The 115,343-nt window shown below is 55.0% G+C and carries 95 protein-coding genes, 14 tRNA genes, 6 rRNA genes and 1 riboswitch (2 of these 116 cut by a window edge); of the genes, 23 read left to right on the top strand and 92 right to left on the bottom strand.

From position 1 onward, the window contains the following. The 8 genes from rplK to ACMYSO_RS15085 form a co-directional block, all read right to left on the bottom strand. Positions 1–175 carry the 5' end (the start) of a 50S ribosomal protein L11 gene (gene rplK / locus ACMYSO_RS15120; RefSeq protein WP_004097640.1) on the bottom strand. 254 nt of this gene lie to the left of the window's left edge, so the window shows 175 of its 429 coding nt (coding positions 1–175); its start codon is at positions 173–175; the stop codon falls past the left edge of the window. Positions 176–331: 156 nt separating this feature from the next. Beyond that, positions 332–877, bottom strand: coding sequence for a transcription termination/antitermination protein NusG (gene nusG / locus ACMYSO_RS15115; RefSeq protein WP_002438628.1), 546 nt, complete (start codon positions 875–877; stop codon positions 332–334). Position 878: 1 nt separating this feature from the next. Then, entirely contained in the window at positions 879–1,262 is a 384-nt protein-coding gene (gene secE / locus ACMYSO_RS15110; RefSeq protein ID WP_123758148.1) for a preprotein translocase subunit SecE, read from the bottom strand. A gap of 229 nt (positions 1,263–1,491) precedes the next feature. Next, a complete protein-coding gene (gene tuf, locus ACMYSO_RS15105; RefSeq protein WP_187042249.1) occupies positions 1,492–2,676 on the bottom strand; it encodes an elongation factor Tu in 1,185 nt (394 codons plus the stop codon). Between the two features lie 115 nt (positions 2,677–2,791). Beyond that, positions 2,792–2,867, bottom strand: a tRNA-Thr gene (locus ACMYSO_RS15100). Between the two features lie 5 nt (positions 2,868–2,872). Beyond that, positions 2,873–2,947 (bottom strand) — tRNA-Gly (locus tag ACMYSO_RS15095). A gap of 120 nt (positions 2,948–3,067) precedes the next feature. Further along, a tRNA-Tyr gene (locus ACMYSO_RS15090) sits at positions 3,068–3,152 on the bottom strand. 10 nt (positions 3,153–3,162) lie between these two features. Next, positions 3,163–3,238 (bottom strand) — tRNA-Thr (locus ACMYSO_RS15085). A 502-nt stretch (positions 3,239–3,740) separates the two neighbouring features. Between ACMYSO_RS15085 and coaA the strand changes: the two genes are divergently transcribed. Next, complete coding sequence (gene coaA, locus ACMYSO_RS15080; RefSeq protein ID WP_434665607.1) at positions 3,741–4,691, top strand: type I pantothenate kinase; 951 nt, start codon at positions 3,741–3,743, stop codon at positions 4,689–4,691. Positions 4,692–4,737: 46 nt separating this feature from the next. Here coaA and birA read toward each other — a convergent pair whose 3' ends face one another. The 11 genes from birA to pepQ form a co-directional block, all read right to left on the bottom strand. After that, a complete protein-coding gene (gene birA, locus ACMYSO_RS15075) occupies positions 4,738–5,700 on the bottom strand; it encodes a bifunctional biotin--[acetyl-CoA-carboxylase] ligase/biotin operon repressor BirA (RefSeq protein WP_434665604.1) in 963 nt (320 codons plus the stop codon). Then, positions 5,697–6,725, bottom strand: coding sequence for a UDP-N-acetylmuramate dehydrogenase (murB, locus tag ACMYSO_RS15070; RefSeq protein WP_434665601.1), 1,029 nt, complete (start codon positions 6,723–6,725; stop codon positions 5,697–5,699). The genes birA and murB overlap by 4 nt, the downstream gene beginning before the upstream one ends. Before the next feature lie 252 nt (positions 6,726–6,977). Then, positions 6,978–7,093 (bottom strand): 5S ribosomal RNA (gene rrf, locus ACMYSO_RS15065). A 95-nt stretch (positions 7,094–7,188) separates the two neighbouring features. Continuing rightward, positions 7,189–10,093, bottom strand: a 23S ribosomal RNA gene (locus tag ACMYSO_RS15060). A gap of 206 nt (positions 10,094–10,299) precedes the next feature. Beyond that, positions 10,300–10,375, bottom strand: a tRNA-Ala gene (locus ACMYSO_RS15055). 109 nt (positions 10,376–10,484) lie between these two features. Continuing rightward, positions 10,485–10,561, bottom strand: a tRNA-Ile gene (locus ACMYSO_RS15050). Positions 10,562–10,632: 71 nt separating this feature from the next. After that, a 16S ribosomal RNA gene (locus ACMYSO_RS15045) occupies positions 10,633–12,173 on the bottom strand. Together the 16S, 23S and 5S rRNA genes with 2 tRNA genes alongside form the textbook arrangement of a ribosomal RNA operon. 391 nt (positions 12,174–12,564) lie before the next feature. Continuing rightward, positions 12,565–13,098 carry a menaquinone-dependent protoporphyrinogen IX dehydrogenase gene (gene hemG / locus ACMYSO_RS15040; RefSeq protein WP_434665598.1) on the bottom strand — a complete coding sequence of 178 codons (534 nt, stop codon included), beginning with the start codon at positions 13,096–13,098 and terminating at the stop codon, positions 12,565–12,567. An 11-nt stretch (positions 13,099–13,109) separates the two neighbouring features. Further along, positions 13,110–14,561: a Trk system potassium transporter TrkH gene (trkH, locus tag ACMYSO_RS15035; protein ID WP_434586853.1), complete on the bottom strand. Its 1,452-nt coding sequence runs from the start codon at positions 14,559–14,561 to the stop codon at positions 13,110–13,112. 40 nt (positions 14,562–14,601) lie between these two features. Next, positions 14,602–15,216, bottom strand: a complete 615-nt coding sequence (locus ACMYSO_RS15030; protein ID WP_434665595.1) for an IMPACT family protein — start codon at positions 15,214–15,216, stop codon at positions 14,602–14,604. Beyond that, positions 15,216–16,547, bottom strand: a complete 1,332-nt coding sequence (gene pepQ / locus ACMYSO_RS15025; protein WP_434665592.1) for a Xaa-Pro dipeptidase — start codon at positions 16,545–16,547, stop codon at positions 15,216–15,218. The genes ACMYSO_RS15030 and pepQ overlap by 1 nt, the downstream gene beginning before the upstream one ends. Before the next feature lie 191 nt (positions 16,548–16,738). Here pepQ and fadB point away from each other — a divergent pair, with 191 nt between their 5' ends. Beyond that, on the top strand, positions 16,739–18,928 hold the full coding sequence (gene fadB, locus ACMYSO_RS15020) for a fatty acid oxidation complex subunit alpha FadB (protein ID WP_434665590.1): 2,190 nt from the start codon (positions 16,739–16,741) through the stop codon (positions 18,926–18,928). A 9-nt stretch (positions 18,929–18,937) separates the two neighbouring features. Next, complete coding sequence (gene fadA / locus ACMYSO_RS15015) at positions 18,938–20,101, top strand: acetyl-CoA C-acyltransferase FadA (protein WP_434665587.1); 1,164 nt, start codon at positions 18,938–18,940, stop codon at positions 20,099–20,101. Between the two features lie 226 nt (positions 20,102–20,327). Here the strand turns inward: fadA and fre are convergent, their stop codons facing one another. Together fre and ubiD are read right to left on the bottom strand one after the other, a co-directional pair. After that, positions 20,328–21,029: an NAD(P)H-flavin reductase gene (gene fre / locus ACMYSO_RS15010; RefSeq protein ID WP_434665584.1), complete on the bottom strand. Its 702-nt coding sequence runs from the start codon at positions 21,027–21,029 to the stop codon at positions 20,328–20,330. Positions 21,030–21,084: 55 nt separating this feature from the next. Continuing rightward, the gene (gene ubiD, locus ACMYSO_RS15005) at positions 21,085–22,554 is read right to left on the bottom strand and encodes a 4-hydroxy-3-polyprenylbenzoate decarboxylase (RefSeq protein ID WP_434637529.1); all 1,470 of its coding nucleotides are present in this window, start codon (positions 22,552–22,554) and stop codon (positions 21,085–21,087) included. A 177-nt stretch (positions 22,555–22,731) separates the two neighbouring features. On the opposite strand from ubiD, the gene rfaH reads away from it, so the two are divergent. Continuing rightward, positions 22,732–23,220, top strand: a complete 489-nt coding sequence (rfaH, locus tag ACMYSO_RS15000; RefSeq protein ID WP_434665581.1) for a transcription/translation regulatory transformer protein RfaH — start codon at positions 22,732–22,734, stop codon at positions 23,218–23,220. An 8-nt stretch (positions 23,221–23,228) separates the two neighbouring features. On the opposite strand, the gene tatD is transcribed toward rfaH, so the two are convergent. From tatD to udp, 9 genes are all read right to left on the bottom strand, one after another. Then, positions 23,229–24,023 carry a 3'-5' ssDNA/RNA exonuclease TatD gene (gene tatD, locus ACMYSO_RS14995; RefSeq protein ID WP_434665579.1) on the bottom strand — a complete coding sequence of 265 codons (795 nt, stop codon included), beginning with the start codon at positions 24,021–24,023 and terminating at the stop codon, positions 23,229–23,231. Between the two features lie 27 nt (positions 24,024–24,050). Further along, positions 24,051–24,824 carry a Sec-independent protein translocase subunit TatC gene (gene tatC / locus ACMYSO_RS14990; protein ID WP_123758081.1) on the bottom strand — a complete coding sequence of 258 codons (774 nt, stop codon included), beginning with the start codon at positions 24,822–24,824 and terminating at the stop codon, positions 24,051–24,053. A 2-nt stretch (positions 24,825–24,826) separates the two neighbouring features. Then, on the bottom strand, positions 24,827–25,372 hold the full coding sequence (gene tatB / locus ACMYSO_RS14985; RefSeq protein ID WP_434665575.1) for a Sec-independent protein translocase protein TatB: 546 nt from the start codon (positions 25,370–25,372) through the stop codon (positions 24,827–24,829). Positions 25,373–25,375: 3 nt separating this feature from the next. Next, complete coding sequence (gene tatA / locus ACMYSO_RS14980; protein ID WP_434586865.1) at positions 25,376–25,627, bottom strand: Sec-independent protein translocase subunit TatA; 252 nt, start codon at positions 25,625–25,627, stop codon at positions 25,376–25,378. A 131-nt stretch (positions 25,628–25,758) separates the two neighbouring features. After that, on the bottom strand, positions 25,759–27,399 hold the full coding sequence (gene ubiB / locus ACMYSO_RS14975) for a ubiquinone biosynthesis regulatory protein kinase UbiB (protein WP_434665573.1): 1,641 nt from the start codon (positions 27,397–27,399) through the stop codon (positions 25,759–25,761). Then, on the bottom strand, positions 27,396–28,001 hold the full coding sequence (ubiJ, locus tag ACMYSO_RS14970; RefSeq protein ID WP_434665570.1) for a ubiquinone biosynthesis protein UbiJ: 606 nt from the start codon (positions 27,999–28,001) through the stop codon (positions 27,396–27,398). Before ubiJ ends, ubiB begins: the two co-directional genes overlap by 4 nt. 13 nt (positions 28,002–28,014) lie before the next feature. Beyond that, on the bottom strand, positions 28,015–28,770 hold the full coding sequence (gene ubiE / locus ACMYSO_RS14965; RefSeq protein ID WP_434586868.1) for a bifunctional demethylmenaquinone methyltransferase/2-methoxy-6-polyprenyl-1,4-benzoquinol methylase UbiE: 756 nt from the start codon (positions 28,768–28,770) through the stop codon (positions 28,015–28,017). Positions 28,771–28,836: 66 nt separating this feature from the next. Continuing rightward, on the bottom strand, positions 28,837–30,285 hold the full coding sequence (gene rmuC / locus ACMYSO_RS14960) for a DNA recombination protein RmuC (protein WP_434586869.1): 1,449 nt from the start codon (positions 30,283–30,285) through the stop codon (positions 28,837–28,839). 139 nt (positions 30,286–30,424) lie between these two features. Continuing rightward, positions 30,425–31,186: a uridine phosphorylase gene (gene udp / locus ACMYSO_RS14955; protein ID WP_434586871.1), complete on the bottom strand. Its 762-nt coding sequence runs from the start codon at positions 31,184–31,186 to the stop codon at positions 30,425–30,427. Positions 31,187–31,578: 392 nt separating this feature from the next. Between udp and ACMYSO_RS14950 the strand changes: the two genes are divergently transcribed. Continuing rightward, complete coding sequence (locus ACMYSO_RS14950) at positions 31,579–32,391, top strand: dienelactone hydrolase family protein (RefSeq protein WP_434586872.1); 813 nt, start codon at positions 31,579–31,581, stop codon at positions 32,389–32,391. Positions 32,392–32,395: 4 nt separating this feature from the next. Here ACMYSO_RS14950 and ACMYSO_RS14945 read toward each other — a convergent pair whose 3' ends face one another. From ACMYSO_RS14945 to metE, 8 genes are all read right to left on the bottom strand, one after another. Next, the gene (locus ACMYSO_RS14945) at positions 32,396–33,085 is read right to left on the bottom strand and encodes a transporter substrate-binding domain-containing protein (protein WP_434665567.1); all 690 of its coding nucleotides are present in this window, start codon (positions 33,083–33,085) and stop codon (positions 32,396–32,398) included. A 102-nt stretch (positions 33,086–33,187) separates the two neighbouring features. Continuing rightward, positions 33,188–34,480 carry an anaerobic sulfatase maturase gene (locus ACMYSO_RS14940; RefSeq protein WP_434665565.1) on the bottom strand — a complete coding sequence of 431 codons (1,293 nt, stop codon included), beginning with the start codon at positions 34,478–34,480 and terminating at the stop codon, positions 33,188–33,190. Positions 34,481–34,499: 19 nt separating this feature from the next. Next, positions 34,500–34,829 carry a DUF202 domain-containing protein gene (locus ACMYSO_RS14935; protein ID WP_434665562.1) on the bottom strand — a complete coding sequence of 110 codons (330 nt, stop codon included), beginning with the start codon at positions 34,827–34,829 and terminating at the stop codon, positions 34,500–34,502. Next, positions 34,826–35,170 carry a YidH family protein gene (locus ACMYSO_RS14930; protein ID WP_434665559.1) on the bottom strand — a complete coding sequence of 115 codons (345 nt, stop codon included), beginning with the start codon at positions 35,168–35,170 and terminating at the stop codon, positions 34,826–34,828. Before ACMYSO_RS14930 ends, ACMYSO_RS14935 begins: the two co-directional genes overlap by 4 nt. Then, a complete protein-coding gene (locus ACMYSO_RS14925; RefSeq protein WP_434665556.1) occupies positions 35,167–35,892 on the bottom strand; it encodes a GntR family transcriptional regulator in 726 nt (241 codons plus the stop codon). Before ACMYSO_RS14925 ends, ACMYSO_RS14930 begins: the two co-directional genes overlap by 4 nt. A gap of 43 nt (positions 35,893–35,935) precedes the next feature. After that, positions 35,936–37,681 (bottom strand): sulfatase, encoded by a 1,746-nt coding sequence (locus ACMYSO_RS14920; protein ID WP_434665553.1) that lies wholly within the window; start codon positions 37,679–37,681, stop codon positions 35,936–35,938. Positions 37,682–37,701: 20 nt separating this feature from the next. Continuing rightward, positions 37,702–39,132: a PTS transporter subunit EIIC gene (locus ACMYSO_RS14915; protein WP_434665550.1), complete on the bottom strand. Its 1,431-nt coding sequence runs from the start codon at positions 39,130–39,132 to the stop codon at positions 37,702–37,704. Positions 39,133–39,324: 192 nt separating this feature from the next. After that, positions 39,325–41,586: a 5-methyltetrahydropteroyltriglutamate--homocysteine S-methyltransferase gene (metE, locus tag ACMYSO_RS14910; RefSeq protein ID WP_434665548.1), complete on the bottom strand. Its 2,262-nt coding sequence runs from the start codon at positions 41,584–41,586 to the stop codon at positions 39,325–39,327. 243 nt (positions 41,587–41,829) lie between these two features. On the opposite strand from metE, the gene metR reads away from it, so the two are divergent. After that, complete coding sequence (metR, locus tag ACMYSO_RS14905; protein ID WP_123758097.1) at positions 41,830–42,783, top strand: HTH-type transcriptional regulator MetR; 954 nt, start codon at positions 41,830–41,832, stop codon at positions 42,781–42,783. On the opposite strand, the gene ACMYSO_RS14900 is transcribed toward metR, so the two are convergent. From ACMYSO_RS14900 to pldB, 3 genes are all read right to left on the bottom strand, one after another. Next, positions 42,671–43,570 carry a carboxylate/amino acid/amine transporter gene (locus tag ACMYSO_RS14900; protein WP_434665545.1) on the bottom strand — a complete coding sequence of 300 codons (900 nt, stop codon included), beginning with the start codon at positions 43,568–43,570 and terminating at the stop codon, positions 42,671–42,673. The two genes, metR and ACMYSO_RS14900, sit on opposite strands and share 113 nt — an antisense overlap. An 88-nt stretch (positions 43,571–43,658) precedes the next feature. Beyond that, positions 43,659–44,459, bottom strand: coding sequence for a sugar/pyridoxal phosphate phosphatase YigL (yigL, locus tag ACMYSO_RS14895; RefSeq protein WP_434665542.1), 801 nt, complete (start codon positions 44,457–44,459; stop codon positions 43,659–43,661). A gap of 66 nt (positions 44,460–44,525) precedes the next feature. Beyond that, the gene (gene pldB, locus ACMYSO_RS14890) at positions 44,526–45,518 is read right to left on the bottom strand and encodes a lysophospholipase L2 (protein ID WP_434665540.1); all 993 of its coding nucleotides are present in this window, start codon (positions 45,516–45,518) and stop codon (positions 44,526–44,528) included. A gap of 109 nt (positions 45,519–45,627) precedes the next feature. Between pldB and rhtB the strand changes: the two genes are divergently transcribed. After that, positions 45,628–46,248: a homoserine/homoserine lactone efflux protein gene (gene rhtB, locus ACMYSO_RS14885; protein ID WP_434586884.1), complete on the top strand. Its 621-nt coding sequence runs from the start codon at positions 45,628–45,630 to the stop codon at positions 46,246–46,248. Between the two features lie 45 nt (positions 46,249–46,293). Here the strand turns inward: rhtB and rhtC are convergent, their stop codons facing one another. The 3 genes from rhtC to pldA all read right to left on the bottom strand — a co-directional run bounded on the left by rhtC (position 46,294) and on the right by pldA (position 49,765). Continuing rightward, positions 46,294–46,914: a threonine export protein RhtC gene (gene rhtC, locus ACMYSO_RS14880; protein WP_434665538.1), complete on the bottom strand. Its 621-nt coding sequence runs from the start codon at positions 46,912–46,914 to the stop codon at positions 46,294–46,296. 84 nt (positions 46,915–46,998) lie between these two features. Next, entirely contained in the window at positions 46,999–48,825 is a 1,827-nt protein-coding gene (gene recQ / locus ACMYSO_RS14875) for an ATP-dependent DNA helicase RecQ (protein ID WP_187042254.1), read from the bottom strand. A gap of 67 nt (positions 48,826–48,892) precedes the next feature. Beyond that, the gene (gene pldA / locus ACMYSO_RS14870; protein ID WP_434586886.1) at positions 48,893–49,765 is read right to left on the bottom strand and encodes a phospholipase A; all 873 of its coding nucleotides are present in this window, start codon (positions 49,763–49,765) and stop codon (positions 48,893–48,895) included. A 156-nt stretch (positions 49,766–49,921) separates the two neighbouring features. Here pldA and yigI point away from each other — a divergent pair, with 156 nt between their 5' ends. After that, complete coding sequence (yigI, locus tag ACMYSO_RS14865; RefSeq protein WP_154145220.1) at positions 49,922–50,386, top strand: acyl-CoA thioesterase YigI; 465 nt, start codon at positions 49,922–49,924, stop codon at positions 50,384–50,386. Between the two features lie 49 nt (positions 50,387–50,435). Next, complete coding sequence (gene rarD, locus ACMYSO_RS14860) at positions 50,436–51,329, top strand: EamA family transporter RarD (RefSeq protein WP_434586887.1); 894 nt, start codon at positions 50,436–50,438, stop codon at positions 51,327–51,329. A 50-nt stretch (positions 51,330–51,379) separates the two neighbouring features. On the opposite strand, the gene corA is transcribed toward rarD, so the two are convergent. The 8 genes from corA to lptM all read right to left on the bottom strand — a co-directional run bounded on the left by corA (position 51,380) and on the right by lptM (position 58,307). Beyond that, complete coding sequence (gene corA / locus ACMYSO_RS14855; RefSeq protein ID WP_123758105.1) at positions 51,380–52,330, bottom strand: magnesium/cobalt transporter CorA; 951 nt, start codon at positions 52,328–52,330, stop codon at positions 51,380–51,382. Positions 52,331–52,478: 148 nt separating this feature from the next. Beyond that, positions 52,479–52,535 (bottom strand): YsgD/CorL family protein, encoded by a 57-nt coding sequence (ysgD, locus tag ACMYSO_RS14850; RefSeq protein ID WP_350028775.1) that lies wholly within the window; start codon positions 52,533–52,535, stop codon positions 52,479–52,481. Between the two features lie 148 nt (positions 52,536–52,683). Further along, positions 52,684–54,846 (bottom strand): DNA helicase II, encoded by a 2,163-nt coding sequence (gene uvrD, locus ACMYSO_RS14845; RefSeq protein ID WP_434665535.1) that lies wholly within the window; start codon positions 54,844–54,846, stop codon positions 52,684–52,686. Between the two features lie 78 nt (positions 54,847–54,924). Further along, entirely contained in the window at positions 54,925–55,641 is a 717-nt protein-coding gene (yigB, locus tag ACMYSO_RS14840; RefSeq protein ID WP_434665532.1) for a 5-amino-6-(5-phospho-D-ribitylamino)uracil phosphatase YigB, read from the bottom strand. After that, complete coding sequence (xerC, locus tag ACMYSO_RS14835) at positions 55,641–56,543, bottom strand: tyrosine recombinase XerC (RefSeq protein WP_154145217.1); 903 nt, start codon at positions 56,541–56,543, stop codon at positions 55,641–55,643. The genes yigB and xerC overlap by 1 nt, the downstream gene beginning before the upstream one ends. Next, positions 56,540–57,247, bottom strand: a complete 708-nt coding sequence (locus ACMYSO_RS14830) for a DUF484 domain-containing protein (RefSeq protein ID WP_123758109.1) — start codon at positions 57,245–57,247, stop codon at positions 56,540–56,542. Before ACMYSO_RS14830 ends, xerC begins: the two co-directional genes overlap by 4 nt. Next, entirely contained in the window at positions 57,244–58,068 is an 825-nt protein-coding gene (dapF, locus tag ACMYSO_RS14825; protein WP_174510377.1) for a diaminopimelate epimerase, read from the bottom strand. Before dapF ends, ACMYSO_RS14830 begins: the two co-directional genes overlap by 4 nt. Before the next feature lie 35 nt (positions 58,069–58,103). Continuing rightward, complete coding sequence (lptM, locus tag ACMYSO_RS14820; RefSeq protein WP_434586893.1) at positions 58,104–58,307, bottom strand: LPS translocon maturation chaperone LptM; 204 nt, start codon at positions 58,305–58,307, stop codon at positions 58,104–58,106. A 138-nt stretch (positions 58,308–58,445) separates the two neighbouring features. On the opposite strand from lptM, the gene cyaY reads away from it, so the two are divergent. After that, positions 58,446–58,766 carry an iron donor protein CyaY gene (cyaY, locus tag ACMYSO_RS14815; RefSeq protein WP_123758112.1) on the top strand — a complete coding sequence of 107 codons (321 nt, stop codon included), beginning with the start codon at positions 58,446–58,448 and terminating at the stop codon, positions 58,764–58,766. 63 nt (positions 58,767–58,829) lie between these two features. Here the strand turns inward: cyaY and cyaA are convergent, their stop codons facing one another. Next, the gene (gene cyaA, locus ACMYSO_RS14810) at positions 58,830–61,382 is read right to left on the bottom strand and encodes a class I adenylate cyclase (RefSeq protein WP_434665527.1); all 2,553 of its coding nucleotides are present in this window, start codon (positions 61,380–61,382) and stop codon (positions 58,830–58,832) included. Between the two features lie 348 nt (positions 61,383–61,730). On the opposite strand from cyaA, the gene hemC reads away from it, so the two are divergent. The 4 genes from hemC to hemY are packed head-to-tail and all read left to right on the top strand — an operon-like array spanning position 61,731 to position 65,839. Next, positions 61,731–62,672, top strand: coding sequence for a hydroxymethylbilane synthase (gene hemC / locus ACMYSO_RS14805; RefSeq protein ID WP_434665524.1), 942 nt, complete (start codon positions 61,731–61,733; stop codon positions 62,670–62,672). Next, positions 62,669–63,409 carry a uroporphyrinogen-III synthase gene (hemD, locus tag ACMYSO_RS14800; protein ID WP_434665521.1) on the top strand — a complete coding sequence of 247 codons (741 nt, stop codon included), beginning with the start codon at positions 62,669–62,671 and terminating at the stop codon, positions 63,407–63,409. Before hemC ends, hemD begins: the two co-directional genes overlap by 4 nt. 21 nt (positions 63,410–63,430) lie before the next feature. Continuing rightward, positions 63,431–64,639 (top strand): uroporphyrinogen-III C-methyltransferase, encoded by a 1,209-nt coding sequence (gene hemX, locus ACMYSO_RS14795; RefSeq protein WP_434665519.1) that lies wholly within the window; start codon positions 63,431–63,433, stop codon positions 64,637–64,639. Between the two features lie 3 nt (positions 64,640–64,642). Further along, positions 64,643–65,839: a protoheme IX biogenesis protein HemY gene (hemY, locus tag ACMYSO_RS14790; RefSeq protein ID WP_123758117.1), complete on the top strand. Its 1,197-nt coding sequence runs from the start codon at positions 64,643–64,645 to the stop codon at positions 65,837–65,839. Between the two features lie 509 nt (positions 65,840–66,348). Here the strand turns inward: hemY and ACMYSO_RS14785 are convergent. The 17 genes from ACMYSO_RS14785 to trxA all read right to left on the bottom strand — a co-directional run bounded on the left by ACMYSO_RS14785 (position 66,349) and on the right by trxA (position 81,672). Next, positions 66,349–66,425: transfer RNA gene (locus ACMYSO_RS14785), tRNA-Pro, on the bottom strand. 42 nt (positions 66,426–66,467) lie between these two features. Next, positions 66,468–66,553, bottom strand: a tRNA-Leu gene (locus tag ACMYSO_RS14780). A gap of 22 nt (positions 66,554–66,575) precedes the next feature. Continuing rightward, a tRNA-His gene (locus ACMYSO_RS14775) sits at positions 66,576–66,651 on the bottom strand. A 64-nt stretch (positions 66,652–66,715) separates the two neighbouring features. Then, a tRNA-Arg gene (locus ACMYSO_RS14770) sits at positions 66,716–66,792 on the bottom strand. Positions 66,793–66,894: 102 nt separating this feature from the next. After that, positions 66,895–68,280: a bifunctional threonine/serine APC transporter ThrP gene (gene thrP / locus ACMYSO_RS14765; protein ID WP_434665516.1), complete on the bottom strand. Its 1,386-nt coding sequence runs from the start codon at positions 68,278–68,280 to the stop codon at positions 66,895–66,897. 319 nt (positions 68,281–68,599) lie between these two features. Further along, the gene (gene wecG / locus ACMYSO_RS14760; protein ID WP_434665515.1) at positions 68,600–69,340 is read right to left on the bottom strand and encodes a lipopolysaccharide N-acetylmannosaminouronosyltransferase; all 741 of its coding nucleotides are present in this window, start codon (positions 69,338–69,340) and stop codon (positions 68,600–68,602) included. Positions 69,341–69,348: 8 nt separating this feature from the next. Next, positions 69,349–70,698, bottom strand: coding sequence for an ECA oligosaccharide polymerase (gene wzyE, locus ACMYSO_RS14755; protein WP_434665513.1), 1,350 nt, complete (start codon positions 70,696–70,698; stop codon positions 69,349–69,351). Then, positions 70,695–71,774 (bottom strand): TDP-N-acetylfucosamine:lipid II N-acetylfucosaminyltransferase, encoded by a 1,080-nt coding sequence (locus tag ACMYSO_RS14750; RefSeq protein ID WP_434665510.1) that lies wholly within the window; start codon positions 71,772–71,774, stop codon positions 70,695–70,697. Before ACMYSO_RS14750 ends, wzyE begins: the two co-directional genes overlap by 4 nt. Continuing rightward, the gene (wzxE, locus tag ACMYSO_RS14745) at positions 71,771–73,021 is read right to left on the bottom strand and encodes a lipid III flippase WzxE (protein ID WP_434665509.1); all 1,251 of its coding nucleotides are present in this window, start codon (positions 73,019–73,021) and stop codon (positions 71,771–71,773) included. The genes ACMYSO_RS14750 and wzxE overlap by 4 nt, the downstream gene beginning before the upstream one ends. 1 nt (position 73,022) lies before the next feature. Then, complete coding sequence (rffA, locus tag ACMYSO_RS14740) at positions 73,023–74,153, bottom strand: dTDP-4-amino-4,6-dideoxygalactose transaminase (protein WP_434665506.1); 1,131 nt, start codon at positions 74,151–74,153, stop codon at positions 73,023–73,025. Between the two features lie 4 nt (positions 74,154–74,157). After that, positions 74,158–74,832: a dTDP-4-amino-4,6-dideoxy-D-galactose acyltransferase gene (gene rffC / locus ACMYSO_RS14735; RefSeq protein WP_434665504.1), complete on the bottom strand. Its 675-nt coding sequence runs from the start codon at positions 74,830–74,832 to the stop codon at positions 74,158–74,160. Positions 74,833–74,910: 78 nt separating this feature from the next. Beyond that, a complete protein-coding gene (gene wecC, locus ACMYSO_RS14730; RefSeq protein ID WP_434665502.1) occupies positions 74,911–76,173 on the bottom strand; it encodes a UDP-N-acetyl-D-mannosamine dehydrogenase in 1,263 nt (420 codons plus the stop codon). Then, positions 76,170–77,303: a non-hydrolyzing UDP-N-acetylglucosamine 2-epimerase gene (gene wecB / locus ACMYSO_RS14725; RefSeq protein WP_434665500.1), complete on the bottom strand. Its 1,134-nt coding sequence runs from the start codon at positions 77,301–77,303 to the stop codon at positions 76,170–76,172. Before wecB ends, wecC begins: the two co-directional genes overlap by 4 nt. A gap of 43 nt (positions 77,304–77,346) precedes the next feature. Then, a complete protein-coding gene (wzzE, locus tag ACMYSO_RS14720) occupies positions 77,347–78,393 on the bottom strand; it encodes an ECA polysaccharide chain length modulation protein (RefSeq protein WP_434586907.1) in 1,047 nt (348 codons plus the stop codon). A 13-nt stretch (positions 78,394–78,406) separates the two neighbouring features. Further along, positions 78,407–79,510, bottom strand: coding sequence for a UDP-N-acetylglucosamine--undecaprenyl-phosphate N-acetylglucosaminephosphotransferase (gene wecA / locus ACMYSO_RS14715; RefSeq protein WP_434586908.1), 1,104 nt, complete (start codon positions 79,508–79,510; stop codon positions 78,407–78,409). A gap of 240 nt (positions 79,511–79,750) precedes the next feature. Further along, entirely contained in the window at positions 79,751–81,010 is a 1,260-nt protein-coding gene (gene rho, locus ACMYSO_RS14710; protein ID WP_002883293.1) for a transcription termination factor Rho, read from the bottom strand. Positions 81,011–81,342: 332 nt separating this feature from the next. Next, positions 81,343–81,672, bottom strand: a complete 330-nt coding sequence (gene trxA / locus ACMYSO_RS14705) for a thioredoxin TrxA (protein ID WP_123758129.1) — start codon at positions 81,670–81,672, stop codon at positions 81,343–81,345. Positions 81,673–82,015: 343 nt separating this feature from the next. On the opposite strand from trxA, the gene rhlB reads away from it, so the two are divergent. Both rhlB and gppA read left to right on the top strand, forming a co-directional pair. Then, the gene (gene rhlB, locus ACMYSO_RS14700; RefSeq protein ID WP_123758130.1) at positions 82,016–83,281 is read left to right on the top strand and encodes an ATP-dependent RNA helicase RhlB; all 1,266 of its coding nucleotides are present in this window, start codon (positions 82,016–82,018) and stop codon (positions 83,279–83,281) included. A gap of 125 nt (positions 83,282–83,406) precedes the next feature. After that, on the top strand, positions 83,407–84,897 hold the full coding sequence (gene gppA, locus ACMYSO_RS14695; protein ID WP_434665498.1) for a guanosine-5'-triphosphate,3'-diphosphate diphosphatase: 1,491 nt from the start codon (positions 83,407–83,409) through the stop codon (positions 84,895–84,897). 72 nt (positions 84,898–84,969) lie between these two features. Here the strand turns inward: gppA and rep are convergent, their stop codons facing one another. Next, positions 84,970–86,991, bottom strand: coding sequence for a DNA helicase Rep (gene rep / locus ACMYSO_RS14690; RefSeq protein ID WP_434665495.1), 2,022 nt, complete (start codon positions 86,989–86,991; stop codon positions 84,970–84,972). Positions 86,992–87,103: 112 nt separating this feature from the next. Between rep and ppiC (ACMYSO_RS14685) the strand changes: the two genes are divergently transcribed. Together ppiC (ACMYSO_RS14685) and ppiC (ACMYSO_RS14680) are read left to right on the top strand one after the other, a co-directional pair. After that, on the top strand, positions 87,104–87,385 hold the full coding sequence (gene ppiC / locus ACMYSO_RS14685; RefSeq protein WP_434665493.1) for a peptidylprolyl isomerase PpiC: 282 nt from the start codon (positions 87,104–87,106) through the stop codon (positions 87,383–87,385). Positions 87,386–87,435: 50 nt separating this feature from the next. Continuing rightward, positions 87,436–87,717, top strand: a complete 282-nt coding sequence (gene ppiC, locus ACMYSO_RS14680; RefSeq protein WP_123758134.1) for a peptidylprolyl isomerase PpiC — start codon at positions 87,436–87,438, stop codon at positions 87,715–87,717. A 122-nt stretch (positions 87,718–87,839) separates the two neighbouring features. On the opposite strand, the gene ilvC is transcribed toward ppiC (ACMYSO_RS14680), so the two are convergent. Next, positions 87,840–89,315 carry a ketol-acid reductoisomerase gene (gene ilvC / locus ACMYSO_RS14675; protein WP_434586913.1) on the bottom strand — a complete coding sequence of 492 codons (1,476 nt, stop codon included), beginning with the start codon at positions 89,313–89,315 and terminating at the stop codon, positions 87,840–87,842. 163 nt (positions 89,316–89,478) lie between these two features. Between ilvC and ilvY the strand changes: the two genes are divergently transcribed. Next, a complete protein-coding gene (gene ilvY / locus ACMYSO_RS14670) occupies positions 89,479–90,369 on the top strand; it encodes an HTH-type transcriptional activator IlvY (RefSeq protein ID WP_123758136.1) in 891 nt (296 codons plus the stop codon). Here ilvY and ilvA read toward each other — a convergent pair. From ilvA to ilvL, 6 genes are all read right to left on the bottom strand, one after another. Beyond that, complete coding sequence (gene ilvA, locus ACMYSO_RS14665; protein WP_123758137.1) at positions 90,366–91,910, bottom strand: threonine ammonia-lyase, biosynthetic; 1,545 nt, start codon at positions 91,908–91,910, stop codon at positions 90,366–90,368. The two genes, ilvY and ilvA, sit on opposite strands and share 4 nt — an antisense overlap. A gap of 2 nt (positions 91,911–91,912) precedes the next feature. Then, on the bottom strand, positions 91,913–93,763 hold the full coding sequence (gene ilvD, locus ACMYSO_RS14660; RefSeq protein WP_434586914.1) for a dihydroxy-acid dehydratase: 1,851 nt from the start codon (positions 93,761–93,763) through the stop codon (positions 91,913–91,915). 61 nt (positions 93,764–93,824) lie between these two features. After that, the gene (gene ilvE / locus ACMYSO_RS14655; protein ID WP_434586915.1) at positions 93,825–94,754 is read right to left on the bottom strand and encodes a branched-chain-amino-acid transaminase; all 930 of its coding nucleotides are present in this window, start codon (positions 94,752–94,754) and stop codon (positions 93,825–93,827) included. A 16-nt stretch (positions 94,755–94,770) separates the two neighbouring features. Next, the gene (gene ilvM, locus ACMYSO_RS14650; protein WP_123758140.1) at positions 94,771–95,028 is read right to left on the bottom strand and encodes an acetolactate synthase 2 small subunit; all 258 of its coding nucleotides are present in this window, start codon (positions 95,026–95,028) and stop codon (positions 94,771–94,773) included. Then, a complete protein-coding gene (gene ilvG, locus ACMYSO_RS14645) occupies positions 95,025–96,671 on the bottom strand; it encodes an acetolactate synthase 2 catalytic subunit (protein WP_434665491.1) in 1,647 nt (548 codons plus the stop codon). Before ilvG ends, ilvM begins: the two co-directional genes overlap by 4 nt. Positions 96,672–96,811: 140 nt before the next feature. Then, positions 96,812–96,910: an ilv operon leader peptide gene (gene ilvL / locus ACMYSO_RS14640; protein WP_001311244.1), complete on the bottom strand. Its 99-nt coding sequence runs from the start codon at positions 96,908–96,910 to the stop codon at positions 96,812–96,814. Between the two features lie 364 nt (positions 96,911–97,274). Between ilvL and ACMYSO_RS14635 the strand changes: the two genes are divergently transcribed. After that, entirely contained in the window at positions 97,275–98,795 is a 1,521-nt protein-coding gene (locus tag ACMYSO_RS14635; RefSeq protein WP_434665488.1) for a YifB family Mg chelatase-like AAA ATPase, read from the top strand. Between the two features lie 24 nt (positions 98,796–98,819). Here the strand turns inward: ACMYSO_RS14635 and ACMYSO_RS14630 are convergent, their stop codons facing one another. Continuing rightward, positions 98,820–99,158 carry a DUF413 domain-containing protein gene (locus ACMYSO_RS14630; RefSeq protein ID WP_004869479.1) on the bottom strand — a complete coding sequence of 113 codons (339 nt, stop codon included), beginning with the start codon at positions 99,156–99,158 and terminating at the stop codon, positions 98,820–98,822. Positions 99,159–99,276: 118 nt separating this feature from the next. Here ACMYSO_RS14630 and hdfR point away from each other — a divergent pair, with 118 nt between their 5' ends. Beyond that, positions 99,277–100,098, top strand: coding sequence for an HTH-type transcriptional regulator HdfR (gene hdfR / locus ACMYSO_RS14625; protein WP_434665486.1), 822 nt, complete (start codon positions 99,277–99,279; stop codon positions 100,096–100,098). 98 nt (positions 100,099–100,196) lie between these two features. Here hdfR and ACMYSO_RS14620 read toward each other — a convergent pair. From ACMYSO_RS14620 to btuB, 9 genes are all read right to left on the bottom strand, one after another. After that, positions 100,197–100,272, bottom strand: a tRNA-Trp gene (locus ACMYSO_RS14620). Positions 100,273–100,322: 50 nt separating this feature from the next. Beyond that, positions 100,323–100,399, bottom strand: a tRNA-Asp gene (locus ACMYSO_RS14615). A gap of 55 nt (positions 100,400–100,454) precedes the next feature. After that, positions 100,455–100,570 (bottom strand): 5S ribosomal RNA (gene rrf / locus ACMYSO_RS14610). 93 nt (positions 100,571–100,663) lie between these two features. Further along, positions 100,664–103,567: ribosomal RNA gene (locus ACMYSO_RS14605) — 23S ribosomal RNA — on the bottom strand. Between the two features lie 206 nt (positions 103,568–103,773). Beyond that, positions 103,774–103,849: transfer RNA gene (locus ACMYSO_RS14600), tRNA-Ala, on the bottom strand. 109 nt (positions 103,850–103,958) lie between these two features. Next, positions 103,959–104,035, bottom strand: a tRNA-Ile gene (locus ACMYSO_RS14595). 71 nt (positions 104,036–104,106) lie between these two features. Beyond that, positions 104,107–105,647 (bottom strand): 16S ribosomal RNA (locus ACMYSO_RS14590). Positions 105,648–106,028: 381 nt separating this feature from the next. Then, positions 106,029–106,880 carry a glutamate racemase gene (gene murI, locus ACMYSO_RS14585; RefSeq protein WP_187042261.1) on the bottom strand — a complete coding sequence of 284 codons (852 nt, stop codon included), beginning with the start codon at positions 106,878–106,880 and terminating at the stop codon, positions 106,029–106,031. Beyond that, positions 106,825–108,693 (bottom strand): TonB-dependent vitamin B12 receptor BtuB, encoded by a 1,869-nt coding sequence (gene btuB, locus ACMYSO_RS14580; protein ID WP_434586920.1) that lies wholly within the window; start codon positions 108,691–108,693, stop codon positions 106,825–106,827. The genes murI and btuB overlap by 56 nt, the downstream gene beginning before the upstream one ends. A gap of 67 nt (positions 108,694–108,760) precedes the next feature. Beyond that, a riboswitch (cobalamin riboswitch) is annotated at positions 108,761–108,940 on the bottom strand. A gap of 115 nt (positions 108,941–109,055) precedes the next feature. Between btuB and trmA the strand changes: the two genes are divergently transcribed. After that, entirely contained in the window at positions 109,056–110,156 is a 1,101-nt protein-coding gene (gene trmA, locus ACMYSO_RS14575; RefSeq protein ID WP_434665483.1) for a tRNA (uridine(54)-C5)-methyltransferase TrmA, read from the top strand. A gap of 56 nt (positions 110,157–110,212) precedes the next feature. Here trmA and ACMYSO_RS14570 read toward each other — a convergent pair whose 3' ends face one another. Together ACMYSO_RS14570 and fabR are read right to left on the bottom strand one after the other, a co-directional pair. Further along, on the bottom strand, positions 110,213–110,572 hold the full coding sequence (locus ACMYSO_RS14570) for a YijD family membrane protein (RefSeq protein WP_004869462.1): 360 nt from the start codon (positions 110,570–110,572) through the stop codon (positions 110,213–110,215). A 15-nt stretch (positions 110,573–110,587) separates the two neighbouring features. Then, positions 110,588–111,223 carry an HTH-type transcriptional repressor FabR gene (gene fabR / locus ACMYSO_RS14565; RefSeq protein WP_123757989.1) on the bottom strand — a complete coding sequence of 212 codons (636 nt, stop codon included), beginning with the start codon at positions 111,221–111,223 and terminating at the stop codon, positions 110,588–110,590. Between the two features lie 196 nt (positions 111,224–111,419). On the opposite strand from fabR, the gene sthA reads away from it, so the two are divergent. After that, on the top strand, positions 111,420–112,820 hold the full coding sequence (sthA, locus tag ACMYSO_RS14560) for a Si-specific NAD(P)(+) transhydrogenase (protein ID WP_434665480.1): 1,401 nt from the start codon (positions 111,420–111,422) through the stop codon (positions 112,818–112,820). Here sthA and oxyR read toward each other — a convergent pair. Further along, on the bottom strand, positions 112,803–113,720 hold the full coding sequence (oxyR, locus tag ACMYSO_RS14555) for a DNA-binding transcriptional regulator OxyR (RefSeq protein WP_123757991.1): 918 nt from the start codon (positions 113,718–113,720) through the stop codon (positions 112,803–112,805). The two genes, sthA and oxyR, sit on opposite strands and share 18 nt — an antisense overlap. Positions 113,721–114,007: 287 nt before the next feature. Further along, positions 114,008–115,343 carry the 3' portion of an argininosuccinate lyase gene (gene argH / locus ACMYSO_RS14550; protein ID WP_434665478.1) on the bottom strand. It continues 38 nt past the right edge of the window, so the window shows 1,336 of its 1,374 coding nt (coding positions 39–1,374); its start codon lies beyond the right edge, outside the window; the stop codon is at positions 114,008–114,010.

Below are 115,343 nucleotides of genomic sequence, written 5' to 3'. Positions count from 1 at the left end.
TAACAACCGGGATCGGCAGACCTTTTTCCAGGGATTCAGTTTTGGCGTTGAACGCTTTACAGAATTCCATGATGTTCACACCCTGCTGACCCAGTGCTGGACCAACCGGCGGGCTCGGGTTTGCCATACCAGCTGCAACCTGCAGCTTGACGTAGGCTTGTACTTTCTTAGCCATTTAAATTTCCTCGTTTGGGTATAACGCCTTCATAAAAGGCTCCCCGTTATCAATATCGTTTTATGGACGCATGGCCCATAAAAACAAAAGGCGCGAAATTGTATGTCAATTTCGCGCCTCATGCAACGATTAAATCGCTGCTTTTTTGATCGCCGGTTAGGCTTTCTCTACCTGAGCAAAGTCCAGTTCAACCGGAGTTGCACGGCCAAAGATAGATACAGAAACCTTCAGACGGGACTTCTCGTAGTCAACTTCTTCAACGACACCGTTGAAGTCAGCGAACGGACCATCGCTAACACGAACCATTTCACCCGGCTCGAACAGCGTTTTAGGACGCGGCTTATCGCCAACCTGCTGCAGGCGGTTCATGATAGCGTCAACTTCTTTATCGCTGATCGGTGCCGGACGGTCAGAAGTACCGCCGATAAAGCCCATCACGCGTGGCACGCTGCGCACCAGGTGCCAGCTTGCATCGTTCATGACCATCTGGACCAGAACATAACCCGGGAAGAATTTGCGCTCGCTTTTACGGCGCTGGCCACCACGGATCTCGACCACTTCTTCGGTCGGTACCATGACTTCGCCAAACAACTCTTCCATATTGTGTAATTTGATATGTTCACGCAACGAGGTAGCTACGCGACCTTCAAAACCGGAAAACGCCTGAACGACGTACCAACGTTTTTTAGGAGCTTCAGACATCTCAGAACCTCAGGCCAGTGATAAAGGATACCAGGCGAACCAGAATACCATCCAGCCCCCACAGGATCAGTGACATTACCGCAGTAACCGCAGCAACAATCAGCGTGGTGTGCAGCGTTTCCTGGCGAGTTGGCCAGATAACCTTGCGGACTTCGGTTCTCGCTTCACGAGCAAACGCCACGGTCGCCTTACCTTTTGTGGTTAACAGCGCGACGCCACCGGCAGCAGCGATCAGAACCACTACGGCCAGCGCACGCAGTGCTAGCATAATGTCACGATAAAGGAAGTTGCCTACGATGGCCACAATCAGCAGCGCAGCAACGATCAGCCACTTCATCGTTTCCAGGCCGCGCCCGCTCCCTTGAGCTTCGGTATTCGCACTCATAAACCAACCTGTCACAAGAATTCAGACAAATAATTTTGCCCCGCGAGAGCGAGGCAACCAAACCGAAATGCTCTGTTGCGTTTCGGACTCAACGCCCTCTACAGAGCCTGTCTCAGCAATGATTATGGCAAAAAAAATCACTGATGAGCCAGGTTCTGGTTCGAAAGCGTACAAAAAGGGCATCAAATGATGCCCTTTTATTGCGCATTGCGTCAAATGTTATCAGCGATTAGCCGAGAACTTTTGCTACCACGCCAGCGCCAACGGTACGGCCGCCTTCACGGATTGCGAAACGCAGACCATCGTCCATCGCGATCGGGTGAATCAGGGTAACAACCATTTTGATGTTGTCGCCCGGCATTACCATCTCTACGCCTTCTGGCAGTTCGATGGTACCAGTCACGTCAGTTGTACGGAAGTAGAACTGCGGACGGTAGCCTTTGAAGAACGGAGTATGACGGCCGCCTTCATCTTTGGACAGGATATACACTTCAGATTCGAATTTGGTGTGCGGCTTGATAGAACCCGGCTTAGCCAGTACCTGACCACGTTCGATTTCTTCACGTTTGATACCACGCAGCAGAACACCAACGTTCTCACCAGCACGGCCTTCGTCCAGCAGTTTGCGGAACATTTCAACGCCAGTACAGGTAGACTTAGCAGTCTCTTTGATACCAACGATTTCAACTTCTTCGCCAACTTTAACGATACCGCGCTCTACACGACCGGTAACAACAGTACCACGGCCGGAGATGGAGAATACGTCTTCGATCGGCAGCAGGAACGGCTTGTCAATCGCACGCTCTGGTTCCGGGATGTAAGAATCCAGGTAGCCAGCCAGCTCAACGATCTTAGCTTCCCACTCTGCGTCGCCTTCCAGCGCTTTCAGAGCAGAACCACGGATGATCGGAGTGTCGTCGCCCGGGAAGTCGTACTGAGACAGCAGCTCACGCACTTCCATCTCAACCAGTTCCAGCAGCTCTTCGTCATCAACCATGTCGCATTTGTTCAGGAACACGATGATGTAAGGAACGCCTACCTGACGACCCAGCAGGATGTGCTCACGAGTCTGCGGCATCGGGCCGTCAGTCGCAGCAACAACCAGGATCGCGCCGTCCATCTGCGCAGCACCGGTGATCATGTTTTTAACATAGTCGGCGTGGCCCGGGCAGTCTACGTGTGCGTAGTGGCGAGTCGGGGTGTCATATTCAACGTGGGAAGTGTTGATGGTGATACCACGAGCTTTTTCTTCTGGTGCGTTATCGATCTGGTCGAATGCACGAGCAGAACCACCGTAGGTTTTAGCCAGAACGGTAGTGATTGCAGCAGTCAGCGTTGTTTTACCATGGTCAACGTGGCCGATAGTACCGACGTTAACGTGCGGTTTTGTACGTTCAAACTTTTCTTTAGACATCGATTGTCCCTCTAAGACACGGATAAATCGGTGATATCACCACATCAACCGGGCAACATGCCCGACTTGTTGAATGCAATAAACAGAGAGAAACAGGGAAGGAGAGATAAAGAAGTGGTGCTGATACCCAGAGTCGAACTGGGGACCTCACCCTTACCAAGGGTGCGCTCTACCAACTGAGCCATATCAGCACGTCTGGAGCGGGCAGCGGGAATCGAACCCGCATCATCAGCTTGGAAGGCTGAGGTAATAGCCATTATACGATGCCCGCATCCTGAAACTCGGCTACCCAGTTCTTTCTATAACAAAAAAAAGAGAGTTCTCTCTTTTTCTTGTTTGAGTTGTTTAGTTTAACCAAGCAACTCTGGCTCCGCAAAGCGTTGCCGAAAGATGGTGGTGGGGGAAGGATTCGAACCTTCGAAGTCGATGACGGCAGATTTACAGTCTGCTCCCTTTGGCCGCTCGGGAACCCCACCAGGCACTTGATGGTGCCGACTACCGGAATCGAACTGGTGACCTACTGATTACAAGTCAGTTGCTCTACCTACTGAGCTAAGTCGGCATCAAGTAGCGCGCATTTTAGGGAGACATACGCATTCATGCAACTAAAAAATTGCATAAAATGTTCCATCGCTCATATTTTGTGCTCAAACGTGGAAAAACGGTGTAATTTCAATCAATGACGTACAAAAAACCGGCATCATTCCGCATTAAAACGTCCGGTCATCCTCGCTATTGATGCCAGGAAAGGTATTCCCAGGCCGGACGATGGAGTGTCTTGCCGTCTCCCGACAGCCAAAACCTCCTTATATGCTGACCAGTGTCTCCTCGAACCATCATCCATATACGCTTTCTGCCATGATGTGGCCAGGTCGCCGCACGCAAGTGACACATAATGACCGACAAACCCTGCACTTGTGATGTCTGCATTAGAAAGCATCATTCGATAAGTTTTTTTCTTATTATTCCTCGCAATCTGGTGTTACCCTCCTGCCCATTGTCCTGATTAACTTGTGTGAAGCATCCCTCGCAACTTCTGATTTGGCGATGCTAAGAACATGCTTATGAGCAAAAAAGAGCAGACGTTAATGACACCTTATCTACAATTTAACCGCAACCAATGGGCTGCACTTCGTGATTCCGTTCCGATGACGCTGACAGAGGAAGAAATCACGCGGTTAAAAGGCATCAACGAAGATCTTTCCCTTGAAGAGGTTGCAGAGATCTATTTGCCGCTGTCGCGTTTGCTTAATTTCTATATCAGTTCCAACCTGCGCCGTCAGGCCGTGCTGGAGCAATTCCTCGGTACTAATGGCCAGCGTATCCCGTATATCATCAGTATTGCCGGAAGCGTTGCGGTAGGTAAAAGCACGACCGCACGTGTATTACAGGCGCTGCTTAGCCGCTGGCCTGAGCATCGTCATGTTGAATTGATTACGACTGATGGCTTCTTACATCCCAACGCCGTGCTGAAAGAACGCGGGTTGATGAAGAAGAAAGGCTTTCCGCAATCTTATGACATGCATCGGCTGGTGAAATTTGTTTCTGATTTGAAATCAGGCTTACCGACAGCTACCGCCCCGGTTTATTCCCATCTTATTTATGATGTGATCCCGGATGGCGATAAGACAGTGGCGCAACCAGATATATTGATTCTTGAAGGGTTGAATGTCTTACAAAGTGGCATGGATTATCCCCATGACCCGCACCATGTATTCGTTTCTGACTTCGTTGATTTTTCTATATATGTCGATGCACCAGAAGAACTGTTGAAAACATGGTATATCAATCGCTTCTTAAAATTCCGCGAAGGGGCATTCACCGATCCGGATTCTTATTTCCATAATTATGCGAAGCTTTCCAAAGATGAGGCTGTGAATATTGCCACCTCATTATGGAATGAGATTAATCTGTTGAATCTTAAAGAAAATATACTTCCAACCCGAGAACGCGCTAGTTTAATCATGACCAAAAGCGCGAACCATTCGGTCGATCAGGTCCGGCTGCGGAAATAATCAGGTGCATAATAAAAAGGGAGCTCAGGCTCCCTTTTTATTTGGTTTATTCCGCGCTACGCAGCGATATTTCACCGCCGACCCATGGCTTGATCACTCCATCCTGCTCAAGCAACAATGCCCCCTGAGTATCGATACCGCGCGAAATTCCGAAAATTTCTTTGTCGCCGATAATAAGCTTTACCGGGCGATTAAGGAAATTATCCAATTTTTCCCAGCGCGCAAGATAAGGGGCCAGACCATCCTGCTCAAACAGTTGTAGACCAGCGCGAAGCTCTTTAATCAGGCGCGCGGCCAGCGTATTGCGATCGATAGACACACCAGCTTCCTGCAGGCTAATCCATCCCTGGTTCACCACGTCTGATTCAACGCGGCGCATGGCCAGATTGATCCCCGCACCGCTAACGATCTGCGCTGCATCACCTGTTTTTCCCGTCAGTTCGACCAGGATACCCGACAGTTTACGATCCTGCAGATAGAGATCGTTAGGCCACTTCACACGAACTTTATCCGCTCCCAGACTCTGGAGAACTTCAGCAATAACAATACCGATGACCAGGCTCAGGCCAATCGCCGCGGCAGGCCCCTGCTCCAGACGCCAGTACATCGAAAGATAAAGATTTGCCCCAAAGGGTGAGAACCACTTACGCCCTCGGCGACCACGACCCGCCTGCTGATACTCTGCGACGCATGCATCCCCGGATTGCAGTTCGTTGAGGCGATCGAGTAAATACTGGTTCGTCGAATCAATGACCGGAAGTACCGTCACCCGACCATGTTCGATCTGTGCGGCAATGCTGTCTTCATCTAATAATTGGATAGGCTCCGGCAGACTGTAGCCCTTGCCAGGAACGGTAAACACATCAACGCCCCAGTCACGCAATGTCTGAATGTGTTTATTGATGGCCGCCCGGCTCATTCCCAGACGTTCGCCCAGTTGCTCCCCGGAATGAAACTCGCCATTGGCCAGAATGGATATCAATGTCAGGGGGATTGTATTATCTTTCACGAAATGGTCTCCTCGGCATTCACTTCACCAGTCGTGCCAATAAAACGGACTTCCGGCTGTAGCCAGACATTGAACCTCTCGCCGACCTGCTGGCGAACGTAATGTGCCAGCTGAACAACATCATCGCTGGTTGCATCTTTGTCATTGATTAAGACCAGCGCCTGCTGGCGATGTACCGCAGCACCACCGATAGTTTTCCCTTTAAGCTGGCATTGATCGATCAGCCATCCCGCAGCCAGTTTCATGCTGCCATCCGCCTGTGGGTAATGTGGCGCATTTGGGAACGCTGCCAGCAGCGCCTGGCTTTGCTCCGCGCTGATAACAGGGTTCTTAAAGAAGCTGCCGGCATTGCCGTTTACTTTCGGATCTGGAAGTTTTGTCATACGCATATGGCATATGGCATCGAATACCTGACGTGGCGTCACGGTTTGTGGATCCAGGCGGGTCAGGTCACCATAAGTTAATACCGGATGCCAGGTCCTGGGTAGACGAAGTCCCACCGCAACAATGGCATAGCGATCCTGATACTCATGCTTGAAGATACTGTCGCGATAGCCAAAGCGGCACTCGCTGGCGGAAAGACGTTGCTTATGGCCGCTCGCCAGCTCGATACAGTCGACATACTGGCAAACACGTTGGAGTTCAACACCATACGCGCCGATATTCTGGATTGGGGAAGACCCTGCGCAACCAGGAATCAAGGCAAGGTTTTCCAGGCCCGGCATGTCATTCTCCAGCGTAAACTGCACCAGTTGATGCCAGTTTTCCCCGGAACCAACGTGCAAGAGCCAGGCATCAGGTGTTTCCGTGACCTCAATCCCCATGATGCGGTTAATAATAACCGTACCGGCATAATCCCTCAGGAACAGCACATTGCTCCCTTCACCGAGGATCAAAACGGGCTGATCTTCTGCTGTGGCTTTCTGCCAGGCAGACAATAGCTGCTGTTCATTATCAGCACGTACAATGACTTTGGCTTTACGGTCAATACCAAAGGTGTTCCAGGGTTTGAGAGAATGATTCATAGTGGCTTCCTGATGCAAAATCCGGACTAGTTTACCGTATCTGCTGGGGGAAGGCTTGTTTGAATACGGCTGGATGGGCGTCGTGCGATGTTATGGTGTTTTGTTACGCATAAAGCGAAACATAACGCAAAAAAGCCCATCCGTCAGGATGGGCTTCTGTATTGTCTGATGGCCCGGAGACACCTTTCCCGGGTAAATCGCAGACAAAACAAAAGGCCCAGTCTTTCGACTGAGCCCTTTGCTTTATTTGATGCCTGGCAGTTCCCTACTCTCACATGGGGAGACCCCACACTACCATCGGCGCTACGGCGTTTCACTTCTGAGTTCGGCATGGGGTCAGGTGGGACCACCGCGCTATCGCCGCCAGGCAAATTCTGTTATCAACACGTCCTGAAGACGCATCAACTAATCTGTATCAGGCTGAAAATCTTCTCTCTGTCCACCAAAACAGCTTTGGCGTTGTAAGGTTAAGCCTCACGGTTCATTAGTATCGGTTAGCTCAACGTATCGCTACGCTTACACACCCGACCTATCAACGTCGTCGTCTTCAACGTTCCTTCAGGACTCTCAAGGAGTCAGGGAGAACTCATCTCGGGGCAAGTTTCGTGCTTAGATGCTTTCAGCACTTATCTTTTCCGCATTTAGCTACCGGGCAATGCCATTGGCATGACAACCCGAACACCAGTGATGCGTCCACTCCGGTCCTCTCGTACTAGGAGCAGCCCCCCTCAATTCTCCAGCGCCCACGGCAGATAGGGACCGAACTGTCTCACGACGTTCTAAACCCAGCTCGCGTACCACTTTAAACGGCGAACAGCCGTACCCTTGGGACCTACTTCAGCCCCAGGATGTGATGAGCCGACATCGAGGTGCCAAACACCGCCGTCGATATGAACTCTTGGGCGGTATCAGCCTGTTATCCCCGGAGTACCTTTTATCCGTTGAGCGATGGCCCTTCCATTCAGAACCACCGGATCACTATGACCTGCTTTCGCACCTGCTCGCGCCGTCACGCTCGCAGTCAAGCTAGCTTATGCCATTGCACTAACCTCCTGATGTCCGACCAGGATTAGCTAACCTTCGTGCTCCTCCGTTACTCTTTGGGAGGAGACCGCCCCAGTCAAACTACCCACCAGACACTGTCCGCAACCCGGATCACGGGTCTACGTTAGAACATCAAACATTAAAGGGTGGTATTTCAAGGTTGGCTCCACGCAGACTGGCGTCCACGCTTCAAAGCCTCCCACCTATCCTACACATCAAGGCTCAATGTTCAGTGTCAAGCTATAGTAAAGGTTCACGGGGTCTTTCCGTCTTGCCGCGGGTACACTGCATCTTCACAGCGAGTTCAATTTCACTGAGTCTCGGGTGGAGACAGCCTGGCCATCATTACGCCATTCGTGCAGGTCGGAACTTACCCGACAAGGAATTTCGCTACCTTAGGACCGTTATAGTTACGGCCGCCGTTTACCGGGGCTTCGATCAAGAGCTTCTCCTTACGGATAACCCCATCAATTAACCTTCCGGCACCGGGCAGGCGTCACACCGTATACGTCCACTTTCGTGTTTGCACAGTGCTGTGTTTTTAATAAACAGTTGCAGCCAGCTGGTATCTTCGACTGATTTCAGCTCCATGAGCAAGTCACTTCACCTACCATCAGCGTGCCTTCTCCCGAAGTTACGGCACCATTTTGCCTAGTTCCTTCACCCGAGTTCTCTCAAGCGCCTTGGTATTCTCTACCTGACCACCTGTGTCGGTTTGGGGTACGATTTGATGTTACCTGATGCTTAGAGGCTTTTCCTGGAAGCAGGGCATTTGTTACTTCAGCACCGTAGTGCCTCGTCATCACACCTCAGCGTTAATAAGCGTCCGGATTTACCTAAACGCTCCGCCTACATGCTTAAACCGGGACAACCGTCGCCCGGCTAACATAGCCTTCTCCGTCCCCCCTTCGCAGTAACACCGAGTACAGGAATATTAACCTGTTTCCCATCGACTACGCCTTTCGGCCTCGCCTTAGGGGTCGACTCACCCTGCCCCGATTAACGTTGGACAGGAACCCTTGGTCTTCCGGCGAGCGGGCTTTTCACCCGCTTTATCGTTACTTATGTCAGCATTCGCACTTCTGATACCTCCAGCAACCCTCACAGGCCACCTTCAACGGCTTACAGAACGCTCCCCTACCCAACAACACATAGTGTCGCTGCCGCAGCTTCGGTGCATGGTTTAGCCCCGTTACATCTTCCGCGCAGGCCGACTCGACCAGTGAGCTATTACGCTTTCTTTAAATGATGGCTGCTTCTAAGCCAACATCCTGGCTGTCTGTGCCTTCCCACATCGTTTCCCACTTAACCATGACTTTGGGACCTTAGCTGGCGGTCTGGGTTGTTTCCCTCTTCACGACGGACGTTAGCACCCGCCGTGTGTCTCCCGTGATAACATTCTTCGGTATTCGTAGTTTGCATCGGGTTGGTAAGTCGGGATGACCCCTAGCCGAAACAGTGCTCTACCCCCGAAGATGAGTTCACGAGGCGCTACCTAAATAGCTTTCGGGGAGAACCAGCTATCTCCCGGTTTGATTGGCCTTTCACCCCCAGCCACAAGTCATCCGCTAATTTTTCAACATTAGTCGGTTCGGTCCTCCAGTTAGTGTTACCCAACCTTCAACCTGCCCATGGCTAGATCACCGGGTTTCGGGTCTATACCCTGCAACTTAACGCCCAGTTAAGACTCGGTTTCCCTGCGGCTCCCCTATACGGTTAACCTTGCTACAGAATATAAGTCGCTGACCCATTATACAAAAGGTACGCAGTCACCTAACAAGTAGGCTCCCACTGCTTGTACGTACACGGTTTCAGGTTCTTTTTCACTCCCCTCGCCGGGGTTCTTTTCGCCTTTCCCTCACGGTACTGGTTCACTATCGGTCAGTCAGGAGTATTTAGCCTTGGAGGATGGTCCCCCCATATTCAGACAGGATACCACGTGTCCCGCCCTACTCTTCGAGTTCACAACGTGTGCATTTTAGTGTACGGGGCTATCACCCTGTACCGCCGGACTTTCCAGACCGTTCCACTAACACACGCGCTGATTCAGACTCTGGGCTCCTCCCCGTTCGCTCGCCGCTACTGGGGGAATCTCGGTTGATTTCTTTTCCTCGGGGTACTTAGATGTTTCAGTTCCCCCGGTTCGCTTCGTTAAGCTATGTATTCACTTAACGATAGTGTGTCGAAACACACTGGGTTTCCCCATTCGGAAATCGCCGGTTATAACGGTTCATATCACCTTACCGACGCTTATCGCAGATTAGCACGTCCTTCATCGCCTCTGACTGCCAGGGCATCCACCGTGTACGCTTAGTCGCTTAACCTCACAACCCGAAGCTGTTTCGTAAAACAGTTCGCATTGCGAAAATTTGAGAGACTCGAACACACCGCTTTTCCTTTCTTATTACGGAGAAAGGAAACAGTGTGTCGTTTCAATTTTCAGCTTGATCCAGATTTTTAAAGAGCAAAACTTCGCAGCATACCTTTTCAGGTACACTCTGAAGTTTTCTTGTTATTCAGCAGTAAAGGATGGTGGAGCTATGCGGGATCGAACCGCAGACCTCCTGCGTGCAAGGCAGGCGCTCTCCCAGCTGAGCTATAACCCCATCGTAATACTCATCTCTCGTACCGGTCATTCATTTTCGGGCGCGGCGTGGTGAAGCGAAGCATACTGAAGTATGCGAGCTTTGCCACAACAAAGCACGAGCGTGAATTTGGTAGGCCTGAGTGGACTTGAACCACCGACCTCACCCTTATCAGGGGTGCGCTCTAACCACCTGAGCTACAAGCCTGCAGAGATGTTTTACTGCTTATTTTTCATCAGACAATCTGTGTGGACACTACAAAGGCAGGTTCTTTCAGGTAAGGAGGTGATCCAACCGCAGGTTCCCCTACGGTTACCTTGTTACGACTTCACCCCAGTCATGAATCACAAAGTGGTAAGCGCCCTCCCGAAGGTTAAGCTACCTACTTCTTTTGCAACCCACTCCCATGGTGTGACGGGCGGTGTGTACAAGGCCCGGGAACGTATTCACCGTAGCATTCTGATCTACGATTACTAGCGATTCCGACTTCATGGAGTCGAGTTGCAGACTCCAATCCGGACTACGACATACTTTATGAGGTCCGCTTGCTCTCGCGAGGTCGCTTCTCTTTGTATATGCCATTGTAGCACGTGTGTAGCCCTACTCGTAAGGGCCATGATGACTTGACGTCATCCCCACCTTCCTCCAGTTTATCACTGGCAGTCTCCTTTGAGTTCCCGGCCGGACCGCTGGCAACAAAGGATAAGGGTTGCGCTCGTTGCGGGACTTAACCCAACATTTCACAACACGAGCTGACGACAGCCATGCAGCACCTGTCTCAGAGTTCCCGAAGGCACCAAAGCATCTCTGCTAAGTTCTCTGGATGTCAAGAGTAGGTAAGGTTCTTCGCGTTGCATCGAATTAAACCACATGCTCCACCGCTTGTGCGGGCCCCCGTCAATTCATTTGAGTTTTAACCTTGCGGCCGTACTCCCAGGCGGTCGACTTAACGCGTTAGCTCCGGAAGCCACTCCTCAAGGGAACAACCTCCAAGTCGACATCGTTTACAGCGTGGACTACCAGGGTATCTAATCCTGTTTGCTCCCCACGCTTTCGCACCTGAGCGTCAGTCTTTGTCCAGGGGGCCGCCTTCGCCACCGGTATTCCTCCAGATCTCTACGCATTTCACCGCTACACCTGGAATTCTACCCCCCTCTACAAGACTCAAGCTTGCCAGTTTCAAATGCAGTTCCCAGGTTGAGCCCGGGGATTTCACATCTGACTTAACAAACCGCCTGCGTGCGCTTTACGCCCAGTAATTCCGATTAACGCTTGCACCCTCCGTATTACCGCGGCTGCTGGCACGGAGTTAGCCGGTGCTTCTTCTGCGAGTAACGTCAATCACTAAGGTTATTAACCTTAATGCCTTCCTCCTCGCTGAAAGTACTTTACAACCCGAAGGCCTTCTTCATACACGCGGCATGGCTGCATCAGGCTTGCGCCCATTGTGCAATATTCCCCACTGCTGCCTCCCGTAGGAGTCTGGACCGTGTCTCAGTTCCAGTGTGGCTGGTCATCCTCTCAGACCAGCTAGGGATCGTCGCCTAGGTGAGCCATTACCCCACCTACTAGCTAATCCCATCTGGGCACATCTGATGGCATGAGGCCCGAAGGTCCCCCACTTTGGTCTTGCGACGTTATGCGGTATTAGCTACCGTTTCCAGTAGTTATCCCCCTCCATCAGGCAGTTTCCCAGACATTACTCACCCGTCCGCCGCTCGTCACCCGGAGAGCAAGCTCTCCTGTGCTACCGCTCGACTTGCATGTGTTAGGCCTGCCGCCAGCGTTCAATCTGAGCCATGATCAAACTCTTCAATTTAAGTTTGATGCTCGTGAATTAAACTTCGTAATGAATTACGTATGTTCACTCAGAGACTTGGTATTCATTTTTCGTCCGAGGACGTTAAGAATCCATGTCACTTTGAGTGCCCACACAGATTGTCTGATAAATTGTTAAAGAGCAGTGCAACGCGGCTTTCGCTCACCGTTGCGAGGTCCCGTATAATACGTTTTCCTCATTCAGAGTCAAGCATTTGTTTTCGCTTTTCTCTGTCAGAATTTCCGGAGAAACCCTGCTGACCCGGCGGCTTGCTTGCCGTTGTTCCGTGTCAGTGGAGGCGCATTATAGGGAGTTCTGAGACGTTGACAAGCCCTGTTTTAAAAAAACTTTTCAACCGCTCAAATTCCCGCCACAGCGCCGATTTTACGCGCTATTTGCGCGTCATTTGTGCGATTTCCCGCGCAAAATTCGCAACCTGCTTCCAGTCGGTATACACCACCTCTTTACTGATATCCGTTTCCCCGCCGGTCATCTTCATAATCAGGCGGATCATAAAGCGGTCGTACCAGCGATAACGTGGATAACGTAGCGCGCCGGCAAACACCGCGCTGCGCTGCGGCTGCCACGGTGAGCTGAGCAGAAACTTGCGCGTATAGCTATTCGTTTGTGGTGTGCGCTTCTCTGGCTTACGTGCAACCAGGTTTACCGAGAAAAATGCGCCGGGGCGTGCCTGCAACGCCGACAGGTGTTTCTTCACAAAGCGATCCAACGCCGAATGAAAATGCCCGTAGCGAATCGACGCGCCAATCACCACACGATCGTAGTGCTGCCATTCGACGTCCTCTGTACGGTTTAGATTAACCGTATCTGAATCAACGCCCAGCTCTTTCAGTTCTGAAGCCAGGAAGGAGGCAATTTCGCGGGTCTGCCCGTCACGGGTTGAAAATAAAATCAACGTTTTCACAAGCACTCCTGTTATTCGCGCCAGAAAGTGGGGGTAAAGAGCACCAATAAGGTGAACACTTCCAGACGACCAAACAGCATATTAGCAATCAAGATCCATTTCGCGACCGGGTTCATCGTCGCGAAGTTATCCGCCACCACGCCAAGCCCTGGTCCCAGGTTATTAAGCGTCGCCACGACCGAGGCAAAGGCAGAAAAGTCATCCACGCCGGTCGCGATAATCGCCAGCATACTGATAATAAAGACCAGCGCATAGGCGGAAAAGAATCCCCAGACCGCTTCCAGAATACGTTCAGGTAGCGCACGGTTGCCTAACTTAATGCTGTATACCGCATTCGGGTGTACCAGCCGTTTAAGTTCGCGGTTCCCCTGTTTAAACAGCAGCAGGATACGAATCACTTTCAGACCACCGCCCGTCGACCCGGCGCAGCCGCCGATAAATGCCGAGCACAACAACAGAACCGGGAGGAACAGCGGCCAGCGGGCGATGCTGTCGGTAGTAAAGCCCGCAGTGGTGGCCATCGACACCACCTGGAAAAAGGCCTGATTGACTGTGGTCAATGCCGAGCTGTAGACGTCATGTAGCCAGAGCACCAGCGTGCAAATCACCACCAGCGTCAGCTGGACACCAATAAACATGCGGAATTCAGGGTCACGCCAGTACACCTTCAGGCTGCGTCCGCTCAGCAATGAAAAGTGCAGACCATAGTTACAGCCGGATATCAGCAGGAAAATCGCGATAATCGTGTTAATGGTCGGACTGTTAAAATACCCCACGCTGGCATCATGCGTAGAAAAACCGCCAATCGCGATAGTCGAAAAGCTATGGCCAATGGCGTCAAATGCCGGCATCCCCGCAAACCATAGCGCCAGCGCGCAGGCCACGGTTAGCAGGACATAGATGAGCCACAGGGTTTTTGCCGTTTCGGCGATGCGGGGGCGCATTTTATTGTCTTTTAGCGGCCCGGGCATTTCTGCCCGATACAGCTGCATCCCCCCGACGCCCAGTATCGGCAGTATCGCGACCGCCAACACAATGATCCCCATACCACCAAACCACTGCAGCATCTGGCGATAGAACAAAATAGCGTGAGGTAACGAATCCAGCCCCACCAGCGTCGTTGCACCCGTAGTGGTCAAACCCGAGAAGGATTCAAAGAACGCGTCGGTGATGGTCAGGTTCGGTTGCTCAGCAAAAATGAACGGTAGCGCACCGACGCTGCCCAGCACGGTCCAGAAGAGCACTACAATCAGAAAACCTTCGCGGGATTTCAGCTCCCCTTTTTCACGGCGGTTCGGCCACCATAATAGAGAACCAATCGCCAGTGCGACAAAAAAGGTCTGGGTAAACGCCCGTCCCGCGCCATCGCGGTATATCAGGGCCACTAATCCCGGCAGGATCATGGTCCCCGAAAATAGAATGACCAGCAGTCCAACGATTCGGGTTATCGCGCGAAAATGCATCTCTGGCGCTTCCTTTGATATGCAAAAAATCAGGTGGGGATTATTCGTCAATCTTTAATAATTGCAACGAACCACGACTAAAATCAGCCAGTTTTGTCGAAAAAGAGGCCACTTCAGCTTGCGGAAGCGCCACTCTAAGCTGGACGAACGCCTGATATTCGCTTTCGACAATGTGTCCTGAGAACTGAGCCAACAGCGTTTCAATCCCGGCTAACTGCCCGTATTCACACTGCAAAGTATATGCGGTTAACGGCGTCTTGCGCTGGGTTGTTAGCTCAGCAAGCGCCTGATGCACGCCGCCACCGTAGGCTTTGACCAGACCGCCGGTACCCAACAAAATCCCGCCGTAGTAGCGCACCACTACGGCAGTTATTTCGCCGACGCCGCTGCCCATCAGCTGCGCCAGCATCGGCTTCCCTGCCGTCCCCGCCGGTTCGCCATCGTCAGAGAACCCCAGTTGCTGCGAGTCATTGGGCGGCCCGGCCACCCACGCCACGCAATGGTGACGGGCGTCCGGATGTTCCGCCCTGACGGACTCTACAAAGGCTTTCGCCGCAACCACGCCGTCGGTATGCGCCAACAGCGTGATAAAGCGACTCTTTTTAATCTCTTCAACGAAGGTTACCGGCGCGGCCGGTATCAACCAGCTATCCATTACGCCAGTTTCAGGTCACGCGTCATATTTTCAACACTGCTTTCGTGAATGACGACGTTATCTTCAATACGGATCCCGCCAAACGGCTTCAGCGCGTCAATTTTCTGCCAGTTGAAGTGTTTGCTGAACTGCCCTTCGCGCCACGGCGCCAGCAGAGATTCAATAAAGTAGATACCTGGTTCAATCGTCAGCACCATACGCGGCTGCAGAATACGCGTGCAGCGGAGATATGGATACTTCGACGGCGCCGCCAGATGCGTGCCGGTATCATCCTGCATGAACCCCGCCACATCATGGACCTGTAAACCCAGCGGATGGCCAATGCCGTGCGGCATAAACGGCCCGGTCAGGTCGTTTTCAACCATCGCTTCTTCGCTCATGTTGGTGACGATCTGGTGCTTACGCAGCAGCTTCGCGATGCGCTGATGGAACTGGATATGGTAATCCACATAGCTGGTGCCCGCTTTCATGGTGCTAATCAGCGCCAGCTGCTCATCGTTAACGTCTTTAATCAGATGCGCATAGTCATTGTCGCTGTGCGCAGCCCAGGTGCGGGTCAGGTCGGCTGCGTAACCGTTGTATTCCGCCCCGGCATCCAGCAGGAAGCTGCGCGCATCTGCCGGCGCACGGTGATCCAGTTTGGTGTAGTGCAGTACGGAAGCATGTTCATTTAGCGCCACGATATTGCTATAAGGCACATCGGTATCGCGGTGGCCGGTAGCCGTCAGGTACGCCTGGTTAATATCGAACTCGCTCATTCCGGAAAGGAAGGCTTCGTGGGCTGCACGGTGGCCATTCACCGCCGATTTCTGCGCTTCACGCATGCAGGCCAGCTCATAGTCGGTTTTATAAGAGCGATAGTAATGCAGGTAATCGATCACCCCTTTCGGGTTGATATTATCGGCGGAGATATCCAGACCGAGCGCCCGCTCCGGTACCGGCCCGATATAACCGATGTTGCCGCGTGCTGCCGGCAGTTGGCTACCAATGCCGTCCGCTTTTGGCAGCGCGATCACTTCAACTTCTTCCGTCCAGAAAGAGGTCGGCAGCGGCTCCACGTTATGCCAGTAATCCACCGGCAGATAGAACCACAGTTTCGGCTTGTTAACGCCATCCACCAGCAGCCAACAGTTTGGCACCTGCGTCACCGGTACCCAGGATTTAAATTGCGGGTTGACCTTAAACGGGTACGGATGGTCGTCGAGGAAGACGTTGACCAGCTCACCAGAGTGAATCAGTAACGCATCGAGCTTAAAACGCGCTAAAGCATCACGGGTACGTTCTTGTAGGGTAACGATATGATTTTTATAGAGCGCGGCTAGTGATTCCATCTTTCATCCTTTGCTTTTATTGGATCGTGATGTTCCGCATCTTAGCACATTGGCCTCAGGCAGGGTGATTTCCGCCGGGTGTGATCAGACCAGCATTTATTTAAAGACTCATTTGCAATTCTTTAACATAAATCCCACACTCCGTTTCATCTGGTATGACCAGATCACATTGCTGGATTCAGGAGACTGACATGCTCTACAAAGGCGACAACCTGTACCTCGACTGGCTGGAAGATGGCATTGCCGAACTGGTGTTCGATGCCCCCGGCTCGGTGAACAAGCTCGACACCGCTACCGTAGCCAGCCTCGGCGACGCGCTGGACGTGCTCGAAAAGCAAAAAGATCTCAAGGGGCTGCTGCTGCGCTCAGAAAAAGCGGCCTTTATCGTCGGTGCCGACATTACCGAATTCCTCTCCCTGTTCCTGGTACCACAGGAACAGCTCAGCCAGTGGCTGCATTTTGCCAACAGCGTCTTTAATCGCCTGGAAGATTTGCCGGTTCCCACGATTTCAGCGGTGAACGGCTATGCGCTGGGCGGTGGTTGCGAATGTGTCCTGGCGACGGACTATCGTCTGGCCACGCCGGATCTCCGCATCGGCTTGCCGGAAACCAAACTGGGTATCATGCCGGGCTTCGGGGGGTCGGTGCGTCTTCCGCGCCTGCTCGGCGCCGATAGCGCGCTGGAAATTATCGCTGCCGGTAAAGATGTCGGTGCCGATCAGGCGTTGAAAATTGGCCTGGTGGATGGGGTTGTCAAACCGGAGAAACTGCGTGATGGCGCGATCGCGATTCTTCATCAGGCAATCAACGGCGATCTGGACTGGAAAGCCAAACGTCAGCCAAAGCTGGAGCCGCTGAAGCTCAGCAAGATTGAAGCCACCATGAGCTTCACCATCGCCAAAGGCATGGTCGCCCAAACCGCCGGCAAACATTATCCCGCGCCGATTACGGCGGTGAAAACTATTGAAGCCGCCGCCCGTTTCGGCCGTGAAGACGCACTGAAGCTGGAAAATCAAAGCTTTGTCCCGCTGGCGCACACTAAAGAAGCCCGGGCACTGGTGGGGATTTTCCTCAACGATCAGTACGTCAAAGCCAAAGCGAAGAAGCTGACCAAAGACGTTGAGACCCCGCAACAGGCTGCGGTACTGGGTGCCGGGATCATGGGCGGCGGAATTGCCTACCAGTCAGCCTGGAAAGGTGTGCCGGTGATCATGAAGGATATAAATGATAAATCACTGACGCTCGGGATGAACGAAGCCGCCAAACTGCTCAACAAGCAGCTTGAGCGCGGGAAAATTGATGGCCTGAAGCTGGCAGGCGTGATCGGCACGATTCACCCTACCCTGGATTACAGCGGGTTCGAACGCGTTGATGTCGTGGTGGAAGCCGTCGTCGAAAATCCGAAAGTGAAAAAGGCCGTGCTGGCGGAAACCGAAGAGAAAGTACGCCCGGATACGGTACTGGCTTCCAATACCTCAACGATTCCGATCGGTGAGTTGGCCAGCGTCCTGCAACGGCCGGAAAACTTCTGCGGCATGCACTTCTTTAACCCGGTGCATCGCATGCCACTGGTTGAAGTCATTCGCGGCGCAAAAACGTCGGATAAAACCATTGCCAAAGTGGTGGCCTGGGCCAGCAAAATGGGCAAAACGCCGATTGTGGTCAATGACTGCCCCGGCTTCTTCGTCAACCGCGTGCTGTTCCCCTATTTCGCTGGCTTCAGCCAGTTATTACGCGATGGCGCCGACTTCCGCAAAGTCGATAAGGTGATGGAAAAAGTGTTTGGCTGGCCGATGGGCCCGGCATACCTGCTGGACGTCGTTGGCATCGATACCGCACACCACGCGCAGGCCGTCATGGCTGCCGGTTTCCCGCAGCGCATGCAAAAAGATTACCGCGACGCCATTGATGCCCTGTTCGACGCCAGCCGCTTTGGCCAGAAAAATGGTCTCGGCTTCTGGCGCTATCAAGCGGACAGTAAAGGTAAGCCGAAGAAAGAAGAAGACCCGGCCGTTGATGCCTTGCTGGCCGATGTGAGCCAGGCAAAACGCGACTTCAGCGATGAAGAAATTATCGCCCGCATGATGATTCCGATGGTCAACGAAGTGGTGCGCTGTCTGGAAGAAGGCATCATTGCCAGCCCGGCCGAAGCGGATATGGCGCTGGTTTATGGCCTCGGCTTCCCGCCGTTCCACGGCGGTGCCTTCCGCTGGCTGGATACCCTCGGCAGCGCAAAATACCTCGATATGGCGCAGCAGTACCAGCACCTCGGTCCGTTGTATGACGTCCCGGAAGGTCTGCGTAATAAAGCGGGCCATAACGAACCCTACTATCCTCCGGTAGAACCAGCCCGCCCGGCGGGTGTTCTGAAAACGGCTTAAGGAGTCACAATGGAACAGGTTGTCATTGTTGATGCAGTTCGCACCCCTATGGGCCGTTCGAAGGGCGGGGCGTTTCGCCACGTGCGCGCGGAAGATCTCTCCGCGCACCTGATGCGTAGCCTGCTGTCGCGTAACCCATCGCTTGATCCGTCCGCGATTGACGATATTTACTGGGGCTGCGTGCAACAAACGCTGGAGCAAGGTTTCAATATTGCGCGTAATGCCGCGCTCCTTGCCGAAATCCCGCACTCGGTACCGGCAACGACGGTCAACCGCCTGTGCGGATCATCGATGCAGGCGCTGCATGACGCCGCCCGAATGATCATGACCGGGGACGCCAGCGTCTGTCTGATTGGCGGTGTGGAGCATATGGGTCACGTCCCGATGAGCCACGGCGTCGATTTTCACCCGGGGCTGAGCCGCAACGTGGCAAAAGCGGCCGGCATGATGGGACTAACCGCCGAAATGCTGGCGCGCCTGCACGGCATCAGCCGGGAGATGCAGGACCAGTTCGCCGCACGCTCCCACGCCCGGGCCTGGGCAGCCACGCAGTCCGGCGCGTTCAAAACGGAAATCATCCCGACGGGCGGCCATGATGCCGACGGCGTACTGAAGTCATTTAACTATGATGAAGTGATCCGCCCGGAAACCACTGTGGAAGCACTAGCGACGCTGAGACCGGCATTCGACCCGGTGACCGGTACCGTGACGGCGGGGACCTCATCGGCACTGTCGGACGGCGCTGCCGCTATGCTGTTGATGAGCGAAAGTCACGCCCGCGAGTTGGGGCTGACACCTCGTGCACGTATCCGCGCCATGGCGGTGGTCGGCTGTGACCCTTCTATTATGGGTTATGGCCCGGTTCCGGCCTCAAAACTGGCGCTGAAAAAAGCCGGGCTTTCGGTGAACGATATCGATGTATTTGAAATGAACGAAGCCTTCGCCGCGCAGATCCTGCCGTGCATTAAAGATCTTGGGCTGATGGAGCAGATCGACGAGAAGATCAACCTCAACGGCGGCGCGATCGCTCTGGGTCACCCATTAGGATGCTCCGGCGCGCGTATCAGCACTACCCTGATTAATCAGATGGAGCGTAAAGACGCCCAGTTTGGTCTGGCCACCATGTGTATCGGGCTGGGTCAGGGGATCGCGACGGTATTCGAACGAGTTTAATCGGGAGGATATCCCCTCACGCATTGACGCTGTATCGCGGCGGCAACTGAGCACATCCCCGGGAGCATAGATAGCTATGTGACCGGGGTACGCGAGGGCAGCCAACAAAGAGACAGCGTAAAGGCGGACGGGGAAGAGTTTAGTTGCCGTTTTTCCCGCCTGTCAGGGGCGGGTTTTTTATTTCTGCTATCATCCGCCCTCTCCCTTAAGAAGAGGGGGAGACCAATCAGATAAAGGCAAACGCATCGCCGAACAGGCGATCTTCACGAGCGCTACGCTCATTGCAGAACAGCTCACGAGCAATTTTGGCCATCTCGAAGCGACCGGCAATATAGATATCATGCTCCGCCAGCGTGCCGTAATCCTGCAGTACCGCTGTCAACACGGTTCCGGAGCGGCCGCGCCAGTCGTCTTCCGGTTGTTCAACCACCGGTTCAACCCGCAGGCCAGGATGTTCCACGCTCAGCGCTTCCAGCTCCGCCAGATCGTAGAGGTGCTTCGCTTCGCGGCCACCCCAGTAAACGGCGATGTCCCGCTGAGGATTCTGGGCCAGCGCCGTTAGCAGAATAGAACGCACGTAGGAGAACCCGGTCCCCCCGGCGATGAGAATCAGCGGACGATCTTCGTCTTCGCGCAGCCAGGCCTCACCATGCGGGATATCAACCTCAATTTCACGCTCTTTCAGAATGCGATCCATCACCGCCATCGCATACAGGTTGAGCTCAGAAGCACCGATATGGAGTTCAATACATTCCTGCTCCGACGGTGTAGAAGCCATAGAGAACGGGCGCTTATCGCGCTCATCCATTACCACCATCAAATACTGACCAGCGCGGAAAGAAAATGCCGCTTCCGGCACTAATCGAACGCGATATACGGTATCGGTAATCGCCTCCACCGAGGTCACTTTACAGCTTAAGGTTGTCATGCGTCCCCTCTGTCGGGTCTATAGAGCAAAACAGCGGCGTTAGCCCCGCTTACTATTATTTAAAGATAGCCAGCTCATCCCAGATGGCGTCGATGCGTGCCGTCACCTCAGGATCTTTCTTGATTGGACGACCCCATTCACGCTGGGTTTCGCCAGGCCATTTATTTGTGGCATCCAGCCCCATTTTTGAACCCAAACCGGAAACCGGTGAGGCAAAATCCAGATAATCGATTGGCGTATTTTCTACCAGTACCGTATCACGAGCCGGGTCCATACGGGTAGTAATCGCCCAGATCACATCGTTCCAGTCGCGTGCATTGACGTCATCATCGCAGACGATCACGAACTTCGTGTACATAAACTGGCGCAGGAACGACCAGACTCCCATCATGACGCGTTTCGCATGGCCGGCGTACTGTTTCTTCATCGTGACCACGGCCAGACGATAAGAACAGCCTTCCGGCGGCAGATAGAAATCGACAATTTCAGGGAACTGCTTTTGCAGAATTGGCACGAAAACTTCATTCAGCGCCACGCCCAGCACCGCCGGTTCATCCGGCGGACGGCCGGTGTAGGTGGAGTGGTAAATCGCGTCTTCACGCTGGGTAATATGCGTCACGGTAAACACCGGGAAGCTGTCCACTTCGTTATAGTAGCCGGTATGGTCACCATACGGCCCTTCCGGCGCCATTTCACCCGGATCGATATACCCTTCGAGCACAATTTCCGCGCTGGCGGGCACTTCAAGATCGTTAGAAATGCACTTCACCACTTCGGTTTTGGTGCCGCGTAGCAGACCGGCAAAGGCATACTCTGAAAGGGTATCGGGAACCGGTGTAACCGCGCCCAGAATCGTTGCAGGATCGGCGCCCAGCGCCACGGAGACCGGGAAACGCTCGCCTGGATGAGCCGCGCACCACTCCTGGAAGTCCAGCGCGCCTCCACGATGCGAAAGCCAGCGCATGATCAGCTTATTCTTGCCAATCAGCTGCTGGCGATAGATCCCGAGGTTCTGCCGCTCTTTATGCGGACCACGGGTGACCGTCAGCCCCCAGGTGATCAGCGGCGCGGCATCTTCTGGCCAGCAGGTCATGATCGGGATGCGCGTCAGATCGACGTTGTCGCCTTCAATGATTTTTTGCTGGCAGGGAGCGCCGCGCAGACGTTTCGTTGGCATATTCAACACCTGCTTAAACTGCGGCAGTTTATCGAACAGATCGCGAAAGCCTTTCGGGGGTTCTGGCTCTTTCAGGAAGGCCAGTAACTTACCCACTTCCCGCAGCGAGCTGACATCCTCCTGCCCCATCCCCATGGCGACGCGGCGCGGCGTGCCAAACAGATTACACAAGACCGGCATGGTGTAGCCTTTGGGATTTTCAAACAGCAGGGCCGGGCCGCCGGCACGTAAAGTACGATCGGCAATTTCGGTGATCTCAAGATGCGGATCGACCGGCAGGGAGATTCTTTTGAGTTCGCCCTGCTGCTCCAGTAATGTCAGAAAGTCGCGTAGATCATGGTATTTCATGGAGTTGTTATTGACCTCTATACAGGCGGCTGATTATACGGTGTTCGCCGGTGCCATGCTGTACTTTTGTTAAAGTAGCGTGAAAGAATATGGAATTTTTAATTTCACGGGTATTGGCTTTCGCGATCGCTCCAGGCTTTTGTTATGCTTGCTGCTAATAGAGTGGAAAGAGTTATTATGCAAGCTTGGTATTTACTGTATTGCAAACGTGGGCAGCTCCAGCGGGCCCAGGAACATCTCGAGCGACAGGCTGTGAATTGCCTGATGCCGACGATCGCGCTGGAAAAAATCGTCCGAGGTAAACGCACTACAGTCAGCGAGCCTTTGTTCCCCAACTATCTGTTCGTCGAGTTCGATCCCGAAATTATCCACACCACGACCATCAGTGCCACCCGTGGCGTGAACAGTTTCGTGCGCTTTGGTGCCCAGCCGGCTATCGTGCCGTCCGCCGTCATTCATCAACTGTCGGTCTACAAACCGGAAGGTATCACCGACCCGGAGACACCGCACCAGGGCGATGCCGTACTGATTACCGACGGCGCGTTTGAAGGCCTGCAGGCCATCTTCACCGAACCGGACGGCGAAGCGCGTTCGATGCTGCTCCTGAACCTGCTTAACAAGCAGGTGCTGCAAAGCGTCAAAAACACCGACTTCCATAAAGTCTGATCGCCACGTTAAAAACGGATGCCAAATAACGTTCTGACATTGGTATCCGTTATCTCCTCCAGCCGCTGCGCCTCCTCACCACGCCACCCCGCAATACTTGCCAGAATATGTGGCAGGTGAGCAGGTTCGTTACGGCGGGAGGCCGGTTTCGGGCTCAGATCGCGAGGCAGTAAATACGGGGCATCCGTTTCAATCAGCAGGCGTTCTGCCGGGATATCCGGCAGCAGGTTACGCAGCTCGAGTCCGCGTCGTTCATCGCACACCCAGCCGGTGATCCCGATATACAGACCGTGGTCCACACACGCCTGCATTTCGTCGCGGGTTCCGGTAAAGCAGTGCAGCACCGCGCCTGGCAGCTTGTCCAGCCATGGGGTCAGTAGCGTCAGAAAGCGTTCGTGGGCATCACGGCAGTGTAAAAACACCGGCATCTCAAGCTCTGCGGCCAGCGCCAGCTGTGCGCTGAAGGCGGCCTCCTGCTCCTGAGGCGTTGAAAAGTTGCGGTTAAAATCCAGGCCGCATTCACCGACGGCGACCACTTCCGGCTGGCGCGCCAGCTGAAATACCGCCTCCGCCACCGATGCCGTCCAGCTGCTGCTGTCATGCGGATGGACGCCTGCCGTTGACCAACAATGGGCATAGCCAAGCGCCATTTCCCGGGCCTGTTCGCTTTCGTGCAAGTTGGTCCCGGTAATCAACATACCCGTCACGCCTGCGGCCTGAGCGCGGGCTACCACCTCATCGCGATCGCGTGAAAACTGTGAACTGGTCAGATTGACGCCGATATCAAACATCGCTACTCCCATATGACAACCGCCCTGACGGGCGGTTGATTATTCTTCTTTGCTCCCCGCCTCTTCCGCGGCGGCATCCTCGTCACGCGTCATGCGTTTCCCGGTATAGAACCTGGCAAAAAAGACCCCGACCTCAAACAGACAGTACATCGGAATCGCCAGCAAGGTTTGCGAGAAGACATCCGGCGGCGTCAACAGCATGCCGACAACAAAGGCCCCCACTAACACGTACGGGCGCTTCTTACGCAGGTCTTCCGGCGTTGTGACCCCTACCCAGCACAGCAGGACAATCGCCACCGGCACTTCAAACGACACGCCAAAGGCGATAAACAGCGCCATGACAAAATCGAGATAGCTGCGGATATCGGTAGAAACCTGTACCCCTTCCGGCGCCGCGTGCGTCAGGAAGCCAAACGCCAGTGGGAAAACGACAAAATAGGCAAACGCCATGCCGATATAGAACAGCAGCGTGCTGGAAACCAGCAGCGGCATCACCAGCCGGCGCTCATGCTTATACAGTGCTGGCGCAACAAAGGCCCAGACCTGATAAAGAATGACCGGCACGGACAGGATCACCGAAACCATAAAGGTCAGTTTGATCGGTGTAAAAAACGGAGACGCCACGTCGGTCGCGATCATTGTCGCACCCACCGGCATCTGACGAATCAGCGGAGCCGAGACCAGTTGATAGATATCGTTGGCGAAGTAAACCAACGCCAGAAAAATCACCAGAATCGCGACGATGCTATTGATCAGGCGCTTGCGCAGTTCGATCAAATGCGAGATTAGCGGTTGAGTATCTTCTACGCCCATGGTTACGATTTATCACTTGATGCAGGAGTGGAGTCGGAAGCGGTTACAGCCACTTTTTCTTTAGCGGCGGCCGGGAGAGGTTCAGCTGGCGTCGCGGCGTGCGCGTCGACAACCGGCTCTTCCGGTACCTGTACAGGTGCACTGGCCTGGTGCTCAGCCGTGGCTGGCGTAATGTCCTGGCGCTGTGCTTCACTCCCCTTCACCACCGGGTTATGGATCGTGTTTGCTTCGTCGCTGGTTTTCTCAGGGTCGTGGGCGGTATAGGAGCGCTTCATGGATTCCGCGGCTTCACGCAGCTCATCCATGGATGCTTTCAGCTCCGGCGTCAGGTTTTCCAGGCTCGCCTTTTCGACTTTCTTCAGGCTATCCTGGAACTCCTGCAGTTTTAGTTCCTGAGTAATCTCATTTTGTACGGTAGCCGCCAGAGACCGTAGCGTACGAATCCAGCTGGCCACCGTTTTTACCGCGACGGGTAGCCGCTGTGGCCCCAGTACGATGAGGCCAATAACGAACACCAGCAGCAGTTCACTAAAACCGATATCGAACACGAATTACACCTGCTCTTTGTCGTGGCGTTTTGCTTCGTCTTTTTTCGCATCATCCGGCTTATCGGCGATAGATTTCGCCGCGAAATCTGCATCCGGAGCGGATTTTTCAGGCTTATCTTCATCGCTCATGGCTTTTTTAAAGCCTTTAATCGATGCACCTAAATCCGACCCCAGCGAGCTCAGCTTTTTCGTCCCGAAAAGCAGAACCACAATGACGACAACAATTAACAACTGCCAAATACTGATACCACCCATACACATTCCCCTATGACAGATGATGAAGAATTAGCACGCATTATACACGTCAACCTGCGGTCCGCCTCAGTGTCAGGCCACTCGCATGACTCCACGCCACAACGCATGCGCGATAAAAAAGACAATACCTGTCAGCGCGTTTTCCGCCAGCCAATCAACCACGAGACGACGCCTGCGGCCATCAGCCAACCAGGCATCATGCCCCATTCCGGGCGATGGATGAACAGCAGCGTACCACTCAGTAACAGAACCGCACCTATACCAAACAGATATCGGGACTGCCCCTGGCGCACATGTCGTACCTGGAAGTCACGTACAATGGTATCCACACTGGTCTGCAACTGTCGGCTCTGCTGCAACGTCTGATACACCAGTTCAGGGATTTCCGGCATTCTTTCAATCCAGAACGGCGCTTTTTCTTTAAACGCACGCACCAGTGCCGGAATGCCAACCTGATCTTTAATCCACGACTCAAGGAAAGGTTTCGCCGTTTTCCATAAGTCTAACTGAGGATAGAGCTGGCGGCCTAACCCTTCTACGTAAAGTAATGTTTTCTGCAACAACACCAGCTGCGGCTGGACTTCCATATTGAAGCGCCGGGCGGTGTTAAACAGGTTCAGCAGAACATGGCCAAACGAAATTTCCGCCAGCGGCTTTTCGAAGATGGGTTCGCAAACCGTACGGATGGCAAACTCAAACTCTTCCACGTTGGTGTCCGGTGGAACCCAGCCTGAATCGACGTGCAGCTCGGCCACTTTGCGGTAATCGCGGTTGAAAAAGGCGATAAAGTTTTCCGCCAGATAGCGTTTATCTTCTTTGTTCAGCGAGCCCACAATGCCGCAGTCAATCCCGATGTACTGTGGGTTCTCCGGGTGGTCGTAGCTGACGAAAATATTGCCCGGATGCATGTCCGCATGGAAGAAGCTGTCACGGAAGACCTGGGTGAAAAAGACCTGCACGCCACGCTCGGCCAGCAGCTGCATGTTGGTGCCCTGTGCGTTCAGCGCCTCAATGTCGGAGACCGGGATCCCGTAAATCCGCTCCATCACCATCATGTTTTCGCTACAGTAGTCGGAGTAGACCTCCGGTACATAGAGCATCGGGCTGTCTTCAAAGTTGCGCCGTAGCTGAATGGCGTTTGCCGATTCACGCAACAGGTTGAGTTCATCCAGCAGCGTTTTTTCGTATTCGCGAACCACTTCCTGCGGGCGCAGACGGCGGCCGTCGGGTAACAGCCGTGGCACCCAGCGCGCCAGGCGGTAGATAAGCTTCATGTCCGCTTTGATCACCGGCACGATGTCCGGGCGGATCACCTTGATAACGACCTCTTTGCCGTTCGCTTTCAGGCGTGCGGTATGCACCTGCGCAATCGAGGCTGACGCCAGTGGTTCAATAGAAAAATCATCAAACCATGCTTCGACGGGCAGACCGCCCATCGCCTGCTCAATCTGCTGCTTAGCCAGTTGACCATCAAACGGCACCACACGATCCTGCAACAACGCGAGCTGATCGGCAATCTGCGGCGGAAACATGTCGCGGCGGGTGGAGAGCATCTGGCCGAACTTGATCCACACCGGTCCCAGCTCCTGTAGCGCCAGGCGTAAGCGTTCACCGAGTGGTTTGTCTTTATGGCGATTCGGCATCCAGAACAGCGTCCGCCGCCAGAGGCGTAGCGGGAGCGTAATACGCATCCTGGGAATGAGCTCATCCAGCCCGTAACTCAAAAAGGTGCGGATGATAAGATACAGGCGCCGTAATTCTCCTGGCGTCATTTGCCCTCCAGCGTTTCCAGCCGTTTTTCCAAAGCAGCAAGGGTGCGTTCTACCGCGGCCGTCTCTTCACCAAACCACGCCATTTCCAGCGGTCCCGGTGCCAGACGCCACTCTTCGGTCAACGCCTCAGCGACATAGCGCTGCTGGCGCTGCGCGCCGTGCAACAGAAAGCGAGCCCCGGTACGAAACAGTTTACTGAAACCTTCTGCGACGATATCGCCGGTATAGGGTGCCAGTAGCTCCGCGGGATCGAACTCTGCCAGGTCGCATAATGCCACCGTGTTCTGCACCACCTGCAGGTCACCCTGCACTTCCAGGTCACCGCTGCGAATAAGTGCGGTCAGCTGTTGACGATTACGCAGCTGCGGCAGCACGCTGAGACGAGTCATCACGGTACAGTCGGCATCGCCTTCCCAGGCCCCCAGCACGTCGATCTGGCGTTCACTGAAAACCAGCACGACCGGCGTCGACAGCTCTTTGAGCTCAACGCGCAGCACTTTCCCCAGCAGACGCTGGCGTGCAGGTTTTAACGCTTTGTCACGCCAGAGAAAAGTATTGAGGGTAGTTTCAATGCCAGCGGTGACCAGTGGTTTGAAAGGCATACGCTCCCTCCTGTCAGAACTTATAGCCGCGGTGCAACGCAACGATACCTGCTGTCAGGTTGTAGTAGTCAACGCTTTCAAAACCGGCGTCCTGCATCATGGATTTCAGGGTGTCCTGATTCGGATGCATCCGGATAGATTCAGCCAGGTAGCGATAGCTTTCACCATCTTTCGCGACCAGTTCCCCTACGCGCGGCAGCACATGGAAGGAGTAGGCATCATAGGCTTTGCTGAGTGGCTCAATGATCGGCTTCGAGAATTCCAGCACCAGCAGCCGTCCGCCTGGCTTCAGTACGCGATACATGGAACGCAGCGCTTTGTCTTTATCCGTGACGTTACGTAAACCGAACGAAATCGTGATGCAGTCAAAGGTGTTATCGGCAAACGGCAGCGCTTCTGCGTTCGCCTGAACGTACTCTACGTTGCCGACGATACCGATATTACGCAGCTTTTCGCGGCCCATTTTTAACATTGAGTCGTTGATATCGGCCAGCATAACGCGACCCGTTTCACCCACCAGACGGGAGAACTTCGCCGTCAGGTCACCGGTGCCCCCTGCCAGATCCAGTACAGTCTGACCACGGCGCACGCCGCTGCAATCAATGGTGAAACGCTTCCACAAGCGATGAATACCGAACGACATCAGATCATTCATAACATCATATTTCGCGGCCACAGAATGGAATACATGTGCCACCATGTCCGCCTTCTGCTCTTTGGCTACCGTCTGAAAACCAAAGTGCGTCGTTTCTTGTGAATCCTCAACCATCTCAATGCCTGCTTATCAAGAAAATGTTCGTCGAGTGTAACAGATTCAGCGCATTTCCCATACGCTTCAACGTGGCGTTGAGGGCTCTGCAGACATCTTCTGGTGGGCCGGTTCGGAGATAAATTCGTTATCTTCCAGCGCGTTTTCGTCCTCTTCAGAACGATATTCATCATCCTGGGCGGTCGCCTGTTCAACTAAATCAGGATTAATCTCGCGTTTGATCTCCACGCCCAGTTCACGGAAGGACTCGGCTTGCGCCAGCAGGTTGCCGCGCCCGGAGGCCAGCTTTTTCATCGCCTGGCGATAGTTATCCTGCGCTTTGTCGAGGCTCTGCCCGATGGCCGACATATCGTCGACGAACAGCCGCATTTTGTCGTACAGGCGCCCTGCACGCTCGGCGATTTTCTGCGCATTGCGGCTCTGGTGTTCATAGCGCCAGAGGTTGGCAATCGTGCGCAGCGCCACCAGCAGCGTGGTCGGGCTGACCAGCATGATATTGTGCTTCAGCGCTTCGGTGATCAGTTCAGGTTGACGGTCTATCGCCAGCAGGAACGCCGGCTCAACGGGGATAAACATCAGGACATAATCGAGCGAACGCAGGCCCGGCAGCTGTTGATAGTCTTTGCGCCCCAGCAGACGAATATGGTTACGCACCGAGGCGATATGTTCCTGCAGCGCCGCCTCACGAGTGTAATCATCTTCGGCATTGAAATAGCGCTCGTAGGCGACAAGGGTCATTTTGGCGTCAATGACCACATCTTTCCCCTGCGGCAGACGGACGATCACATCAGGCTGCATGCGCGCACGGCCTTCCGTTTCGATGCTCACCTGGGTCTGATACTCGTAGCCTTCGCGCAACCCGGAAGCCTCCAGTACGCGGGTTAACACCACTTCCCCCCAGTTACCCTGGGTTTTGTTATCCCCTTTGAGCGCCCGGGTCAGGTTCAGCGCTTCCTGAGCCATCTGGGCATTCAGCTGCTGCAGGTTGCGAATTTCATGTGCCAGGGTATGCCGCTCACGCGCCTCCTGACCAAAACTGTCCTGCACCTGGCGGCGGAAACCGTCCAGCTGTTCACGCAACGGTGTCAGCAGGCCGTGCAGGCTCTGGCGGTTCTGTTCATCCACGCGGCGGTTGCTGTGCTCAAAAATACGGTTTGCCAGGTTTTCAAACTGCTCGCTCAGGCGCTGCTCGCTGTTGACCATCTGGCGGATTTTATCTTCCGCGTGCATGCGGGTGGATTCAAGGCGAGTGGTAACTTCACGGAGGTCGGCCTCTAGCGAGGTGTTGATTTCACGCAGGCTGCGCAGCTCGTTGTTCAGCAGTTCGCACTCATCGCGCCAGTGGGCCTCCTGCACCAGTTGCTGGCGTGCAGCACTGAGTTCGATATCCAGCTCACGACGCTCTTCGATCAGATCGGCACGGATTTGGTCGGCTCTGGCTTTGGTCGCCAGCCATCCAGCAACCAGCCCGACGGCCAGCGCCACGATGGCACTTATCATAATCGAGATATCCACAACGCCCCCTGCGGCAACGACTTACGGCACAAAAATAGAATTGTGCTGTACAAACGTCCAGTTTAAAAGAAATTTCCTGCGAGGCGCTGCGCAAAAAAGAAAGGCCGGAAGATCCGGCCTGATATTAAGAGAGGGGAAACTACAGCAGGCGGCGAGCCGCTTCCACCACGATTTTTACCGCGTGGCTTTCGGTTTTCTTCATGGTTTCGGCATTCGGAATTTCCTGCTGGGTACGGTTCACGATAACCCCAGCCACCATCCCGGCACGCAGCCCCTGGCTGGCGCACATGGTCAGCAGCGTCGCCGATTCCATTTCGTAGTTCATCACGCCCATTGACTGCCACTCTTCCATCGAGCCTTTGAAGCGGTTGACGACGCGACCAGAGAAAGTGTCGTAACGCTCCTGGCCCGGGTAGAAGGTGTCAGATGATGCCGTCACGCCAATATGCGTGGTCGCGCCGATTGATTTCGCCGCGTCAACCAGCGCGGTGGTGCACGCAAAGTCAGCCACCGCCGGGTATTCCATTGGTGCAAAGTGCAGGCTCGCGCCGTCAAGGCGCACGGATGCCGTAGTCACCAGCACGTCGCCAACATTGATGTGCGGCTGGATTGCACCGGTGGTGCCAATACGCAGGAAAGTACGAACCCCCAGCTGAGCCAGTTCTTCAACGGCGATGGAGGTGGACGGGCCACCGATACCGGTGGAGCATACGATGACCGGCTTGCCATCGAGCTCGGCACGCCAGGAGGTAAATTCGCGATGAGATGCCAGCTTGACCGGCTTATCCATCAGCGCGGCGATCTTTTCCACACGCTCCGGATCGCCAGGGACGATAGCCAGCGTAGCCCCTTGTAAATCGTTTTTGGTGAGGCCGAGATGAAAAACATCAGACTTAGACATAAAAAACTCCTCTGTGGGTCGAATTATCAGCAGAAGCAAAACGGTACTTTACAGAAGCTATCTGCATAGTTTTGTGATGCCAATCACTACAGATGAAAATCATTGCAATGATTTTCCATTAAAAAGTGATAAACATCACATTAACAAGTTATATTCACCGTGCCTGAACAAAAGATAGCCTGTTTAAGGCAGTGTGATTGGTTAACGTCTGGTCGATAACGTCTATACCCGTCATGCTTCAAGCTGCAAAGGTGTTGGCTGCCCCCGCGCACCCCAGTCACTTACCTGTGTAAGCTCCTGGGGATTTACGGCCTTGCCGCCTTTATGCAACTTGCCGTATTTAGGGTCTATAGTTATCGGTGCGCTAATAATTAAAGGGTACGGAGAATACCATGACCACAACCAAGCAACCTGGCTTTGCGCCTGCAGCCACGCCGCACGCTTCTACCGCTGTTCATACCTCAGAGGAGAGCATTATCACCGGCGAAACATCGATCCCGACTCAGGGAGAGAATATGCCGGCGTACCACGCTCGTCCGAAAAACGTTGATGGCCTACTACCGGTCGTTATCGTTGTGCAGGAAATTTTCGGCGTTCATGAACATATCCGCGACATTTGCCGCCGCCTGGCACAGGAAGGATATCTGGCGATCGCACCAGAACTCTACTTCCGCCAGGGCGATCCCAATGATTACACCGATATCCCCACGCTGTTCCAGGAACTGGTCAGCAAAGTGCCAGATGCTCAGGTACTGGCAGATCTCGACCATGTTGCCAGCTGGGCCGCGCGTCACGAGGGCGATGCCCATCGGCTGTTGATTACCGGTTTCTGCTGGGGTGGTCGTATCACCTGGTTGTATGCTGCACACAATCCGCAGCTGAAAGCGGCGGTGGCCTGGTACGGGAAACTGGTGGGCCAGAAAACCCTGAACACGCCAAATTATCCGGTGGATATCGCGGTCGATCTCAACGCGCCGGTTCTGGGCCTGTACGGCGCTAAAGATGCCAGCATTCCGCAGGATACGGTGGAAACCATGCGTCAGGCGCTACGTGCCGCCAACGCCAAAGCGGAGATCATCGTCTACCCGGAAGCCGATCACGCCTTTAACGCCGATTATCGTGCCAGCTACCATGAAGAGTCAGCCAAAGACGGCTGGCAGCGCATGCTGGCATGGTTTGCCCAGTACGGTGGCAAACGCGCTTAAGCCGCTACCGGTTGCCGATATGGTGGTGAATCATATCGGCAATCGTCCCATCATCGAGCCACCTTACCAGGCAATCACGGATAAAAGCGTAGTGCTGGAGCCGGGTGCGCGGTACGCAAATCGCCTGCTGTATCTGACTGAAGCTATCGGGCAGTACGCGAAGCTGCGGGTATTGCTGCGCCACGCTGCAGAGCGGCTGACGAATGCCGGCGACCATATCCCCCTCACCGTCGATAAACGCGCGGATCGCCTCCTGGGACGTGGCGTACTGCCGCATCGTCGCCTGTTTTAAGGTTCGAATCAGATACAGCTCATAGGCAGCCCCTTTGCCGACATTAATCGTCACCCCAGACTTGTCCATTTCTTGCACAGAGCGAATCTCATTGTCATCTCGGACCATCAGGGTGCTTTCAATGGTGATATAGGGCTGGGTGAAGCACAGCACGTTTTCCCGGGCGGGGTCTATCGCCAGGAAGGCAATATCCCACTGGTCCTGCAGGGCGGCTTCCACCACTTTCCCGGCCGTGGGCCAGGTGATAAACCGCGCCTCGCGGCCGCATTCAGCGGCCAGCTTTTTGGCGAGGGCGACGGAGATCCCACCCGGAGTGTTATCTGGCAATACGGTGGCGAGAACCGGGTTCCCGAGATTAATAGCAAAACGTAAAGTGCCCGTTGAGTCGTCGTGCCCGGTCATCGTTCGCTCCCGGAAATGATTGGCTTCTGTGGTGCCGCTAAGCGTAGCCCAGCCGGGAAGATTTCGCAGGCTCGATGCCGGACTTTTTCCGTCGCGCTGGGGCTACGACCCGCAACATTTTTTGTACTTTCGACCGCTCCCGCACGGGCAAGGGTCGTTGCGCTTCGCCGCCGTCGGCGCCTGCTGCGCCTCGCGTGCCAGCCACTGCGCGATCGCTGATGGCGGGTAACCATTTTCCTGCAGCTGCTGCCAGACGTTCATATACGGAGTGATATGTTTGAAAAAGTGCTTATAGCCCGCACACAGGTAGTTGTGACCCGGATGGCCACCCGGCGAGACCGCGAACCGATGTTTCGGGCAGCCGCCGTGGCACACCGGACGAAATTCGCAACGGCGGCAGTCTGCAGTTAAGCGCGCTTCTTTAGCCTGCCCGAAGGCAATTGCCTGTTCGCTATGGTTAAGCTCATGGATGGTCTGCTGATGAATATTGCCCAGCTTATGTTCCGGGTAGACAAAATGGTCGCAGTTATAGAGATCGCCATTTGATTCGAGGGCGAAAGCGTGGCCGCAGGTTGCCGAATGGACACAAAGCACTGGCGGTTGTCCGGTCCAGGCCGCCATAGCCACATCGAACATCTGCACAGAGACACGTTCAACATCACGCCGGACCCACAGATCGAAAATCTGGCAGAGGAAGTCGCCAAACTGCCACGACGATACGGTCCACGGGGCAAGCCTTGCCGCGCTTTCGCCGGGCAGCACCAGTTGCAGCGCCGACGAAGCATCATTGCTCAGACGCTCAACCAGAGGAATAAACTGAATATAGCGCGAGCCTGCCGCGACCAGGAATTCATACACCTCCAGGGCATGCTCAACGTTGTGTTTGCCGACGACGGTTAAGGTATTAAATTCAACGTGATGAGCTTTGAGCAGCGACATCGCCGCCATGACACGATCGTGGGTTCCCTTTCCGGCCCGGTTCACACGATACTGGTTATGCAGCGGCGCGGGGCCATCTATCGACAGGCCAATCAAAAAACGATGTTCGGCAAAAAAACGTGCCCATGCATCATCCAACAGGATCCCGTTGGTCTGCAGCGCGTGCGTTATCTTTTTCCCGTTGGCATATTTGTCGCACAACGCGATGACGCGGCGGAAAAATGCCAACCCCATCATGGTCGGCTCACCGCCCTGCCAGGCAAAGGTCACGTTATCTCCCGACTGGGCGTCAATATGCTGACAAATATAGCGTTCCAGGGTCTCGTCAGACATCTGCCAGCGTGTATTACGCTCGGGATACAGCGCCTCTTTCTCCAGATAGAAGCAGTAAGTACAATCGATATTACAGACCGATCCCGTGGGCTTCGCCATCACGTGGCATCCGGTGATTGTCATCGCAAATCTATCCTTATTATTACAGCCTGAGCAAAGCCGGAAGCACCAGTGACAGAGCGACCAGGCTCAGGATGATGCTCAGCAGTCGCTTAATCAACAGCGAAGAATGGGTGGTCAGCTCGCGCTCCATGAGCGCCTGTTTTTGTCGGCAATAAGAGACCACCATCAGCACCACTGCCAGGGCAGCGGCGACGCCGCCAAGGGCAACCACCGCCATCTCGCCACGGGAAAACCCGCCGCGCGCCGCGGCCAGCGCGAGGAGCAACACGCAAAAAGTGGTTCTTTGCCAGGAGAGCGCGGTGCGCTCCGGCTGAAGTCCTGGGTCACGGGGCCGAGGTGTTATCGTCATCGCAGTAACAGCACCGCATGCATCAGTAAGATGGCGATCGCCAGCCCGCTACTGAGCCAGATAAGCATTCTGGGATAGGCTAAATCAGCGCCGGTACGCATCGCGCGTTCGTTGCCGGCCCAGCGTCGATACGCGTACCAGGCCAGTATCGCCGCCGTGAGGCTTAAGCCGCTGACCAGTAGCTCACGGGCATGCGCGGGGGCGAAGTTTGTCGCCAGTTGGTCGATGCCAATCGCCGCCGCCATAAAGGCCAGCGCGGTGCGGATCCAGGCAAGGAACGTCCGCTCATTCGCCAGCGAAAAACGATAATCCGGCGCCTTCCCCTGACTTAGCCATTTCATCGGCTGTTCTCGACAATATACTGGTAGCAGCTGGCAATATGCCTTGCGATGCCAAACTCCACCAGCTCGCCCCGGTCGTTATAGCCTTTACGGGTTTTCACCAGCAGCGGCTCCGAGGCGCTAATCTGCAGAATGGTGCAGTCGCTTTCCGTCGGCAGCTCTGCGGTAATCACATCCTGAAAGCTTTCAATATTTTCGTTATTTTTCTCCAGCATGCTGTACAAACCGCCGTCGAAGGTTTCCAGCGTCAATGTCCCCAGTCGCGGGGTCAGCCAGATATAGTTCACCTGAGCAGGCAGCTCATTTTGCCGGAAGATAGTGCGGGTCAGACGATAGATCATGGCGTCAGACGCCAGGCCAAACTCACGTGCGATCGGCTCAGGCGGCAGCAGTTGCTCCAGCTTCAGGTTATTACGCGAGATAGGATGTTGCTGCTGCCCATCCACTAAGCGAATGCGGGTTTTGACTCCCTGCTTCTCAGAGGTGCTGATCACCATCGTACCGATACCCGCCTGGCGCTTCACCAGCCCTTTCGCGACCAGTTCAGCCAGCGCACGGCGCGCGGTGATCCGGCTGACGCCAAACAGCTCTTCAAACTCCGCTTCCGTGGGCAGCACATCATTTTTTTTGTAGGTGCCGGTTTTCAGCCTCTCCAGCAGGATGTCGTATAGCTGGGCGTATAAAGGTTTCGCGCCCCGGGAATAATCCAGCTCTTCTTTCATCTACTTCTACTCCTTTTTCCCCGGCCGTCGCCGGGGATACCACTCAGTCCAGTCGCATTTCTAACGCCATCTTATAGTACACGCTCTGATGCTGCTCCTGCGGAACCTGGTTATGCACGAAGGCCCACAGATTTTCCCGATCCCAGTCGGCCCGGCAGGCCGCCTGTAGCTTCTGTGCCAAATCGCTCTGCCCGCTCCCTTCCAGATGCTGCAGCAGCGCAAACAGGCCGTAACGGACCTGCGGCGCAAACCCGGACAGCTCGGGCAGGATATTCGGGTCCAGCCCCAGCAGCGCCGCCGGTGACCCGCTCAATCCATAGCGCGGATAAAGCTCAGCTGGGGCATCGCTATCCCGCATCATCGCAATCATTTGCTCACTCAGCTGCTGCGCCACGCTTTCGTCACGACATTGCGTTAGCTGCACCGGGTCCGATACCCTGTCATACAGACGGTGACCAAAGCGATCGGCCCCTCTGGTCATCACCGACTCCGCCGGGATCTTCATCACCGGGCAGCCCTTGGTGAAAGAGAATGGTGGATGCAGCGTCGTCTTTTCAAGCTCCTGCGGCGTAAAACGACGATTGATACGGGTCGGCATCAGCGTGTACTCATACAGGCCATCAATACCCTGCTCCACGGGCGAGCGCATATAGACATAGCGGCCATCGGTAATGTTGATATGACAGCCATGGTAGCCAAACAGCGCGTAGTCCCGCACCGGCGTATCGTCGAGCAGCGTCGGAAGTAATGAGCGGCCCTGCATATCCGCCGGTTTATCCAGCCCGAAGTAATCCAGCAGCGTCGCCGGAAGATCGATGGTTTGTGCCAGCGACTGCCGCGATTCTCCTGCACCACCGCAATGGGGATGCCAGATAAAGCAGGGAATATTCGCCACTTCGTTATACAGCGGCATAATATTTTTACCCCACCACTCATGCTCACCAAGCAAAAAGCCGTGGTCGGTATTGACGATAAGCAAGGTGTCCTGCCAAAGATCGTAACGATCCATATAATCCAGCACCTTGCCGACATAGGCGTCTACCATGGTCAGAAGCGCCATATAATACTTCTGGATCAGGCTTTTGCGCTCATCGTTTTCGGTCACAAAGTAGTAAGGCGGCCAGCCGTCAAACTGTGAAGGATCGTCGATCCCGTACATTTTCAGGTATTTTTCCGGCACGAAAAACGGCTCGTGCGGATCGAAACATTCCAGCTGCAGGAACCAGTTATCGCTGGCATGGTTGGTCTCAAGAAACTCGAGCCCCTTGCCGATCGTCCGGGCCAGATGATGATCCTCTTCATTCTGCATAAACTGGACGTTGATCTGATGCTGGACCCGGCTGGCAATTCGCCGCTGCTTGATCTCGCTTGGTTCACCGGACTCATACCGATATTCTGGTTTTTCCACGACACCTTTCCAGGCGTCGCCTTCCTGACCACGCACAAACTCAAAGGTGCTGTAGCGCGAATGATAGGTCGCGCCACCATCGCGCCAGTAATGCTTATGGTCGGTGACCAGATGGCTATGGATACCGTTTTTCTTCAGTATTTCCGGGACGGAATCATCAAACGGCTCCAGCGGCGACCAGCCACGGTGCAAAAAATTATAGCGCCCGGTATGCAGTTCGCGCCGGGCCGGCATGCAGGGCATACTCCCGACAAAGAAATTATCAAAACGTACCGTGCGTTCCCGCAGACGCTGAAAATTCGGCGTGATGGCGCGATCGCTGCCGTAAGCCGACAGCAACTGCTTATTCAGTGAATCGAACATCAACATTATGGCTTTCATGCTTTACTCCTTTACCTCTCTCACACCGTTTCTTTGTCGTAACCACGGATTTTGCCGACGATATACGTCAACACAAAAGCGGCGGTACAACCGGTCAACCACGCCATGATGTACTGCAAATATTTACCGTCGGCGATCAACGGCAGCGCGGACAGCCCGGCGGCGCCAATACCGTTGGTCGTGACACCCAATAGCACCACCATCACGCCGCCAAATCCCGCCCCGATCGAGCCGGTGATAAAAGCAAAGCCAGCGGGAATGTTAACGCCGAAAATTGTTGGCTCGCCGACGGCCAGAATGGAGGTAGGAATGGCGCCTTTGGCTATTTTCTTCATGACCGGATCGCGGGTCAGCATCAGTACCGCTGTCGCCGCCCCCACCATCCCGGCATTGGACATAATCTGGATCGCGAACAGCGGTGCATGGCCGGTGGCATTAATCATTTCGATATGGACCGGAAACAGGCCATGATGCAGGCCCAGCGAAATTAAGAACGGAAAGAGCGCCGAGAGCACAAAGCCTGCGGCAATGCCGCCACCGGAAAGCAGGCCGTTCAGCCCATGCAGAATACCGTCGGAGATGATTCCGGCCACCGGCATAATGACGAACAACAGCGCTGCTGCCATCACCACCACCACAATCGTCGGCGTCACCACCACATCGACAATATCCGGCACGATCCGCCGCACCCGTTTTTCCAGCAGGCACATCAGCCAGGCGCAGAAAATCACGCCAATCAGCCCACCCTGGCCCGGCACCAGCCCAAAGGCGGTCAGCTGCGGCAGTATCGTCACGCCCCCTAACAGGCCACCCATGATCGCATTACCGCCAAACTCTTTTGCCGCCGACATACCGGTATAAATTGCGAGGAAGCCAAATAGCGCTTTCGAGACAATATCGAGAAACTGACTGAGGCCAAGCAGGTGCCGCTGATCGAGCACCAGCTGGGTCGGCGAGAGATCGCCCAGCGCGACAACGTGATTCGCCAGGGCCCAGGAGGCCGCCGAATTCACAATGACGTTATTGATGCCCATCAGAATACCGGCAGCGATCAACGACGGCAGAATGGGAACGAAAATATTGGCAATGTGTTTAAGAATGATTTTGGTCCGGGTCTGCTTTTTGGCTTTTTCCCGCGCCAGAGTGGCCTTTTGTTCCACTTCGCTCAGCGTGGCCCCACCGGACTGAGCCTCACCGACGGGCTGTTTCTTCAACATGTCGTTAATCACATCTGCGACTTTTGTCGACTTGCCCGGCCCGACAATCACCTGCAAGGTGTCGTCTTCCACCACCCCCAGCACGCCGTCGATACTTTTCAGCGCCGCGATATCAACCTGCGACCGATCGCCGATAGTCATCCGTACCCGGGTCATACAGTTGGTGACATGTTGTAAATTCAACAGGCCACCGCAGTGCTTCACAATTGCGCTTCCTACCTGGTTGTAGTCCATACAGACGTTCCTTTTATTATTTTGGCGTCAATTGTTATAACAATATAATGATATCACATTTGTGAGTGAACTCATAAAACGACCTGTCGTTTATCCGAATTTGTGGAGAGGGGTAAGCGCGGGGAAAATAAGAAAAAAGCAAAAAAAAGAGGAGGCACAGGGCCTCCTCTGGGGGGAGATGAGCTGAGGTGATTACGCCTGACGCAGGTTCTGCGCGGCTTTCACCATGTTAGCCAGCGCCGCGCGGGTTTCCGGCCAGCCGCGGGTTTTCAGGCCGCAGTCCGGGTTGACCCACAGACGTTCTGCCGGAATACGCTGCGCCGCTTTCTCCAGCAACGCTTCGATCCACTCTACGCTGGGGACGTTCGGCGAGTGAATGTCATACACCCCCGGCCCGATTTCGTTCGGGTATTCGAACTCTTCAAACGACTCCAGCAGCTCCATATCAGAACGTGACGTCTCAATGGTGATCACGTCCGCGTCCAGGGCGGCGATGGAATCCATGATGTCGTTGAACTCGCAGTAACACATGTGGGTGTGGATCTGGGTATCATCCTGCGCTACCGCAGCATTGATGCGGAACGCTTCGACGCCCCACTGCAGATAGGCATCCCAGTCGCTGCGTTTGAGCGGCAGACCTTCGCGCAGCGCCGGCTCATCAATCTGGATGATGCCGATACCGGCGGCTTCCAGATCCGCCACTTCGTCACGCAGCGCCAGCGCAATCTGTTTGGCGATGGTTTCACGGCTGACATCTTCACGCGGGAAGGACCAACACAAAATGGTCACCGGACCGGTCAGCATGCCCTTCACCGGTTTGTCAGTCAGCGATTGCGCATACTTCGCCCACTCCACGGTAATGGCTTCTGGGCGGCTGACATCCCCGATCACCACCGGCGGCTTCACGCAGCGGGAACCGTAGCTCTGTACCCAGCCGTTCTGGGTGAAGATAAAGCCGTCCAGGTGTTCACCGAAGTACTCCACCATGTCATTGCGCTCGGCTTCGCCGTGCACCAACACGTCCAGCCCCAGGCGCTCCTGCTCAACGATCGCCTGCTTAATATGTTCGGCAATCCCGGTACGGTAGTTGCCAGCATCCAGATTGCCTTTTTTGAAGTCCAGACGCAGGCTGCGGATCTCGGTCGTCTGCGGGAAGGAGCCGATGGTGGTGGTTGGCCACGCCGGCAGGTTGAAGCGAGCGCGCTGTGCTTCGGCACGCTCAGCGTACGGGCTGTTGCGCTGGCTGTCCTTAGCGGTAATGGCCGCCAGACGTTTTTCTACCGCCGCGTTATGAACCCGGGTCGAGTGACCACGGGCCTGAATCGGCGCGCTCCACGCCTCCAGCGCGGTCGTATCACCGCTGTTCAGGGCATCACGCAGCAGGGACAGCTCTTCACATTTTTGCAGTGCGAAGGCAAACCAGCTTTTCACTTCCGCATCGAGGCGAGTTTCAACGCTCAGGTCGATCGGGCTGTGCAGCAGGGAGCAGGAAGAGGCAATCCACAGCGGGCGTTTGCCGACGATATCTTTGATCTGCGCGTACTTCTCCGTCAGGTCGGCGCGCCAGACGTTGCGACCGTTGATCAGACCCGCAGAGAGCAGCCAGTCAGCTGGCAGACGCTGGTGCAGCGCCGCCACTTCATCTTTACCGTGCACCAGGTCAACGTGCAGGCCCTGGACCGCCAGCTCGGTAATCGTCCCGAGGTTCGCGGTAATGCCTTCAAAGTAGGTGGTCAGCAGCAGCTTAACCTGGCCTGAGAGCGCGTCATACGCTGGCTTGAACGCGTCGAGCCACGCCTGCGGCAGCTCCAGCACCAGCGCCGGTTCATCAATCTGTACCCACTCAATGCCGCGTTTTGCCAGCTCCGCCAGCACCTGTTGGTACACCGGCAGAATGTCGTTCAACAGGGTCAGGTGGTCAAACTGCTCGCCTTTCACTTTGCCGAGCCACAGATACGTCACCGGGCCAAGCAGTACCGGTTTCACCTTGTGACCGAGCGCCAGCGCTTCGTCCACCTCATCCAGCAGCTGCGTCCAGGTCAGCGCAAATGACTGACCTTTGCTGAATTCCGGCACCATGTAGTGGTAGTTGGTGTTAAACCATTTGGTCATTTCTGCCGCTGCCGCCGGTTCACCGGTTGGCGCGCGACCACGGCCAATGCGGAACAGCGTATCGATATCGACGGATCCGTCTTTGTTCTGATGACGAGCCGGCACGTTACCCAGCAACAGGCTGGTGGTCAGAACATGGTCGTACCAGGCGAAATCCCCGACCGGCAGCAGATCGACGCCCGCCTGCTTCTGCTGATCCCAATGACGGGCGCGCAGCTCGCGACCCACTGCCAACAACGCTTCACGGGTCGAATTACCCGCCCAGTAGCTCTCTTGTGCTTTTTTCAGCTCGCGACGAAGGCCAACGCGAGGGAAACCGAGGGTGTGATTAATAATTGTCATTTTTAAAACCTCAATATTTTGAATCCGAAGAAAAACGCTAAATATTTCGTCTTGCAGGAAGGCGGCAACAATGCGCATCCCCAGGAGCTTACTGAAGTAAGTGACTGGGGTAAGCGAGGCAGCCAACGCATCTGCAAGTCGAAATATGACGAGTTTAGACGTCCAGATGTTTACACATCCATAATTGAAGGTTACTGTATCTTCCTCAAGCGCAACATTTTCATGCCGAAGTGAAGGACTTTCATGATCGAAATTAAACACCTGAAAACGCTACAGGCGTTGCGGAACAGCGGGTCGCTGGCAGGCGCTGCGGCGGCCCTGCATCAAACCCAGTCCGCCCTGTCCCACCAGTTCAGCGATCTGGAACAACGCCTTGGCTTCCGCCTGTTTGTGCGTAAAAGTCAGCCCCTGCGCTTTACGCCGCAGGGAGAAATCCTGCTGCAGCTAGCAAACCAGGTGCTGCCGCAAATCACTCGCGCGCTGCAGGATTGCCACGAGCCGCTGCAAACACGCCTGCGCATCGCCATCGAGTGCCATAGCTGTATTCAGTGGCTCACCCCGGCGCTGGAGAATTTCCGCGCCCGCTGGCCACAGGTCGAAGTGGATTTCCATTCTGGCGTCACCTTCGACCCTCAGCCGGCCCTCCAGCAAAGCGAGCTGGATCTGGTGATGACCTCCGATATTCTGCCGCGCAGCGGCCTGCACTATTCACCGATGTTTGATTATGAAGTGCGTCTGGTCCTCGCGCCGGAGCATCCGCTGGCAGCGAAAACCCGTATTTCACCGGAAGACCTGGCGACAGAGCTGCTACTGATTTATCCGGTTCAGCGTGGTCGTCTGGATATCTGGCGCCATTTCCTGCAGCCGGCCGGGATCAGCCCGCAGTTGAAGAGCGTCGACAATACGCTGCTGTTGATTCAGATGGTTGCTGCACGCATGGGCATCGCTGCCCTGCCGCACTGGGTGGTAGAAAGTTTTGAGCGCCAGGGTCTGGTGGTCACCAAAACCCTGGGCGAAGGACTGTGGAGCCGACTGTACGCCGCGGTGCGCGACGGCGAGCAGCGTCAGCCGGTGACCGAAGCGTTTATTCGCTCAGCGCGGAACCACGCTTGCGATCATTTGCCGTTTGTCCGGAGTGCGGAGCGACCCAACGGCGATGGACCCACAGTGAGGCCAGGATCACCAGAGCCCCAATAATAAAGCTCGGCCAGTGAGGCTGCTCCTGCCAGATGGCGAGGTTAACCAGCAGCCCGGCCGGCACATGCACGTTGTTCATAATGCCCAACGTGCCAGCATCCACCTGCGTCGCCCCGTAGTTCCACATAAAGTAGCCAAGTCCCGACGCCACCACGCCCAACCACACCAGAACGCCCCACTGTAGCGTCGTGGTGGGCAGCCGTTGCGGGTTGCCGAGCATCAGCCAGGCCGCCACCGCCACCAGCAAGGCGCCCATATAGAACCAGGCAAAGGCGTTATGCTGCGGCATCGGACGCAGCTCCATCAGCCGCTTATAGCCTACCATGCCGATAGCAAAGCTGAGGTTCGACAGCTGGACCAGCAGCAGACCGGTCCAGAAATGATCGCTCACTTTGTCATAGCGAATAATCGCCGCGCCCAGCACCGCCAGCCCGGCGCTCAGCAGGTATCCCCAGCGTAGCTTACGCCCGCTGATCAGATCATAAATCAGCGTGATATAGAGCGGCGTGAAGACGGTAAACAGCAGAAATTCAGAAACCGTCAGGTACACATAGGCGCGGAAGGCCAGCAGATACATGATGCCCAGCTGCATCGCGCCGACCAACATGTAGAGCACAATGGTCCGCGGCGATTGCCCACGGGCACGCAGAAACGGCAGGAACACCAGCGCCGCCAGCCCGACACGCATCAGCACGGAGAAGTAGCTATCGACGCTACCCGCCAGGTATTCGCCTATCAGGCTAAAGGAAAAGGCCCACAGGATAGTGGTGATAATCAGTAGCGCCACAATGAATGTCTCTCAGGAAGAAGAGCACTCATTGTAGCGGAGAGTTCGGTTGACAACTGAACAATAAACGAACAGTCGTCAGTCCTTATCAGGCGAGGTAGAGATTGCGCAGGTAGTGCGGCACCGCGTCGTCGGCGTTGCTGCCGATCACGTCCAGCTCCGGATGCAGATCTTTCAGCCGCTGGTGGGCATTCATCATGATGCAGCCTTTGCCAGCCATCGACAGCATTTCCGCATCGTTCATGCCATCGCCAAAGGCGATGCAGTCTTTCAGATGGTAGCCAAGCATTTTGGCGACCGCTTCCAGCGCATGCCCCTTCGACACGCCGCCGGCCATCACTTCCAGACAGGTCAGGGTCGAGAAGCTGACGTTGACGCGATCGCCCCAGCGCGCATTGATCGCCTGCTCCAGCGGCAGCAGGTGCTCGTGATCTTCGCAGGTGAAGAACACTTTGCTAATCCCTTGTGAATCGAGTTCTCCCGCTTCATACAGCTTGTAGTTGAAGACCGCTTCTTTGAAAAAGCGCATCTCTTCCGGACGATGGCGGTTCATATACCACTCATCTTCACGGTAGACGTTGGTCACCACTTTCGGGTCGTTACGCATCATCTCAAACAGATCGGCCGCGATATCGCGGTCAAGGTTATGCGCAAAGATCTGCTGCCCGTCGCTATCGTGCACGCGCGCGCCGTTGGAGGTGATCATGTAGGATTTAATACCGAGATTATCGCGAATCTGCCCGACATCGATGTAATGGCGACCGGTAGCGAAGACAAAATTGATACCGCGCGCGGTCAACAGCTGCAGCGTCTCTTTTGCGTAGGGGGTTAAGTAGTGATCGGGAGAAAGCAGCGTGCCATCTAAATCAGATGCAACAACCTGGTACATAAAAATTTTAACCTCTAAGCAGGGCGACGAGCATTTCGCCGGATTAAGAGCCTGACCTGGCAGACTCTAATTGTGTCGACTGAAAAAATCGACGATGGCATTCAGCGCGACTGAGCGCATGGCGTCCTTTTCAAAAAGGATCTCATGGTATGCCCCTTCTATGACAAGTGGCTTATTATCTTCGCAGGGATGACCTGCTGCGGCACGACGTTCGCAATAGCGCTCGTGCATGCGGTTATCAACAACCCGTTCTTCTTCGGCCTGCAATAACAATGTCGGGGTGGTGTCTTTCTCAACGCCCGCCAGCGCTTCTTCGCCGGCAAGCACACCCTCACGTACCCAGTGGTAGGTTGGCCCACCGACGCGCAGCTGCGGTTCATCAGCATAAAATCGCAGGTTACGCTGATAGCGCTGACGGCTGTGCGTCAGCACGTTGACCGAGAAGGGCAACGCCCGCCAGCGCCCGGTACCGAGCGCGTACTCTTCCCGAATGCGCTGATGGCCCTCAGCCCAATCGAGAATATGCCGCACCATCCAGTCAGGGAAACGCATGACAATGCCAAACATTGGCGCGCACAGCGCAATCGCGTCGCAATGTGGCTGATGACGCTGCAAAAATAACGTGGCGATCGCGCCCCCCATCGAATGGCCGAGTATAAACCGTTTTCGCCAGTGACCGGGAGCGACTTCCTGCTGCCAGAGCGCAGCCAGATCGTCGACATAATCGCTAAAGCGCACCACGTGGCCGCGATGGCTGTCGTTGAGGATGCGTCCGGAACGTCCCTGGCCGCGATGATCGATAATCATCACGTCAAAGCCGCTGTGGAACAGGTCATAAGCCAGTTCAGCGTATTTTACGTAGCTTTCAATACGCCCCGGGCAAATCACCACCACCCGATCGTTATCTTTGGCGCAAAAGCGCACGAAGCGAACCGGGACATCATCTACGCCCCTGAACTCCGCCTCTTCCCGCTGACGCCAGAAATCGGTAAGTGGCCCCATCGTAAAAGCCGCAAACGCGTTTTCTCGCGTGTCCCACTCCTTTTGCTGCTTGAACATCGGGTTTACACCCCTGTTAACCACTGAAAATCGTTTTTTTATCGCGCATCAGACAATGCTTACACAATAGCGTATTGTGGCATAAAAACAGACAATCAGGGAGTTTCTCATGACGTTCGAGTGGTGGTTCGCCTATCTGCTGACATCTATCATTCTCAGCCTGTCGCCGGGATCCGGGGCGATTAATACCATGACCACCTCAATCAACCATGGCTACCGTGGCGCGGCCGCCTCCATTGCCGGTTTGCAGGCCGGGCTGGCCATTCATATCGTACTGGTCGGGATTGGGCTGGGAACGCTGTTTTCCCGTTCGGTGCTGGCCTTTGAAGTGCTGAAATGGGCCGGGGCAGCCTATCTTATCTGGCTGGGTATTCAGCAATGGCGGGCAGCGGGTTCGCTCAACCTCAACACCCTGGCGAAAGCACAAACGCGCGGGAAACTGTTCCAGCGCGCGGTGTTCGTCAACCTCACCAACCCGAAAAGCATTGTCTTCCTGGCCGCGCTGTTTCCACAGTTCATCACGCCGGATCAGCCCCAGCTCATGCAGTATCTGGTGCTGGGCGTCACGACCATCGTGGTGGATATCATCGTCATGATTGGCTACGCGACGCTGGCACAGCGGATTGCGGCATGGATTAAAGGTCCAAAACAGATGAAGGCCTTGAACAAGGTGTTCGGATCGTTATTTATGCTGGTGGGGGCGTTGCTGGCTTCCGCACGCCATGCCTGAGAAGTGCGTCCCGGTTTGCCTGATGCAAACCGGGAAAGTCTGCACTTAGCGTGAAATGATCAGATGAATACCGAAACCAGCAAACAGCGTACCGGCAATACCGTCGATCCATTTCGCCATTCGCTGATAACCACGACGCATCGTCGGTAACGCAAACAGGCTGGCGACGACGGTGAACCAGGCCAGGGTTTCAAGGACGATCAGCAGGAAAATACCCCAGCGCTCGCCCGCGCTAACATCATCCCCGACAAACAGCGAGAACACGGAACCGAAGTAAATGATCGCCTTCGGGTTGGCGAGATTGGTCAGCAGTCCTTTCAGAAAGCTGCGCCCGCTGCGGGCCAGTTCAACCTGCGGTTCCGCCGCCGTGACGTCGCTTTTCTTCAGCGCACCGCGCAGCATCTGATACCCCATCCAGCACAGATACAGGCCGCCGCCGACCATAATGATGGTGTGCAGCCAGGCCATTTTTTCGATAATCAGGTGCAGGCCAAGCAGCGCCACGCCCGCCCAGACCATGACACCAACGGTAATACCCAGCACGCCCATCATCGCCTCTTTACGAGAGCGGCTGACGGCAGTCTGCGAAACAAAGAAAAAATCCGGGCCAGGACTCATCAGCGCAATGATATGCACCAGCGCGACGGTCAGGAAAAGCATCAGCATGATTGAACCCTACTTAACAGGCTATTTTACTAGCAGGAATATAGTGAAGACCGAAACTATCCTGACACTTTTTGGCCCGGCTGACTACTCATCTTCACCATCGACATGGGCGCGGATCAGCGCCATAAACTCTTTACCGAAGCGCTCCAGTTTCCGCGTGCCCACGCCGTTGACGCTCAGCATCTCACCGGCGGTGATCGGCGATTGCTCGGCCATTTCAATCAGCGTCGCGTCATTAAACACGACGTACGGTGGGATATTCTCTTCGTCGGCAATGGCCTTGCGTAACTTGCGCAGCTTAGCGAACAGCTTGCGATCGTAGTTGCCGCCGAAGGTTTTTTGCATCGCCTTCGGTTTGAGCGCCACGATACGCGGCACGGCGAGCTGCAACGGCACCTCGCCACGCAGTACCGGACGGGCGGCTTCGGTCAGCTGTAGCGCCGAATGCTGGGCGATATTTTGCGTCACCAGGCCGAGATGAATCAGCTGGCGAATCACACTCACCCAATGCTCGTGACTCTGATCGCGACCAATGCCGTATACCGGCAGCTTGTCATGGGCCATCTCGCGAATGCGCTGATTATTGGCCCCGCGCAGCACCTCAACCACATAGCCCATCCCGAAGCGCTGATTCACGCGGTAAATGGTCGACAGCGCCTTACGCGCGTCCATTAGGCCATCATACTGTTTCGGCGGGTCGAGGCAGATATCACAGTTACCGCATGGCTCCTGACGCCCCTCGCCAAAATAGTTCAGCAGCACCAGACGGCGGCAGGTTTGTGCTTCGGCAAATGCGCCCATCGCATTGAGCTTATGGCGTTCAATATCCTGCAGCGGCCCGGCGGGTTTCTCCTCCAGGCAGCGGCGTAACCATGCCATATCGGCCGGATCGTAAAACAGCATTGCTTCCGCCGGCAGGCCATCACGCCCTGCGCGCCCGGTTTCCTGGTAATAGGACTCAATATTGCGGGGAATGTCGAAGTGCACCACGAAGCGGACGTTGGGTTTATTAATCCCCATACCAAAGGCAACGGTCGCGACGACGATTTGCAGATCGTCGCGCTGAAATTTTTCCTGCACGTCCGCCCGGATGTCGTTTTCCAGCCCGGCATGGTAGGCCGCCGCGCTGATACCCCGGCTTTGCAGACGGGCGGCGGTATCTTCCACTTTCGAACGGCTGTTGCAGTAGATGATGCCCGATTTGCCACGCTGGTCCTGCACGTAGCGCATCAGTTGATCGAGCGGTTTAAACTTCTCCATCAGCATATAGCGGATGTTGGGGCGGTCGAAACTGCTGACCTGAATCAGCGGGTCGTTCAGCCCCAGCAGGCGCACAATATCGCGGCGGGTGGTGTCATCGGCGGTCGCCGTCAACGCCATAAACGGGATCTGCGGCATGCGCTGACGCAACTGGCCCAGCGCGGCATACTCCGGGCGGAAGTCATGCCCCCACTGGGAAATACAGTGGGCTTCATCCACCGCCAGCATCGCCAGGTTCCAGTGGCTGAGATGTTCGAGGAAGTTATCCAGCATCAATCGCTCAGGGGCAATATACAACAGGCGGATTTGCCCGTTGCGACAGCCCGCCATCACGTCCTGCTGCTGTTCGCGGCTCTGCGTCGAGTTAAGGCAGGCGGCGGCCACGCCGTTCGCCAGCAGCTGATCGACCTGATCTTTCATCAGCGAGATCAGCGGCGACACCACTACCGTAAGGCCACCCAGTACCAGTGCAGGCACCTGATAGCACAGCGATTTACCGCCGCCGGTGGGCATGACAACCAGGCAGTCACGCCCGCCCAGCGCCGTATCAATAATGGTTTCCTGGCCAGGGCGAAACTGCTGGTAGCCGAAGGTTTCCTGTAAAACCTGCTTTGCCAGCACTGTTTGATTCAATACTTCCGCCTGCGCCACGTTGACCCCATCTGCCTGAAAAGAAAACAGGCGCTATTTTCAGCGCCCGTGAGCCAGAGTGCAACGATTAAAACAGATCGTTGAGCGTCACACCGACGCCAACACGCGTCTGGTTAAAATTATAGTCAATGAGCGATTCGCCATAACCGCTGTAGACCTGGGTGTAGAAACGCACGTGGCGGGTGATCGGATAGCTCACACCCAGCTCAGCGCCACCGTAACCGGTGTTCCAGTTGTATTGCCCCTGGGCGCTCAGAATCGCGTCGCCGAGCTGGTAGCCGACCTTCAGACGGTAATAGCCCATATATTTGGTGATATCCGGGTTATCGTTGGTGCTGCCGACGACGTACCAGGGCTTCACCTCCACCAGCCAGTTACCGTTTTGCGCCATCAGGCGAGCATACAGGCGGTTCCAGCTGCGGGATGTGGGGTCAGAGCGGCCGTTAGAGTCGTGGTTGTAACCCATTTCGATATCGCGCAACGTCCAGCCTGCCAGCTGGTAGTCCGTCGCAAAGCCCAGGAACAGTTGTGGTTCGTAGTTAGTTTCACGAAACGGCGCCGACTCCTTGCTGTTAGAGAGCTGCCACCAGGACTTCTGGGTATAGGAAGCCCCCAGCAGCGAGTTTTCGCCGAGGATCCCGCGCCACAGCGGGAAGGCCAGGCTGAGCTGGAATTTCACTTCATCTTTGCGGGCGTTCTCCGCCCAGTCATAGCTGGAGATCGCTTCCTTATTGATATCGCTGCTCCACGTATAGAGCAGATAGTTGCTCTCATAGGGATACAATAAGAAAGGGTTGTCGTGGTCCTGCAACAGGTTGGCGATAATGCTACCGCGCACCGCTGGTGTATCGTGAACGGGACGACTAACCGGCGCGTCCTGCGCCAAAACGCCTGCCGGAAGCGCACCCAGCGCCAGCAGCCAGGCCAAAGAGATACGCATTGCTGTTCTCCTGATTGAGTGATTTTTATTTCTGTTTTACCCCGAACCCATTCTACCTGTTTATGACTGCCCTGCCCGGTTATCCGTTCTGAAAGTGGTAATCACCGTTTTAGAAGCATAAAATCAACATTTCATTAACGAATGGATATCATCGTCATGTCTGAACTTACTGCCGAAGCCGCCCTTAAGCTGGTAGGCGAAATTTTTGTCGACCACATGCCTTTCAACCGCGCCTTAGGCCTGAAGTTAGAGCGTTACGAAAAAGAGTTTGCCCAACTGAGCTTTAAAAACCAGCCAATGATGGTGGGCAACTGGGCGCAAAGCATTTTGCACGGCGGCGTTATCGCCTCGGCGCTGGACGTCGCCGCCGGGCTGGTATGTGTGGGCAGTACTCTGACCCGACACGACACGATTAACGAAGAAGAGTTACGCCAGCGCCTGTCGCGTATGGGCACCATCGACCTGCGCGTGGACTATCTGCGTCCCGGACGCGGCGAACACTTTACCGCCACCAGCAGCCTGCTGCGTGCCGGCAACAAAGTCGCGGTGGCCCGGGTAGAGCTGCACAATGAAGAGCAGGTTTATATCGCCAGCGCCACGGCAACGTATATGGTGGGTTGAGCGCGCTAAATAAAGTAACATCGTTGTTTTGGCGTAACGGATTCTACTGATGGATGCAAAACAAACGCGGCTGGGGATTATTCTGGCTCTTGCCGCTTATTTTATCTGGGGCATCGCACCAGCCTATTTCAAACTTATCTACTATGTTCCCGCCGATGAAATCCTGACCCATCGCGTGATCTGGTCGTTCTTTTTCATGCTGGCGTTGATCAGCCTCAGCCACCAGTGGCCGCAGGTGAAGAAACTGCTGCATACGCCGCGGAAGGTGTTTCTGCTGGCGCTGTCGGCGGTGCTGATTGGCGGCAACTGGCTGCTCTTCATCTGGGCGGTGAATAACCACCATATGCTGGAGGCCAGCCTGGGCTACTTTATTAACCCGCTGGTGAATATTGTGTTGGGGATGATCTTCCTCGGCGAGCGCTTCCGCCGGATGCAATGGCTGGCGGTCCTGCTGGCGCTTTGCGGCGTGCTGGTACAGCTGTGGACCTTTGGTTCGTTGCCGATTATCGGCCTGGGGCTGGCTTTTAGCTTCGCCTTCTACGGGCTGCTGCGTAAAAAGATCGCCGTCGACGCGCAAACCGGTATGCTGGTAGAAACCTTGTGGCTGCTACCGGTGGCGGCGCTGTATCTGTTTGCTATCGCCGATAGCCCGACCAGCCATATGGGGCAAAACCCGTGGTCGCTGAATCTGCTGCTGATGGCCGCCGGGGTTGTCACCACCATTCCGCTGCTGTGCTTTACTGGCGCCGCCACCCGCCTGCGGCTCTCTACGCTGGGCTTCTTCCAGTATATTGGTCCGACGCTGATGTTCCTGCTGGCAGTGGTGTTTTACGGGGAAGTGCCGGGGGCCGATAAGATGGTGACCTTCGCCTTTATCTGGATTGCGCTGGCGGTGTTTATCGTCGATGCGCTGTATACCCAGCGCCGCTTGCGCAAGGGATAATCGTATGATGCCCGGGCAGCGGCGCTGCCGCTATCCGGGCCTCTGACAATCTACAGCCAGTTTTTACGTTTGAAATAGAGATACGGCGCCAGGCCAGCGAGCATCATAAAGACAATCGCGCCCGGGTAACCAAAGCTCCAGTGCAGCTCCGGCATAAACTCGAAGTTCATCCCGTAGCTGGAGGCCACCAGCGTTGGAGGCAGGAAGACCACCGAGACCACCGAGAAGATCTTGATGATGCGGTTCTGCTCGATGTTGATAAAGCCCATCGCCGCCTGCATCAGGAAGTTGACCTTCTGGAACAGCGATTCGTTGTGCGGCAGCAGGGATTCGATATCGCGCAGGATCTCACGCGCCTGCTCCAGCTGCCCCGCCGGCAAACGTGCCTTACGCACCAGGAAGTTCAGCGCTCGCTGGGTATCCATCAGACACAGGCGCACCTTCCAGCCGATATCCTCTTGTTCCGCCAACGTCGAAAGCGCATCGTCATACTCATCACCCTGACGGCCTTCCATAATCACGCGGCTGAGTTTTTCCAGGTCGCTATAGATGTTTTCGATTTCATCCGCCAGCTGTTCAATTTTGGTTTCGAACAGATCCAGCAGCAGCTCATAGGCGTTGCCATCAACCATTAACTGGTTGCGCACGCGCATGCGGTAGAGACGAAACGCGGGGAGTTCACGCTCGCGCAGGGTAAACAGGCGCCCTTCACGAATCGTAAACGCCACGGTGGAGTTACCGGCGTGGTCTTCGGCATCTTCAAAAAAGAAGAATGAGTGAATGTGCAAACCGTCTTCGTCTTCGAAGAAACGCGCCGATGCTTCGATGTCTTCCAGTTCCGGGCGGGTTGCCAGGTTCTGACCCAATTCCGTCTGTACGCGGCTTCGTTCATCGTCGTCTGGCTCCACCAGATCGACCCACACCGAACTGGCGAGATGTTTTATTTCATCCGCTTCCAGGCGTGTTAAACGATTATTTTCCAGTTGAAATGCGCTCAGCATGACCGGGACTCCCAATGCAAAAAAATTATCGGACAGTTCGGTGGGCACACAGAAACAATTTGGGTTTCAGACCATTAAGCCTGACTCAGAGCGACGGGTATGACGGGTCGCTGACAACCGCTAAGGCTATCAGCATAAGAGGATAGCCTTAGGAGTTGTTCCTGACGGACAGGAAGTTGAGCCAGCATCTACTGGGTGTGTCCAAGGCGAATGTCCTCTTAGCGTAATCGTGCGCGCATGTTACGCCAGCGCAAAAACGGCGTCAACACGCAACGGAACGCTAAAGAGCAAATCCTGCCCTTTAGCATATAAGGCTAGCAGATAATTACAAAAAAACGATATTTTTCTTAATGTTACACTGTTTCCAGCCGCGCATAAGCCGCCACCAACCATTTGATACCTTGCCCCTGGAACGCCACCTGCAAACGACTGTGTTCGCCACTCCCTTCCAGATTCACGATGGTACCTTCGCCGAACTTAGGATGACGAACCCGCTGGCCCAGCTTGTAGCCAGTATCGTTTTCCGCCATTGGTGTTCCCATGCGTTGATGGCTGACCGGACGGCTCACCGTCGCGCGCAGACGCACCTCTTCCACGCAGGCTTCCGGCAGCTCGCCGATAAAGCGCGACGGACGATGGTAGACTTCTTTGCCGTACAGCCGACGGGTTTCCGCGTAGGTCAGGGTCAGCTTCTGCATCGCCCGCGTCACGCCAACGTAGGCCAGACGACGTTCTTCTTCCAATCTGCCGCCTTCATCCAGCGACATCTGGCTCGGGAACATCCCCTCTTCCACGCCGACGATAAATACCTGCGGGAATTCCAGACCTTTCGCCGAGTGCAGGGTCATCAGCTGTACCGCGTCCTGCCAGGTATCCGCCTGCCCTTCACCCGCTTCCAGCGCGGCGTGGGAAAGAAATGCCTGCAGCGGCATTAAATCTTCGTCTTCGTCGTTGTAGCTGAACTGGCGCGTTGCCGTCACCAGTTCCTCTAAGTTTTCAATACGGGTCTGGCCCTTCTCGCCTTTCTCCTGCTCGTACATGATCCGCAGGCCCGAATCCTTAATCACCCGGTCGGTCTGGACATGCAGCGGCATATCCGCGGTTTCCTGCGCCAGGGCGTCAATCAGCTCCATAAAACGCTGTAACGCGCTGGCGGCACGACCGGCCAGGGCTTTATCTTTCAGCAGTTCACGACATGCCTGCCATAACGTGAGCTGGCGATCGCGCGAGGTCTGACGCACGACGTCGAGCGTACGATCGCCGATGCCGCGCGTCGGGGTGTTCACCACACGCTCAAAGGCCGCGTCGTCGTTGCGGTTGGCGATCAGGCGCAGATACGACAGCGCATCTTTAATTTCCTGGCGTTCGAAGAAGCGCATACCGCCGTAGATCCGGTACGGCATGCTGGCCTGTAACAGCGCCTCTTCCAGCAAGCGCGACTGGGCGTTGCTGCGATACAAGATCGCGCACTGCTCCAGCGCCCCGCCGTTCTCCTGCCAGGTCTTAATGCGGTTAACGACAAAGCGCGCCTCATCCAGATCGTTGAAGGCACAATAGAGCGAGATCGGTTCGCCATCGGCGCCGTCGGTCCACAGTTTTTTGCCCAGACGCCCGCTGTTGTTTTCAATCAGGGCGTTCGCCGCGCTCAGGATGTTGCTGGTCGAACGGTAGTTCTGCTCCAGGCGGATGGTTTCTGCACCGGGGAAGTCGTTAAGGAAGCGCTGGATGTTCTCTACCTGGGCGCCACGCCAGCCGTAGATCGACTGGTCGTCATCGCCGACAATCATCACCTTGCCGCTGTCGCCCGCCAGCAGGCGAATCCAGGCGTACTGGATATTGTTGGTATCCTGAAACTCATCGACGAGAATATTGCTGAAGCGCTCACGGTAGTGCTGGAGAATATGCGGCTTGTTGAGCCACAGCTCGTGCGCGCGCAGCAGCAGTTCGGCAAAATCCACCAGACCGGCGCGATCGCAGGCTTCCTGATAGGCCTGATAGACCTTCTGCCAGGTTTGCTCAACCGGGTTACCGTAGCTTTGAATATGGTGCGGGCGTAACCCTTCGTCTTTCTGGCTGTTGATGTACCACATTGCCTGACGCGGCGGCCACTGCTTCTCGTCGAGGTTCATGGCTTTAATCAGACGTTTCAGCAAACGCAGCTGATCTTCGCTATCGAGGATCTGAAAATCCTGCGGCAGGTTAGCATCCAGATGGTGAGCCCGCAGCAGCCGGTGGGCCAGTCCGTGGAACGTGCCGACCCACATACCGCCCTGGCTGGTTCCCATCAGTTGGCTGATACGATGACGCATCTCTGCTGCCGCTTTGTTGGTAAAGGTCACCGCCATAATCGAATAGGGCGAACAGTTTTCCACGCTCAGCAGCCAGGCGATACGATGTACCAGTACACGCGTCTTACCGCTGCCCGCTCCAGCCAGAACCAGCATATTGGTACGCGAAGCGGCAACGGCTTCGCGCTGTTTGTCATTAAGGCTGTCGAGCAGGTAAGAAACGTCCATTGGCACCGCCGGAAAAGAGCTGCCCGGTCACGCAAGGTCTACCGGGCATACTGTTAATATATACAGAACTAGTGGTGATTATATCAGCGAGGTCAGAGATGCCAACTGCGAAATTTCAATGTGCGGCAGCAGGCGGCTGTCGCTGGCGCGCATCAGGTCGGCACCCTGCGGTTTGATCCAGCAGGCCTGCATGCCGCAGCGGATCGCCCCGGCGACATCGGTCGTCAGGTCATCCCCCACGTGCAGTATCTGGCCGAGCGGCAGTTCGAGGCGCTCTGCCGCCAGATGATACATATCGGCAAAGGGTTTCGAGCGTCCGTCCGGGCCGGCACGCAGCACAAAACGAAAATAGTCATTCAGTCCAAAGCGCTCCGGCTGCGCGTTGCCGTTCGTCACCGCCACCAGCGGCCATTTTTTTGCCAGTGCGGCCAGCGTATCGTGAGTTTCCTGCGGGACGTCAATCAGGCTGCGCCAGTGGGCAAAATTGGCCATCGCCGCCTCAGCGCCTTCGGTCGCCTGCTCGATGGAAAGCCCGGCATTTGTCATCCCCAGTACCAGCGCGCGGCGGCGCCATTCGGTCACGTCGTGGTAAATCTCCGGTTCCGTCTCCAGCAACGTTTCGCGCAGCTGGTGTAGCTCGTGAACATCGAAGTGGCTCAGCGCTGGATGGTATTGCCGCACGAAGGCCAGCGATTCATGCAACGTACGGTCGATGACCGGGCGGTTGTCGTAAAGGGTATCGTCCAGGTCAAACGTCAAAGCAGAAATTTGGCCCAGAGGTCGGTAAAAGCGCATTATTTCCCCCGTTTGGCGCGTGGATGCGCCGCATCATACACCGAGGCAAGGTGTTGAAAATCAAGATGGGTATAGATTTGAGTGGTGGACAAATTGGCGTGGCCAAGCAGCTCCTGTACGCCACGCAGATCGCCGCTCGATTCGAGCATATGTGTGGCAAACGAGTGACGTAATTTGTGCGGATTCACGTGGCTGTTCAGCCCCTGCTTAATGCCCCATTCGGCAAAACGTTTCTGCACGTTTCGCGCGGAAATACGTTTCCCTAATTTGGATAAAAACAGCGCGTCGTCATCGGTGCCAAACAGCCCGCGGAGATCGAGCCAGTGCTCAATCCACGCCACCGCGCTGCGGCCAATCGGCAGACGGCGCTCTTTGCTGCCTTTCCCCATTACCCACACCTCGCCGGACTCCAGATCGAGGTGTTTGATATCGAGATTGACCAGTTCGGAGAGACGCAGGCCCGCGCCGTACATCACTTCCAGCATCGCCCGGTCGCGCACCGCCAGCGGATCGTTGAGATCAATATCCAGCAGTCGGTTCACGTCATCGACGTCGATATTTTTTGGTAAGTGACGCGGAATTTTCGGGGCGGATATGCCTTTTGCCGGGTTCGCCGTCAGCTCGCCCTGCGCCACCAGCCAGTCAAAGAAGCTGCGCAACGCGGAAAGCCGCAGCGCAAGGCTGGCGGGCCCCAAGCCCTGCTTGCGGCTGCGCACCGCCAGGCCACGAACCTGAGCGGCATCGCACTGCTGCCAGCTTTTCAGTCCTGCCGGTTCAGCCAGCGCCATCAGCGCTTCGAGCTGACGCCGGTAGTTCAGCAGCGTAATCGGGCTGAGCTGACGCTCGACGCCCAGATAACGCAGAAAACGTTCAACGGCGGTGAATAACGGGGAGTCGGTCATGCGCGTTCAACCCAGCGCTCCAACAGACCCGGCAGCATTAACGCGATCTCCTGCAGCAGCTGGGTACCCTGACCAGGCTGGTAATGCTGAGCGTCGCGGCTGCTGAACAGCATCACGCCAGGGGCATCATCGCCGCCGAGCAGCGACATCGCGACCGAGCCGATAGCTTTCGCTTCCGGCAGTACCACCAGCAGCTCCGGCCCGTGCAGCGGCCCGAGGTAATGGCGAGCCTGGCCAAGGCGCTGAATGCGGATGGGCTCAAACGCCTGCCGGCTCAGCGCCAGATGAGTGAATTTCGATGGCGCACCGAGCCGCCAGCTGTCGGGAAACAGACGCACCGTCGCCCCCGCCAGCCCGATCTCACGGGCCCAGCGGTGAAAGCGGTTCAGCATCTCATCGAGGCTTTCCGCTGACGCCAGCCGCGTTTGCAGATGCAGCAGGCGCTGGAACAGGCTTTCATTCGCCGTCGCCTGCTCCATCAGCAGCATCATGTTCTCTTCCAGCACGTTGATATGATTACGTGCCCGCACCATATGCCATTCCACCAGCGAAATGGTGCCACGCACCGGATGCGGTACGCGCATGTGTTCCACGAGGGCTGCATTGCGAATAAAGAATTCAGGATGTTGCAACAGATAGTCCACCACCGCGCGATCGTCCAGCGCGCCGGTGATTTCCTGCTGTTCTTCCCCGACTTGTTTCATAAGTGAATAAATCCGTCGTAGACATGTGCCGCCGGGCCAGTCATAAACAACGGTTGGCCCGGGCCTTTCCAGGCGATATCAAGACGCCCGCCTGGCAATTCCACGCGTACTTCTTCGGCCAGCAATCCTTGTTGGATGCCCACCGCGACCGCCGCACAAGCACCGCTGCCGCAGGCCTGAGTTTCACCCGCGCCGCGTTCATATACCCGCAGACGAATGCGATTCCGCTCGACGACCTGCATAAAGCCGATGTTCGCGCGTTCCGGGAAGCGTTCGTGGCTTTCCATCACCGGGCCCAACGTTTCTACCGCCGCGGTTTCCACATCATCGACCTGGATAACACAGTGCGGATTACCCATCGAGACGACGCCGCACAATACTGTCTGTTCCGCCGCGCGCATGATATAGGTCTTTTCCGCTTTGTTGGCGCGGAAAGGCACCTGAGAGGGCTCGAAATTTGGCTCGCCCATATTCACCCGCACCAGATCGTCTTCCGTTACGCTTAATACCATACGACCGTTCGCCGTGCTCACGCGGATGTCACGTTTATTGGTCAGGCCTTTCAGGCGCACGAAGCGGGCAAAGCAGCGCGCGCCGTTGCCGCACTGCGAGACTTCACTGCCGTCGGCGTTGAAGATGCGATAGTGGAAATCCAGATCAGGATCGTAAGGCGGTTCAACCACCAGCAGCTGATCGAAACCAACGCCCAGATGACGATCCGCCAGGCGGCGAATCAGCTCCGGTGAGAAAAAAACATTCTGCGTTACCGCGTCAACGACCATAAAGTCGTTGCCAAGGCCATGCATTTTAGAGAACTGCATCATCTACTCCAGTTGCGCGGAACAGAACGTTATCGTTAATAGTTTATCTGGGTCGGGCCGCCGCTATCACCGCGATCGTTACGATCTGGCGTCGAGCTCTGGATCCCGCTATCGACCGGTTTGGTCGGCGGTTCAGCCGTCTTTTCTGCCGGAGGGAAGTACAACGGCCCCTTCAGACCACAGCCGGTCAGGCTAAAGACCGCCAATAAAACGGCAAGCGCTGGAAAAACGTTTTTCATTGATAGTTGCCCGTGATTCACTCTTTCTGCTTTCTATCATCGCAGGAGAAGACGTAAAAGCAAGCGTTTAGCATCCGACTGCGCGCGCTTTTGTTTCGCGCTATACTGCCGACATCTTCAAAAAAGCAGGGTAGAACGATGAACGACAGTGAATTCCATCGCCTGGCTGACAGCCTGTGGATGACCATCGAAGAGCGTCTGGACGACCGCGACGGCGATAGCGATATCGACTGTGAAATTAACGGCGGCGTACTGACCCTCAGTTTTGAAAACGGCAGCAAAATCATTATCAACCGTCAGGAGCCACTGCATCAGGTGTGGCTGGCTACGAAACAAGGCGGCTATCATTTTGATTTAAAAGGTGATGAGTGGGTTTGCGATCGCAGCGGGGAAACCTTCTGGGATCTGCTGGAGCAGGCGGCCACACAGCAGGCCGGCGAAGAGGTCAGCTTCCGTTAAGGTTATTACCCGGATAGCGGCGCGTCGCGCGTTATCCGGGTGACCGGTACTCAGGAGACGTTCTCAGGAATAGTGCTGCTGCAGCATCGGTGAGACGGCAGTATCCTGGTTCACCGGCGTCGCGGTGGTGCCGATCGCCTGGCTCCGGAAAGGAATCACCTGCGGTCTGCCGTCTACGTCAACAATCTGATAGAACTGCGGCAGGTTGAAGTTGATAAAGCTGGAGCCGTAGGTAAAGCGGTCATGGGATGACGAGTAGAAACGACTCACGTCACGCACCAGCTCCTCTTTGCTGCCTTCGCAATGGTGATACACCTCAGCGCGGTTGCTCTCATCGAGAATATAGATGTTAAACCCGCTGTCGTTATCGGCATCTTCGAAGAAGAACTGAATAATCCCTTCACTGGCAAACCCGTCCACCACCTGCGGCAGTTTAACGTGGTTGGTTTCCACCTGAACCGACAGGCCATGCAGTTTGTTATGCGAGATAGCGCCGTAGAATTCGATCGCGTTTTCCAGCTTCTGCACCGAAACATTCAGCCGCTCGAAGAACAGGCCCCACGTCTGCCCGGACACGCGCAGCGCCTTAAAGCGGCCGGTATCCTGGCGAGTACTCGAAAGACGCAGTTCAATGCACTCGGAAACCATCTGCTGCACGCGGGTACGGATTAAGCCGCGCAGGTGCTGGCTGTAACAGAAGACCTCAACGCTGTCCGGCGGCGCCGCATCCTGGTGCATTTTGCCCAGAATGGTTTTCAGCGCTTCGATCATCGCCTGCTCGCCGTTAAAGTGCAGGGTTCGCACTTCATTCCACGAGTTACGATACAGCAGGTCGACGCTGCCAATTAAACACTTCTGCTCTTCACCAAAGCTAAATACATCCAGCTTACGGAAGTCAAAATGCACCACCTGATTGCGAAACGCTGCGGTCGGGTCATATTCGAGGTTAACGATAATGGCCAGGTGGCGAATTTCGCACGGACTGTACAGCGCTTTTGGCGTTGGCGACGGCAGACGCAGCGGGAAGTGGTGCGACACATCGGCTACCATCTCCTGCAGTTTCGCCAGATCGACGATACCGTTGCCCTTAATAAACAGGCGAGTACGTGACGTCAGCAGGCCATTAAACCAGGCCCATGCCACCAGCTTATTAAGATAACGGTTATATTCCAGCGGCTGATGGCTGATGATCGATTCCATATCCGGCGCGCGGTTATAGACATACCAGCCGGTGCGGTTGGCACGGCCAGGCGGCACGTGGATAAAGGTCAGATTCGGCTCGGAGAGATCCGGTGAAATTTGCGGGTTCACCAGCGTCACTTTCCCCGGCAGCGCTTCAAAAGCCGCATACAGCTTACGGGTCAGGACGCCGATATCCTGCGGACTGGCGGACACGCTCAAATTATTGCGGCGCGCAAAGCGGATCAGGTTGCGATAGCTTTGCATCATCGCATCCAGCAGCTCGTTGTGCGCTTTGCGGACTTCGTCGATCTTCCAGTTTGCCCGGTTGTCCAGCATCATCAGACGCTTTTCATCCCAGCCCCACTCTTTGACCAGATGGCTGACGACTTCACGACGCCAGCCCACGCAGGCGCGCTCGCGGCTGAGTTTTTCGCAGACTTTCAGGTAGAAGCAACGGCGCACCAGATCGAGACGAGTGTCATCTTCGATCGCCTGCAGATAGGCGGTAACGCGCTCCAGCATCATGCAGTAAGGGTCGAGGCCAAACGAGACAATTTCACCGTCATGCAGACGCTGTTTAATGTCTTTCGCCAGCAGCCGGTTATTCGGGTATTCCCAGGAGTACGCTTCCAGCAGCAGGGTTTTCAGCACCGCCTTGTAGGGCGAGTCGATACTTTTATACAGCTGCCACAGGCTGGCGCCGAAGTACTCTTCCGCCGACAACGAGCTCAGGCCGCCGAGATCCAGCCACTCGTTTGGCGTCAGTACGCCCTGGGCATACAGGCTCATGACGTAATCGTCGTAGTGCTCTTCTTCTTCGCACGGCACCATATTCCACAGAATACGTTTCCCGGCGAGGCGCACCGCGGTGCGGTAGAACTCATCGAGCAACAAAATATGCTGCGTGGAGCCGCAGTCTTCGCCGCCCAGGCTACCGCTTTCGTTGTGGCGGAAACGGTTTTCGTCAATCAGGAAGAAGCTGACTTCAACGCCCAGCGATGCCGCCCAGCTTTCAAGCAGGCTGCATTTACGTTGTAACAGCTGGCGTTCTTCGGTATCGAGCCATGCCTGATGGCACACCCAGATATCGAGGTCGGAGGAACAGCTTTGCCCTACAGAGGAAGTACTGCCCATCGAGTACAGGCCGGTAATCGGCAGCTCGCCTTTCGGCGGCTCCTGCGTCAGCAGGCCCCGGTGGAGTTCCAGTTCATCAAGGTAGTGGCGTTGGGTTTCATCAGGCGTGTAGAGGCAAATGCCACGGGGAACGTTACCGTCAAGGTAACCCGGCATCAACGGGTGATGATAATGTAATAATGTCGGCAGTAGACTGTAAACCTGCTGGAAAGCGGGTCCCATGGCAGCAAGCGCGCGATCTACGCGCAGTTGGTTAATGGCATCCAGTCTCTGTTTCAGTGTCTCAATATAGAGGTACAAGACATATCGCCTGATGTTCAAAAAACCGTCGTACAATAGTACGGAGGATTTCAGTATTTCAACAAAAACCGTCACCATTCGTCGTCGGTGTGGTTGTGATGAACTGCTGACGGACAAATGGTTTAAAACGTGATCAATCTAACACCTTGCTGATTGACCGTAAAGAAAGATGCGCTACATACAAGTGTAGCACCGTTTGCTGTGTGTAAATTCATCACTACGGTTGCGGCAACCGCAATGCGCATCAAACGTCAATAACCAAAGCGCCACGGCCCTATACCCACAAAACTAACATCCCTAAGGCAACAATGTTAGGATAGTTTGTGGTCGACAATGACGGTAACAAGCATGTTAGACAAAGTTTTGAGAATTGCCACACGGCAAAGCCCACTTGCGCTATGGCAGGCGCATTATGTGAAAGATCGCCTTGAGTCCTGCCATCCTGGCCTGGTTGTAGAACTGGTGCCGATGGTCACGCGCGGCGACGTACTCCTTGATACACCGCTGGCAAAAGTGGGCGGTAAAGGTTTATTTGTCAAAGAATTAGAGCTGGCCATCATGGAAGGACGCGCGGATATCGCCGTGCACTCCATGAAAGATGTTCCCGTCGAGTTCCCTGAGGGGCTGGGACTGGTCACCATTTGCGAGCGTGAAGATCCGCGCGATGCTTTTGTCTCGAATAATTACGCCTCGATCGATGCGCTACCGCACGGCAGCGTTGTTGGCACATCAAGTTTACGCCGTCAGTGCCAGCTGGCAGCCCGCCGTCCGGATCTGGTGATCCGCTCGCTGCGCGGCAACGTGGGCACGCGTCTTGGCAAACTTGATAGCGGCGAATATGACGCTATTATCCTCGCCGCCGCCGGGCTCAAGCGCCTGGGGCTGGAAGCGCGCATTCGCCAGCCGTTAACGCCGGAGCAGTCGCTGCCTGCCGTCGGTCAGGGCGCCGTTGGAATTGAATGTCGCCTCGACGATAGCTGGACCCAGACGCTGCTGGCCCCGCTCAATCACGACGAGACCGCCATTCGGGTCCGCGCCGAACGGGCGATGAACACCCGGCTGGAAGGTGGCTGTCAGGTGCCTATCGGCAGCTACGCCGAGCTTATCGATGGTGAGCTGTGGCTGCGGGCGCTGGTTGGCGCGCCGGACGGTTCGCAAATAGTCCAGGGCGAGCGACGCGGTCAGCCGCAAGAGGCGGAACGTCTCGGCGTTTCGCTTGCGGAAGAGCTGCTGGATAACGGCGCCCGCGATATTCTCGCCGCGGTGTATGCCGGAGAAGCTCCGCGATGAGCATCCTGGTCACCCGTCCGCTGCCGCAAGGCGAAGAGCTGGTCAGCCGCCTGCGCTTGCAAGGACAGGAGGCCTGGAGCTTTCCGCTTATTGAATTTACACCCGGTCGCGAACTACACGCGTTAAGCGGTCAGCTGGCCGCCTTATCCGCCGGCGATCTTCTGTTCGCACTGTCGCAGCACGCCGTCGAGTTTGCTCACGCGCGCCTGCATCAGCTGGGTCAGCGCTGGCCGCAGACAGCGGACTATTTCGCGATTGGCCGCACCACCGCACTGGCGCTGCATACGGTCAGTGGTCAGAATATTCGCTACCCATTAGATCGGGAAATCAGCGAAGTCTTGCTACAATTACCTGAATTACAAAACATTGCGGGAAAGAAGGCGCTCCTTCTTCGCGGTAATGGTGGCCGGGAATTGTTAGGTGAAACACTCCGCGAACGCGGTGCCGAAGTCACTTTTTGTGAATGTTATCAACGTAATACAAAGCTTTATGATGGCGCAGAAGAAGCAATGCGCTGGCAGTCCCGCGGCATCAACACCCTGGTCATTACCAGCGGTGAGATGCTGCAACAGCTTTGGACACTGATGCCGCAGTGGTATCACGAGCGGTGGCTCCTACGCTGTCGCATTGTCGTTGTCAGTGAACGCCTGGCCCGGCAGGCCCGTGATTTGGGCTGGCAGGATATCCAGGTTGCCGATGGTGCCGACAACGATGCGCTGCTACGCGCATTACAATAACTCTCAACATTGGAAGCCATAATGACGGAACAACAAAACCAATCCGCCGTGGTTGAAGAGACCAGGGAGGCCGTGGACAAGACGCCACAGCCAGAGAATAGCGGAAAGAAAAACGGCGGTAATAAAACCAGCCTCGTCCTTAGCGCGGTGGCTATCGCCATTGCCCTCGCCGCTGGCGTGGGCCTGTTTAGTTTGAATAAACAGCAAGTCTCCCGGCAGAACGAAACCAGTACGGTGCTTGGCGACCAGGTCGCCGCGCTGCTTAAAGCGCAAGAGAGCCAGAAAAATGAATTCAACAGTCTGCTTAAACAACAGGCTGACCAGCTCGCCGACGCCAGGCACCAACAAGAAGCGCTGACAAAGCAGCTGGAAGAAGTACAGCAAAAAGTGGCGGTGATTTCCGGCAGCGATGCCAAAACCTGGCTGCTGGCACAGGCCGACTTCCTGGTAAAATCCGCCGGGCGTAAGCTGTGGAGCGATCAGGACGTCACCACCGCCGCCGCGCTGCTGAAAAGCGCCGACGCCAGCCTTGCCGATATGAACGATCCCAGCCTGATCGGCGCTCGCCGCGCTATCACCGACGATATTTCTACGTTGTCAGCGGTCAGCCAGGTGGACTACGACGGTATTATCCTCAAGGTCAACCAGCTCGCGAACCAGATCGATAACCTGCGTCTCGCCGATAACAACGACGACGACTCCCCGATGGATTCCGACAGCGAAGAGCTCTCCAGCTCCATTAGTGAATGGCGCGTCAATCTGCAGAAAAGCTGGCAGAACTTTATGGACAGCTTTATTACCATTCGTCGCCGCGACGAAACGGCAGTGCCGCTGCTGGCACCGAACCAGGACGTCTATCTGCGCGAAAATATTCGCTCCCGTCTGCTGGTTGCTGCCCAGGCGGTCCCACGCCATCAGGAAGAAACCTACAAGCAGGCGCTGGATAACGTCTCAACGTGGGTGCGGGCGTATTACGATACCGAAGATGCCACTACCAAGGCCTTCCTTGAGGATGTCGATAAGCTGAGCCAGCAAAGCATCACGATGAGCGTGCCGGATAATCTGCAGAGCCAGGCCATCCTTGAGAAACTGATGCAAACGCGAGTCCGTAGCCTGATGGCACAACCTGCCGTCACCCAGAGCAGCGCGCCGGCTCCTGCAGCCCCTGCCCCATCGGCACCAGTGCCAGCACCTGAACCGGCACCTGCACACGCGGCACAAGGAGAGTAACGCATGTTGAAAATTCTCTTACTGTTCGCGCTGTTGATCGCCGGGATCGTGGTCGGTCCGATTATCTCCGGGCACCAGGGATATGTGCTGATCCAAACCGATAACTACAACATCGAAACCAGCGTCACCGGGCTGGTCATCATTATGATCCTCACGATGGTGGTGTTGTTTGCCATCGAATGGCTGTTCCGTCGTATTTTCCGCACCGGCGCGCATACCCGCGGCTGGTTCGTCGGCCGTAAGCGCCGTCGCGCACGCAAACAGACCGAGCAGGCGCTGCTCAAGCTGGCGGAAGGCGACTACCAGCAGGTTGAGAAGCTGATGGCGAAAAACGCCGATCATGCTGAGCAGCCGGTGGTGAACTACCTGATGGCGGCGGAAGCGGCGCAGCAACGTGGCGACGATGCCCGGGCCAATCAGCATCTGGAACGCGCGACTGAGCTTGCCGGGGACGATCTCATCCCGGTTGAGATCGCTCGCGTGCGTCTGCAGCTGGCCCGCAATGAGAATCTTGCGGCGCGCCACGGCATTGATAAATTGCTGGAAATTACCCCCAGACATCCCGAAGTACTGCGTCTGGCTGAACAAGCCTATACCCGCACCGGAGCGTGGAATTCCCTGCTGGATATCATCCCGTCCATGGCGAAAGCCAACGTCGGCGATGAAGAACACCGCGCCGCGCTGGAGCAGCAGGCCTGGGTTGGCCTGATGGGGCAAACGCTGGCCGACCGCGGTAGCGACGGGCTGCGTGAATGGTGGAAGAGTCAGAATCGCAAAACCCGCAGCCAGGTGACGTTACAGGTAGCGATGGCTAATCTGCTTATCGAGAGCGACGATCACGATACCGCACAGCAGATTATTATCGACGGTCTGAAAAAGCAGTATGACGACCGCCTGGCGATGCTGATTCCGCGCCTGAAGACCAATAATCCTGAGCAGTTGGAAAAAGTCCTGCGTCAGCAGATCAAAACCGTCGGCGATCGTCCATTGCTGTGGAGCACCCTGGGGCAATCCCTGATGCGTCACGGCGAGTGGCAAGAAGCCAGCATTGCGTTTCGTGCCGCACTGAAACAGCGTCCGGATGCCTTCGATTATGCCTGGCTGGCCGATACGCTGGACCGGATGCATCAACCGGAAGAGGCAGCATTAATGCGCCGTGATGGCCTGCTGTTAACCCTGCAGAACAATCCGCAAGCGTAACCGCTCTTTTGCTATCGCCTCTTCTGGGGGCGATAGCGCTCTCCTCAGCACCCGCTTTTTACTCTCTCTTCCTTTCTCTTGCTTCATTCTTGCTGTTGCCATCGGCTGCCAACCCCTGAAATAAAAAAACGCCTGCACTGAAATCAGGGCAGGCGTTAAAACAGGTCTGTTTGACAACAAATTGGGTGCTTCACTCAACGTAATGTCCATGGTGTTTGATGAGGCTAAACGCGACATCTGTCAGTGGACGATAAGCACCATTAAACGGCTCTGCATCATTCCTGAGTTTATGAGGCACGAAGGCGAACATAAGAGATGGAATGAGCATCTACCCGGATATTATCGCACAGGATCGGGGGAAAATGTATCTGTCCGGACAATGAATTGAGACTATTCTGGGCAATACATCGCATCACGATGAGTGAAATATAAATAGCAATATCATGGGGATAGGTGATTTTTCTGCGAGCGCAGAAAACAAAAAACCCCGCCGAAGCGGGGTTCAAAATTGGTCGGCGAGAGAGGATTCGAACCTCCGACCCACTGGTCCCAAACCAGTTGCGCTACCAAGCTGCGCTACTCGCCGATATACTGCTTTTTGAATTTTTAGTTCAATTCTTTAAAGTCGTGGTGCGAGGGGGGGGACTCGAACCCCCACATCCTAAGGACACTAACACCTGAAGCTAGCGCGTCTACCAATTCCGCCACCTTCGCAATTCACAACTCTATCAAATAATGGGGTGGCTAATGGGATTCGAACCCACGACAACTGGAATCACAATCCAGGGCTCTACCAACTGAGCTATAGCCACCACTACAAATCTTTTCACGCGGCCCTGTTGAAACAGTCCACCGCAGCTCAAGCACCGGGTTAAATGGTGCGCCCGACAGGATTCGAACCTGAGACCTCTGCCTCCGGAGGGCAGCGCTCTATCCAGCTGAGCTACGGGCGCTTAGCGCCGTTGCGGGGTCGGATATTACGGACTTCCCCCCCCGCTGTCTAGTGCCTTTTTAAATAAAATTACTGTTTGGTCACGCTTTGTTCATTTTGGCGTTTATTCCGCCGTTTTCTCGGCATTCCCCTGTCTGGCGAAGCCAAAAACCCGATAAATGAGCGTCACCAGGGCGAGGAAAAGAATACCGACGAACAGCGACATACGGGTATCGTCATTAAAACCCATGCCGATCAGCACACAAATCAGAAACGCCATCGTCAGATAGTTCGCCCACGGGAACAGCAGCGAACGGAAAGGATGGCTGGCAATAGCCTCCTGATGGGTACGACGGAAACGGATCTGGCTAATCAGGATCACGAACCACGGAACCATCCCCGGCAGCACGCTGGCGCTGTAGACATAAACGAACACCCGCTGCGGGTTGGGGATAATATAGTTCAGGCAGGAGCCGACCAGCAGAATCAGAATCGACAGCGCGACGCCCACGGCAGGCACACCGTTGCGTGAGACTTTGCCAATAGCTGCCGGCAGCTGGCGGTTCTTCGCCAGCGCATAGAGCATCCGCCCGCAGCTGTACATCCCGCTGTTACAACCGGAAAGCGCTGCCGTCAGCACCACAAAGTTGATAATCCCGGCGGCAGCCGTAATACCTATTTTCGCGAAGGTCAGGACAAACGGACTGCCACCTGAACCAATTTGGTTCCACGGGAAAATAGTGACAATCACGAAAATGGCGCCCACATAAAAAATCAGGATCCGCCACAGGACTTTCCCCACCGCGCTGCGCAACGTGACCTGCGGGTTTTTCGCCTCGCCTGCGGTGATACCAATCAGCTCAACGCCCTGATAGGACGCCACCACAATACACAGCGCCGTCAGGAAGCCCTTCCAGCCGCCGGCAAAGAACCCGCCGTGCTCGCTGAGGTTCGAAAAGCCGATGGCGTGACCGCCGTTGCCGAAGCCAAAGAAGATCACCCCCAGCCCGACGACAATCATCACGATAATGGTGGTGACTTTGATCATCGCGAACCAGAATTCGATTTCACCGTACAGACGCACCGCCGCCAGGTTTGCCAGCGCCACCAGCCCGACGGCTATCAACGCCGGTATCCATTGCGCCATCTCCGGGAACCAGAACTGCACATAGACCCCGATGGCCGTAATCTCCGAGATCCCCACCGCCATCCACATAAACCAGTAGGACCAGGCGGTAAGGTAGCCGAAGAACGGGCTCATATAACGGTGCGCATATACGGCGAATGAACCGGTTACCGGCTCCAGGAACAGCATTTCGCCCATCGAGCGCATGATAAAGAAGACAAATAAACCGGCGATAATATACGCCAGCAGAACGGATGGACCGGCCCACTTAAGCGTACTTGCCGCCCCCATAAATAACCCTACGCCAATCGTCCCGCCAAGGGCGATCAGTTCAATATGCCTGGCCTCCAGCCCGCGCTGGAGTTCGACTTTTTTCTCGGTCATATAGCCTCTTGTGTTTGCCTTGCCTCCGGTTTTTATCCCTCATCCAGCGTGCTGGATGGCGCCGCACAAATGATCGACGCCACGGGGAGTGACAGGTTTGTCACCTTGATTGATCTCCCCAATAGAGTGGTGCATATACCGGTTATTTTTATGAATGGATGAAAGGAAATAGCCCTGCCTGCGCGATGGCACCGGGTGCCCGTCGCGCGTTAAGCATGCAAATGGTTAATGAATTTTGAGGAAATGGCAAATAAAGTATCAGGCGAGTTAACTATTCACGCAGAATATGTACACAAACTCGCCGGACAGCGGTGGAATATCAGAGTTGACCGGTATAATACCAACGTAAATATCGCAGCAGGCGGATCTGTCGTTTAATTCGACTCGGCTGGGATACCAGACGATAAAACCACTCCAGGCCAAGGTTCTGCCAGAACCGCGGCGCCCGCTGGACATGGCCGGTGAAGACGTCATAGGTACCGCCTACGCCCATGTACAACGCCTGGGGATAAACTTCACGGCAGTCACGCATCAGGATCTCCTGGCGCGGTGAGCCCATCGCGACGGTGACGATTTTGGCACCGCTGTCGCGGATTTGCTCAAACAGCGCCTGACGTCGATCGGCGGCGAAATAGCCATCCTGGCTGCCCACGATATTGACGTTCCAGCGAGCACGCAGCTGTGCCTCGGTCTGGGCCAGTATTTCTGGTTTGCCACCCACCAGATAGACCGGTGTGCCCTGCGCGCCTGCGCGCTCCATCAGCGCTTCCCACAGGTCAGCCCCTGCCACGCGCGACACCTGCGCCTGCGGGTATTTTTTCCGCAACGAGCGTACCACGCTGATGCCGTCGGCGTATTTAAACTCCGCGGCCTCAATCAGCGCCCGGACTTCGGGATTGTCCTCAACCGCCAGCATTTTCTCCGCATTGATCGCCACCAGCGTTCCCTGGCGAATCGTGCCGTCGGCGTAAAGATAATCCAGAGCGTGCTGCATATTACGCCAGCCGATAAGTTGTAAGCCTCTCAGCAGATACAACGGCGCCGAAATGGTCTCAGTCATGTTCATCCTTATCTGACCTGAGGTTGTGAAAGCGGTTTGACCCGCCGATGAATCAACCCCGCACTATCCAGCAGCCAGTACAGCAGTTTCGCCGCCAGTAAACAGATGCCAAAGATCACGAGGAAAAACACCACGCGCGAGCCAAACGAATCCAGCCCTTCGCGCGCCAGCACTATCATGTTGAAGATAGCGCCAAAACAGAAGCTATGCAGAATAGCCGCTTTATAGCGGTTAGTTTCCCGGTTGCCCAGCTCATACAGCCAGTCGAACCATTTGATGATAAGCCCAACCGCCACCGCACCCAGCGGCACAAACCATACGCCGCCCATCACCACCAGCGAGCCGATCAGCGTGGGGGAAATAGCCAGGCCAGAGTGGTTGTTCAGCACTTCCCAGGTAAAGTAGTTGGCGGTGTTGAGCACCATCGATGGCCGGCCGTGCCACATCCAGCTGGGAATAAAGACGTAGAAGTCGCGGATCATCGGCGCCAGCCCCTGGAACTCGATCTTATCGTAGTTCTGCAGCAGCAGCGCGAGGTTCTCCCACGGCGAGAAGGTATCGCGGGTCAGGTACAGGAAAGTATAAAACGCTTCATCACCGCTGACGTTCATCCCATAGCGTTTAAGCGCCAGCCAGAACATCCCCACAATCCCCAGGACGCCTGCTGCCGCCAGCATCCACAGGCTAATCCAGCCCCGAATGATGCCGATAAACAAGAAGATAGCGAAAGCGATAATAATGTTGGCGCGGGTACCGCCGACAATCGCGTAGGTCAGCAGGCCGAATGCCGCGGTGCTGATCAGGAAGAAGATCCACGCCTTATAATCCTGGCGCAGGAAGTAGACCACCAGCATCGCCGGGATAAAGAAATAGAAAAATCGCTTCAACGCCACGCCGGAGACTTCACTGGAGAAGATCTGGCTGTAAGAGTTGAGCCGGAACAGCAAGAAGCCGTTATGGGCAAAGAAAATCCCAAGGCATAACAGGGCAATACCCAGCAAAATGCCCCAGGCCAGATGGGTTTCCACGCGGTTCATAGTAAACAGCGGGCGGCGCTGGCTATTGTCTGTGGCCGATCGCAGACGGGTCTTATAGGTCACGTAGTAGACCGCGTAGAAGCACACCGACACCAGCAGCGTTTGCAGCAGCACGTCCGGCGGGGCGACGCTCACATCAAAGCGGAACACCAGAATGCTGGTCAGCGGGAAGCCAAAGAAGAACGTCAACAAAAACAGCAACGAGAAAAACACGTTGAAGTTAAAGCGCACACGGCGAAACTCAAAGTAGGTCAGGGTGGCGATAAACAGCGTCGATAGCAGCCAGACCACCAGCAGTCCGCAAAATGGCATTAATGTCATGAGTTGCCCCCCGCCGCAATCCGCAACGCCTGCTGCCAGCCCGCGAGATAGTTCGGGCGGAAGAAAGCAATCTGGTTCTTATCAACGCCAGCCAGCTGGCGCTGCGCCTCGCGTACGACGGCGACATCCAGCGCATCGCCGGTAAACAGTACCGGGATATGCTGCTCCGTCATATCCTGCCAGAACGGATTCTCCCGGTTCAGTACACAGGGGATACCCGCCTGAATCAACAGACATAATGTACCGATACCTTGCTGGCGGGCAAACAGGAAGTACCCCAGATCGCAGCGACGCAGCAGGTCCAGATAATCATGAAATTCTAGCTTTTCGCTCAGTATCTGCAGGTGCGCGGCGCAGAACAACGCCGCCCCTTCCGCCTGCACTTCGCGAATATAGTCCGCATTGTTTTCCGGGTAGCCCATCGGCAGGATCACGTTCACCGTATCGCCAAACTGCTGATGAATAGCCCGCAACGCCGCAATATGCTCGTTGCTGCGATCGCCCGAATTACCGACCAGAATGGTCAACGTCTGGGACTGCGGCGCGCTATCGGCCAGCGAATTAAGCGCCGGGTCCATACGCGTCGGGAAATAGAGCAGTTCGCCAGGCACGCGCGGATGGCGACGGGCAAACCAGCTCAGATCGCCCCGGGTGGCAAATACGCGCCCGACTCTCCCCTGCGCCAGACGTCGCAGCGGGTAGAACAGACGGAACTTCAGGCTGGACGAATTCTCATACAGATCGGCGCCCCAGATATGCCAGTTAAACTGGGCGGGACGAATGCCGCCACTCAGCAGAGCCAGCCACAGCCCGGTATTAAACTGACCATGGAAAAAAAAGCGCTGCTGCCGATTGGCCTTTGCCTGAGCAATGACCGCCTGCGCCAGTGACTTTTTCCCGGAATAGCAGGTGATCGACAACGCCGGGTACGCCTCGCGCATTCCTGTTGCATCACCGACGACCATAAACAGACGCGCCTGCTCGTCATGTGCGGCCAGTTCGTCGTTAAAAAACCGCAGAACGGTCTGGTTGTGGTGCGGGATATCCGATCCCAGTACATGTATCAGTGCTGTCATGCCCGTCTACGCCAGAGTAAAAACACGCCACTACAAAGGGCGAAATAAACAATATAAGTTGCCATATACGCCTGCGCCGCCCCAATTGCACCATTCGCTGGGATCAGCCAGTGCGAGAAAGCGGTCAGCAGCGTAAACTGGCTGATTTCCGTAAGTATATAAAAGCGCAGTGATGCTTTCGCGATCACCAGATAACCATAAACATAGGCACCCACCTTAAGCACATCGCCCACCAGTTGCCAGGCAAACAGGTCACGCATCGCCGTAAAGCGGTCTGAAAATAGCAGCCAGATGGCAAAGTCGCGTAACAACCAGACGGTTAAGCTCGCCGCAGCCACCGCCGGGAGGACAAATTTTAATGATTTGCCGATCTCGCGGGTAATCGCCGATTTGTCCGTCAATCGCGAGAGCGTCGGCAGCAGGTAAACGCTAAACGATGCGGTAATAAACTGCAGATAGGCATCGGAAATGCTGCTGACCCCTTGCCAGATCCCGACCGCTTCCCAGCCATAGCGCTCCGCCAGCAGATTACGCATCATCACGTAGGCCACCGGCAACGTCACCGAGGTCATCAGCGCCATCAGGGTAAATTTGGAAAGCTGCCCTGCCAGGCCGTTATCCCAGCGAGGCCGCAGCGCGCTGAGCGGAATGGTCCCACGCCGCCATAACACAATGGCCGCCGGCACCACCACCAGCGCCGGTACCAGCGCCAGCCCAAGCAGCGCGCCCTGATAGCCAGCAAAATGGTAGCAGCCATAGTAGGCCACGACGCCAATCAGGCTACCGGCGATCAACGACAGGGCATTCCCCGCCGCATCGCGAAAACCTTTCATCAACGCCAGCAGCAGGTTGGCCCACGCAATCCCCATTTGTACCAGCGCCACAAGGCGAACCAGCCCCTGGTAATGGGTGTGGCCAAACAGCCCCTGACTAATCGGTGCCGCCGCCAGCAGAAAGATAAGTGCCAACAACGTCGAGAAGCCGAGTACCATCGCCGAAGCGGTACCGACCACGTTATTGAGCTGCTGCCGATCGTCATGGTGTTGCGCGACCAGTTTGGTCACGCCATTGAAAATACCCGCACCTGCCAGCACGCCAAGCACGGTGACCAACTGGCGGAAGTTACCCGCCTGGCCAACCCCTGCTGGTCCATAGGAGACGGCCAGCAGTTTAACCACCAGCAGCCCGGCGCCAATTTTAACCAGCGTAGACGCGGCGGTCCACAGTGAAGCTCTAGCCAGCGACATATCAGGAGAAATAGCTCAGGAGCGAGTTAATCACCGTACGCTGGTTGGTCGACGTCAGGTTGTAGAACAGCGGCAGGCGCAGCAAACGCTCGCTTTCCTGAGTGGTGTGACGATCCTCACCGCGGAACTCGCCGAATTGCTCGCCCGCCGGGCAGCTATGCAGTGGAATGTAGTGGAACACCGCCAGGATTTCTGCCTCTTTCAGCCAGGCAATCAGGTTGCTGCGATCGTCGATATCGCGCAGCTTGATATAAAACATATGCGCGTTATGCCCGCAGTCAGCAGGAATGACGGGCAGATCGATGCGCCCGGCCTTGGCCAGCGGCAGCAGCGCGTCGTAATAACGCTGCCATAATGTCAGGCGCTGCTGGTTGATCTGCTCAGCCGCCTCCAGCTGTGCCCACAGGTAGGCCGCCTGCAGATCGGACATCAGGTAGCTGGATCCGATATCGCGCCAGGTGTACTTATCCACCAGGCCACGGAAGAACTGGCTGCGGTTAGTGCCCTTCTCGCGGATAATTTCTGCGCGCTCGATCAGCTGACGATCGTTGATCAGCGTCGCCCCACCTTCACCGCCGGCGGTGTAGTTTTTGGTTTCATGGAAGCTGAAACAGCCGATATGGCCGATGGTGCCCAGCGCGCGACCTTTGTAGGTCGACATCACGCCCTGTGCGGCATCTTCAACCACGAACAGGTTGTATTTGCTGGCAAGGGCCATGATGGTGTCCATCTCGCAGGCCACGCCGGCATAGTGCACCGGGACAATTGCCCGGGTCTTCTCGCTAATCGCGGCTTCAATCTTCGTTTCGTCGATGTTCATGGTATCGCGGCGAATATCAACAAAGACGATTTTTGCTCCGCGCAGTACAAAGGCGTTGGCGGTCGAAACAAAGGTGTAGCTTGGCATAATCACTTCATCGCCCGGCTGGATATTCAGCAGCAGCGCCGCCATCTCCAACGAAGCGGTGCAGGAAGGCGTCAGCAGCGCTTTTGCCGTCCCGAAACGCTGCTCCATCCATTGCTGGCAGCGGCGGGTAAATCCGCCATCGCCACACAGCTTGCCGCTGCCCATCGCGGATTGCATAAACTCAAGCTCGGTACCGACGACCGGCGGTGCGTTAAATGGGATCATGTTGTCACCTGTATAACCAGTACGCGGTGTTTTCCACATTCGCACCGCTGAGAATATAACGTTTAAGCGCGGCGGTATTGCCCATCTGGGTTGCCACCCGCAGTGTAGAGAGTTGACGATGTCTGGCCCAGCGCCGTGCGGCCTGCATCAGTTCAGCGCCGGCACCGCGGCCGGCCAACAGACCAATCCGGGCGTCCGTCTCGTTGAGCTGGCGCAGTGAAACAAACGCGCGAATATCGCCATCGGCGGCGCGAAAAATCAGGCACTGGTTATCAAACGTGCCGCGTACCGCGTTTTCAATCCATTGCGCATAGAACCGGCCGCTGGCGTCCGCCGCGTACCAGGGGGCGCGGAAGCGGCTTTGGGAAAACGCCTGGGCCGCCAGCTCGCGTAACCGGGGAATATCCGCCACGGTCGCCACATCACCGCACGCCCCGTCAGGGGTTCCGACCGGCAGCGCCAGATCGACCTCGCCTTCCACCAACTGGAAGCCCAGCTGCTGGAGAGCATCCAGCTGTTCGCTGTTATCTGCCGCGATCTTTGCTTGCAGACGTGACCAGCCCGCCAACGCTTGCGCGGTCAGCGGTGGGGCATCATCACGGAAACGGACTATCGCACTATGAATGCCAAAGAAGCGATTTTCCCATTCCAGGGGTTCAATACTGGCATGGAGAGACATGAGAGGTATCCCGGACAGGATGGTCAGGGCCAGCGCCAGAAAGACAACGCGGACGGGTGTCGCTGACCAACATTAGACTCACCGCCATACCCCTTTGGTATCGACAATATAGGTCTGCGTCACGCTGTCGCCGCTGATGGCTTTAAACTCATTATGGTCCACCAGCATCACCAGCACATCGGCACCGGCTAACGCATCCTCAAGCAAGGCCAGCGAACACAGGCCATCCAGTTGCTTCGGCAGTTGGTGAATATTCGGTTCAACCACCCAGGTGTCACCGCTGTGCCAATGGGCAATTTGCTTCGCGATAGCCATCGCCGGGCTTTCACGCAGATCGTCGATGTTTGGCTTAAACGCCAGGCCAAAGCAGGCGATTTTTAGTTCGCTGGCGCGCTTATTGCTGGCTGCCAGGCAATCCGCGACCTGTGCTTTCACCTGGCTAATAACCCAGTCAGGCTTATGATCGTTGACTTCACGGGCGGTGCGGATGAGTCGCGCCTGCTGCGGGTTTTGCGCCACGATAAACCACGGGTCGACCGCAATACAGTGCCCGCCAACTCCCGGGCCCGGCTGCAGGATATTGACGCGCGGATGACGGTTCGCCAGGCGAATCAGCTCCCAGACGTTAATCCCCTGCTCGGCGCAGATCAGCGACAGTTCGTTCGCAAAGGCAATATTGACGTCGCGGAAGCTGTTTTCGGTCAGCTTACACATCTCAGCGGTGCGGGAGTTGGTCACCACGCACTCGCCTTCAAGGAAGATTTTGTACAGTTCGCTAGCGCGTGCAGAACACACCGGTGACATACCGCCGATAACACGGTCATTTTTAATCAGCTCGACCATCACCTGCCCCGGCAGAACACGCTCCGGGCAGTAGGCAATATTAACGTCCGCCGCTTCACCGGCCTGCTGCGGGAAACTCAGATCCGGGCGCATTTCCGCCAGCCAGGCGGCCATCTGTTCGGTAGCCCCTACCGGAGAGGTCGACTCCAGAATCACCAGCGCCCCTTTCTGCAGCACCGGCGCAATAGATTTCGCCGCCGACTCCACAAAAACCATATCCGGCTCGTGCTGGTCTTTAAACGGCGTAGGAACCGCAATCAGGTAGGCATCCGCCGCAACCGGCGTGGTCGTGGCGCTTAAATAGCCCTGCTCGACCGCCGTTTTGACGACGCTCGCCAGATCCGGTTCAACGATATGAATCTCCCCACGGTTAATGGTCTCCACGGCATGTTGATTAATATCAACGCCGACCACCCGCTTCTGCCGGGAGGCGAACGCGGCAGCGGTTGGCAAGCCAATGTACCCGAGGCCAATCACTGAAATGGTAGAAAAACTCATAGCGTTACCTGATTTTTATTTTTAAGTGCGGACAAAATACGGTGACATGCCTGGCCATCGCCATAAGGATTATGCGCCCGGCTCATGGCCTGATATGCGGCATCATCTTTAAGCAAATGCATGACTTCAGCAACGATGCGCTGACGGTCGGTCCCGACCAGACGCACGGTGCCTGCGGCTACCGCCTCCGGACGCTCCGTCATGTCGCGCATCACCAGCACCGGTTTCCCCAGAGAGGGCGCTTCTTCCTGAATGCCGCCTGAGTCGGTGAGGATCAGCCAGGCGTTATCCATCAGCCAGACAAACGGCAGGTAATCCTGCGGTTCGATCAAAATCACGTTATCCACGTGGCCGAGAATACGATTTACCGGCTCGCTGACGTTCGGGTTCAGGTGAACCGGATAGACAATTTGTACTTCGGGATGGCTGGCGGCAATCTCTGCCAGCGCCTGGCAGATTTGCTCAAACCCACGACCGAAGCTCTCCCGGCGGTGGCCGGTGACCAGAATCATCTTCTTACCATTCGCCAGGAAAGGGTAACGCTGCATCAGCGTAGTACGCAGCGCTTCATCGCCCAGCGCCCGATCGCGAACCCAGAACAGCGCGTCGATCACCGTATTACCGGTCACCGTGATCTGGCCCGGCGCGATGTTTTCCTTCAGCAGGTTTTCCCGCGAAGTTTCCGTTGGCGCGAAGTGCCAGGTCGCCAGGTGCCCGGTCAACGTACGGTTGCCTTCTTCTGGCCAGGGTGAGCTCAGGTCGCCAGTACGCAGACCGGCTTCAACATGCCCGACCGGGATCTGCTGGTAAAAAGCAGCCAGGCTCGCGGCCATTGTCGTGGTGGTATCGCCATGAACCAGCACGACATCGGGTTTAAACGACTCCAGAACCGGCTTCAGCCCCTCGAGGATGCGGCAGGTAATTTCAGTCAGGCCCTGACCTGGCTGCATGATATTGAGGTCATAATCCGGAACAATAGAAAAAAGTTTTAGCACCTGATCGAGCATCTCGCGATGCTGCGCGGTGACGCACACTTTGGCCTCAAAGTGAGGATCCTTTGCCAGTGCGTGAACCAGAGGTGCCATTTTGATGGCTTCGGGTCTTGTGCCAAATACCGTTAGTACTTTCACATCGATTCTCTTCGATTAGGTGATGAAGTCCATTTGCCCTTCATCACTGGACCCGGCGACGCGATAATGCAACGCCTGCGCCAATGAGCGCCCCTACGATTCCCCACATCACCATAAGGAATACACGCCGCGGGCTATCACGTTTTACAGGTTCTTCCGGCGTACGCAAATACCGGTAAGTCTGAAAACGTGGGTCTAAGGTTGGCCCTACGTTGAGCGTATTCAGCATGGCACGACTTTGGTCATAGTCGAGATCGTATTCCGGACCAACCGCCTGCAAATTTTCCAGTCGTGCCTGCAGCATCGGCCTGCCGAGTAAAAACAGTTCGGAATCCGGAAGCTGGTCCGCCGGAACATCCGTTTCGCTACGGGAAATATTGTGCTGCTGTGCAACTTTCAACGCCTCTTCCACGCTGTGGGTGCGGCGGTTGAAAATTTCGCGCGCCACTTCCTCCTGGCGTTTCACCTGCGCTTTCATCTGTACGGTACGTGCCGCCCAGGCGCCGCGCAGTTCATCGTTCAGATGCCCTGCTGCACGTTGGCTGGCGAACGCGACGTACTGGCGCAGCAGATTATTGGCATCCGGTGCGGTTTCCGCCGTCAGCTTCACGCTGTCGTTAACGTTTTTCAGCGGGTCGCCGGGCATAAACTGAATGTTATTGATCAGCTCATCCAGCAGCGCGGCATCGGCCCGGGCATTGCCCGACTGACGCTGCTTGTAGTAATCCGTCTGCAACCAAAAATCGCGGCGGGTATCCCAGGAGCCCTGCTGCATGATGAACTCTTTGTAGGCCTGATCCATCGCCGAAGGCTGGTCGACCGGCACAAGATTGGCTTTGATATCCAGATTGCGTAAGAACTGCTGCTGAGAATAGTAGCCACCCAGCATATTGACGGTGGGCCGATCGGTTATCGCCGTTGCACTCCACTCCTGGCGAGCAAAGAAGGCATAAACCAGAACGATCAGCGCAAATAGCACGGCCATGCCGACTATCCAGATTTTTCCTGCCCATAAGGCGCGAAACAGCCCGCGAATATCCAGCTCATTCTCAACGTTCACTGCTTGTGCTCCCGGTAATGGTTGAGTCATCACGTCCCCAGTTCTACTTGGTTAATTTTGGATTATTGCCGCTGTGCCGCCGAATTCTACGTCTGATGCGTTTAACCAGTCGCGCCACTTTCCATGCGCGTTTAATGCAGTAGCCATAAAGGAAAAAGGCCAATAAAAAGAGGATTAACATCACCCATTCAGGAACGATGCGGGTGTATTCCGCCGCCACGCCCACCAGCGCCAGTATTGCCGCTGCCAGAGTAATCAGTACAAACGCTTGCCGGGAAGTAAACCCGGCACGCATGATCAAATGATGAATGTGCTGGCGGTCCGGAGAGAACGGACTCATCCCCTTACGCAGGCGACGATACATAATCGCCACCATATCCATGAGCGGAATCGCAATAATCCACAGCGCGGTCACTGGGCTGATCGGGTGCGTTTTGCCCTGGGTAGTTTCCAGCAGAATCCAGATAATGGTGAAGCCAATCATGGTGCTGCCAGCATCACCCATAAAGACTTTATAACGACGGCCAAGAGCGCCGAGGTTCAGTAAAATATAGGGCAAAATGGCGGCTATCATCGCAAAACACCACATTGCCAGACTGTACTGGCCGTCGAACCACAGAATAATACCGGTGGCGGCGAAGGAGACCGAGGACAGACCACCGAGCAGGCCGTCGATGCCATCGACCATATTAAACGCGTTGATCGCCGCCCACACGGCGAAGAGGGTGAGGAAGAAACCAAACGGGCCAAGGACCAGCTCCCACGAGCCGAAGATAAAGCCCAGACTACTCAGATGCAGGTTTCCTGCCGTCATCATCACGACGGCAATGGCGGCCTGGATAACCGCACGAATTTTTACGCTGATATCAAACCGGTCATCCAGCGCCCCCACCAACACAAGGATCCCAGCGCAGGCCAGGTATAAGGAGGCATGGGGAATGTAATAATCGGCGATAGCAAAGGTAAAACAAATGCCGGCGTAAACTGAGATGCCACCCACTAACGGAACCAAACCCTGGTGCCGTTTTCGATAGTTAGGTTTATCCACTAACCCGACTTTTTTTGCCGCTTTGCGAGCAACAAAAATAAAAAGGGTAGTGAATAAAAAAATACTGATTAATTCAGTAATAGCAGTGAGTAAATTCACAACACATGTGCTCTCAGCATGGTTAATCCGGGAAGTATAACGACGATGTCTCAACTCCTGAAGGGGTAAAGCAGAACATTACAAATTTATTGTATATATTTTAGTCTGTTAAAGTTGTCTCTGCCTGGAGCGGTACGCTAATCATACGATAATACACGTTTTGTTTTCCCTTCCTGGATCATACAAATCCCAAAAACAAAACGCCACGCGGTTGCGTGGCGTTTTTTTGGCTTTGTTAACTTACGAACGCTTCATCATGTCGAAGAAGTCATCGTTAGTTTTGGTCATCGCCAGCTTATTGATGAGGAACTCCATCGCGTCGATTTCACCCATTGGATGGATGATTTTGCGCAGGATCCACATCTTTTGCAGCTCTTCCTGAGTGGTGAGCAGCTCTTCTTTACGGGTACCGGAACGGTTGTAGTCGATAGCCGGGAAGACGCGTTTTTCAGCAATCTTACGAGAGAGGTGCAGTTCCATGTTACCGGTGCCCTTAAACTCTTCGTAGATAACTTCGTCCATTTTGGAACCGGTATCGATCAGGGCCGTCGCGATGATGGTCAGGCTACCGCCCTCTTCAACGTTACGTGCAGCACCGAAGAAACGCTTCGGACGGTGCAGGGCGTTGGCGTCCACACCACCGGTCAGCACTTTACCTGATGCCGGGACCACGGTGTTGTAGGCACGCGCCAGACGGGTAATGGAGTCGAGCAGAATGATAACGTCTTTCTTATGCTCAACCAGGCGTTTCGCCTTCTCGATAACCATCTCGGCAACCTGAACGTGGCGGGATGCCGGTTCGTCAAAGGTCGAAGCAACAACTTCACCTTTAACCAGACGCTGCATCTCGGTCACTTCTTCCGGACGTTCGTCGATCAGCAGCACCATCAGCACGCAGTCGGGGTGATTGTACGCGATGCTCTGCGCAATGTTCTGCAGCAGCATGGTTTTACCCGCTTTCGGCGGCGCGACAATCAGACCACGCTGACCACGACCGATCGGCGAAGCCAGATCCAGTACGCGAGCGGTTAAGTCTTCAGTAGAACCGTTACCACGCTCCATACGCAGACGAGAGTTGGCGTGCAGCGGCGTTAAGTTCTCGAACAGGATCTTATTGCGCGCATTTTCCGGCTTGTCGTAGTTAACTTCGTTAACTTTCAACAGTGCAAAGTAACGCTCACCCTCTTTAGGAGGACGAATCTTACCGGAAATGGTGTCACCAGTTCGGAGGTTGAAACGGCGGATTTGGCTAGGGGATACGTAGATGTCGTCGGGACCGGCGAGGTAGGAGCTGTCTGCGGAGCGGAGGAAACCAAATCCATCCTGCAGTATCTCCAGTACGCCATCGCCAAAGATATCTTCGCCACTCTTCGAATGCTGCTTGAGGATGGCAAAAATAATATCCTGCTTACGCATACGGGCCAGGTTTTCCAGCCCCATATTTTCGCCGAGAGTAATCAGCTCAGAAACCGGCGTATTCTTTAATTCGGTAAGATTCATAATGGTGTGGGTTCTTAAACTCGGGGTAGAACTCGAACTTAATGTTGTGAATGGTATGGCAGGAACTTCCATGCCTGTTAACGGCCTTCATCTCGTGCCTGTACGTTGCCTGGTCACAGGAAAGAACGCAGAGCTGGAACGACAAACGGAAAGAGTGATAAGCCCGGAATTTGTAGCTTCTCGCGCATTGCTGCGGGATGCTTTGGGTAAAACAAGATTCAAACAATAAAGGTATGTTTAAAACGAAGTCTGAAGTTAACTTAGCACGACTCTAGCCGGGCGTCCAGAGTTCCGCTAAAAATAGGGCCCCGGACGCCGGAATGGCAAACCGCTTACGCCAGGTTGGCGTCGAGGAAATCTTTCAGTTGGCCTTTAGACAGTGCGCCAACCTTCGTTGCCGCGACTTCGCCGTTCTTAAACAGCAGCAGGGTTGGGATGCCGCGAATGCCATACTTTGGCGCAGTACCCGGGTTCTGATCAATGTTCAGTTTAGCAATGGTCAGTTTGCCCTGATACTCTTCAGCGATCTCATCCAGAATCGGGGCGATCATTTTGCACGGACCGCACCACTCTGCCCAGAAATCGACGAGGGTTAGCCCGTCAGCCTTGAGTACGTCCGTGTCAAAACTGTCGTCAGTCAGGTGAATAATTTTATCGCTCATATTTAACTCCACAGGAATAAGCCTGGTGTGTTGGTGTCGCAGACATCAACGACGTGCCGATGCTACGTTATACACGTTAATCTGCAGGATGCCTCTTTATACTGACGTCTGTACGACCCGGTCCCTCATGGACTTCATCGTGCAGGCGCCAAAACAAACCGTCATCAACCCGTTTCGGGTAGATTAATCCCCCTCGGCTCGCTGAGTAGTCTAAGCTTTCGAGGATTCATTCGGTTGCCGCAGATGCAGCCTAAGTCATTTCGCGTATAGCCAACGAAAGGTTGACGTTATTTCAACGGATACGCTTTCTTAATGCAATAGTAAGCTGATATTCTACCACACTATGAGCAAAACACATTTAACAGAACAGAAGTTTTCCGACTTCGCCCTGCACCCGGCAGTGATTGAAGCCCTTGAAAAGAAAGGCTTTCATAATTGTACGCCCATTCAGGCTCTCGCACTTCCACTGACACTGGAAGGTCGTGATGTCGCCGGGCAGGCGCAAACCGGTACCGGTAAAACAATGGCGTTCCTGACGTCAACGTTTCATTATCTTCTCACTCACCCGGCTAAAGAAGACCGCCAGGTCAACCAACCGCGCGCGCTGATCATGGCACCAACGCGTGAGCTGGCGGTACAGATTCACGCTGACGCAGAACCTTTGGCACAGGCGACGGGCCTGAAGCTGGGTCTGGCGTATGGCGGCGACGGCTACGATAAGCAACTGAAAGTCCTGGAAAGCGGCGTCGACATTCTGATCGGCACGACCGGTCGTCTGATCGATTACGCAAAACAGAATCACATTAACCTTGGTGCAATCCAGGTGGTCGTACTGGATGAAGCCGATCGCATGTACGATCTCGGCTTTATTAAAGATATCCGTTGGTTGTTCCGTCGTATGCCGCCAACCAACCAGCGTCTGAACATGCTGTTCTCCGCTACCCTTTCTTACCGCGTCCGCGAACTGGCGTTTGAGCAGATGAACAACGCCGAATATGTTGAAGTCGAGCCGGAACAGAAAACGGGTCACCGTATTAAAGAAGAGCTGTTCTATCCTTCCAACGAAGAAAAAATGCGTCTGCTACAGACCTTGCTGGAAGAAGAGTGGCCGGACCGCGCGATTATTTTCGCTAACACCAAACACCGTTGTGAAGATATCTGGGGTCATCTGGCCGCAGACGGCCATCGTGTTGGCCTGTTAACCGGCGACGTCGCACAGAAAAAACGCCTGCGTATTCTTGAAGATTTTACACGTGGCGATATCGACATTCTGGTGGCGACAGACGTTGCTGCACGTGGTCTGCATATCCCAGCCGTTACGCACGTCTTTAACTTTGACCTGCCGGACGACTGCGAAGATTACGTTCACCGTATCGGTCGTACCGGTCGTGCGGGCGCCAGTGGTCACTCCATCAGCCTGGCCTGTGAAGAGTACGCGTTGAACCTGCCGGCGATTGAGACTTACACCGGTCATTCAATTCCGGTCAGCAAGTACAACCCGGACGCACTCATGACCGACTTGCCTAAGCCGCTGCGCCTGTCGCGCCCACGCACAGGTAATGGCCCGCGTCGCAATGGTCCGCCTCGTAACCGTCGTCGTTCAGGTTAAAGATTTATGCCATACACAAAATCCTTCAGGATGCATCAAGGCGGCAAGAGAGTGAATCCCGATGCGCTTACACAGGTAAGTGATTCGGGCGCGAGAACGCCGTCAACCCAGAGGCAACGTGAAGGATGAAGTGTATGAGTTCCACCTCGCTTTATGCAGCTATCGATCTTGGTTCTAATAGCTTTCATATGTTGGTTGTACGCGAGGTGGCCGGGAGCATCCAGACGCTCAGCCGCATCAAGCGCAAAGTGCGTCTGGCCGCTGGCCTGAACAGTGATAATGCGCTCTCCGCAGACGCGATGGAGCGTGGATGGCAGTGCCTGCGCCTGTTTGCCGAACGCCTGCAGGACATCCCTCCGGTTCAAATTCGCGTGGTGGCAACCGCCACGTTACGCCTGGCCGTCAACGCCGATGAGTTTTTAGCGAAGGCGCGGGAAATCCTCGGCTGTCCGGTGCAGGTGATTAGCGGTGAAGAAGAAGCACGTCTGATCTATCAAGGCGTGGCGCATACCACTGGCGGTGAAGATCGCCGACTGGTGGTCGATATCGGCGGTGCCAGTACCGAACTGGTGACCGGCACAGGCGCACAGACCACGTCGCTCTTTAGCCTGTCGATGGGGTGCGTGACCTGGCTGGAACGCTACTTCGCCGATCGTAACCTGACGAAAGAAAACTTCGAACTCGCAGAAGATGCCGCACGCGAGGTTCTGCGCCCGATTACTGACACCCTGAACTACCACGGCTGGAAAGTGTGCGTTGGCGCATCCGGTACCGTGCAGGCGCTGCAGGAAATCATGATGGCGCAGGGAATGGATGAACGCATCACCTTAGCCAAACTGCAGCAGCTCAAACAGCGGGCGATCCAGTGCGGGCGCCTGGAAGAGCTGGAAATCGAAGGCCTGACCTTAGAGCGTGCGCTGGTTTTTCCAAGCGGTCTGGCCATTCTTATTGCCATCTTCAGCGAACTGAATATTCAGTGTATGACCCTCGCGGGCGGCGCGCTACGTGAAGGTCTGGTCTACGGCATGCTGCATCTGTCCGTCGATCAGGATATTCGCAGTCGAACCCTGCGCAATATTCAGCGCCGCTTTATGATCGATACCGAGCAGGCCCAGCGGGTGACCCATCTTGCGGCCCATCTGGTGAATCAGCTGGACGACAGCTGGGAGCTGGAATCACTGAGCCGCGAGCTGCTGGCCAGCGCCTGCGCGCTACATGAAATCGGCCTGAGCGTGGATTTTAAACGCGCGCCCCAGCATGCTGCCTATCTGGTGAGCAACCTTGATCTGCCCGGCTTCACCCCGGCACAAAAAAAGCTGCTCGCCACGTTATTACTGAATCAAACCAGCGCCATCGACCTCTCTTCGCTCCACCAGCAAAATGCGGTGAAGCCGCGAGTGGCAGAGCATTTATGTCGCTTGCTGCGTCTGGCGATCCTGTTTGCCAGCCGCCGTCGCGACGATCTTCTGCCCGCCATTGGGCTGACGGTCGACGGTGAGAAACTGATGCTGACGCTACCGGACGAATGGCTGGAAAGCCATCCACTGGGTCGGGAGATGGTGGAACAAGAGTGCCAGTGGCAAAGCTATGTCCACTGGCCGCTGGAAGTGGCTTAACTCCGCCGAATCCTGAAACGGCGGCAATGATAAAATGTCCCCGGTGCACATCACCGGGAACACCCTGTCCTGTTACTTACCTTTCGCTTTTGCCAGCATGGCCCGAATATTAGCGACGTTGGCCTGTCCTTTATGCATCCGCTCTTCCGGAGTAATCACTTTGCGCTCCTGCTCCCAGATCAGGTCATCCTGCGGTAGCTCCAGCAAAAATCGACTTGGCTCCGGGCGTACCAGTTCTCCGTACTGGCGCCGCTCTTTGCACAGCGTAAACGTCAGTTCTTTCTGCGCGCGGGTGATCCCGACGTAGGCCAGTCGGCGCTCTTCATCAACGTTATCTTCATCGATGCTGCTCTGATGGGGAAGCAACCCCTCTTCCATGCCCACCAGGTAAACATAGGGAAATTCCAGCCCCTTCGAGGCATGCAGGGTCATCAGTTGCACCTGATCCGACTCTTCGTCTGACTCGCCGCGCTCCATCATATCGCGCAGCGTGAAGCGGGTGACCACCTGAGTGAGGGTCATTGGCTCGTCAATTTCGCTACCTTCCAACATCTCCGTCATCCAGCTAAACAGCTGGTTGACGTTTTTCATGCGCATTTCTGCCGCTTTCGGGCTCGGGGAGGTCTCATACAGCCAGGATTCATAATCCACCCCGCGAATCAGGTCGCGTACCGCCACGATCGGGTCACTTTCTGCCAAGCGCTGAATCTCGCCCAGCCACTGCGTAAAGCCGGTGAGCGCATCGTATCCGCGACCGGTGAGCGTCTGGGTGAGGCCCATATCGAAACTGGCGGTGAACAAACTCTTATTGCGGGTCATCGCCCACTCGCCCAGCTTTTGCAGCGTTGCCGGGCCGATTTCACGCTTCGGTGTATTGACGATGCGCAGGAAGGCGCTGTCATCATCTGGGTTGGTCAGCACCCGCAGATAGGCCAGCAGATCTTTGATCTCTGGTCGGGAGAAGAACGACGTGCCGCCCGAGATTTTGTACGGGATGCGGTTCTGCATCAGCATCTTTTCAAAGACCCGCGACTGATGGTTACCGCGGTAGAGGATTGCGTAATCCTTATATTGCGTCTTGTTGATAAAGTGATGGGCAATCAATTCCCCGGTCACCCGCTCCGCTTCATGCTCTTCATGGTTCGCCGAGAGGACTTTCAGCTCTGTGCCATACCCCAGTTCGGAAAACAGGCGTTTTTCAAAGACATGCGGGTTGTTGGCGATCAGGATGTTGGCCGCTTTCAGTATGCGTCCGGAAGAACGGTAGTTCTGCTCTAGCTTAATCACCTGCAGGGCCGGGAAGTCCTGGCTCAGCAGCACCAGGTTCTGCGGGCGCGCGCCACGCCAGGAATAGATCGACTGGTCATCATCGCCCACCACGGTAAACCGCGCGCGCTGCCCAACCAGCAGCTTCACCATCTCGTACTGGCTGGTGTTGGTATCCTGATACTCATCCACCAGCAGATAGCGGATCTTATTCTGCCAGCGTTCGCGCACCTCTTCGTTGCGCTGCAACAGCAAAGTAGGCAGCAGGATCAAATCGTCAAAATCCAGCACGTTACAGGCTTTCATATGCGCGTGATACAGCCCGTAGCAGTGGGCAAAGATCCGTTCCCGTTCACCCTTCGCGTTTGCGGCGGCCTGCGCCGGCGTTTGCAGATCGTTTTTCCAGTTCGAGATCGTCGAGATCAGCTGCTGCAGTACCACTTTATCTTCTTCGATCAGCCCCTCGGTCAGCTCTTTGAGCAGGGCGACCTGGTCGGTATCATCGAACAGCGAAAAGTTAGATTTCATCCCCAGCGCGGCGTACTCACGCTTAATAATATCCAGCCCCAAGGTATGGAAGGTGGAGATCATCAAACCACGCGCTTCTTTGCGTCCCAGCGTTTGCCCGACACGCTCTTTCATTTCGCGCGCCGCTTTGTTCGTGAAGGTCACCGCCGCAATATGGCGTGCCTGATAGCCGCAGCCGCGGATCAGGTGCGCGATTTTATTGGTGATAACACGGGTCTTACCGGAGCCGGCGCCCGCCAGCACCAGGCACGGTCCAGTGACGAATTCGACGGCTTGTTGTTGGCCAGGGTTTAAACGCATGGGAATCTTGCTCAATCTTCGAACGGGGTGTGGATTGTAGCAGAAAGCCGGGGGGAGATTTACCGGCTAATGGTAAAGTGGTAGCAACACCGATAATCCTGAGAGCAAAACGATGGCAAAGAGCGCAGCAGCCCTGCATATCCTGGTAAAAGAAGAAAAGCTGGCACAAGAAATCCTCGCCAAACTGGAACGCGGCGTGAGTTTTGATCATCTGGCAAAACGCTATTCAAAATGCCCGTCAGGACGCAATGGTGGCGATCTTGGTGAGTTTAACCAGGGCGTCATGGTTGGCCCATTCGACAGCGCCGTCTTCAGTTGCCCGCTGCTAAAACCCTACGGGCCGGTAAAAACTAAGTTCGGCTACCACATCATTAAGGTGCTGTATCGCCGCTAGCACATGCTAATATTGCCGTCTGATTCATAGCAACTTATCAAGGCACGATCATGGCAAAAACAGCGGCAGCAATGCACATTCTGGTGAAAGAAGAGAAACTGGCCCTCGACCTGCTGGAGCAGATCAAAAACGGTGCCGATTTCGAGAAGCTGGCGAAAAAACACTCTACCTGCCCGTCAGGTAAAAAAGGCGGCCATTTAGGTGAATTCCGTCAGGGCCAGATGGTTCCGGCGTTTGATAAAGTAGTCTTCTCCTGCCCAGAGCTGGAGCCAACCGGCCCGCTGCACACCCAGTTTGGCTATCACATCATCAAAGTCCTGTACCGCAAGTAATAACGACCGAACCACTCTGCCTGAGAGCGGTTCACGATGATTGATGCAAAAACAAAAAACCCGGCAGCGCTGACGCATGCCGGGTTTTTTATTTATTGACGTATCGTATTCAGAGCGAAGCGTTAGCCCGCAACAGCAATACGTTTCATATCAGTCATGTAGCCGCGCAGCTTGTGGCCTACTGATTCGATCGGGTGGTTACGAATCGCATCGTTCACGTCACGCAGCTGGGCGTTATCTACCGCGCCTTCAGCGATCGCTTTACCAAGATCACCGGTCTGCAGTGTGGTCATGAACTCTTTCAGCAGCGGTACGCAAGCGTAAGAGAACAGGTAGTTACCGTATTCTGCGGTATCGGAGATAACCACGTTCATTTCATACAGACGCTTACGCGCGATGGTGTTGGCAATCAGCGGCAGCTCGTGCAGTGATTCATAGTAAGCGGACTCTTCAATGATGCCGGAATCAACCATGGTTTCGAACGCCAGCTCAACGCCTGCTTTCACCATAGCGATCATCAGAACGCCTTTATCGAAGTACTCCTGCTCGCCGATTTTACCTTCAAACTGCGGAGCGGTTTCGAACGCGGTTGCACCGGTCTCTTCACGCCAGGTCAGCAGTTTCTTATCGTCGTTAGCCCAGTCAGCCATCATGCCGGAAGAGAATTCACCGGAGATGATGTCATCCATGTGCTTCTGGAACAGCGGCGCCATGATCTCTTTCAGCTGCTCGGACAGCGCATAAGCACGCAGTTTCGCCGGGTTAGACAGGCGATCCATCATCAGGGTGATGCCGCCCTGCTTCAGCGCTTCGGTGATGGTTTCCCAGCCGAACTGAATCAGTTTTTCTGCGTAAGCCGGGTCGGTGCCTTCAGCCACCAGCTTGTCGAAGCACAGCAGAGAACCGGCCTGCAGCATACCGCACAGGATAGTCTGCTCGCCCATGAGGTCAGATTTTACTTCCGCTACGAAAGAGGACTCCAGAACGCCGGCACGGTGGCCACCGGTCGCCGCAGCCCAGGCCTTAGCGATAGCCATGCCTTCGCCTTTCGGATCGTTTTCCGGGTGAACGGCGATCAGCGTCGGTACACCGAAACCACGTTTGTACTCTTCACGAACTTCGGTACCTGGGCACTTCGGCGCCACCATCACGACGGTGATGTCTTTACGGATCTGCTCGCCCACTTCCACGATGTTGAAACCGTGAGAATAGCCCAGCGCAGCGCCGTCTTTCATCAGCGGCTGTACGGAACGTACAACGTCTGAGTGCTGTTTGTCCGGCGTCAGGTTAACCACCAGGTCAGCCTGCGGGATCAGGTCTTCATAAGTCCCGACGTTAAAACCGTTTTCGGTCGCTTTGCGCCAGGAAGCGCGTTTTTCAGCGATGGCTTCTTTACGCAGTGCATAGGAGATATCAAGGCCAGAGTCGCGCATGTTCAGACCCTGGTTCAGGCCCTGGGCGCCGCAGCCGACGATGACCACTTTTTTACCCTGAAGGTAGCTGGCGCCATCGGCGAATTCGTCGCGAGCCATAAAACGACATTTACCCAGCTGTGCCAGCTGCTGGCGCAGGTTCAGTGTATTAAAGTAGTTAGCCATGGTGATACTCCGTGATGTTGTACTGTCTTATTGTTCGGTTCGCTTGCCGTATTGCGGCAAGAGAGAATGAACTTACTATATGACAGGAAATTCATTGCGGAAATTGATATATTCACAACGTCACATTGCAATATCTGCAATGTAAAATCGTGGAGTGCGGCCAGTGGATTTACGCGATCTGAAAACCTTCCTGCATCTGGCGGAAAGCCGCCATTTTGGCCGTAGCGCGCGGGCGATGCACGTCAGTCCCTCGACGCTTTCCCGGCAAATTCAGCGCCTGGAAGAAGACCTTGGTCAGGCGCTGTTTGTCCGTGATAACCGTACGGTCACGCTCACCGAAGCGGGCGAAGAGCTGAGAACGTTTGCCCAGCAAACGCTGTTGCAATATCAGCAATTGCGCCACACCATCGATCAGCAAGGCCCGTCGCTGTCCGGCGAGCTGCATATTTTCTGCTCCGTCACCGCCGCCTATAGCCATCTGCCGCCTATTCTCGACCGCTTTCGCGCCGAGCACCCTTCGGTAGAGATTAAGCTCACCACCGGTGATGCTGCCGACGCCATGGAAAAAGTGGTGACGGGAGAAGCTGACCTCGCGATCGCCGGCAAGCCGGAAACGCTGCCGGGCGCGGTGGCTTTTTCGATGCTGGAGAATCTGGCGGTGGTGCTGATAGCCCCGGCCTTACCTTGCCCGGTACGTAGCCAGATTTCGGTCGAAAACCCTGACTGGTCAACGGTGCCATTTATCATGGCCGATCAAGGTCCGGTGCGTCGGCGTATCGAACTGTGGTTCCGGCGGCAAAAAATCAGCAATCCGTCAATTTACGCCACCGTGGGTGGCCATGAGGCGATGGTCTCGATGGTCGCACTGGGCTGCGGCGTGGCCCTGATTCCGGAAGTGGTGCTGGAGAACAGCCCGGAACCGGTACGCAATCGCGTGATGATTTTAGAGCGTAGTGATGAAAAAACGCCGTTTGAGCTGGGCGTGTGCGCACAAAAAAAGCGGCTGTATGAGCCGCTTATTGATGCGTTCTGGTCTCTGTTGCCTAACCACTAACCCGCAAGAAAGAAACGAAATGCCGGGTTATGCGTTTCATCGTGGCAGTCATAGCCCAGCTCATGCAGTCGGGTTTCAAAATCCGGCTCATGATCGCCAAGCTCAAAGCCGGCCAGCACGCGACCATAGTCGGTCCCATGGCTGCGGTAGTGGAACAGCGAGATGTTCCAGTGGGTGCCTAACGTATGCAGGAACTTAAGCAGCGCTCCTGGCGACTCAGGGAATTCGAAGCTGAACAGCCGCTCCTGTAGCGGTTTTGACGGCCGCCCGCCGACCATATAGCGCACATGCAGCTTCGCCATTTCGTCATCGGAAAGATCGACCACGCTATAGCCGCCTTCCCGCAGCAGATCAAGAATCTCTTTGCGCTCTTCCAGGCCGCGGCTGAGGCGGACACCAACGAAGATACAGGCATCCTGAGCATCAGCGAAACGATAGTTGAACTCGGTGACGGAACGCCCGCCCAGCAGTTGGCAAAACTTCAGGAAGCTGCCTTTCTCTTCCGGGATGGTAACCGCCAGCAGCGCTTCGCGTTGTTCCCCCAGCTCGCAGCGTTCGGAAACGTAGCGCAGGCCATGGAAGTTAACGTTGGCGCCGGACAGCACGTGTGCCAGCCGTTCGCCGCGAATATCATGCTGAGCGATATATTTCTTCATCCCCGCCAGCGCCAGCGCGCCTGACGGTTCTGCTACCGCACGGACATCTTCGAACAGGTCTTTCATCGCCGCGCAAATCGCATCACTGTCGACGGTGATGATATCGTCGAGATACTCCTGGCAAACCCGGAAGGTCTCGTCTCCGATGCGTTTCACCGCCACCCCTTCGGCAAACAGCCCGACGCGCGGCAGGTCCACCGGATGCCCAGCTTCCAGCGCGGCTTTCAGACAGGCGGAGTCTTCCGCTTCTACCGCAATCACCTTGATCTGCGGCATCAGCTGCTTGATCAGAACCGCGACACCCGCGGCAAGACCACCGCCGCCAACCGGAACAAAAACGCGGTCCAGATGGGCATCCTGCTGCAGCAGTTCCAGCGCCATCGTGCCCTGCCCGGCAATCACCATCGGGTGGTCAAAGGGCGGCACCCAGGTGAAGTTCTGCTGTTGCGCCAGCTCAATGGCCTTTGCTTTCGCTTCGTCAAAATTGGCACCGTGCAGCAGGACCTCACCACCAAAGTTACGCACCGCATCGACTTTGATATCCGCCGTCGCAACCGGCATCACGATCAGCGCCTTCACGCCAAGACGCGAGGCGGAGAACGCTACGCCCTGAGCGTGGTTACCCGCAGACGCGGTGATCACGCCCTGCGCCTTCTGCGCTTCCGTCAGCCCCGCCATCATCGCGTAGGCCCCACGCAGCTTGAAGCTATGCACCGGCTGGCGATCTTCTCGCTTCACCAGGATCACGTTATCAAGACGCGAAGAGAGCTTTTCCATTTTCTGCAGCGGCGTAATCTGTGCTGCTTCATAGACCGGTGCCCGTAGCACCGCCCTGAGATATTCCGCCCCCTCAGGGGCGGCGGACAGGGGTTGTGACTCGGCCATGATTAACCCCCCAGTTTGGATTTATCGCGTACCGCGCCCTTATCGGCGCTGGTTGCCAGGCTGGCATAGGCGCGAAGTGCAAAGGAAACCTGACGTTCACGGGATTTCGGCGTCCACGCCCGATCGCCACGAGCTTCTTGCGCTTCACGACGTGCGGCAATCTCGGCATCGCTCAACTGCAGTTGGATCCCACGGTTTGGAATATCAATGGCAATCATATCGCCATCTTCGATAATCGCGATATTGCCGCCGCTGGCCGCTTCCGGTGAGACGTGACCAATCGACAGGCCTGACGTGCCGCCGGAGAAACGCCCGTCGGTGATCAGCGCACAGGCTTTGCCCAGCCCCATGGATTTCAGGAAGGTTGTCGGGTAGAGCATCTCTTGCATCCCCGGACCACCCTTCGGCCCTTCGTAGCGAATAACCACGACGTCACCGGCTACCACTTTGCCACCGAGGATCGCCTCAACGGCATCGTCCTGGCTTTCGTAGACTTTGGCAGGCCCGGTGAATTTCAGGATGCTGTCATCCACGCCGGCTGTTTTCACGATACAGCCATTCTCTGCAAAGTTACCGTACAGTACCGCCAGGCCACCGTCTTTGCTGTAAGCATGTTCCAGTGAGCGGATGCAACCTTCAGCGCGATCGTCATCCAGGGTATCCCAGCGACAATCCTGCGAGAACGCCTGAGTGGTACGAATACCTGCCGGGCCCGCGCGAAACATTTTTTTCACCGCGTCGTCTTTGGTCAGCATGACATCGTATTGATCGAGCGTTTGCGGCAGAGTCAGGCCTAAGACGTTTTTCACGTCACGGTTCAACAGCCCGGCACGATCCAGCTCGCCGAGGATCCCCAGCACGCCGCCCGCGCGGTGAACATCTTCCATATGGTATTTCTGCGTGCTCGGCGCCACTTTACACAGCTGTGGCACCTTGCGTGAAAGCTTGTCGATATCACTCATCGTGAAGTCGATTTCTGCTTCCTGCGCTGCCGCCAGCAGGTGCAGTACGGTATTGGTGGAACCGCCCATGGCGATATCCAGGGTCATGGCGTTTTCGAATGCCGCTTTACAGGCGACATTACGCGGCAGCGCGGATTCATCATCCTGTTCATAGTAGCGTTTGGTCAGCTCGACGATGCGTTGTCCCGCGTTAAGGAACAGCTGCTTACGGTCGGCGTGCGTTGCCAGCAAGGAACCGTTGCCCGGCTGCGACAGACCCAGCGCTTCGGTCAGGCAGTTCATCGAGTTGGCGGTAAACATCCCCGAGCAGGATCCGCAGGTCGGGCAGGCGGAACGTTCAACCTGTTCACTCTGCTCGTCGGAGACTTTCGGGTCAGCCCCCTGGATCATTGCATCAACCAGATCGAGCTTGATGATCTTGTCAGAAAGCTTGGTTTTCCCGGCTTCCATTGGGCCGCCGGAGACGAAAATAACCGGAATATTGAGGCGCAGGGAAGCCATCAGCATCCCCGGGGTGATTTTGTCGCAGTTGGAAATACAGACCATAGCATCAGCGCAGTGCGCATTGACCATGTACTCCACCGAATCGGCAATCAGTTCACGGGATGGCAGTGAATAAAGCATACCTCCATGGCCCATGGCGATCCCATCATCTACTGCGATGGTGTTGAATTCTTTTGCAACGCCGCCTGAGGCTTCAATTTGCTCTGCAACCAGCTTACCCAGATCGCGCAGGTGTACGTGACCCGGAACAAACTGGGTAAAGGAGTTAACAACGGCGATAATCGGCTTACCGAAATCGGCATCTGTCATCCCGGTTGCGCGCCACAGCGCGCGGGCACCCGCCATATTACGGCCATGAGTGGTGGTGGCGGAACGGTACTTAGGCATGCTTTAGTTACTCCCAGTTTCTGTGAAATGGGGCGCTGCGTGTCGCCCCATCTTTTTATGCTTATTGGTTAACCTGATCCAACCAGCCCCATTTATCCTCGGTTTCACCGGTGAAGAGGCCAAAGAATGCTTGCTGAATACGTTTGGTCACCGGGCCGCAACGGCCTTCGCCAACCTGGATGCCATCAACGCTACGCACCGGCGTAATTTCTGCCGCCGTGCCCGACATGAAGACTTCATCTGCCAGATACAACGATTCGCGGGACAGCACCTGCTCGCGGACTTCGATATCCAGGTCTTTTGCCAGCTTGATAATAGCGTCACGGGTAATGCCCGGCAGTGCGGAAGAGGTGAACGGAGGCGTGAACAGAATGCCGTCTTTCACTTCAAACAGGTTTTCACCCGCGCCTTCGGAGATATAGCCGTTCACATCGAGGGCGATCCCTTCCTGATAGCCATGACGACGGGCTTCACTGCCAACCAGCAGCGAGGACAAATAGTTACCACCGGCTTTCGCGGCAGTAGGAATGGTGTTTGGCGCGACACGGTTCCAGGAAGAAACCATCGCATCGATCCCCTGATCCAGCGCTTCTGCGCCAAGATAAGCTCCCCACGGGAACGCCGCGATGATCACGTCAGTGCTGTATCCCGCCGGCGGGTTCACGCCCATGCCCACATCGCCAACAAAAATCAACGGGCGGATATAAGCGCTGGTCAGGCCGTTTTTACGGATCACTTCACGGCAGGCTTCCATCAGCTCATCAATACTTTGAGAGACCGGGAAACGGTAAATTTTGGCTGAATCATGCAGACGCTGCATATGTTCGCGATGGCGAAACACCACTGGTCCTTTGTGCGAGTCGTAGCAACGGATGCCTTCGAATACAGAAGTACCGTAGTGAAGCGCATGGGACATCACATGAACCTTAGCTTCGCCCCACGGAACCATCTCGCCATTGAACCAAATGTAATCAGCTTTTTTCGTCGTCATTTTTCTTCCCTTGCGCTTAGGCGCGGATTTGTTGTGATGTTGGTTGCTGGATCTCGACACAGGCGACGTCGACCAGCTTACTTAATTGACTAAACAGTAATTCGACGGGACGCTGGCTGGCAACGGTCAATTCGATATTTATGTTGCTGGCGTCTGCGGCGGTTTCCATATTCATGGAACACACCTGAAAACCACGGTGGCGTACCACGCGCAGCACGCGTTCTAAGGTTTCCGGGTTAAAGCGAGCCTGTAAAGCGACCTGATGTTGCATCATGATAATTTCTCCAGCATTTCTGCATTACTGGCACCGGGCGGTACCAACGGCCAGACATTCTCAAGTTCATCAATTGAGACATGAAGCAGGTATGGCCCCTGGCTCGAAAGCATGGTGTCGAGAGCCGCTTCAACCTGGTCTTTACGGGTGATGTGCTGGCCTGGAATGCCAAAGGCGCTGGCCAGCGTGACAAAATCGGGGTTATCGGTCAGAGTCGTTTCACTATAGCGCTCTTCGAAGAACAGCTGCTGCCACTGGCGAACCATCCCTAAGCGCTGGTTATCCAGCAACAGAATTTTCAACGGCAGCTGTTTACGCTTCACAGTACCCAGCTCCTGAACGTTCATCATGAAGGAGCCGTCACCGGAGACGCAGATAACCGTATCGTTCGGCCGCGCAACCTGTGCCCCTACCGCGGCCGGCAGGCCAAAGCCCATCGTGCCTAAGCCACTGGAAGTGATAAAGTTCTCCGGACGAGTGTAGGTCATGTGCTGCGCTGACCACATCTGATGCTGGCCGACGTCGGTGGTTACAACGCTGTCGGCCGGTTTGCGATCGGACAGCTGCTTGAGCAGCAGCGGCGCGTAAATACCGTCGCCAGGATGATCGTAGCGCCATGCGTGTTCGGCACGCAGATCCTGGTTATGCTGACGCCAGGCATCAATCGCCAGCGGCCGTTGTAACGCTGGCAGCAGCGTATTCAGATCGCCCGTCACCGCGACGTGAGCCTGACGCAGCTTGTTCAGTTCCGCCGGGTCGATATCCAGATGGATGACTTTAGCGTGCGGAGCAAAAGTGTTCAGCTTCCCGGTGACGCGGTCATCGAATCGTGCGCCGACAGCAATCAGCAGATCGCACTCTTGTACCGCCAGATTGGCCGCTTTGGTCCCGTGCATCCCCAGCATCCCCAGGTAGTACGGATATTCCGCGTCAACGGCGCCCAGGCCTTTCAGCGTACAGGTCACCGGCATTTGCGTGGCGCCGATAAAGTCACGCAGAGCAGGAACCGCCTGCGCCATACCGACACCGCCGCCGACGTACAGCATCGGTTTTTGCGCGGTAGCCAGCATCTGCAGAGCCTGTTCAACTTCGGCGTGAGGGAAGGCGATATCATCATCGACGGTAGAGAACCAGGGATCGAGTTCGCCTTTTGCCAGTTGAATATCTTTTGGGATATCAACCAGAACCGGGCCAGGACGGCCTGAGTTGGCGACCTGGAAAGCCTCGGCGATCACCCGCGGCAGCTCCTCCAGAGACTGCACCAGGAAACTATGTTTGGTACAGGCCAGTGACAGCCCCAGAACATCCACTTCCTGGAAAGCGTCCGTGCCGATAAACGGCGCGGCGACCTGGCCGGTGATGGCTACGACGGGGATAGAGTCCAGTAACGCGTCTGCCAGACCGGTAATCAGGTTCGTCGCACCTGGGCCTGATGTCGCGATGCAAACGCCAGTTTTACCGGTAGCACGGGCATAACCAATTGCAGCCATGGCCGCGCCTTGTTCATGCCGGCACAACAGGTGTTCCACGCCGCCGTCATACAATGCATCGTAAACCGGCATAATCGCGCCACCTGGATAGCCAAAAACTGTGTCGACTCCCTGTGTTCGCAAAGCATGTACTACCCACTGTGCCCCGTTCATAGTTACTTCCCCGTCATAGATCGGAAGAAACAGAATTTTATGCTGTTAGTCATTGTCTGCTCCTCACTCATCATTTTTAAGTTATAAAAAAACCCCCGGACCTTTCGGTGCGGGGGTCTTAGTTCGTTAAGGCTTGATTACTAAGCCTTTCCTCGTCCAAGTGCAGCCCCGCACGGTGGGATAATAATCACCACCACGCTAATCACGACCAGGCTAATCACTCGTAGAAGGGCTGTCATTTTCTGTTCTTTCTGGCTTCTTGTTCGAAGGAATACCTAAAGAGTTATCACAGTCATCGCATCAAACACAAGATTTTTTTATGTCTCACTTTCTGATCATGCTAACAATTTTAGGTAAAACAATTGTTTTTAATAAGAAAAGTATAAAGTGAAAAAAATTCAATTTATTGCCATTTTTTATGACGACGCGATGATTCCTCTCTGAAGAGTCCACCACCATGATGTCCGACCGCGAAGCACATTCCATATTGAATGAAATGTAATGATATCCGGCAAATTCGCTGGAATACGTCGCCTAAAACACGCTTATTGCAGGTTACCAATGCTTTTTCAGTCGACATAATGCCGGCTCTCAGGAGGCATTATGTCACTCGCGATCGTTTACACACGGGCTGCTTTTGGTATCAGCGCCCCGCTTATTACTATCGAAATACATATCAGTAATGGGCTTCCCGGGTTGACCATGGTGGGTCTTCCTGAAACCACGGTGAAAGAGGCGCGGGACCGGGTACGTAGCGCGATCATTAACAGCGGCTATACGTTCCCGGCCAAAAAGATCACCATTAACCTGGCTCCGGCCGATCTGCCAAAAGAAGGTGGTCGGTACGATCTGCCTATCGCTCTCGCGCTTCTGGTGGCATCGGAGCAGCTTAATACCACCAGGCTGAATCAATACGAGTTTATCGGTGAACTCGCGCTTACAGGGGCGCTACGTGGCGTTCCTGGCGCTATCTCCAGCGCAATGGAGGCGATAAAAGCCGGGCGGCAGATTGTCGTTGCCGAGGATAACGCTGCAGAGGTGGGGCTCATTGAGGGTAGCGAATGTCTTGTCGCCAACCATTTACAGGAGGTGTGTGCTTTCCTGGAAGGCCAACACACCTTATCTTGCCCCCTCCCGGAGCCAGACCCCCTTCCACAGGAGCTTCCTGACCTGAGTGATGTCATTGGGCAACAGCAGGGGAAACGCGCGCTGGAAATTGTCGCCGCAGGTGGGCATAACCTGCTGCTGATCGGCCCTCCGGGAACAGGAAAAACTATGCTAGCCAGCCGGCTGCCGGGTATCCTGCCACCGTTGAGCAATCAGGAGGCGTTAGAGAGCGCCGCGATCCTGAGCCTGTTCAGCTCTCAACGCGCTGCGAAACAGTGGCGCCAACGGCCGTTTCGCAGCCCGCATCATAGTGCCTCACTCACGGCAATGGTGGGAGGCGGATCAATCCCCATTCCTGGTGAGATCTCCCTGGCCCACAACGGAGTGTTATTTCTCGATGAACTCCCGGAGTTTGAACGTAGAGTACTCGATGCGTTACGCGAGCCAATTGAGTCAGGAAAGATACACATTTCACGGACCCGGGCGAAAATTGACTATCCGGCGCATTTCCAGCTTATTGCCGCGATGAACCCTAGCCCGACCGGGCACTATCAGGGCCACCATAATCGGGCTTCTCCCGAACAAACCTTACGCTATCTGGGACGTCTGTCAGGGCCGTTCCTCGACCGTTTTGATTTATCGCTGGAAATTCCTCTGCCACCGCCCGGCGTACTCAGCCAGGAAGGCATCGTCTCAGAAGATAGCGCCAGTGTACGCAAGCGAGTTCTGGCGGCACGTGAAAAGCAGCTCTCCCGGCAGGAGAAACTAAATGCCGATCTGGAAAATAGCGAAATGAAAATCTGGTGCCCACTCCACCACCAGGACGCGATCTGGCTGGAGCAGGTATTAGCACAGCTGGGACTCTCTATTCGCGCCTGGCAGCGCTTACTTAAAGTTGCCCGAACCATTGCCGACATCGGCGATGAACCTCGTATCGAGCGCTGTCACCTACAGGAGGCCCTTGGCTATCGGGCAATAGAACGGATGCTGACCCATTTGCAGAAACTGATGACATAAAAAAAGGGCTCTCGCCCTTTTTTCTTAATCGTCGCTTTCGGTGTAATCTTCAGCGCCTTCTACCTGCGGCTTGCCGCCAGACAGAGTATGAAAACGCTTAGGCCGCTTAATGCGTGCCATATACTTAATCCAGACGCGCTCCATTTCCGTTGCTGGCTCACGCTCACCTCGGCATACCGAAACAAACTGTTTTTCATCTTCGGTGACAGGTTCGCGTTTACCCAGTTCCAGTTCGTTAAGAGCATAACCATGCTGTTCCAGCAGTTGTGCCTCTTTGATGGTGAAATCACCATGACGGGAGAACCCGCGCGGATAATGTTTATTATCGAAAAAACGATTAGTCGTCATAAAGCTTTCCGCCATCCTACACGCTCCTGATTCTTTGGCCGAGCTATTTATGGCGCGGAGTATTAGTTACGCTTGACAGAGTGTAAAACAAAAGATTTAAATCATTACGACAAATAATTTTGCGGAGAAGAGTGTGGATACGGAATTGCTCAAAACTTTCCTTGAGGTGAGTAGAACTCGCCACTTTGGGCGAGCAGCGGAGGCGCTTTATCTGACGCAGTCAGCGGTCAGCTTTCGTATTCGCCAGTTGGAAAACCAGCTTGGCGTTAACCTTTTTACCCGTCATCGCAACAACATCCGTCTGACATCTGCCGGCGAAAAATTGCTTCCTTACGCCGAAACGTTGATGAATACCTGGCAGGCAGCGCGAAAAGAGGTCGCGAACGCCTCCCGGCATAATGAATTCTCGATTGGCGGTAGCGCATCTTTATGGGAATGCATGCTTAACGGGTGGCTGGGAAGACTCTACAAAGAGTCCCATAACCTGCAATTTGAGGCGCGGATTGCGCAGCGGCAATCGCTGGTTAAACAATTACATGAACGGCAACTTGATCTGCTGATCACGACAGAATCGCCGAAAATGGACGAATTAAGCAGCCAGTTGCTCGGTAATTTTACCTTAGCACTCTACTGCGCCTCGCCGTTTAAAAATAAGAGTGAATTGAATTATTTGCGCCTGGAATGGGGTCCGGACTTTCAACAAAATGAAGTCGGACTGATTGGTAGCGATGACGTTCCCCTGTTGACGACCAGTTCCGCCGAGTTAGCCTATCAGCAACTGGCTGCGCTAAATGGTTGCACATGGCTGCCTACGCGCTGGGTGAAGGATAAAAGCGGGCTACATACGGTGACGGATAGCACAACGCTATCGCGCCCTCTGTACGCTATCTGGCTACAGAATAGCGATAAACAGGCGCAGATCCGCGAGATACTCAAAACCAGCATACTGGATTAACTAAACATACGCCTCCAGGGACGGAGGATGTGGGGAAGATCTTTTGAGGGGCAAACGACAGGCAAAAAAAATCCTTTGCCTAAGCAAAGGATTATATATGGCAGGGGCGGAGAGACTCGAACTCGCGACACCCGGTTTTGGAGACCGGTGCTCTACCAACTGAGCTACGCCCCTAAATTTGCTACTATTAAGCCTGCTAATGTAGCAGGCTTAATTTTAATAAGTGGCGGAACGGACGGGACTCGAACCCGCGACCCCCTGCGTGACAGGCAGGTATTCTAACCGACTGAACTACCGCTCCACCGAATTTCTTTACAACAACCGGTTTATTGCCCCGGTTTCACTGCTAATTTGATGCCTGGCAGTTCCCTACTCTCACATGGGGAGACCCCACACTACCATCGGCGCTACGGCGTTTCACTTCTGAGTTCGGCATGGGGTCAGGTGGGACCACCGCGCTATCGCCGCCAGGCAAATTCTGTTATCAACACGTCTTAAAGACACATCGACTAATCTGTATCAGGCTGAAAATCTTCTCTAATCACCAAAACAGCTTTGGCGTTGTAAGGTTAAGCCTCACGGTTCATTAGTATCGGTTAGCTCAACGTATCGCTACGCTTACACACCCGACCTATCAACGTCGTCGTCTTCAACGTTCCTTCAGGACTCTCAAGGAGTCAGGGAGAACTCATCTCGGGGCAAGTTTCGTGCTTAGATGCTTTCAGCACTTATCTTTTCCGCATTTAGCTACCGGGCAATGCCATTGGCATGACAACCCGAACACCAGTGATGCGTCCACTCCGGTCCTCTCGTACTAGGAGCAGCCCCCCTCAATTCTCCAGCGCCCACGGCAGATAGGGACCGAACTGTCTCACGACGTTCTAAACCCAGCTCGCGTACCACTTTAAACGGCGAACAGCCGTACCCTTGGGACCTACTTCAGCCCCAGGATGTGATGAGCCGACATCGAGGTGCCAAACACCGCCGTCGATATGAACTCTTGGGCGGTATCAGCCTGTTATCCCCGGAGTACCTTTTATCCGTTGAGCGATGGCCCTTCCATTCAGAACCACCGGATCACTATGACCTGCTTTCGCACCTGCTCGCGCCGTCACGCTCGCAGTCAAGCTAGCTTATGCCATTGCACTAACCTCCTGATGTCCGACCAGGATTAGCTAACCTTCGTGCTCCTCCGTTACTCTTTGGGAGGAGACCGCCCCAGTCAAACTACCCACCAGACACTGTCCGCAACCCGGATCACGGGTCTACGTTAGAACATCAAACATTAAAGGGTGGTATTTCAAGGTTGGCTCCACGCAGACTGGCGTCCACGCTTCAAAGCCTCCCACCTATCCTACACATCAAGGCTCAATGTTCAGTGTCAAGCTATAGTAAAGGTTCACGGGGTCTTTCCGTCTTGCCGCGGGTACACTGCATCTTCACAGCGAGTTCAATTTCACTGAGTCTCGGGTGGAGACAGCCTGGCCATCATTACGCCATTCGTGCAGGTCGGAACTTACCCGACAAGGAATTTCGCTACCTTAGGACCGTTATAGTTACGGCCGCCGTTTACCGGGGCTTCGATCAAGAGCTTCTCCTTACGGATAACCCCATCAATTAACCTTCCGGCACCGGGCAGGCGTCACACCGTATACGTCCACTTTCGTGTTTGCACAGTGCTGTGTTTTTAATAAACAGTTGCAGCCAGCTGGTATCTTCGACTGATTTCAGCTCCATGAGCAAGTCACTTCACCTACCATCAGCGTGCCTTCTCCCGAAGTTACGGCACCATTTTGCCTAGTTCCTTCACCCGAGTTCTCTCAAGCGCCTTGGTATTCTCTACCTGACCACCTGTGTCGGTTTGGGGTACGATTTGATGTTACCTGATGCTTAGAGGCTTTTCCTGGAAGCAGGGCATTTGTTACTTCAGCACCGTAGTGCCTCGTCATCACACCTCAGCGTTAATAAGCGTCCGGATTTACCTAAACGCTCCGCCTACATGCTTAAACCGGGACAACCGTCGCCCGGCTAACATAGCCTTCTCCGTCCCCCTTCGCAGTAACACCGAGTACAGGAATATTAACCTGTTTCCCATCGACTACGCCTTTCGGCCTCGCCTTAGGGGTCGACTCACCCTGCCCCGATTAACGTTGGACAGGAACCCTTGGTCTTCCGGCGAGCGGGCTTTTCACCCGCTTTATCGTTACTTATGTCAGCATTCGCACTTCTGATACCTCCAGCAACCCTCACAGGCCACCTTCAACGGCTTACAGAACGCTCCCCTACCCAACAACACATAGTGTCGCTGCCGCAGCTTCGGTGCATGGTTTAGCCCCGTTACATCTTCCGCGCAGGCCGACTCGACCAGTGAGCTATTACGCTTTCTTTAAATGATGGCTGCTTCTAAGCCAACATCCTGGCTGTCTGTGCCTTCCCACATCGTTTCCCACTTAACCATGACTTTGGGACCTTAGCTGGCGGTCTGGGTTGTTTCCCTCTTCACGACGGACGTTAGCACCCGCCGTGTGTCTCCCGTGATAACATTCTTCGGTATTCGTAGTTTGCATCGGGTTGGTAAGTCGGGATGACCCCCTAGCCGAAACAGTGCTCTACCCCCGAAGATGAATTCACGAGGCGCTACCTAAATAGCTTTCGGGGAGAACCAGCTATCTCCCGGTTTGATTGGCCTTTCACCCCCAGCCACAAGTCATCCGCTAATTTTTCAACATTAGTCGGTTCGGTCCTCCAGTTAGTGTTACCCAACCTTCAACCTGCCCATGGCTAGATCACCGGGTTTCGGGTCTATACCCTGCAACTTAACGCCCAGTTAAGACTCGGTTTCCCTGCGGCTCCCCTATACGGTTAACCTTGCTACAGAATATAAGTCGCTGACCCATTATACAAAAGGTACGCAGTCACCTAACAAGTAGGCTCCCACTGCTTGTACGTACACGGTTTCAGGTTCTTTTTCACTCCCCTCGCCGGGGTTCTTTTCGCCTTTCCCTCACGGTACTGGTTCACTATCGGTCAGTCAGGAGTATTTAGCCTTGGAGGATGGTCCCCCATATTCAGACAGGATACCACGTGTCCCGCCCTACTCTTCGAGTTCACAACGTGTGCATTTTAGTGTACGGGGCTATCACCCTGTACCGCCGGACTTTCCAGACCGTTCCACTAACACACACGCTGATTCAGACTCTGGGCTCCTCCCCGTTCGCTCGCCGCTACTGGGGGAATCTCGGTTGATTTCTTTTCCTCGGGGTACTTAGATGTTTCAGTTCCCCCGGTTCGCTTCGTTAAGCTATGTATTCACTTAACGATAGTGTGTCGAAACACACTGGGTTTCCCCATTCGGAAATCGCCGGTTATAACGGTTCATATCACCTTACCGACGCTTATCGCAGATTAGCACGTCCTTCATCGCCTCTGACTGCCAGGGCATCCACCGTGTACGCTTAGTCGCTTAACCTCACAACCCGAAGCTGTTTCGTAAAACAGTCCGCGTTGCGAAAATTTGAGAGACTCGAACACACCGCTTTTCCTTTCTTATTACGGAGAAAGGAAACAGTGTGTCGTTTCAATTTTCAGCTTGATCCAGATTTTTAAAGAGCAAAACTTCGCAGCATACCTTTTCAGGTACACTCTGAAGTTTTCTTGTTATTCAGCAGTAAAGGATGGTGGAGCTATGCGGGATCGAACCGCAGACCTCCTGCGTGCAAGGCAGGCGCTCTCCCAGCTGAGCTATAACCCCATCGTAATACTCATCTCTCGTACCGGTAATTCAGACTGAAACAAGGCGTGGAAGAGCGAAGCATACTGAAGTATGCGAGTCGTTTCACAACGCAGTATCAGGATGAATTTGGTAGGCCTGAGTGGACTTGAACCACCGACCTCACCCTTATCAGGGGTGCGCTCTAACCACCTGAGCTACAAGCCTGCAGAGATGTTTTACTGCTTATTTTTCATCAGACAATCTGTGTGGACACTACAAAGGCAGGTTCTTTCAGGTAAGGAGGTGATCCAACCGCAGGTTCCCCTACGGTTACCTTGTTACGACTTCACCCCAGTCATGAATCACAAAGTGGTAAGCGCCCTCCCGAAGGTTAAGCTACCTACTTCTTTTGCAACCCACTCCCATGGTGTGACGGGCGGTGTGTACAAGGCCCGGGAACGTATTCACCGTAGCATTCTGATCTACGATTACTAGCGATTCCGACTTCATGGAGTCGAGTTGCAGACTCCAATCCGGACTACGACATACTTTATGAGGTCCGCTTGCTCTCGCGAGGTCGCTTCTCTTTGTATATGCCATTGTAGCACGTGTGTAGCCCTACTCGTAAGGGCCATGATGACTTGACGTCATCCCCACCTTCCTCCAGTTTATCACTGGCAGTCTCCTTTGAGTTCCCGGCCGGACCGCTGGCAACAAAGGATAAGGGTTGCGCTCGTTGCGGGACTTAACCCAACATTTCACAACACGAGCTGACGACAGCCATGCAGCACCTGTCTCAGAGTTCCCGAAGGCACCAAAGCATCTCTGCTAAGTTCTCTGGATGTCAAGAGTAGGTAAGGTTCTTCGCGTTGCATCGAATTAAACCACATGCTCCACCGCTTGTGCGGGCCCCCGTCAATTCATTTGAGTTTTAACCTTGCGGCCGTACTCCCCAGGCGGTCGACTTAACGCGTTAGCTCCGGAAGCCACTCCTCAAGGGAACAACCTCCAAGTCGACATCGTTTACAGCGTGGACTACCAGGGTATCTAATCCTGTTTGCTCCCCACGCTTTCGCACCTGAGCGTCAGTCTTTGTCCAGGGGGCCGCCTTCGCCACCGGTATTCCTCCAGATCTCTACGCATTTCACCGCTACACCTGGAATTCTACCCCCTCTACAAGACTCAAGCTTGCCAGTTTCAAATGCAGTTCCCAGGTTGAGCCCGGGGATTTCACATCTGACTTAACAAACCGCCTGCGTGCGCTTTACGCCCAGTAATTCCGATTAACGCTTGCACCCTCCGTATTACCGCGGCTGCTGGCACGGAGTTAGCCGGTGCTTCTTCTGCGAGTAACGTCAATCACTAAGGTTATTAACCTTAATGCCTTCCTCCTCGCTGAAAGTACTTTACAACCCGAAGGCCTTCTTCATACACGCGGCATGGCTGCATCAGGCTTGCGCCCATTGTGCAATATTCCCCACTGCTGCCTCCCGTAGGAGTCTGGACCGTGTCTCAGTTCCAGTGTGGCTGGTCATCCTCTCAGACCAGCTAGGGATCGTCGCCTAGGTGAGCCATTACCCCACCTACTAGCTAATCCCATCTGGGCACATCTGATGGCATGAGGCCCGAAGGTCCCCCACTTTGGTCTTGCGACGTTATGCGGTATTAGCTACCGTTTCCAGTAGTTATCCCCCTCCATCAGGCAGTTTCCCAGACATTACTCACCCGTCCGCCGCTCGTCACCCGGAGAGCAAGCTCTCCTGTGCTACCGCTCGACTTGCATGTGTTAGGCCTGCCGCCAGCGTTCAATCTGAGCCATGATCAAACTCTTCAATTTAAGTTTGATGCTCGTGAATTAAACTTCGTAATGAATTACGTATGTTCACTCAGAGACTTGGTATTCATTTTTCGTCCGAGGACGTTAAGAATCCATGTCACTTTGAGTGCCCACACAGATTGTCTGATAAATTGTTAAAGAGCAGTGCAACGCGGCTTTCGCTCACCGTTGCGAGGTCCCGTATAATACGTTTTCCTCATTCAGAGTCAAGCATTTGTTTTCGCTTTTCTCTGTCAGAATTTCCGGAGAAACCCTGCTGACCCGGCGGCTTGCTTGCCGTTGTTCCGTGTCAGTGGAGGCGCATTATAGGGAGTTCTGAGACGTTGACAAGCCCTGTTTTAAAAAAACTTTTCAACCGTCTCTTTTTTGTTCAAAACGGCCTTAAAGCGGCAGTTTTTCCAGCGTCTCAAAGCCATAACGCTGTAAAACGGGTAAAAGTTGCTCGGTTCCAGCGGTCAGCGCCATACAATAGGCAATATTAGGGTCACTGGATTTTGCGTCTGGTGCCTCATGCTCGAGCAACCAGACGGTACGACGGGCAATTGCGGCACCGGAATCAATCATTCGTGTGCCTTCCGGCAATACCTGTTGCAGTTCTTCCTGTAACAGCGGGAAATGCGTGCAGCCCAGTACCACCGTATCAGGCGGCTCTGACATCCGCAGCCAGGGACGCAGAATACGTCGTAGCTCATCCAGCGGGACCGGCTCACCTTGCAGCTTCGCTTCTGCCAGTTCAACCAGTTCCGCAGAACCCAGCATCTCTATCTTACATTCATTGGCAAAGCGGCTGATTAGCTCACGCGTATAAGGACGCTTGACCGTGCCGCGGGTGGCTAACAGGCCGACGATACCGTTCGCTGTGAGTCGGGCCGCAGGCTTAATCGCCGGTACCACGCCCACCACGGGAAAGCCAAATTTGTCACGCAGTGCGGGAAGAGAAACGGTACTGGCGGTGTTACAGGCAATGACGGCTAGCGCCAGCGGATAACGCTGCTGAACCGCGGTGACAATCTCGAGCACGCGTTCAACGATAAATTCTTCACTCTTCTCCCCGTAAGGAAAAGCAACGTTATCGAAAGCGTAGATGTAATGCAGATCCGGCAGCAGCTGCCGAATCTCATTATAAACCGACAACCCACCGACACCGGAATCAAACACCAGTACGGTGGGACGTGGATCAGAAGGTGTAGCTGCCAGACAAGTAGTATTCTCGTCCTGCAGTTTGGTAGCCATAAGCTGTCTCGTAATCTTTATCGAACAGGTTGGCTATTTTACCACGAACTGTCAGGCGATCGGTGATCGGATACGCGGCAGAAACGTCAACCGTGCTATAGCTTGGCAAAATTCGCTGCGTCGTATTGTACTGAGACGTGTTGTTATCGTAGCGCTTACCATAATACTGCCACGAGATATCCATATCGACCTTGAACATCGTCCAGTCGAGCTGATATTTAGCCTGGCGTTTAGAACGTCTGGCCAGAACTTCACCATTATCATCATTACGCGGATCGACATACTGCAACGTCACGCGATGGCTGAAAATGCCGGTATCAATATTACCTGTCCACTCCACACCTTTAATGGTCGCGGAATTGATATTGTCATACTCGCCGTCATAGGTGACCGGATCCGAGTAATAGGTAATCAGATTCGAAATCTTGTAGTGATACGCCGACAGTCGCCAGTCCAGCGGGCCGGTAAGACCTTCAAGCCCGGCTTCCCACTGCTTAGACTCTTCAGGCTTCAGGTTCGGGTTCGAGTTGATACCAAAACGGGCGGAACCGAACTGTTGCCCCAAAGAAGGTGCGAGGAAGCCGGTGCCGTAGCCGAGGGTAACGCGATAGTTCTCCACGAACTCCCAACCGGCGGTAGTTTGCCAGGTGCCGTGCCAGCCAAACTGCTCATCGTGATCCTCGCGGCCGGAAGCCTCGAGCGTCACATCGCCAAACTGCTGTTGCCCGGTCAGATACAGACCCGTGTTATCACGTTTATAGGTATCCGATATCACCGTGTCCGACGAGGTCAGTCGCTGCTGCTGCCAGTCCACGCCGGCACTCACCGAGCCATGGCCGACAATTAGGTTATTTCCCCACTGCAGATTACGCTGCGTCATACGATCGAGCGTTGTACCGTCATTGTAACGGCCGTAGATGCTGCTGTAGTTGTAGTCTTTCACCTTCTGGTAGCTGGCAATCAGCTGCGAAGAGTAAATCCCGGAGCTGTAGGTCAGGCCCGCATCCCAGCTCTGGTTATAGAGCTGTTCTTCATCTGCGCTGTACGCCGCGCTGTAAGGGGCACTTCCCAGATCGTAATCGGAGTTGTTGGTATAGCTACGACCGCGGAAGAAGCCGTCGAAGTTATCGTTGAATTTATGCTCGAGGCTACCCCAGAACGCTTTACTGCGGAAGCCGTCGCGATCCTGGTCATGGCTCCAGGTGGAGTCAGGCTGAACGTTAAAGCCCTTATTCCCCTCATAGGAACCCGCCACTGTGGCGACCGTATCACCGAAGCGATGACGCAGCGTGCCGTCGTATTGCTGATAGCCTTCCGAGCCGACGCCCGCGGTGATCTTAGATTCTTCTTTATCAGAGTGGGTAATGACGTTAATCACCCCGCCCATTGCACCAGAACCATAAATCGCGGAGCGCGGACCACGGATATACTCTACCCGTTGCACCAGCGAGAGCGGTATTTGATTGAGGTCGGGGTTATTGGTAATGCCAGGGCGAGGCGTAGGAACGCCATCAATCAGCACCAGCACCTGTTTGGCTTCAGTACCGCGGATGAACAGCGACGAACTTTGCCCCATTCCGCCATTCTGGGCAACATCCACCCCAGGCAGTCGACGCATGACGTCGTTTAAATCCTTGGCCTGCCAGCGATCGATATCTTCCCGGGTCACCACGTCAGTCGGCGCAAGCACCGTATTGACCGGCTGTTGAAAACGATTTGCTGTCACCACTAACGTATCTGAATTGCTGTCTTGCGCCCAGCCAGAAAATGCCGTGACGGAGAGTGCCGTCATCAGCGAAGCTTTTTTAATCATTGTAAAAGCATCCGTAACATATAAAGGATGCCGCTGGCTTCATCAGTAGCACGCGATGATAGAAACCAAATGCGACGTATTCCGGCAGGTCTTCGGGCTCGGGGTGTGTTATGGATGAAGACTTCCCACCAACTATCGGCAGTGTCTGCATAATGCGTTCATCCCACCTTCCTTACCGCTGCGCGTCAGCCCCAGATTTACACTGGATTCCCTTTTAACTCACAGGACCGGTTACACAATGCTATAATTAGAAACATATAGATGTCCAGACTTCTATAATTATATTTGAAACCTTATCCGGGCTGGACATCCCCTGCGCTTTCCCTACAATCCCCGCGTAATTATTTTATTCAGGATGCATCATGACCCCCGAACATCTTCCGACCGAACAGTATGAAGCGCAGCTGGCAGAGAAAGTCGTCCGTCTGCAAAAAATGATGGTGCCTTTTGCCGCGCCGGTTCCGGAGGTGTTTCGTTCGCCGGTCAGCCATTATCGAATGCGTGCAGAGTTTCGTCTGTGGCACGATGGCGATGACCTGTACCACATCATGTTTGATCAACAGACTAAATCGCGCATTCGCGTTGATAGCTTCCCGGCAGCCAGCGAGCTTATCAATCAACTGATGACCGCCATCCTCGACGGTGTGCGCAACAACCCGGTTTTGCGCCATAAGCTGTTCCAGGTCGACTACCTGACCACGATGAGCAACCAGGCCGTGGTATCGCTGCTGTACCACAAAAAACTTGATGACGAGTGGCGTCAGCAGGCCACCACCCTGCGCGATGCGTTGCGCGCGCAAAACCTCAACGTGCACCTGATTGGCCGGGCCACTAAAACCAAAATCGAACTCGATCAGGACTATATAGATGAGCGTTTGCCGGTTGCCGGTCGGGAGATGATCTACCGTCAGGTTGAAAACAGCTTCACCCAGCCGAACGCCGCCATGAATATTCAGATGCTGGAATGGGCGCTGGATGCCACCGAAGGGGCTACGGGGGATTTACTGGAGCTATACTGCGGCAACGGTAACTTCTCACTGGCGCTGGCGCGAAATTTTGAGCGCGTACTGGCAACGGAGATCGCTAAACCGTCCGTCGCGGCGGCACAGTACAACATCGCGGCTAACCATATTGATAACGTGCAGATTATCCGCATGGCGGCAGAAGAGTTTACTCAGGCCATGAACGGCGTGCGTGAGTTTAATCGCCTGCAGGGTATCGACCTGCAAAGCTATCAGTGCGAGACCATTTTTGTCGATCCGCCGCGCAGCGGTCTGGACAGTGAAACGGAGAAAATGGTGCAGGCGTATCCACGGATCCTGTATATCTCCTGTAACCCGGAGACCCTGTGCCAGAATCTGGAAACCTTAAGCCAGACTCACGACGTCACACGCCTGGCGCTGTTCGATCAGTTCCCGTATACCCATCATATGGAATGCGGCGTGCTGTTAACGAAGAAGTAAGAAGCAAGAAATGAACCCGGCAACACGATGTTTGCCGGGTGAGTCTGACGACCGGTTTACTCTGCCGCCGCGTCCTTACGGTTGCGGATCCGGTAGCCAATCCAGAACACGGTGATCACCGACAGCACCGCCGGGAAGAAGTTAGACCCGATATCCGGATACTCCGCACGCACCACGGTGCTGTACAGTAGAACGCCCAGAATAAAACAGGCGGCCGCCAGGCCCGGCAGCCCCACGGGCATGCTGCGATTCTGATAGCGCTGGTGCAGACAGTACACCGTCAGCAGTAACGACAGAACCGGGAAGATGGAAAAGGGAACAATCGAGCTGAACAGGGCTGCGAAGGTTCCATTAATGGACAGGCCAGCGATCAGCGCCAGCAACAACGTACCTTTATCTTGAACTGAGTGTTTCATTGCTCGTCCTTCACGTTATTCGGAATGATGTGACATTTTTTCTTGTTCGCGGCGATACCAATAGTACGCCCCTTTCGAGATCATTCTGAGCTGCAGTACCAGTCGTTCTTCCAGCTGCCGACGTTGTTCAACACCGACATCCAGCGCTTCTGCGCCGGCACTAAACACGATGGTGACCATAGCTTCAGCCTGCGCTTCGGTAAAGGCGCGTGGCATGTGGTTTTCGATTTCTAAATAGTCGGCAAGTTCCGCGATGAAATGTTGAATTTCGCGTGCGACAGCGGCGCGAAACGCCGCGGAAGTGCCCGAACGTTCCCGCAACAACAGGCGGAAGGCGTTAGGGTTATTGCCGATAAATTCCATAAATGTGGAGACGGAGGTGCGAATCACACTACCGCCTTTAGCGATACGCTGCCGCGCCTGGCGCATCAGTTGGCGAAGCATGAGCCCACTCTCGTCGACCATCGTCAGACCTAGCTCATCAACATCACGAAAATGGCGATAAAAGGACGTGGGCGCAATCCCCGCCTCGCGCGCGACTTCACGTAAACTCAAGCTGGCGAAACTCCGCTCAGCGCTAAGCTGGCTGAATGCCGCTTCGACCAGCGAACGCCGGGTTTTCTCTTTTTGTAGCGCTCTTACGCCCATCACGATGTCTGAATCCTTCCAATAGCCCTGCTGGCACTATACCAGAGATTAAAACTAATCGGTTTACACTGCTTTGTGAATGATTGTTTACGAGCCGATTCTGCTTTTATGCCGCAAAAAAGCACAACGATAATTGGGTTAAAGCGCGGCGAATGTTATCATCGTGTTTATTTTATGTATAAAACAGGTGAGTAATGCCATGTCGCACTCTTGGGATTATGATGCAATCGTGATTGGGTCCGGCCCTGGCGGTGAAGGCGCCGCCATGGGACTGGTTAAACAGGGAGCGCGCGTCGCCGTTATCGAGCGCTATCATAACGTTGGCGGCGGCTGTACCCACTGGGGTACCATCCCGTCAAAAGCGCTCCGCCATGCCGTCAGTCGTATTATCGAGTTTAACCAAAACCCTCTCTACAGTGACCACTCCCGCCTTCTTCGTTCTTCTTTTGCCGACATTCTGAACCATGCCGACAGCGTGATTAATCAACAAACCCATATGCGTCAGGGTTTCTATGAGCGCAACCACTGCGAAATTTTGCAGGGCAACGCCCACTTTGTTGATGAACACACCCTCGCGCTGGAATGTCACGATGGTACCGTCGAGACCGTCACCGCTGAAAAATTCGTTATCGCCTGCGGCTCACGCCCTTACCATCCTGCCGATGTCGATTTTTCCCATCCGCGCGTGTATGACAGCGATTCGATTCTCAGCCTGCAGCACGAACCACGCCACGTGATCATCTACGGCGCCGGGGTTATTGGTTGCGAATATGCGTCGATTTTCCGCGGCATGGAGGTGAAAGTCGACCTGATCAACACCCGCGATCGTCTGCTGGCGTTCCTCGATCAGGAGATGTCTGACTCTCTCTCCTATCACTTCTGGAACAGCGGCGTGGTGATTCGCCACAACGAAGAGTATGAGAAAATTGAAGCCGTCGATGACGGCGTGATCATGCATTTGAAATCGGGAAAAAAACTGAAAGCCGACTGCCTGCTGTACGCCAACGGCCGTACCGGTAATACCGATTCCCTGGCGCTGGACAATATCGGCCTGAAAACCGATAGCCGCGGCCAGATCAAAGTGAACAGCATGTACCAGACGGCGCTGCCGCATATCTATGCCGTTGGTGACGTTATCGGTTATCCGAGCCTGGCGTCCGCCGCCTACGATCAAGGCCGCATCGCCGCGCAGGCGCTGATTAAAGGCGAGGCCTCTGCCCACCTGATTGAAGATATCCCGACCGGTATCTACACCATTCCGGAAATCAGCTCCGTGGGTAAAACCGAGCAGCAGTTGACGGCGATGAAGGTGCCATACGAAGTGGGCCGTGCGGCGTTTAAACACCTGGCACGCGCGCAAATCGTCGGCATGAGCGTGGGAACCCTGAAGATCCTGTTCCATCGTGAAACGAAAGAGATCCTGGGCATTCATTGCTTTGGTGAACGCGCGGCCGAGATTATTCATATCGGCCAGGCGATTATGGAGCAGAAAGGTGGTGGCAACACCATTGAGTACTTCGTCAACACCACCTTTAACTACCCGACCATGGCGGAAGCCTATCGGGTCGCCGCGTTAAATGGCTTAAACCGCCTGTTTTAACGCTTTGTCGAAATGGCCATCCATAGTGCCGCGGATGGCCTCCGCCAGATGCTCATAGCGACTACGCAGCGGTGAACCGGGACGATACACCAGACCAATGGTGCGTCTTGGTTCCGGCTTAATGCACGGAATATAGACCACGCCATCGCGCTTTCTCTCCTGCGGTACCGCTAACGCCGGCAGCAGCGTGATACCGCTACCTGCAGCCACCATATTGCGCAGCGTTTCAAGACTGGTTGCGCGGAAATGGGTATCTTCATCCGCACCGGCCTCAAAACAGAAGCCCATTGCCTGATCGCGCAGGCAGTGACCATCTTCCAGCATCAGCAGCTTTTCCCCGGCCAAATCAGACATCGGCACGCGATCGCGATTTGCCCACGGGTGATCTTCGTAGATAGCCAGCATCATCGGCTCATCAAACAGCGGGACCTCAATAAAGGCCTCGCTCTCTTTCACCAGCGCGAGGATCGCGCAGTCCAGCTTACCGCTGTCGAGCTGAGCCAGCAGTTGATGGGTTTGTGCTTCATGCAGATACATTTCCAGTTTTGGAAAAGTCTGGTGCAGCATCGGTATTATTTGCGGCAACAGATAAGGGCCAATTGTCGGAATCAGGCCGATATGCAGCGGCCCGGACATGGTCTCACCTTGTTGACTTGCCATTTCCTTGAGCACTTTGACTTCGCGTAACACGGTACGCGCCTGATCCACCAGCAACAGTCCGGCCTGGGTAAACAGAACCTTACGGCTGGTGCGCTCCAGCAACATGACCCCAAGTTCATCCTCCAGCTTGCGGATTTGTCCGCTCAGCGTGGGTTGGCTGACGTGGCAGGAGTCCGCCGCGCGCCGAAAATGGCGGTGCTCGGCTAGCGCAACCAGGTATTCAAGATCGCGAATATTCATTATTCATCCTCCGTCGCCATGATAGTTCATGGCGATAGATAGCATAGCAACGAACGATTATCCCTATCAAGTTTTCTGTTCAATAATAAGCCCAGAAACGAGGCCGACGTCAGAAAATCAACGATGACCTCATCATATTCCCTGACCGAACAACTAAAGCCAACGTGAACTTTTGCGGACCTTGTGTCCGCTTTTTTTTGCATAAAAAAAGCCCGGGCATGGCCCGAGCCTCTTTGACTGCTTTTCAACGACTCACCCCGTTAGAATGATCCGTGAAAATCGCGCATTCACACCAGACGCTGTTTCGCGTCGTCAATTGCCTTAGCAACCTGCTGCGGTGAGACGCCGCCTTTTGCCGAACGCTTATCCAGGCAAGACTGCAGCGACAGAATCGGATAGACATCATCGGCAATCACGCTGCTAAATTTCTGCAGGTCGGCCAGCGCCAGATCTTCCAGCGGCTTGCCCTGGGCGATCGCTTCTACCACCGCTTCACCGACGATATGGTGCGCTTCGCGGAACGGAACCCCTTTCGCTACCAGGTAATCCGCCAGCTCGGTGGCATTGGCATAGCCCTGCTGCGCCGCTTCTTCACAACGCGGACGCTTAACCTGAATACCGTCCAGCACCAGCGCCGCCATATGCAGGCAATCCAGCCAGGTATCGAGCGCGTCGAACAGCCCTTCTTTATCTTCCTGCATGTCTTTGTTGTACGCCAGCGGCAGACCTTTCAGGGTCATCATCATCCCGGTCAGCGCGCCCTGAACACGGCCACACTTACCACGGATAAGCTCCAGCGCATCCGGGTTTTTCTTCTGCGGCATCAGAGAGGAACCGGAGGTGACGCGGTCGGACAACTCAATAAAACCGGCTTCCCCGGTATTAAAGAAAATCAGGTCTTCGGCAAAGCGTGACAGGTGCACCATGCCAATCGATGCATCAGAGAGCAGTTCCAGTACGTGGTCACGGTCAGAAACGCTATCGAGGCTGTTGCGGGTCGCCGAGGCAAAACCCAGCCAGCCGGCCAGCTGCTCGCGGTCGATGTCATAGGCGGTGCCCGCCAGCGCACCGCAGCCCAGCGGGCTGACATCCAGACGTTTCAGGGCATCCTGCAGACGGCTTTCATCACGCGCCAGCATTTCAACATACGCCAGGCACCAGTGGGCAAAGGTTACCGGCTGCGCGCGTTGCAGGTGGGTATACCCCGGCATCACCGCATCCTGGTTGCCCTGTGCCGTCTCCACCAGCGCACTTTGCAGCTGGCGGTTGGCCGACAGCAGCTCGGCGACCGTGTCTTTACACCACAGCTTCAGGTCAGTAGCGACCTGATCGTTACGGCTACGCCCGGTATGCAGCTTCTTGCCCAGTTGACCCACTTTGTCGATCAGCTTGCCTTCTACCCAGCTGTGAATATCTTCCGCGTCGCTTTCAAGGATTTGCTGCGGATTCGCCCGCACCTCTTCCAACAGCACACCTAACGCCTCTTCCAGCTGCTGCTGCTCGGCGGCACTCAGCACGCCCACCGTCACCAGCGCTTTAGACCAGGCGACAGAGCCAACAATATCCTGCTCCGCCAGGCGATAGTCGAAGCGCAAAGAGTCGTTGAACTGTTTGAACCGCTGA

Origin of the sequence: Klebsiella sp. B345 (assembly GCF_051131735.1) — a bacterium.
Classification (GTDB): domain Bacteria; phylum Pseudomonadota; class Gammaproteobacteria; order Enterobacterales; family Enterobacteriaceae; genus Klebsiella.
This window is presented reverse-complemented; position numbering and strand designations above follow the sequence as displayed.

Coding starts and splice junctions, on each gene's coding strand:
- ACMYSO_RS14920 (WP_434665553.1), bottom strand. CDS start 37,681: ATGAAAGCCATAATGTTGATGTTCGATTCACTGAATAAGCAGTTGCTG.
- rfaH (WP_434665581.1), top strand. CDS start 22,732: ATGCAAGCTTGGTATTTACTGTATTGCAAACGTGGGCAGCTCCAGCGG.
- nusG (WP_002438628.1), bottom strand. CDS start 877: ATGTCTGAAGCTCCTAAAAAACGTTGGTACGTCGTTCAGGCGTTTTCC.
- wecC (WP_434665502.1), bottom strand. CDS start 76,173: ATGAGTTTTTCTACCATTTCAGTGATTGGCCTCGGGTACATTGGCTTG.
- ACMYSO_RS14925 (WP_434665556.1), bottom strand. CDS start 35,892: ATGAAAGAAGAGCTGGATTATTCCCGGGGCGCGAAACCTTTATACGCC.
- pepQ (WP_434665592.1), bottom strand. CDS start 16,547: ATGGAATCACTAGCCGCGCTCTATAAAAATCATATCGTTACCCTACAA.
- sthA (WP_434665480.1), top strand. CDS start 111,420: ATGTCGCACTCTTGGGATTATGATGCAATCGTGATTGGGTCCGGCCCT.
- trkH (WP_434586853.1), bottom strand. CDS start 14,561: ATGCATTTTCGCGCGATAACCCGAATCGTTGGACTGCTGGTCATTCTA.
- trmA (WP_434665483.1), top strand. CDS start 109,056: ATGACCCCCGAACATCTTCCGACCGAACAGTATGAAGCGCAGCTGGCA.
- ACMYSO_RS14630 (WP_004869479.1), bottom strand. CDS start 99,158: ATGGCGGAAAGCTTTATGACGACTAATCGTTTTTTCGATAATAAACAT.
- rarD (WP_434586887.1), top strand. CDS start 50,436: ATGGATGCAAAACAAACGCGGCTGGGGATTATTCTGGCTCTTGCCGCT.
- ACMYSO_RS14940 (WP_434665565.1), bottom strand. CDS start 34,480: ATGACAATCACCGGATGCCACGTGATGGCGAAGCCCACGGGATCGGTC.
- ubiE (WP_434586868.1), bottom strand. CDS start 28,770: ATGGTTGAGGATTCACAAGAAACGACGCACTTTGGTTTTCAGACGGTA.
- metR (WP_123758097.1), top strand. CDS start 41,830: ATGATCGAAATTAAACACCTGAAAACGCTACAGGCGTTGCGGAACAGC.
- ACMYSO_RS15030 (WP_434665595.1), bottom strand. CDS start 15,216: ATGGATAGCTGGTTGATACCGGCCGCGCCGGTAACCTTCGTTGAAGAG.
- pldA (WP_434586886.1), bottom strand. CDS start 49,765: ATGCGTATCTCTTTGGCCTGGCTGCTGGCGCTGGGTGCGCTTCCGGCA.
- yigB (WP_434665532.1), bottom strand. CDS start 55,641: ATGCGCTTTTACCGACCTCTGGGCCAAATTTCTGCTTTGACGTTTGAC.
- ilvD (WP_434586914.1), bottom strand. CDS start 93,763: ATGCCTAAGTACCGTTCCGCCACCACCACTCATGGCCGTAATATGGCG.
- ACMYSO_RS14950 (WP_434586872.1), top strand. CDS start 31,579: ATGACCACAACCAAGCAACCTGGCTTTGCGCCTGCAGCCACGCCGCAC.
- ppiC (WP_123758134.1), top strand. CDS start 87,436: ATGGCAAAAACAGCGGCAGCAATGCACATTCTGGTGAAAGAAGAGAAA.
- coaA (WP_434665607.1), top strand. CDS start 3,741: ATGAGCAAAAAAGAGCAGACGTTAATGACACCTTATCTACAATTTAAC.
- ubiB (WP_434665573.1), bottom strand. CDS start 27,399: ATGACGCCAGGAGAATTACGGCGCCTGTATCTTATCATCCGCACCTTT.
- rhtB (WP_434586884.1), top strand. CDS start 45,628: ATGACGTTCGAGTGGTGGTTCGCCTATCTGCTGACATCTATCATTCTC.
- tatD (WP_434665579.1), bottom strand. CDS start 24,023: ATGGGAGTAGCGATGTTTGATATCGGCGTCAATCTGACCAGTTCACAG.
- wzyE (WP_434665513.1), bottom strand. CDS start 70,698: ATGACATTAATGCCATTTTGCGGACTGCTGGTGGTCTGGCTGCTATCG.
- ilvC (WP_434586913.1), bottom strand. CDS start 89,315: ATGGCTAACTACTTTAATACACTGAACCTGCGCCAGCAGCTGGCACAG.
- hemD (WP_434665521.1), top strand. CDS start 62,669: ATGAGCATCCTGGTCACCCGTCCGCTGCCGCAAGGCGAAGAGCTGGTC.
- tatC (WP_123758081.1), bottom strand. CDS start 24,824: ATGGGCGTAGAAGATACTCAACCGCTAATCTCGCATTTGATCGAACTG.
- hemC (WP_434665524.1), top strand. CDS start 61,731: ATGTTAGACAAAGTTTTGAGAATTGCCACACGGCAAAGCCCACTTGCG.
- metE (WP_434665548.1), bottom strand. CDS start 41,586: ATGACAATTATTAATCACACCCTCGGTTTCCCTCGCGTTGGCCTTCGT.
- fadB (WP_434665590.1), top strand. CDS start 16,739: ATGCTCTACAAAGGCGACAACCTGTACCTCGACTGGCTGGAAGATGGC.
- ilvM (WP_123758140.1), bottom strand. CDS start 95,028: ATGATGCAACATCAGGTCGCTTTACAGGCTCGCTTTAACCCGGAAACC.
- hemY (WP_123758117.1), top strand. CDS start 64,643: ATGTTGAAAATTCTCTTACTGTTCGCGCTGTTGATCGCCGGGATCGTG.
- tuf (WP_187042249.1), bottom strand. CDS start 2,676: ATGTCTAAAGAAAAGTTTGAACGTACAAAACCGCACGTTAACGTCGGT.
- ACMYSO_RS14945 (WP_434665567.1), bottom strand. CDS start 33,085: ATGACCGGGCACGACGACTCAACGGGCACTTTACGTTTTGCTATTAAT.
- ppiC (WP_434665493.1), top strand. CDS start 87,104: ATGGCAAAGAGCGCAGCAGCCCTGCATATCCTGGTAAAAGAAGAAAAG.
- pldB (WP_434665540.1), bottom strand. CDS start 45,518: ATGTTCAAGCAGCAAAAGGAGTGGGACACGCGAGAAAACGCGTTTGCG.
- ilvL (WP_001311244.1), bottom strand. CDS start 96,910: ATGACAGCCCTTCTACGAGTGATTAGCCTGGTCGTGATTAGCGTGGTG.
- murB (WP_434665601.1), bottom strand. CDS start 6,725: ATGAATCATTCTCTCAAACCCTGGAACACCTTTGGTATTGACCGTAAA.
- rho (WP_002883293.1), bottom strand. CDS start 81,010: ATGAATCTTACCGAATTAAAGAATACGCCGGTTTCTGAGCTGATTACT.
- ilvE (WP_434586915.1), bottom strand. CDS start 94,754: ATGACGACGAAAAAAGCTGATTACATTTGGTTCAATGGCGAGATGGTT.
- rffC (WP_434665504.1), bottom strand. CDS start 74,832: ATGTCTCTCCATGCCAGTATTGAACCCCTGGAATGGGAAAATCGCTTC.
- dapF (WP_174510377.1), bottom strand. CDS start 58,068: ATGCAGTTCTCTAAAATGCATGGCCTTGGCAACGACTTTATGGTCGTT.
- rhlB (WP_123758130.1), top strand. CDS start 82,016: ATGAGCAAAACACATTTAACAGAACAGAAGTTTTCCGACTTCGCCCTG.
- ACMYSO_RS14935 (WP_434665562.1), bottom strand. CDS start 34,829: ATGACGATAACACCTCGGCCCCGTGACCCAGGACTTCAGCCGGAGCGC.
- fadA (WP_434665587.1), top strand. CDS start 18,938: ATGGAACAGGTTGTCATTGTTGATGCAGTTCGCACCCCTATGGGCCGT.
- hemX (WP_434665519.1), top strand. CDS start 63,431: ATGACGGAACAACAAAACCAATCCGCCGTGGTTGAAGAGACCAGGGAG.
- ubiJ (WP_434665570.1), bottom strand. CDS start 28,001: ATGCCTTTCAAACCACTGGTCACCGCTGGCATTGAAACTACCCTCAAT.
- ilvA (WP_123758137.1), bottom strand. CDS start 91,910: ATGGCCGAGTCACAACCCCTGTCCGCCGCCCCTGAGGGGGCGGAATAT.
- thrP (WP_434665516.1), bottom strand. CDS start 68,280: ATGACCGAGAAAAAAGTCGAACTCCAGCGCGGGCTGGAGGCCAGGCAT.
- wzzE (WP_434586907.1), bottom strand. CDS start 78,393: ATGACTCAACCATTACCGGGAGCACAAGCAGTGAACGTTGAGAATGAG.
- rhtC (WP_434665538.1), bottom strand. CDS start 46,914: ATGCTGATGCTTTTCCTGACCGTCGCGCTGGTGCATATCATTGCGCTG.
- wzxE (WP_434665509.1), bottom strand. CDS start 73,021: ATGTCGCTGGCTAGAGCTTCACTGTGGACCGCCGCGTCTACGCTGGTT.
- fre (WP_434665584.1), bottom strand. CDS start 21,029: ATGACAACCTTAAGCTGTAAAGTGACCTCGGTGGAGGCGATTACCGAT.
- uvrD (WP_434665535.1), bottom strand. CDS start 54,846: ATGGACGTTTCTTACCTGCTCGACAGCCTTAATGACAAACAGCGCGAA.
- rffA (WP_434665506.1), bottom strand. CDS start 74,153: ATGATCCCATTTAACGCACCGCCGGTCGTCGGTACCGAGCTTGAGTTT.
- rep (WP_434665495.1), bottom strand. CDS start 86,991: ATGCGTTTAAACCCTGGCCAACAACAAGCCGTCGAATTCGTCACTGGA.
- xerC (WP_154145217.1), bottom strand. CDS start 56,543: ATGACCGACTCCCCGTTATTCACCGCCGTTGAACGTTTTCTGCGTTAT.
- btuB (WP_434586920.1), bottom strand. CDS start 108,693: ATGATTAAAAAAGCTTCGCTGATGACGGCACTCTCCGTCACGGCATTT.
- ubiD (WP_434637529.1), bottom strand. CDS start 22,554: ATGAAATACCATGATCTACGCGACTTTCTGACATTACTGGAGCAGCAG.
- ilvG (WP_434665491.1), bottom strand. CDS start 96,671: ATGAACGGGGCACAGTGGGTAGTACATGCTTTGCGAACACAGGGAGTC.
- ACMYSO_RS14830 (WP_123758109.1), bottom strand. CDS start 57,247: ATGAAACAAGTCGGGGAAGAACAGCAGGAAATCACCGGCGCGCTGGAC.
- yigI (WP_154145220.1), top strand. CDS start 49,922: ATGTCTGAACTTACTGCCGAAGCCGCCCTTAAGCTGGTAGGCGAAATT.
- ACMYSO_RS14750 (WP_434665510.1), bottom strand. CDS start 71,774: ATGACAGCACTGATACATGTACTGGGATCGGATATCCCGCACCACAAC.
- udp (WP_434586871.1), bottom strand. CDS start 31,186: ATGTCTAAGTCTGATGTTTTTCATCTCGGCCTCACCAAAAACGATTTA.
- oxyR (WP_123757991.1), bottom strand. CDS start 113,720: ATGAATATTCGCGATCTTGAATACCTGGTTGCGCTAGCCGAGCACCGC.
- ACMYSO_RS14635 (WP_434665488.1), top strand. CDS start 97,275: ATGTCACTCGCGATCGTTTACACACGGGCTGCTTTTGGTATCAGCGCC.
- lptM (WP_434586893.1), bottom strand. CDS start 58,307: ATGAAAAACGTTTTTCCAGCGCTTGCCGTTTTATTGGCGGTCTTTAGC.
- wecG (WP_434665515.1), bottom strand. CDS start 69,340: ATGACTGAGACCATTTCGGCGCCGTTGTATCTGCTGAGAGGCTTACAA.
- trxA (WP_123758129.1), bottom strand. CDS start 81,672: ATGAGCGATAAAATTATTCACCTGACTGACGACAGTTTTGACACGGAC.
- murI (WP_187042261.1), bottom strand. CDS start 106,880: ATGGCTACCAAACTGCAGGACGAGAATACTACTTGTCTGGCAGCTACA.
- ACMYSO_RS14570 (WP_004869462.1), bottom strand. CDS start 110,572: ATGAAACACTCAGTTCAAGATAAAGGTACGTTGTTGCTGGCGCTGATC.
- secE (WP_123758148.1), bottom strand. CDS start 1,262: ATGAGTGCGAATACCGAAGCTCAAGGGAGCGGGCGCGGCCTGGAAACG.
- corA (WP_123758105.1), bottom strand. CDS start 52,330: ATGCTGAGCGCATTTCAACTGGAAAATAATCGTTTAACACGCCTGGAA.
- gppA (WP_434665498.1), top strand. CDS start 83,407: ATGAAGTGTATGAGTTCCACCTCGCTTTATGCAGCTATCGATCTTGGT.
- cyaY (WP_123758112.1), top strand. CDS start 58,446: ATGAACGACAGTGAATTCCATCGCCTGGCTGACAGCCTGTGGATGACC.
- ACMYSO_RS14930 (WP_434665559.1), bottom strand. CDS start 35,170: ATGAAATGGCTAAGTCAGGGGAAGGCGCCGGATTATCGTTTTTCGCTG.
- tatA (WP_434586865.1), bottom strand. CDS start 25,627: ATGGGTGGTATCAGTATTTGGCAGTTGTTAATTGTTGTCGTCATTGTG.
- ACMYSO_RS14915 (WP_434665550.1), bottom strand. CDS start 39,132: ATGGACTACAACCAGGTAGGAAGCGCAATTGTGAAGCACTGCGGTGGC.
- yigL (WP_434665542.1), bottom strand. CDS start 44,459: ATGTACCAGGTTGTTGCATCTGATTTAGATGGCACGCTGCTTTCTCCC.